Consider the following 111,378-nt stretch of genomic DNA (forward strand, 5'->3'; position numbering starts at 1 on the left):
TAGACTAGAAGCTCAATCAAATGGGAGTGAAATAATACATACTTAAAGCTTAAGGGGGGCTTAAGTAGAAATGGAATCTAATGCTTCTTTTCAAAAAAACCTTTACATAAGCCCAAAAAACCCACACACTGCCACAAAATCAATATTTTTTTGTATTTTGATAATTCCCCCACCCCAACACATATTTTTGCTTAATCACTTTAGAAACTTATTATCTTTAAAGCCTAGCAACTTTTACCACACCCTAACAATATAATAAGAATCTTATGATAGAATCTCCGCTTACAAATTATGTGTAATGACACAGCACAACACATCTTAACATCAAAAATAAAGGCACATTATGCAATTTGAAATGCTCTATTCCAAGATTCACCGCGCACAAGTCAGTGATGCTAATCTCAATTATGTGGGTTCAATTACCATAGAAAAAAATCTTGCCAAAAGTGCAAAACTTCTAGCAGGTATGAAAGTAGAGATTCTAAACATCAATAATGGCGAACGATTTAGCACTTATGTCATTTATGGCGACAAAAAGGGCGAGATTTGTCTCAATGGTGCTGCGGCTAGAAAGGCACAAGTGGGGGATATTATCATCATCGTAGCCTATGCCACATACAGTCAAGAAGAGTTGCAAAGCTATCAGCCTACAATCGTGCAAGTTGGGGCAAATAATGAGATTCTATCCATAACAAGCGAGGTGTGAAATGTTTGATCCAAGTCAATTTGGAGCAATGCTAGGCTCTATGCAAGATTCCATAAAAGAGCTAGAAGAACGCAATCAGCAAACCACCCTCACAGCAAAAAGTGGCGGTGGGCTAGTGAGTATAAGTGCTAATGGCAATGGAGAGATTATTGATATTAGTATTGATGATAGTTTGCTTGAGGATAAAGAATCGCTTCAGATTCTGCTGATGAGTGCCTTTAATGACCTTCGCAAGAGTGTGGAAGAAAATCGTCAATCAAGTGCTATGAATCTCCTTGGCAACCTTGGAGGATTAAATATTTTTGGTGGTAAGAATAATGCTTAAGCACATAATGCTATTAGCAACGCTTATCCTTAGCCTGTGTAGCCACGCCTTTGCCTATGATTATTCCCATTGTGTTAAATACTTCAAAGCTGCTAGCACACCTGTGGATTCAAGCTACGCCATAAGTCTTAAAGTCGGCACAACACAACATCATATTTTATATGCCAAAACACCCCCTAAAAATGTAAAGATTCTAAAAGCCGACCCATTTGTGGGACTTTATCTCCTAGCTCTCCCAAAAACCAAGCAAAGCTATGAGCTTCTCCCACTTGATACACGCACCCTAAATGATAAAAAACTCGCCATCATTTCGCTCAGTCACACCCCAAGCATCGGGCATATTACAAAGCGACAAAATGGCTTTATAGACTACGCAGGATTTTCAAACAAAACCTCACAAAACGGCGTCCTAGGCAATATCTGCTATCAAATCTATGGCTTGGGTGTTGGCAACAATGGCTTCATAGAAAAAAAATATATTGATAGATTCTTAAATCAAAAATCAGCCTACTACGGCGATTTAGGCATACGATTTTATTCTCAAAAGCCTATTGTGAGTTTCATTGATCCATTTTTTCCAAACAATCCCTTTCAGCCCCAAGATGAGATCGTAAGCATTAATGGCACGAAAGTTTCAAATAGTGGGCAGATAGAGTGGATTATGAGTAATCTCAAAAAAGATTCTCAAGCCAAAGTGCTTATAAAACGCAGCGACAAAACGATGACACTGCTTGTGAAAGTCAATCAACGCTATGGCGGATTCTTATTAAGAGAGACTTTTTTAGAACGCTTTGGTATCACCCTAAATGATGAGATGATTATCCAAAGCACAAACCTCGCCATTGCTGGACGCTTTAGCCAACTAAGAGTGAATGATAAGATTCTATTTATTAATAAAAATCCCATTATCACACAAGCCACAGATACTACGCATAAACGCTTTGAACGCTTGAAAATGCTTCTTTCACAAGCATCATTTAATGAAGAGTTTGATGGTAAGATTCAGCTGCTTATCCTGCGTGATGGGCTTGAGATTTTTATCAAAATATAGGGGGAAAAATGCAGCACATCACAGAAATTTTACACGATTTTGAATCTTTTCTTTTAGCCCAAGCCCCGCAGATTCCAAGCTTTCATCAGCATTATGAAAAAGCCGTGTGGGAAATGGTGCAAAATGGCGGCAAAAGATTCCGCCCTGCTCTTGTTTTTAGCGTTCTTAATGCTCTTGCCCCACAGCTTGTAAAAAATGCCTTTCTTCCAGCTTTAAGCATTGAGTGTATTCACACTTATTCGCTTATCCACGATGATTTGCCCTGTATGGATAATGCCTCTTTGCGGCGGGGACACCCTACATTGCATACAAAGTATGGAGAAACTCTAGCCCTACTTGTAGGCGATGGACTAAATACCTATGCCTTTGCCTTGCTCGCTCAAGCTAGGCTTGATTCACAACTCAAACTCGCTCTCATAGAATCTTTAGCCATAAATGCCGGGATTGGCGGAATGGTGCTAGGGCAAATGCTTGATTGTGAGTTTGAAAATCAAGCTCTAGCCCTAGAGCAACTCCAAACTATCCATACTAATAAAACCGCTAAACTCATCGCCACTTCATTAGAGTTTGGCGCTATCATTGCAAATGCAGATTCTAAACTCCGCAAGGCTTTGTATGACTTTGGTTTGAAGCTTGGCGTATATTTTCAGCTCCGCGATGACATCATTGATATATGTCAAGATTCAAGCCAAGCGGGGAAAACAACGCAAAATGACAGCCATAAAAATAGCTATGTCAATTTGCTAGGCTTAGATGGGGCAAGAGCGGAGTTTCATAGACAAAGGCAAAACTTGCAACAAGAGCTAAAAAGCTTTGAATCTAGCATAGCTCAAAGCCTAAACACGCTTTTAGAAAACTATTTTCAAGACATTGTATAAAGGAAACAAATGAAAAAAATCTTACTCACAAATGATGATGGCTTTGATTCTAGCGGACTGCTCGCACTTAAAGAAGCCCTACAGAATCTAGCTCACATTACCATTGTAGCTCCAGCAAGTGAAAAATCCGCCTGCGGACACGGGCTAACTCTCACGCGTCCTTTAAGCTTTGTGCGGATTGATGATGATTTTTACAAGCTTGAAGATGGCACACCAAGCGATTGTGTGTATCTAGCCCTTCATTCACTCTATCAGCAAAAACCTGATTTGGTCATTTCTGGGATTAATCTAGGCTCAAATATGGGAGAGGATATTACCTATTCTGGCACGGCTGCTGGGGCTATGGAGGCGTGTATCCAAGGGGTGCCTTCCATTGCGATTTCACAGCTTATGCCTGATAAAAATCGCTCTAAACATTTTGATTTTTCACTTGCCAAGCAGTGTATTGCTGAAGTTGTAGAGATGATTTTTTCGCGTGGCTATCCATTGGGAGAGCGTAAATTTTTAAATATCAATATCCCGCATATTCCGCCAAAAGACTGCAAGGGCTATAAAATCACGCAAATGGGGCATAGAATCTATGCTGATGACGCACAGGTGCATAGAAACCCACGCGGACAGGAATACTATTGGCTAGGATTGCACCCATTGCAGTGGGAAGAACGCGCTGATACACCCTTTGCTAATGGCTCTGATTTTAACGCAACACATAACAAATACATCTCCATAACGCCCATTAAGCTTGATATGACAAGCTATGAAGATAGCAAAAATCTTGAATCTTGGATACAAAAATGAGTGAAATTATTGATAGATACACGCGTTCTAGAATCTTGTTTGGAGAAAGCTTTAAATCCATACAACAAAAAAGCGTCATTATCTTTGGCGTAGGCGGTGTGGGGAGCTTTGTGGTGGATTGTTTATACAGAAGTGGGCTAGTGAATATTACAATCGTGGATAAAGATAGCTTTGATGTTACAAATCAAAATCGCCAAATTGGCTCTGAACATATCAATGAGCCAAAGGTGCTCGTCTTAGCTAAACTCTATCCGGGCATTACGCCATTACAAAAATGCGTAGATAAAGCATTTTTAAGCGAATTTGACATTATGAGATTTGATTATATTGTTGATGCTATTGATGATATTGATGCCAAAGTTCAAATCGCTAAAATCGCTTCAAATAAGCCATTAGGTCAATATATCGTATCCACAGGCAGTGCTAAAAAGCTAAGTCCCCTGCATATATGCGTGGCGAGTGTATGGAAAAGCTATGGCGATAAATTTGCGAGAAAATTCCGCGATAATCTCAAAAAAGCAGGAATAAAAAAGAATTTTAAGGTTGTCTTTAGCCCAGAAGTGCCAAAATGCAAGGCTTTAGGGAGCTTTAGTGCGGTAACGGCGAGCTTTGGGCTAACCATCGCAAGTGAAATTATCCAAGATATACTTAAACACACACAAGGAGACCAAAATGCGTGAATATGATGACTACAATGATGAATATGATGACTTAGAGCAAGATTCAGATTTTGACGGAGACTTTTACGATGATGAGGAAGAGGACTTCCGCCATAGTGGGTATGATGATGATGACTATGCAAACCCTGATGATGAATATGATGATGAAGGCGAGTAAGAATCTATGAAAAGCACAAAACTTCAAGTGGCACTTTTGCAGCAAAACTACAAAGGCGAGAAAAAGGCGATGCTAGATTCTACCACCTCACTTATCCAACAAGCCGCAGAATCCGGTGCAAAGCTTGTGGCATTACAAGAGCTCCACACAAGAGAATACTTCTGCCAAAGTGAAGATCCTAAGTTTTTTGACTATGCCAATGATTTTAAAGCTGATATTGCTTATTTTAGCAACATTGCCAAAAAGCATAAGATAGTGCTACTCACTTCACTTTTTGAAAGACGCACCGCTGGAATCTACCACAACACCGCCGTTGTCTTTGACACAGATGGAAGCATTGCAGGAAAATACCGCAAAATGCACATTCCTGATGACCCGCAGTTTTATGAGAAGTTTTACTTCACGCCCGGCGACTTGGGCTTTGAGCCGATACAAACAAGCCTTGGCAAACTTGGTGTCTTAATCTGCTGGGATCAGTGGTATCCTGAGGCGGCTAGGATAATGGCGTTAAAAGGAGCGGGGATTCTCATCTACCCCACAGCGATTGGCTGGTTTGATGAAGATTCACTAGAAGAAAAAAAGCGTCAAAAAGAGGCGTGGATAGCCGTACAAAGGGGGCATAGTGTGGCTAATGGACTGCCAACCCTTGCGATAAACCGCGTAGGATTTGAAAAAGATAATAGTGGCAACGCACAAGGCATACGCTTTTGGGGTTCTAGCTTTGCCTTTGATGCACAAGGGGCATTACTCGCACAAGGAAGCGAAGATAAAGAAGAGATTATTAGTGTTGAGATTGATTTAAGTAGGAGCGAGGAAGTCCGTCGTATGTGGCCATTTTTACGCGATAGACGGATAGAATCTTATAAGCCAATGCTAAAAAGATTCTGCGATTAGAAGCGTTTAGGCACCATTCATCTCTTTGAAACCAATAAGGTAGGTAAATAGCTTGTTAAAATTTTTCTTGCTTTCTTGTGAGAGTTTTTCTTTTAGATTCTCTGTGTTTTTAAACACGCTTGAGACAATACTTGATCGCTTGTTTTCTTTGCAAGTATCAAAGCCAAATTTTTTTCATCTCCCTTGCTAAATAAAGATTCTATTTTTATTTTCTCAAGTTTTTCTAAGTCTTTAAAGTCGTCCTTGAAACATTCTTTGTTATCCTTAATGATTGTAAAAGCATCTTTAAGCGTGATGACTGAAATCTTGTTTTTAAATTTTTCTTCATCTTCAATGCCTTTTTTCATAGCCTTTCCTGCTCCGTCATTATCCACTAGCAAAATGGGGTGGATACGCAATCTTTTTGCAAAAGTGATGAGATTTTCTGCTTTTTGCTTTTGCTCAGGGCTAAACTGCAACGCTTTATTATCATTTTCATCTCTAGATTCTGTATCATTCCTGCCAAGTCCGCTAAGAGGCAGAAATACCAGTTTATTAGAATCTTTGTAATCATAAAATTGACTATACGCGTTTAGGATATTATAGTCCATAATGCCCTCTACAAATATAAGCTTCGTTTTATCAAACTCAATATCTGTCCCCAATGCTTCGCGTATGCTATCAAGCGTATCACTTGCCCCATAGCCTAGCATTGAGAAGTCATTGATAATAAGTGAGCCTTTTGGATTTGGATTTTCTATCTCGCTAGATTCTAAAGAGTTTAATGCCTTGACAATCCGCACTTCATCAAGGTGGGTAATATTTAGCATAGAGGGCGAGTGTGTGGCTATGATAAATAAAATCCCACTTTTCCTGCCATAGTCTTTAAGAAACTTACGCAAATCCTTTTGGGCGGGTATGCTTAGGCTATTTTCTGGCTCATCAATTAGGACAATATCGCCTCTGCCAATCTCGCCTTTGTAGAGAAAATTAAAAAAGAGATTGAAAAATTTTCTAAAGCCTGTGCTTTGTCGCTCTAGGTTGATAGTATCACCATTTTTTCTTATACTTAGCTCCACAAACGCAGAATCTAGCTTAATATGAAAGCTATATACAGGCTGCTCCAAGCAATACAAATCATTAAAGCGTTTATCGATTGTGCTTGTAAAAAGCTTGTTAATCTCATTTTGCGTGGTGGTGAGATAATCGCTATCATTTTCTTTATAATCCTCTTGTATCATCGCTATATCTTCGTCCAAAATTGTAAAAAGTGCTTGAAAAAAGCTCGATTTATTGATCTTGCTAGGCTCTACTTTTAGATCCTTTTTAGCAATCGCATTTTCTTTATATAGCACGATATTTGGCAAAAATGTAATATCAAAATGCTCTTTAATAATATCTCTATCCTTTTGTCTTTGCATATCTTTTTGAAAGCTTTCAAGTGGTGTTTGCAAGAGAGTTTGTAGGCTTGAATTTCTATTGAGATAGTAATCTTCTTCCACCATATTTTGTAAGGTATTATAGTGATTTTGCAACTCCTTAAATGTTATATCACCTTTGATAGCAGATTCTATGTTTTCCATTTCTTTGCGTGTGTTACTTGAATATGCGTGCTGTTTCATAGCTAAGACATTTTTCATATGTTCTCTTGCTCGTTCAGTATCATAATCTCTATATGTTTCCAACTCTTTTGGCAAGTTTGTTTCTAATCCATTAGGTGTTAGTATTGCCCTAAAAATGTATGATTCCACTTGTGGAGCACTAATGCTTGATTGAGATTCTGTTTGGTTGGATTCTGCTTTTTCAAACTCGCCCTTTAAAAACTCTCGCAATTCTTTTGCGTCATCGCAATTTTTGGGAGCTTTAGTATCGCCAATCACAAATTTACAGGCAAGTTTAATTGCTCTGTCTTTGTCTTTAATTTCATTGTATTTTTTCTGCACGGCACTAAAACACTTCAATGCCTTGCCGCCTCGATCTACACTGCAAAGTAACATACGATTATGCTCTGGCAAGATAAGGCGGATTTCTTTCCTATCTCCTGCTTCATCATAGCCATAGATTCCATGTACTTGAGAGCTTTCAAACATATTTTGGATAAATTCACAATACTCCTCTTGCGTATCACTTTCATTAAGCTCCACACCTTTTTCTAGGCTACCTTCAGTAAAAAATATCCCAAAAGTTTTACCCGAAAAATTAGAATCTATATCTTGCTCTTGTGTATCTTTTGTAGATTCTGCTATCTCTTCCAATATCTTTGCATCTGTGATTTTATACTCTAGGGTTAGCTTTGGCTCTTCTTTATGTCTGCGATAGTCTGGTTTGTCGCTATCTTTTAACTTGGAAACTGCAAGGCTTATCCCATCTAGCACATTGCTTTTCCCATCATTATTGCCACCAAGCAGAATTAATAATCCGCCGATATGCTCTCCATCAATAGATCCTAGTTGCAATTTATTGCTAAGGTTTTCTTGCTTAGAATCTTTTATGCCTAGATTCCTAAAATTTTCAAATATTATGCTTCGCGTATTCATTTTTGCTCCTTTATCTTAATGTCAAGTCGTAAGCCAAGCTTGTTGTAAAGCTCATTTAGTGGCGTGATTTTTGCCACCTCCTCTTCGTTTAATGCCCTTTTGCTTTTTGCTAGAATCTTTTGACACTCTAGCAAATATTCTAAAATGGGATCTAGCACCTGCGTTTGTGCTACCATATCAATAAATTCTATTTTCACACTATTTTCCTTTTTCAAAAGATTTGCAATGATTTGAGTTCTATCCTGCGTGCTTTTTGCTTTTGGCTGCACGAGATTTTCCACGATATAGCTCATTGCCTTGCTTTTAGTAAGCCCCTTTTCATTCATCACAAAATCAAAGAATTTTAGTAGCTTTCCTTCTATGTTGTCCTTATAGCCTGTCTCATACATTTGTATGAATTTGTATGCTGTGGGGCGAGAGATACCTAAGAAGTCCGCTAAATCTACAAGGCGAATCTCAATCTCTTTTAGCCTCTCTCTTAGTAGCTTTGGAGGGGCTTGACTTGTTTGGTCTGTGTTTGTTTTATTTGTTGGCTTTACCATAATAATCCTTTTAGATTCTAGTTAATATGTTAAGCAATTACAACTTGCGAAATTATAGCCTTTATAAAATATTTTGTCAATATTTATTTTACAAAAAATGTAAAATAAAAATATTTCAGCCCAATTTTAGCTACTTAGGATATAATGCCAAGTCTCCTTAGTCAAGGGATAATTTCTTTTTAAAGGATAAGCGATGAAAAAACTTCTCGTTAGCGTAGCACTTAGTGCAAGTTTGGTAAGTGGGGCGTTTGCTGCGGCAAATACAAATACAGGTTGCGGTCTTGGCTCATACCTTATTGACAAACAAGGTCTTCTTTGGAATCTTCTGCAAGTAACGACAAACGCTACTTCTTTTAACCAAACTTTTGGTATCACTTCAGGGACTTTGGGCTGTAAAAGTGGTAAAATCGCTATGGATAGCAGAACTCAAGAGTTTGTAGCGGCAAATATGGACGCACTTTCACAAGAAATCGCTCGTGGCAATGGCGAACACCTTGATACGCTTGTAGAACTTCTTAATGTAGATGATAAAGAAGCATTCAAAGTTGCTCTTCAAGAAAACTACCACAAACTTTATGCAAACGCAAACGCACAAAGTGCCGATGTGCTTGATGGTGCTGCAAGTTTATAATTTTTCTTGTATTCTCCACGCTATGGCGTGGGGATTCAAATCTACCTATCTTAGCCTTTAATCTCTTCTCAAGCCAATGATAAGTCAAAATCTGCTAGAATCCACGCTTTTTTATAAATGCTTAAACTTTTATACACTCAAATCTAAAAGGATATTTAAATATGATTAAAAACACTCATTTGCATTCCCTACAAGCTATTAGCCTAAGATTCTAAAAGCTCAAATACTATGAAAAAACTTCAATACATTCTTTCTGCCTTGTTTGTTTGTATGACTCAAAGCTATGGCTCAAACCAACCAAATGAGATAACAAACGCCACAACACCGCAGCAGATTCTAGAATCTGGGCAAAATACAAACCAAACTACCGCCACCACTGCGGAAGTATCTAAGATTCTAGAATCTGCCAAAGCTCTAAAACTTGCTGAAAGCAAAGAATGGAAAGATCTTTTACATATTGATTCTTCTACGAGTGAAATTATCTCGCCTTATTTTTTTCTTACCCCACTGCCACATAAAGACAAACACAAAAGCCTTGCTGAAAGTGAGCTTGAAGCGACTATCAAAGCATTTTATCAATCTGTAGAATCTGTGGAGATTCCAGAAGCAATTATAAAAAGACGCCAAGAGCAAATCCAATTTTTTGAAAAAAATGAGATTAAGCTCCCTGTTCGCTCCATACAAAAACAAGACTATCACGCATTATGTCGCTTCCCAGCAAGACTGTATTTTTTAAAACAGCATCTTGATTTGCAGGATTTACCACAAATGGAGTGCGAAGAATTTATCGCTATGCGTGATTATGTCGCACCTACAAAGGCGAGTATTGTTTTCCCTTCAGCTCATATTAATTCCCCTGCTTCTATGTTTGGACACACCTTTTTGCTTTTAGATTCTAAATTTCAATCTCGCCTTTTAAGCTTTGCTATAAACTACCAAGCCGATGCAGATCAAACAAAAGAAAATGGCATAGTGTTTGGATTTAAGGGGCTTTTTGGACTTTACACAGGGAGCTACTCAATCCTGCCCTATTATGATAAAATCAAAGAATATTCAAACACTGAATCCCGCGATATATGGGAATATGAGCTAAATCTCACACCGCAGGAGATTACGCAACTTTATAATCACATTTGGGAGCTAAGTGATGCTTTTAGCTCATATTATTTTTTCCACAGAAACTGCTCATATAATGTGCTTTGGCTGCTTGAAGTAGCACGCCCTACCCTCAAACTGCGACATCAATTTATCTATCAGGTTAATCCCCCAGAAACGCTTTTTGTCTTACAAAAGGCACAACTTATCACCACCCAAACTTACCGCCCAAGCAAACGCACCAAACTCAACACCTATGGCAAACTAATGAGTAATACATCTGTCAAACTTGCTAAAAAACTAGCCCTTGGAGAAAAGCAACCAAATGACATTACGCAAGATTCTAAACTTTCACTGCAAGATAAGCAATACATTTTAGAATCCGCCCTAGAACTGAGTGAATATCACTTTATCAAAGGCAAATTACCCAAAGAGCAATACACACAAATCGCCCACAATCTCGCCTCCACACGCTCTACACTTGGCTCTAACACCCCACCGCAAATACACACACCAAAGACAAATCCCCTTGAAGGCAATCAAAGCCTTAGGATAACGCCCCTACTTTTACACAACGCACAAGGATTCCACCCAGCCCTTGATTTTAGAATCACCTACCACGATATAACTGATAATGATGTGGGCTATCTCAAAGGTGCACAAATTGAGCTTATGCGAGTGCTTGGGTATTATGATACAAGTATGCAGGGGACACAAGGGACAAATGGAGCTAAGATTTATGAGATGAATATTTTATCTATTGCCTCTATCGCACCTATGGGGAAGTTTTTTAAACCCTTTTCATATCGTGCAGAGATGGGCTTTAATAGGACATTTAATGATGAGAATTTGCATTATTTTATAAACTTTGGTGGGGGAATGAGCTATAACTTTAGCAATATTGCCTATGTATATTATCTCTTTGAGCCTACATTTTTTCTTAGTTACAATAACCAGCCAGACTTTACCCTAGCTCAAGTGCTTGGGCTTAATATAAGCGATAATAACCGCCTAAAAGCCACACTTGAATATAAATTCAAAGCTTACACGCTTAAAAGTTTTAGCCACCATCTTGATAGCACACTCAGTGTCAATCTTATCCAGAATCTTGGCTTGTTTGGGCGAGTGTCTCTCGTGCAAAATGAGCTATATACAAAGCCCCAGCCCACTTCTATGCTAGGACTAAGAGTGTATTTTTAGTTTGATATAATGTCGTGTAAAATTTAACAATTCCTTATATAATTAGCACTTTTATAATGAACGCGTTTTGACACAAGGGATAAAATAAATGCTTGATTTTCAGTTTATGCAGCAATGTGTGCCAATATTTGCTAAAGCTCTCTCTTTGACACTTTATATTTCATTTTTTGGCATTTTGCTTTCACTTCTTATTGGCTTTATCTGTGCGTGGATTTTGTTTTTAAAAGTCCCTTTTGTGCGGTATCTTGTTAATGCCTATGTGGAAGTGGCGAGAAACACGCCCTTGCTTATACAGCTCTTTTTTCTCTACTATGGATTGCATGGGGTTATGGGCATTTCGCTTAGTGAATATGTTTGTGCGATTACAGGCTTGGCATTTTTAGGTGGGGGCTATATGTGTGAGAGTTTTCGCACCGGCTTAGAATCTATGAGCAAATCCCAAATTGAATCTGCTCAAAGCATAGGGTTAAGCTCATTTCAAATGATGCGATATGTAATCTTGCCTCAATCCCTTGGCGTTGCCCTGCCCTCAATTGGTGCAAATGTCATTTTTCTACTCAAAGAAACTTCAGTTGTAGGCGTCATCGCCCTTGCTGATGTGATGTTTGTAACCAAAGATATTATCACAAACTACTACAAAACAAATGAAGCCCTTTTAATGCTTATCTTAAGCTATCTTGTGGTGCTTTTGCCTTTGTCATTTGTGTTTTCACTACTTGAAAAGTCCTATAAAAAAAGGGTGCTGTAATGGAGATTTTTTTCATAGGTTCAAATTTTATGCGTTTATTACAAGGGGCAACACTTACTTTGGAAATCGCCCTTATATCCATTATCTTTTCCACACTTGGTGGGCTTGTGCTTGGCTTTATTATGACTTGTAAGAATCTTATTATTGTAAGTTTATGCAGATTCTACCTTGAGTGCATTCGCATTATTCCCATTTTGGCGTGGCTTTTTATTGTCTTTTTTGGAATCTCGCAATATTTTGATATAAGCCTAAGTGCCCTTCAAAGTGCCATTATTGTTTTTAGTTTATGGGGTATAGCAGAAGTTAGCGATTTGGTAAGGGGGGCTATCACCTCATTGCCAAAGCACCAAGTGGAAAGTGGCAAGGCATTAGGACTGCAGCAGTGGCAGATGATGCTCTATATCATATTCCCTCAAGCCCTGCAAAGATTACTCCCCTCAATTGTTTCCCTCTCAACCCGTATGATTAAGACAACTTCACTTGTAGCCCTAATTGGAGCGGCAGATTTATTACAAGTGGGACAGCAGATAATTGAACTGAATAAATCCCAAACAAATGCAAGTTTTTGGGTATATGGCGGAATCTTTGCGACATATTTTCTTTTGTGCTATCCGCTTTCTTATCTTAGTAGAATCTTGGAGAAAAAATATCAATGAGTGAAATCTTACTTGACATACGACATTTAAAAAAGACTTATGATGGCAGTCATTTTGTATTGAACGACATCTCTATGCAAGTCAAAAAGGGCGAAGTGATAGTAATTTTAGGAGCAAGTGGCTGTGGCAAAAGCACCTTTTTGCGTTGCATTAACGGACTAGAATCTATCCAAAGTGGAGAGATTCTATTAAATGGCACACTACTCAATCACAAAAAAGCAAAGTGGAGTGCTATCCGCCAACGCATAGGTATGGTGTTTCAAAGTTACGATCTTTTTCCACATATGAGCGTAATGGATAATATTTTACTAGGACCGCTCAAGGTGCAAAAGCGTGAGAAAAAGGAGGTTGTAGCCCAAGCCACAAAGCTTTTAGAACGTGTGGGATTAGCCCAAAAAATGTATGCTTCACCAAAAGAGCTAAGCGGAGGACAGAAGCAACGCGTAGCCATTGTGCGTGCATTATGTATGAATCCTGAAATTATGCTTTTTGATGAAGTTACCGCATCACTTGATCCAGAGATGGTAAAAGAAGTGCTTGAAGTGATTTTGGAACTTGCTAAAGAGGGAATGACTATGCTTATTGTAACGCACGAAATGCGATTTGCTAAAAAGGTGGCGGATAGAATCTGCTTTTTTGATGAGGGCAAACTCGCAGAAGAGAGTAGCCCAGAAGTATTTTTCACAAATCCCACAACCCAAAGGGCAAAACGATTTTTAAATGTCTTTGAACTTTAAAGGCTTTTTAACTTTTATGTAAAGAAGTGGATTTAAAAATATTAACAAATAGCAAGACTAGAATCTAGGCAATAAGATTCTATTTTGCTACACTCACAAGCCCATGCTCACAAAGTTTAGATTCTTAAAACAACTTCTTACCCACGCTCCCAAGCCTATTTGCTGCTCTTAAACAAATCTCGCATTAAATTCTATCAGTCTTTAGCTCATACACAATAGGCAACTCTATTTTTGTCGTTACACTTAACCTTGGGAAATCCCTTTGTGCTTTTTTGATAGCATTCATCGCAGCGACATTAAAAGGATCGTGCGGACAAGGCTTAATAATGCGGATATTAGCCACCTTACCATCTTTATGAATCACAAACTCCACTATCACCTCCCCTTCTAAGCCTCGCTTTCTTGCCATATTTGGATATTTATTTTTGCGATCAATGGCGCGTTTGATTTGAGAAAAAGTCTCATCTTCATCACCATTTCTATACGAAAGCGTTTGGATAATCTCGCCCTCTTCTGCCTTTTCATCAGGCTTTGCCTTTGGAGCTGGGGTTGGTGGGGGGCTTAGCTCTTCTTGCTTGGCAAGTTTGCCCTGCTTTTTGACTTGCTCTTTTTGAATTTGCTTTTTATGTTGTCGCGTAGGTGTAGGCTTTGGCTTTTCCACATTTTCTTGATTTGAAGGGGCTTGAAATGTCGCTAGGGCAATTGTTGTGATAGTATCGCCATTTTGCTGCAACTCCACATTGTGAAACACACCAAAAAGCCACACAACAAGCCCGATATGAAGCACAAAACTTATAGCAAAACCTAAAAAAGCAGGTGTAAAAAGACTTGATTTTGTAGCATTTTTATTTGGATTTTGTTGAAATGCCGAAGTTTTCATGCCCTTTCTCCTTTAAAATATCCACAATTTGTATAAAAGTCTCAAATTTAGAATCCTTATCACTTTTGAGCTGAATGAGTGTCTTATTATCAATCTTTGCAATCTGCTCTTTTAAAGATTCTATCTCTGTTTGCTTATCATCAAAATAGATCACATTCTTATCATCAATAGCGATGATGACAGGCTTTTCATCTTGTTTTTGCTCATTTTGACTAGCATAGGGTAGCTCTACTTTAATCTGCCCTTGTGCGATGAAAGTAGAGACACTTAGCACAATAGCTAAAAGCACGAGCATCACATCAATGAAAGGGACGATATTTAAGCCATCTTTTTTTGGGATTCTCATTTTCTAGCCTTGTTTTTTCAAAAACTTATAGCGATTAAGCAAAATATCCATTTTACGCACAAAGCAGTTATACACAATCAAAGTAGGAATGGCTACAACAAGCCCTAGAGCCGTCGCCTTTAACGCCGTAGATAGCCCCACCATAATGCTTTGAGCGTCCATTCCCCCACTCATTCCCATATCATAAAAAGTTATCATTATCCCAACAACCGTTCCCAAAAGCCCCACATAAGGTGCATTGGAGTAAATGATATACAATGCGGTGAGATTCTTGCTCAATGCCTCTTCTAGCACATTTTCATCAGTGTATTCACCCACATTGATTTTTGCATAAAATATCACTCGCTCACAGCTTAGCCACACCGCCACAAAGCTCATAAGACCCAAAATCACAAAAATAATATGATCTATATAATCTTTCAAAATGTCCATTATCCTGCTCCCACAATATACCTTAATCAGTCAAAAAATATGAATCTTCATCATTTTTTTAGCCTTAGCATATTATAAAAATCATTCTTAAAATAACTTTACACTTCCTTTTAAATCCACTTAAATTTCACACTTCTATGCCTTATAGTTTTTGGCAATCTATGCTACAATATAGGCATTTATGCTTTTTCACACAAGAACACACTAAGACATAAGGGAGCAAAAATGAAGCAAAACATTATCCGCTTTAGCGTATCTCTACCGCAAAATCTCTTAGACACTCTTGATGAAAAGCTCACGCACAAGGGCTATTCATCGCGTTCAGAGCTTGTTAGAGATATGATACGAGAAAAGCTCAATGAAGAAGTATGGAGTAATGGAGACGAAAGCACACAGGGCGTGGCTGTTCTAACTATTATCTACGATCATCATCAACGCGAACTTAATCAGCGTATGATTGACATTCAGCACATAAACACGCATAATGGGAATGTTGAGATTCTCTGCAATACCCACATTCATTTAGATCATCACAACTGTCTTGAGACAATCATTCTGCGTGGGGAGGGCAAAAATATTGAGAATCTTAGCATTGAAATTGGCGGACTAAAAGGTGTGAAATTCTCTAAGCTCACGCGTGCAAGTCGCTTTGAGTAAGCTAGACTATGGATACAAGCAATCTCAAACAAGATTCTACATATTTTATCGCCATTTATGGTGGGAGCTTTGACCCGCCGCATTTGGCACATTTGGAGATTCTAAAAATCCTAAATAATAATCCCTTTTGTATTCGCACTATTCTTTTGCCAAACTACCAAAATCCGCTCAAATCAAAATCCCTTTTTAGCCCAAATGAACGCCTTAAAATGTGTGAGATTCTAGCCCAAATAAGTGGAGATAAGACTACAATCAGTGATTATGAGATAAGGCAAAATCGCCCAATACACACGATCACAAGCATTCGCACTTTACAAAAGCAAATTTCTAGCTTTTTAGATTCTAATCAGCCAAATTCTAGCCCACAAGCAAAACTTTGTTTTGTTCTAGGCAGCGATAGTTTTGAAACCCTGCATTTATGGAAAAATTCACAATCTTTATGCGAACTTGTGGAGTTTATTGTTGTGAAGCGAGAAACTAGCACTATAACCCACCCGCAGAATCTTACGCCAAAGATGCGAACAAGTATCAATCTTTCGCATTTTAACGCTATTTCATCAAGCAAAGTGCGAGAGCTTCTACACAAGGGCGAGATTAACAAAGCACTAAAAATGTTACCACAAGAAATTTTTCCTTTTATCCACGCACATTTTAAGCTATAATATCGCCTTTTTAAGTCATTTTAAAGGAGCAAACTTGCAGACAGATTCCATCAAAACACAGCTAACAATCAGTGAAAGATTGCAGCATATCCAAACGCTTTTAGAGGATAAAAAGGGGGAGGATATTGAGATTTTTGATTTAAGCGGGAGGGATTATATTGTAGATAAGGTTGTGATTGTGAGTGCGATGATAGGACGGCATTCCTTTGCTTTGCTAGATCATTTGAAAACGGAGCTAAAGCCACAGGGCGAGATATTTTATGCCACAGAAGAAGAGAGTGATGATTGGCTTATTGCGGATTTGGGGGATATTATGATTCATATTTTTACGCCAAATCATCGCAAGAGATTTAACCTTGAAGAGTTTTTAAACACGATAATAAATGATAAAGCAAGGCTAGAATCTTAAGTATTTATCCACATTATTTAACAAGTTTTGATTTAACGAGTTTTGCTTGTTGAGACTAAGAGTTTATGTCGCTTTGATTACAACACAAATTTATTAGAATCTTTTTTAAGATTCTATGCTTTTTCACATCTTTTACACAGCACCGCAGCGATGGCAAATCCTCCATCGTGGCTGATACTTAGGGCTATCTCATCTATGCCAAATTCACGCATTTTACTTTGAGTAAGATTCATAAGCGGTGCATTTTTAGAATCCTTACTAATAGTCATATCTAAAAAACTAAGCTCTTTGCAGATTCCAACGCCTAGTGCCTTAGCACAAGCCTCCTTTGCCGCCCAAAACCCCGCTATGCGAGAAATATTAAAAGCCTTGCTAGAATCTTTGTAGCAAAGCTTTATCTCATCGGCAGACAAAAACCGCCTAAGCCCCTTTATACCAAAACGCTCTACTAGCCTTTGCATACGCTCTATGCTAACAATATCAATCCCTAGCAATCCCTAGCTCACCACAAATTCAACAAAAAATACATCAAACACCTTGCCGTCCATCAAAAATTCGTTAATGCGTTTGACAATCTCATCTTTTACGCGACTTTTACCCTTTGTCGTTGCCACATCTTCAATAGACTTAGATGAGAGAATCTCATTCACAACATCTTTAATCATCGGCATCTTATTATCAAGCTCGGCTTTTGTCGCCATAGCCTTTGCCTCATCTTTATCAAGCTCAAATTGCATACTTGTTTTAAGGTATCTTTTGCCTGTTTGTGTCATAAGATTCACAGTAAAAGGAATAGGACCTTCCGCTGGGTAAATAAGACCGGGCTGAAGCTTATCTACACTCCGCACAGAGATTGTATTGCCTACAATAATTTGTGCTGCTTTTTGTGAGGGTTGGGTAGCTTGAGTTTTCACCTGTGGGGTGTTCTCTTGCTTTTTTTCTCCCTCATCATCTCCACCCATAAGCATAAACACCACAATACCAACCAAAATCAGTAGCACCACAACAATGCCAATCACCACAAACAAAATTGCTTTGCTTTTTTTCTCTCCCCCGCTCTGTGGGGCTGCTTTTTCTTCTTCTGCCATTTTAATCCTTTGCAATATAATAAGTTAGAGTGCTTTTGCCAAAACTTCGCATTTTATACCGTATATACACGCCCAACATCTCCGGCATATTATACCCACTCAAATGCTCAAAAACAATAAACCGCACCCCACAAGGCTTAAGATTCCCAACCAACGCAAAAAGTCGCTCATATATGTCCTGCATTCCCTGCCGTATGCAAAAAGGCGGGTCCAAATACAAGATGACTTTTTGCGTATGAATAAAGCCTTGTGTAAAAATATCGGTGCTGAAAAAATCGGCATTAAAGGTAGAAAATTTTAATATCTTTCCTAGCTTTTGTGCTGCATTTTTAGCATTAGCAAGATTCTGGCATAAAATTTTATATGCCTCTGTGTCTATTTCATAAAATACCGCTTCACTCGCCCCAAGTGAAAGTGCCTCAATCCCCATAGACCCACAGCCCCCAAATCCCTCAATAAACACACAATCTACAATCTCACTTTTCATTGTATTAAAAAAAGATTCTTTTACAATGGATTTTGTTGGGCGTGTAGAAGATTTAGCATTCCATATCAGCTTTAAATGCTTTAAGACTCCCGATTGTATATAGAATCTTGGCTGTTTATCATTTGCCCCCTTTGTTTTTATCATTTGTGCCTTTACACTTAGTGCTTTTGCCATATCCGCCGCCTTATATGATATTCAAAGGATCAATCTCAATCTCGCAGAGATTTTCCGCTTGCAAACGCACATAATGCAAAAGCCCTAGCAATTCACGCGTAGAAGCACTTCGCACAAGTAGCACAAAGCGATATTTATCATACAATCGCTCAAGCAACGCCTTGCAATCCCCCACAATCTCTACCTGCCCCAATGGATACTCCTGCAATAAGTTCCGCACCTTTGCTAGATTCTCTAACGCCTTTTTTTCGCTTCTATCCATAAAAGTCAAAGTCGCTAACCGCACAAATGGCGGATAAATCTTAGGGCGAGAACTAAGCTCAAAATGTAAAAAATCTTCATAATCCCCCAAAAACTGCTCCAAAAATGCCCCATTTGCACTCTCAATCCACACTTCCCCATCATACTTCCGCCCAGCTCTCCCAGCGATTTGATATAGCAGACTTAATGCCCGCTCATTACAGCGATAATCCGCACTTTTTAACACATAGTCAATGCCTAGCACCACCGCCAAATTCACATTATGGTAATCGTGTCCCTTGCTTAGCATTTGTGTGCCAACAAGAATGTCAATCTCCCCGGCATTAAAGGCTTTTAGCGTATCTTTGAGCCTTTTGTGCGTTGTGATATTATCCCTATCAAAAAGAGCAACTTTAGAATCCGCAAAAACTCTTTGTAAAAAATTAGCCACTTGTGCCGTGCCTATGCGAAAAGAGTTAAGATTTTCACTCCCACATTGCGGACAAGCCCTAGGGATAGCCCTGCTCCAATGGCAGTAATGACACATCAGTGCATTTTTATCAAGGTGCAAAGACATATTGACTGAGCAAAACGCACATTCCACCCCACTGCCACAAGTTTGACACACAAGCATTTTGTAATGTGCGCGAGTGGGTAAAAATACAATCACTTGCTCTTTTTTCTCAAGCTTTTGGCGGATTTTTTCTATCATTTCTGTGGGCAACAAGGCAGATTCTGTATCATTTGCAGAGTTGGCATTTGTATCACTTAGAATCTTAATATGCTTTTTAGAGCCAAAATACTGCCCTTTCAAACGATATAAACTCTTTTGCTTTGTAGCATAAAAGTAGCTTGACACGCTTGGCGTAGCCGAGCCTAAAACAACTTTCATCTCACTTTGTTTTCCAAGATACAACGCTAAATCCCGCGTATTATAATGTGGCACACTTTGGGATTTATACGCATCATCGTGTTCTTCATCTACAATCACCAGCCCAAGATTCTTAACAGGCAGGAAAAACGCACTTCTAGCCCCAGCAATCACGCGTATATCGCCATTATGAAGCTTATCTAAAAACTTTTTCTTTTGTGCTTTTGTAATTTTGCTATGCCAAATCCCCACCATATCGCCAAATACTGCCCTAAGACGGGATTCTATCTGTGGAGTTAGGGCAATCTCTGGCATAAGAAAAAGGGCATTTTTATTCTCATTTAGCGTTTGAGCGATAAGATGAATGTAAATTTCTGTTTTCCCACTGCCCGTATCGCCAAAAAGCAAAGGATTTGTATGTGTTTGTAAAAAATGCAAAGCGTCATTTTGTGTGAGATTGAGCTTCACTTGTGGGACAATATCCACTTTAGAATCTTCATTCCCTTTATCTTTTGCAACACACAAAGATTCATCAAAAGGCGTGAAAAGCGAGTAAGAGAGACTTAAACTCACGCAATAATACTGCATAATAAATTCAGCTAACATTTTTTGATGGGGCAAAAATCTTAAATGCGTTTTTTCTAGAATCTTACATTTAAATGTGGGGGTGGGTGTAGATTCTAATACAACGCCCAAACACTCTTTATTTCGCACATTGATAGAGCATAGCTCATCTTTCACACATTGCGTTTCACTGCCATAAGTCAAAACGGGGGATTTTAAGCCAAGTGGGGCAATAAGGTAATAATACAAACTTCACCTTTAAGCTTAGGGGCATATCATTAAAGCATATTTCCCAATGCTTCAATTTGCACGCTCTGTTGCGGGAGATTATCCGCACTTTCAAGGGATTTATACAAATTTTCAAGGGATTTGCAAATAAGAGCGTATTCTTGGGCTTTTGTAATGTAGAGTTTTAAAAGGGTGAGCGGCTCAACCTCTTGCATAAAAAGCGTCTTAAGCTCTGCTCTTACCTCATCGCATAATGGATCAAGCGAAATGGTATAGCGTTTGCCATTTAGGGCTATTTCTAGGCTTTCTTGTGCCATTATAGCCCTTGGTTATTATTTGAATCTAAAGCTTCATCGCTAAAAAAGCTTGTTTGCTGATTTGCAGGGCTACTGCTTTCGCCGTGCAACCCCTCATCAATTTTTGCAAAAAGATCTTCAAAACCCCTATCTTTATTTGCAATCTCTTCATAAAGATTTGAAATTTGCGTGTCTTTTGTCTCGTTTTGTGCCTTGAGTGAGACAATCTCAAGCTGTAAAGATTCTATTTCTTGTCGTTGTGATGTAATTTTGGAGAGCATTTCTTCTATTTTTTGGGAGAGTTTTTCCATAACACTACTCATTGCCAATCCTTTAATTGTGAAAATGAAGTATAATTCTAACACAAAAATTTCAAGGAGTGCGGAAAAAATGGCAAAATTTATCCTAGAATCCCAATATGCTCCAGCAGGAGATCAGCCCCAAGCCATTACAAAAATCACAGATTCTATTCTTAATGGAGCGAAGTATTCCACACTTGTTGGCGTTACAGGCAGTGGGAAAACCTACACGATGGCAAATATCATTGCCAAGCTCAATCTCCCAACTCTCATTATGACGCATAATAAAACCCTAGCCGCCCAGCTTTACAGCGAATTTAAGGGATTTTTTCCAAAAAACAAGGTGGAGTATTTTATCAGCCACTTTGATTACTACCAGCCAGAGGCGTATATCCCACGCCGAGATTTGTTTATAGAAAAGGATTCTAGTATCAATGAAGATTTAGAACGCTTAAGACTTTCAGCCACGACTTCACTTCTAGCCTATGATGATGTGATTGTGGTAGCTTCAGTGTCGGCAAACTATGGGCTAGGCAACCCGCAAGAATACTTAACAATGATAGAAAAGCTAGAAGTGGGGCAGAGCTACACGCAAAAAGCCTTGCTTCTAAAGCTTGTCAATATGGGCTATACGAGAAATGACAGCATTTTTGAGCGGGGGAATTTCCGTGTAAATGGCGAAGTGGTGGATATATTCCCTGCGTATAATGAAAATGAGTTTATCCGTATTGAGTTTTTTGGCGATGAGATTGAACGCATTGGGGCTTTTGATGCGTTGGAAAGGCAGAATCTAGCGTGGCTAAAAAGCTTTGTGCTGTATGCGGCAAATCAATTTATCGTAAGTGAAAAGCGATTGCAACTTGCCCTGCAAAATATAGAATCTGAACTTGAAATGCGTTTGCAAGAATTTGAGCTAGAAAATAAGCAAATAGAATATCAGCGTTTAAAAGGACGCACGGAGTTTGATTTAGAAATGATTAGAGAATCTGGAATCTGCAAGGGGATTGAAAACTACGCTAGACATCTCACAGGCAAAGCCCCGGGCGAGACGCCTTATTCCTTGCTAGATTATTTTGAGCAAAAAGGAAAGCCATATCTTATTATCGTTGATGAATCTCACGTGAGTTTGCCGCAATTTGGTGGAATGTATGCGGGGGATAGAAGCCGCAAGGAAGTGCTTGTGGAATATGGCTTCCGCCTACCTAGTGCGTTAGATAATCGCCCTTTGCGTTTTGATGAGTTTATCAATAAAGCCCCGCATTTTCTTTTTGTCTCTGCCACCCCTGCAAAGCTAGAGTTAGAGCTTAGTCAAAGCCATATTGCCGAGCAGATTATCCGCCCAACAGGGCTTTTAGATCCGCTGTATGAAGTGCGAGATAGTGATAATCAAGTGCTTGATTTATACGATGAGATAAAACTAAGGGTGGAAAATAATGAACGAGTGCTTATCACCACACTGACTAAAAAAATGGCAGAAGAGTTAAGCAAATATTATGGGGAGCTTGGAATCAAGGTGCGGTATATGCATAGTGATATTGACGCCATTGAGCGAAATCATCTTATCCGTTCGCTGCGATTAGGGGAATTTAATGTGCTAATTGGCATTAACCTTTTGCGTGAGGGGCTGGATTTACCGGAAGTTAGCCTAATAGCCATAATGGACGCGGATAAAGAAGGATTCTTACGCAGTGAGACAAGCCTTATTCAAACAATGGGGAGGGCGGCTAGGAATGTCAATGGCAAGGTGATTTTATATGCTAAAAAAATTACAGGCTCTATGCAAAGGGCGTTTGATATTACAGACTATCGCCGAGCCAAACAAGAAGCATTTAATAAGGAGCATAATATCACGCCAAAGTCCGTGCAAAGGGGGCTTGAAAGTGAGCTAAAAATAGAATCTAGTGGCTTATCACGGCTCTATGAAAAAGGAAATAAAAAGATTCCAAAATCAGAGCGAGATTCAATCATTAAAGACTTAACGCTTAAAATGCAGCAAGCCGCTAAGGCATTGGAGTTTGAAGAAGCAGCTAGAATCCGCGATGAGATAGCTAAAATCCGCAAGATGTAAAAGCTTAAATGAAAAAGGCTTTTTTTTGAATCTTTATCCTGCAAAACATCATAACTTTGTAGCAAAATGATACAAATCAAAAAAAAAAAAAACGCTCTTTACTTTATAGGCTTATGCCTACATTTTTTTATAATGCGATGTCTTGTATAACAAGGACAAATTGCATTTTAAGGAGAAACAATGTTTCAATTTACCATATCTGTGGGAAATTTTATCGTCAAGCTATGCTATGTGCTAAGTCTTGTTGGTGCTGTTCTTTACGGCATAAGTTTTCTATCGCCCAATAATGTTTTAGGTGGTTTAATGGCTATCATTGCCGGAGTATTGCTAGTCATCTTAGCTTTTTACTTACTTTTTCATTATTGATATTCATCAGCAGCTTATAAATCTTAATGCTAAACTTGATAAGAAAGAAAACAAGGAAAGTCTCTAAATCTCCCATTTTTCAAAGGAGCTTTTAGAATCTGCAATCCACCTTTAAAGTGGATTGCAAGAATTAGTGAGACACCGCTTCACTTGCACCGACACCGCTTTGAGCGCGGAAGTCTTGAGATTCAAAGCCACTTCTATCAATCTCCGCTCGTTTAGAGCCATCAAGCTTAGAGATAATAAAAATTGCTATAAAAGTCAAAGGCATTGTAAAAATTGCCGGATGATCATAAGGGAAAATAGCCACTTCAAAGCCAAAGCTTTTCACCCAAATGCTAGGACTTAAAACAACAAGTGTCAGCACTACAACAAGTCCTATCAGCCCACCCCAAAACGCACCTTGAGTTGTAAGATTTTTCCAATAGATTGAAAGCAACAAAATAGGGAAATTCACACTCGCAGCAATCGCAAACGCAAGTCCCACCATAAAGGCGATATTTTGCTTTTCAAACAAGAATCCTAACGCGATAGCTAAAACCCCTAAGAATATAGTCGCACCTTTTGTTACTCTCATCTCTAATTTAGAATCGCATTTGCCATCTTTGCAGACATTCACAAACAAGTCGTGGCTTATAGCCCCAGCCCCAGAAATCGCAAGACCCGAGACTACCGCTAAAATCGTAGCAAATGCCACCGCTGAAATAAAGCCTAAAAAGACATTGCCACCAAGCACTTCAGCCAAGCTGATTGCTACCATATTTGCCACACCACTATAAGAGCCATCGGGCTTTGTAAATTCAGGATTCCCATAAAGCAAAGCGATAGCCCCAAAGCCGATGATAAAGGTAAGGATATAAAAATACCCAATAAGCCCTGTGGCGTAGAACACTGATTTTCTAGCCTCTTTTGCGTCTTTCACCGTGAAAAATCGCATTAAAATATGTGGCAATCCTGCTGTCCCAAACATCAAAGCAAGTCCAAGTGAAAGGGCAGAAATCGTATCGGGCAAAAACGCACCCGGCGACATAATCGCTTCACCTTTTGGGTGATGAGAAATGGCTTGTGAAAAATAATAAGTAAGATCAAATTTTGTCAAATACAACACCATAATCGCCATAAAACTAGCCCCTGCCAAAAGCAGCACAGCCTTGATGATTTGCACCCAAGTTGTCGCGTGCATTCCGCCAAAGACAACATAGCAAATCATCAAAATCCCAACTAAAATCACAGCAACGCCATAAGGAAGTCCAAAAAGCACTTGTATGAGCTGCCCTGCTCCAACCATTTGAGCGATAAGGTAAAATACAATCACGCTTAATGCTGAAATGGCAGAGATAACGCGGATAGGCTTTGCATCAAGGCGATATGCGGTAATATCAGCGAAGGTAAATTTCCCAAGATTGCGGAACTTTTCAGCGATTAGAAACAATATAATAGGCCACCCAACCAAAAATCCAATAGAGTAGATTAGCCCATCAAATCCATTTGTAAAAACTAACGCTGTAATACCCAAAAAACTCGCAGCACTCATATAATCCCCAGCAATCGCAATACCATTTTGCATACCTGTAATATTGCCACCAGCAGTGTAGAAACCGCTTGCGGATTGACTCTTTTTATTAGATAAATAGGTAATAAATAATGTTGCCAAAACAAAGGCTAAAAACATACCGATAGCAACCGGATTCACATCTGCCTTTGCACCACCTGCATCAAAAGCCGCACCAAATGCAGAGCCACCTGCTAATAAGCCTAACCCTGCAACCAAAAGTTTTGCATTTTTCATTCTCCACCTCCCTTTGCTATGCTAGATTCTGTAAAATTTTTATAATCAATCTCACCATTTTGAAGAGGCTTTATCACATCACTTTCTTCTAACTCACGCAAAATCTCATCTTGATCTTTATCAAAATATGAATTTGCCAAAAAAGTGTAAAGCCCTGTCGCCACAACAGACAAAACAATCAAAAAGATTCCTACAATAATTCCAAGCGTAATTGAGCTAGGTCCCAAACGATAACCAAGCACTTCAGGAGCAAGTCCTACACCTAGAATAAAAATATAGTAACAAGCGAGTATTACCAATGAAAGCACTAAAGAAATTTTGTTTCGTTTAGAAACAAAATTCTTAAATCTAATAATGGCTTTTAGCTGGTTTTGAGATAGTTTCATAACTCTCCTCCTTTTTGTGTATTTTTGTATATTTATGCCACTTATATAGATACTAAAAGTAACATACTCCTATGCTACAATAAAATATATGTAACTAAAAATAATTTATACCAACTCATTTTTAAATGGTAAAAAAGTAACATAACACTATATTTTAATATATTTTTAAGCTAAAAATATAAAAGTAAGTTGAAAATATGTAAGCAAAAAAGAAGCTACTGCAAATGCACAAAATCCTATGAAAATACAAAAAAGAGAGAACAAAAAAGAATCTAGCAGAAAATCCCCAAGCCTACAAAAAGTCAGGCTTAGAGAAACGAGAAAAAAGATTAAAGCTTGTTAGCGTGTTTGCTTAGGTAGTCTGCCACACCTTTAGCGTCAGCTTTCATGCCTTCATCGCCTTTATTCCAGCCCGCTGGGCATACTTCGCCGTGTTCTTCAACAAACAGCATAGCATCAACCATACGAATCATTTCATCAACATTGCGTCCAAGTGGCAGGTCATTAATCACAGCGTGGCGAACAACTTTATTTTTATCAATCAAAAAGCTCCCGCGAAGTGCAACCGCACCATTAAATAGCACATCATAATCGCGTGAGATTTGCTTTGTCAAATCTGATACCATAGGGAAGCTCACTGCGCCAATCCCACCTTCATTGACAGGCACATTTCTCCACGCAAAATGCACTTCTTTAGAATCAATAGAAACGCCAATCACACTTACACCACGCTCTGCAAAGTCTTTCACGCGTTTATCAAATGCAATAACCTCGCTTGGACACACAAATGTAAAGTCCTTTGGCCAGAAAAACACTACGGCACCATTTTTGCCAATATTGTTATACAAATTGAAGCTGTCTTCAAATGTCCCATCTGCCTTAATTGCCTCAGCCGTAAAATCCGGTGCTGGTTTTGTAACTAACATATCAAACTCCTTAAGAAAAAATATTGATAATAAATCTATTATCATAGGCGTAATTGTATTTTATGCAAGTAACTCAATCCTAAATGATAATTTATTTCTTTTAGATTCTTTTGTTTTTCACATATTTTTCACCCCAAAAGCTAGAATCTAGCCTTTTCAAGCCATTTTATAGAATCTAAAATATAAATCTTAAAAACAAATCCTAACCTTCGCCCAGTAGCTCCTGCCCGGCTCGTAGATTCTCGTTGTTGGGGCTATGTCACCTATACCTACGCCATTTTTAGAGAGATGATAGGCATAAAGCGTATTTGTGAGATTATCCACACCAGCAAGTAGCATAAAATATTTGCGTTTATAGCCACCATAAAGATTCAAAGTTACAAAGCCCTGCATCCTGCCTAAATCCTTGCCAACCACACTACCATAATCAAGCATATAGCGGTGCTGTGCCGCATTAGCAATCATATCCAAACGCAAAAGCCACCCACCATTATCGTAAAAAGCTGAAAGTTGCCCTTGTAATGGTGGAATCTGTGGCAGTGGTGAGCCAACTTTAAATCCTGCTACATTTTTTAGATTCTCCGCATAAATGTAGGCAAGTGAGCCATAAAAATGTAAGCTTTTCCACGCGATATATTCTGCCTCAAGCTCCCCACCGCCCAAAAACACATTTGTATTAAACGCATTTGTCGCACTTCCATAATGTAGCACAATATAATCCGCAATATGCGACATAAATGCCGAAGCCTTAGCATTAAAGCTATCCACTTGATACACAAGCCCCATATCAAGCTGCGAATTTGTCTCTGGCTTTAGCTCCATACCCCCACCCTTGCTCCGCTCCCAAAAGTCCGCACCCCTTTGGGCTACACCCACGCCACTATATAATGTCAGCGTATCAAAATACTTCTCATACCGCAAAAAACCGCTACCAAGGTGATTTTGCACCTCTTTATCTGTGCTGTGTTGCAAGGTGGAGAGCGTATCATATCTTGCCCCAAAGGCTATGCTATGACTAGATTCAGGCATATACTGCCCTTGTGCGAAAATACCCAGCGTTTGAAAGGTAAAGTTTGGCTTGTAAGCTTGATTTAAAACTGCATTTGCCTCATTCTTGCTTGGGCTGTCTCTTAGCATACGCGAAGCGTGAAAGTCGTGGTTATAGTTCCCACCCACATAGAGTTCCCACGCATTTCCAAAGTAAAATTTTCCCTCCACTCTCCCACCGGTATTTGTGCGTTTAGGGTTGCTGACATTATATTTATTATCCACAACTTGCCGATATGAAAAATTATCCATAATATGATCAATCTCATTCCGCCACAGCCGCACTTCAAGACTATCAAAAGTATCGCTAATGTGCTGCTTATACGCAAGATTATATGAGATTCTATCAAAAGTCCTTGCGTCCATTGCCCTATCAGCATACGAGGCATTTCCACGCCCCAAATCAATATCTAGCTCCAAGGCTGTATTTTGCGTTGGTGTGAGTGTGCCTATAAGGCTTACAGATTCTCTATTATAGGCAGAATGCACCACCTTATTATCCCCGGAGCGATAGTCCCTAGATTCATAATGCGAGTAGATTGCTTGAATCTAGCCATATTTGCCCCCAGCCAACACATTTGCATTTGCATCAAATCTTCCAAAACTCCCATACAACGCACTGCCATCAAAGGTAAATTGCGATTTACTAAGTCTTAAAATATCACGATCAAATAGCACCCCACCGCCAATCAACGCCCCATACCGCACATCTTGAGAACCTTTTAAAATGCTAATACGATTATAGTTTTCAGGGAAAACATAAGTGATAGTTGTATCCATTCTCCCGCCACACGCACCGCTTAGATTCCCACCATTAAGAAAAATAGGCAGTCTTCAAGCACCTTGAGCGCGAAAGGCGATTTCACTGCCACCACCACCCTTGCGTGTCATTGAAAAAGCTGGAATCTGCAACATAGACTTTGCCACATCACCACTATGCAAGGGCGTATCCCTACCTTGCCAAGACAGATGAGTGGGATTTTACAATACATCTCTTTGCAAAGCAACCACAACTGAAGGGGGCAGTTTTCTCTCTCTAGCAGGATAAGCTTTAGAATCTTGCAAAGTATGAGATGAATCTGCGTGAGCTTGAGTAGCAGGCAAGGGATTCTCGCTGATTAGAGTATCAGCATAGCCCACACTTAGCATATTTACACAAATGCAGACTTGCCAAAAACGCCTTTTCACACTCATTCTCCACCCCTTATCTGCCATTTCAAGCCACCCAACATCTCACTCCACATTCCCAATAAAGATGAGATTCTAATAAAACAAGGTAAAATAAAAGATTTTGCAAAGCAAAACAATATTCTACTACCTTTAATCTATCACGCCTTTATGACAATTAATTTTTCTTTGTTATAAGACATATGAGAAATAGTTTTACCCTTTACAGATAATATCAAAAGGAATCTTATGCAAAAATGTGCGTTTTTTGATAGAGATGGTGTGATTAATGAAGATTTGGGCTATGTGTATAAAAAAGAGGATTTTGTCTTTTGCAATGGGCTTTTTGAGCTTTTAGCCACGCTTAAAAAGCAAAACTATTTGTTGCTAGTAATGACAAATCAATCCGGCATTGCACGAGGCTACTATACGCAAGAAGAGCTTTTTATTTTACACCAATATATGCAAGATACGCTCACACATAAGCTAGGATTCTGTTTTGATAGAATCTACCACTGCCCACATCTGCCAAGCCAAAACTGCGAGTGTAGAAAGCCAAATATCGGTATGGTAAAGGCTGCGTTAAAAGATTTTGAGATTGATTTAAAGCAGTCGTTTTTTGTAGGCGATAATATCACAGATATGCAATGTGCGGAGAATGCGGGTATTTGGGGTAAATTTTTGCTACAAAAAGATGAAAAAAATACTGAATCTAGCCAACACAACATCAAAAATCTACAAAAAATTAGCACTTTGCACCAACTCCATAGTATAATACAAGCCACCAAACCATAAGGCAAAAACATTTTCAAGGAGTAGGCAATGAAATACATTTATGATGATTTAGCGGATAAAAAGATTCTTATTACCGGTGGGGCGGGATTTATCGGGAGCAATCTTGCATTTTATTTTCAAAAGCACCACCCACAAGCCCAAGTTTTTGTCTTTGATAAATTCCGCAATGATGAGCTTTTCCCAAGTGGGAATCCAACTTCTCTAGGGCATTTTAAAAATCTCATCGGTTTTAAGGGCAATGTGATTGTAGGCGATATTAACAATGCTAAGGATTTAGAAAAGCTAAGGGCGTATGATTTTGACATTATCTATCATCAAGCGGCTATTTCTGATACCACCGTTCTCAATCAAGAGCTTGTGATGAAAACAAACCACGAAGCATTTTTAAACCTCCTTGAGATTGCTAAAGATTGTGAAGCTATTATGATTTATGCCTCTTCAGCAGGGACTTATGGCAACTCCCCCGCACCAAACATCGTAGGACAGGGTGAAAATCCAGAAAATGTATATGGATATTCTAAGCTTTGTATGGACGAAAGTGTAAGAAAAATCCTTCAAAATGAGTCGCACCGCCACATCATCGGGTTGCGATATTTTAATGTCTATGGGGAAAGGGAGTTTTATAAAGGTAAAACGGCTTCTATGATACTTCAGCTTGGACTACAAGCCCTAGAGCATAAAAAAGTGCGATTATTTAAGCACGGAGAGCAAAAAAGGGATTTTGTGTATATAGAAGATGTGATTCAAGCCAATGTCAAAGCCATAGAAGCCCAAAATGGCGGAATCTACAATGTCGGCAGTGGAAAAGCACGAAGCTTTAATGACATTGTTGCTACTCTCAAAGCTGGGCTTGGGGACTTTGAAGTAGAGTATTTTGATAATCCTTATAGTTTTTTTCAAACACACACAGAAGCGGACATCACGCAAACACAGCAGGATTTATCCTACACGCCACATTTTAATCTTGAATCTGGCATAGAGCGATATCTACAAGAGATTAAAAACATTTTTGCTAACAAAGCTCACAAATAGGGTGTGGAAAATGTTTAACCTTGAGACAAAAAGTCCAAAGATTCTCGTTGTTGGGGATTTGATGATAGATCACTATGTATGGGGGGATTGTGAGCGTATATCGCCTGAAGCCCCCGTGCAGGTTGTGGAAGTCAAAAATGAGAGCAATCGTTTAGGCGGGGCGTGCAATGTTGTGCATAATCTTGTGGCGTTGAATGCTGAAGTGTTTGTGTGTGGTGTGATTGGCAGTGATGATTCTGGCACTTGGCTTGGGGATAGGCTAGAATCTATGGGCGTTGATATTTCTCATCTTTTTGTGGATACTTCCCGCCCCACGACTAAAAAAACCCGCATTGTCATTGGCAATCAGCAGGTGTTGCGTGTGGATAGGGAGAGTAAAAAACCCATAGATTCTACAATACAAGAAAACATTATGCAGAGAATCCACGCTGTGCTAGATATAGTGGATTGCGTGATTGTGAGTGATTATAACAAGGGGCTTTTAATTGCTGAACTCACGCAATTTATCATTACTTATGCTAAAAATAAGAGCAAACTTGTGCTATGTGATCCAAAAGGAGTAGATTACAGCAAGTATAGCGGTGCGACACTGCTCACACCAAATAAAAAAGAGGCTCAACTCGCCACGGGCATTAATATCACGGATAAAGATTCTCTTATTCAAGCGGGTATGAAGCTCAAAAATGAATGCAACCTTGATATTTCACTTATCACCTTAAGCGAAGATGGCATTGGAATCTTTGAAAATAACACATTACATCAAATCCCCACAAAAGCTAAAGAAGTCTATGATGTTACCGGAGCTGGAGATACCGTTATTGCCGCACTTGGCTTTGCTTTAAGCAGTGGCTGTGATATTGTAAAGGCTTGTGAGTTTGCCAATATCGCTGCAGCTGTGGTTGTAGGCAAAGTCGGTAGTGCTGTGGCTACACATAGTGAGATTCTACAATACCTTAACGCTGAGCCTTCTCATTTGCATAATATAGAATCTAAATTCATCGCACAAGAAGCCCTTATGTCTTTACTCAAGGGGCTTAAGCAAAGCAGGGTTGTTTTCACAAATGGCTGTTTTGACATTCTCCATAAAGGGCATATCACCTATCTTAACAAAGCTAGAATGCAGGGCGATATGCTGATTGTGGGGCTAAATAGCGATGATTCTATCCGCCGTCTTAAGGGCAAAACTCGCCCCATTAATAACCTAGAAAATCGTGCGTTTATGCTCTGTGCGTTAGAATGTGTGGATTATGTAGTGAGCTTTTCTCAAGATACGCCCCTAGAACTCATTAAAGCCTTGAAACCCGATGTGCTTGTCAAAGGTGGGGATTATCACAATAAAGAAGTTGTAGGTAGGGAGTATGCTAAGGAAGTCGTGCTGATAGACTTTGTAGAGGGGTATTCCACGACAAATATTATAGAATCTCTACAAAAAAAGGAGTAAAATATGAAAGCATTTATAGAATCTGAATTTCACGCCCATATCCAAAGTGTGAATAAGATTTTCTCTCTCACAGAGGAAATAGAAAAAGTCGCTAAAATCTTAACAAGTGCCCTTGATAAAGGCAATAAGATTCTCATCTGTGGCAATGGCGGAAGTGCCGCTGACGCACAGCATTTCGCCGCTGAACTCACCGGCAGATACAAAAAAGAACGCAAAGGCTTAAGTGCTATTGCTCTAAGTGTAGATACCTCCGCCCTTACTGCCATTGGCAACGACTATGGCTTTGAGTTTGTTTTCTCTCGGCAGGTGGAGGCTTTAGCCAAAAGTGGCGATGTGCTTTTTGGAATCTCCACAAGCGGAAACTCCGCTAATGTCCTAAATGCCGCAAAAGTCGCAAAAAGTTTAGGAGCAATGGTAGTGGGTTTGAGCGGAAGAGATGGTGGGGCATTAAACCAAGTGAGTGATATAAATCTTGTTATGCCAGATAATGACACACCTAGAATCCAAGAGCTACACATACTTGTGATACATATTTTGTGCGATATTATTGAAAAAAACTGCCTAGAAAAGTAAAGATTAATGTTGCTGCCAAAAACGCTAGATTCTATCCATAGTATAGAAAAAGAAAGCTTCAAAGACACACTGAGTGATATGCTCCACACTGATGGACTAAATGTCGCTTTGGCAGATTTAATCTTTGGGCATTATTTTGTCTATACGCTCTTAGGCAATGGAATCTTGCAGCCTGTCTTTGTTTATGAAGGGCAGATAAGCTATAAGCACTCCCTTGCCAAAGGGCTGCCAAAGCTCCATTTCTGCCAATGCAGTGAGATACAAAATGACTTTAGCTTAGAAAATAAAGCCCACACGCTATCCCACCGCCACTATCTTGCTAAAATCACAAAACGCAACGCCTTTAGCTTCACTATCAAGCAGGGCTTAAGCGATGTGGGGCTGTATAATGACTATCCGCTAGAGCTATGCTCAATGTGTAGTGATATTTTAGAATCTATGCGAGAGGGGCAAGTTATTGACAGCACACTTAGCGTATATTTGTTTAATCAAAGTTTTTTAGAGCTTTTAGAAAAAAACGCGGAGTTAAGGCAAAAAGAGATAACTGCCCTGCAATTTGCCAACCTTACTTGCTATAAATGCAAAAATCTTATTGACATAGATAACGATATCTGGATACAAGTTATGCCAAACAACACACTCAAAGTGTCTTGTTGCTAGATCTTGTAAAGTGTAGGCTACGCCCTGAATCTACATTTTAGATTCTAGAATTTAAAAGAGATGTGAAGCCTACTTCTTACCCTTTTTCTCCGCTTTAGTGTCGTGCTTATCGTGCTTGTGAATCCACTGCTTAATCTTAGTAAAGCATTCTTCAAACAGATTCTTATATGGCTCACTCTCTACCCCAAAACTCTCTTGGAGCTTCTCTACTAGGGCTTTTTGCTCACTATTTAGTTTTGGTGGATAAGTGATTTTAATCTGCGCGACAAACTTCCCTCTATACGCACTATTAACATCTTTTACCCCCTCATTATCAAAGACAAACTGCTCCTTATCACGCGTATTTGGTGGGATTTTTAGCTCTAGCTCCCCACGCAGTGAAGGGATTTTAAGCGTTGTGCCAAGCACGATTGAAGTGAAAAACACCGGCACTTCCATATAGATATTTTCTCCATCACGCACAAACACTTCATCTTCTGCCACACTCACCGCAATGTATAAATCCCCTCTTTTTCCATTCTTATCCGCATTTCCCCTGCCACCAATGCGGATTCTATTGCCATCATCAATACCTTCTGGGATACTCACTTCAAAGCTTTCACTACTCATCTCAAATGCAGAGCCTTTACATTTTGGGCATTTTTCAGCACTTTTTTGCCCAGCCCCCTTACAAGTAGGGCAAGTTTGAGCAAATGTCATAAAGCCCTGTCGCATATATACCTGCCCCTTGCCACCACAATCTTTGCAAGTTTCAAGTTTGCCATCTTTTGCACCTGTGCCTTTACAATCACCACAAGCAACTTTAAAGCTATTATGTATCTCTTTTTTACAGCCAAAGACTGCTTCTTTAAAGCTTAGCTCAAGCCCGATAATCTCATCAAGATTATATGCCCCTTTACTTTTTTGACTTGAAAAGCCAAAGCTCCCACCAAACGCAGATTCAAAAATTGAACCCAAGTCGCCAAAAATATCGCTAAAATCTCTCCCGCTAAAACCGCTGAATCCAGAGTTTTGCAAACCTTCTTTGCCGTATTTATCATAAATTTGTCGCTTAGAATCATCGCTCAAAACCTCATAGGCTTCATTGATACGCTTAAATTGCTCTTCAGCATTCTTATCATCAGGATTCCTATCAGGGTGATATTTTAATGCCATTTTGCGATATGCTTTTTTGATTGTCTCTTTGTCGCTTGTGCGTGTGATTTCAAGGATTTCATAATAATCAAATGTCTCCAAAACCCGCTCCTAAATTGTAAAAAGATAAAAATAAAAAACAGGATTGTAGCAAAAATTTATAAGGCAAAGTTAAATTCTTTAGCGTTATGATTGCACCCTTTATTTTACACGCTCGCACCCACCCAACAAAAGGCATAAAATGAATAGCTACAAATCAAGCCTTAGGGCTTTTGCAGACCTTATCGCCGCACTTGAAAAACTCCCCACCATCGGCAAAAAATCTGCTCAAAAAATGGCATATTCTTTGTGCGTGGAAAATAAATTCCTAGGCTTAAATATCGCCCACGCCATTGAAAATGCTGCCCTTGTTGTAAAAAAATGCAATAAATGCCTTGGGCTAAGTGAAAGTGAGATTTGTGAAATCTGCCTTGATGATACGCGGCAAAATGGGGAGCTTTGTATCGTGGCAAACTCACGCGATATTTTTACTATTGAGGAGATGGGGGAGTTTCAGGGGCGGTATTTTGTGCTAGATTCACAGCAGGATTTAGAACAGATTGACTTTTCATTACTCAATCACAGAATCCAAGCAGAATCTATCCACGAAATCATCTTTGCCTTAACCCCTAGTCTTGCCAATGAAGCTATTATGCTCTATATTGAAGATAAGATTAAGCCTCCATTAGATACACCCTTGCAATTTAGCAAAATCGCTCAAGGTGTTCCCACAGGCATTGGGCTAGATTCTATTGATCAGCTTTCACTTTTAGCAGCCTTAAACTCACGCGTAAAACTCTAAAAAAGCAGTTTTTAAGGATTTTATTAATTTTTGATTTGTAGAATTGTCGCGTTGATTTATTCCAACAACGAAAGGATTGAAAATGAAAAAGTTGCTTTTTCTTACACTTTTAAGTTTTGCTAGTTTTGCGTTTGCAGAAGCTCCTGCAGTGTTTAAAAAATGTATCGCTTGCCACGGTGCTGATGCTAAAAAAGTAGCTCCGGGAAGTAAAGGTGGTGTTACCATTGCTGGTATGGCTAAAGATGAGCTTGTCAAAGAGCTTAAAGGCTATAGGGCAAAGACTGCTGATAACGGCGGTGCTAAGGCTATTATGTATGGTCAAGCAGCGAATTTAAGCGATGCTGACATTGAAGCTTTAGCAGATTATATCTCTAAACTTCCTAAATAAATACCTTTGCGGAGCAATCCGCAGGGCTTTTTCCACTTCATTATGGCTGAAATTATTTTAGATTCCAAAGCTTACAAACACAATCTTAATCTCATACATTCACATATCAATTCACACAACAAGTCAAATGTAGAAATTGCTGCTGTTTTAAAAGACAATGCCTATGGACACGGACTAAAAGAAATGGCTACAATAGCAGCTGAATATGGTATTAAGAGTGTATTTGTCAAAAATTACAATGAAGCGATACAAATCTATAAATTTTTCCCACAGGTAACGGCTTTTTATGGTATGCCGCAGGGAGATTTTGCTAAAAATATCGCCTTTGTTATCCACGATGAAAAGCATATCTCCGCCCTGCCACAAGGCACAAAAGTAGAACTCAAAGTCAATGTCGGTATGAATCGCAATGGCATAGAGCCTAGCGAGTTAGAAAGCTTTATTCAGGCAATTTTACAAAAAAAGCTAGAGCTTATCGGTGTGTTTTCACATAATGGCTATGGTGATGACTTAGATTCGGTGTTTTTCCACACACAAAGCAATTTTGCTAAACTCAAGCAAGAAGTGCTTCATTTAAGTCAAAAATATGGCTTTGCACCGCCAAGATTCCACTCCCTTAGCACATCTGGGGCGATTCGTGTCGCAAGTGAAGGGGGCATCACAGATGATTTAGTCCGCATAGGCATAGGTGCGTATGGCTATCTTGATGTGAGCTTTGAAAACCCCATAAGTGATAAATTACAAAAAGTCGCCTCACTCTATGCCGATAGAGTTTCTACACGCTTTTTGGACAAAGGAGAGCGGATAGGATATAGTGGCTGCACGACTTTAAATTCCCCACAGGTTGTAAGCACCTATGACATCGGCTATGGCGATGGCTTTTTCCGTGTAAATGAAAATCACAAAGTGTATATCGCAAATGGCTTACAGATTCTGCCGCGTTCATCTATGGATTGCTTTTCGTGCTTTTGTGATGAGCCTAGAATCTGTGTGTTTAATGATGTAACCCACCTTGCTAAAGCCTTTGGCACGATTAGCTATGAGATTTTAACTCACCTATCCCCCAGCATAAAACGCACTATTATTTAGCCTATGCACTCTGCAAGATTCTATCCCTTTAGCCACAGCCCCTTGCAATGCCACTTTAACGCATCTTCAAGGGATTTTGTCGTCAAAGAAATTCCGCTTTATGAGCCAAGTGGCAATGGGGAACATTTGCTAATTTATGTGCGAAAAAAGGGCTTAAGCACCTTTGAAATGCTTGAACTTTTCTCGCAGATTCTAGGTATAAAAGTGCGTGATATAGGCTATGCAGGGCTAAAAGACAAAGCCGCTACCACCTATCAATACATCAGCATTCCTCGCCATTTAGAATCTCGCCTAAATCTCATCTCGCCTATTTTGCAAGAGCATAACATTAAGATTCTAAATCTCCACGCCCATAACAACAAGCTCAAAATCGGGCATTTGAAAGGCAATGAATTTTTTATGCGTCTTAAAAAGCTCCTACCGCATAATGCTACAAAGCTAGAATCCACACTTGAACTCATCGCTCAAAGTGGCTTTCCAAACTATTTTGGCGACCAACGCTTTGGCAAAGAGGGAGATAATTTCCAAAGTGGTAAGGCAATTATCCAAAATAGTCTTAAAATCAAAAATAAAAAGATGAGTAATTTTCTCATCTCCAGCTATCAAAGCCACCTTTTTAACGCTTGGTTAAAAACGCGTTTGCAGTTTTCACAGATTTTGCATAGCTTTAGCCCAAACGAAGTCCTAAACGCTCTTTTCCACGATGATTTTAAAGCCCTGCATAGCCCACACTACACGCTAAATCTCATAAAAACCCTGCAAAAACAAAAACAACATTTTGTGCTTTTGCAAGGTGATGTGATGTGCCATTATCCCTATGGCAAAAACTTTATCTGCGAAGATGAAATAGCAGAATCCCAGCGTTTTATACTTAAAAATACCGCTCCAACAGGGGCATTATGCGGCTTAAAGCTCACTCACGCACACAATCTAGCCAAAGACATAGAATCTCACTTTTTAGATTCTGCTATCAAGGCAAATGGCACAAGACGCTATGCGTGGGTATGGGCAGAGCAAATTAAAGGCAAATATATCGCGGAAAAAGCCCAATACGAGCTACAATTCTACTTGCCAAAGGGGAGCTATGCGACTATTTTTTTAGAAAGTTTGCTAGGGCAACAGAATCTTTAGGCAAAAACCCTTAACCACCTAGCAAATTCTATCACCACAACACCGCAAAACCCACAACACAAGCTTTACACAAAAAGCAGATTCTGTTTTTTCATCGCTTCAAAAATAATCTCATAGCCCTTTAATGCCTTTTCATCACACAAAACCCACTCATTTAAGCCTTCCAAGCTCATCATATGTGCGATTTTAGAATCTGATTTTCGTGCATTTTGAGAGAGCATCATTTCCACAAATGCGTCCCTTAAGCCCTTGTCAAAGTCTTTTGAAAGCGTGAAATTACAATGACAATACTCCGCTCCTACATAAAAGCTTTTTAGCTCACTATAACTGCCCTCTTGCAAGATTCTAGCCCAAGTGCCAGAGCCAATAGCCCCCGCGTCAAGCTCCCCACTGCGTATTTTATCTAGCACATCAAATTCACTCCTGCCCGTATCGCCGTGCTTCCCCACATCGCTATTAAAGCGATAAATGCCTACCGCATTACTTGGAGCAGATTCACTTAAACTTGACATCTCCTGTAATGTCAAAGTGCAATCTTGCAAAAAATGTAAAGGCATAATCGCCGCCTGAGCTGAATCTAAGCTCCCAAGCCCAAACTTCTTGCCCTGCAAATCCTGCAAATCTTTCACGCCATTTTCCCTTGTAATAAACACGCTTTGAAAGCCTATATCCGTATCACGCATTAAAATCGCTTCCATTGCATTATCACTTGCCACTTGAGAGCGGATATAGGCGACATTTGTATTCCACGCAATGTCAATCTTTTTTTCCATAAGCCATTGCACTTGCCGCTCATAATTGCTAAAAAGCACATAATCTAACCGAATATCCTTAAAATACGCATTTGCATATTCCCTAATAATATCCCATATCGGCACAATTTGCGGTGCATACGCCACCGCTCCTACAATAATATGTCTCATTTTACTCCTTTGCTAAAAGTGTATCACTTAGCCACACTTGCAACACATCAAGGCTAGGCGCCATAACTTGACTTGCCATCGCATCACGCAAATACCGCTCCAGCGGCAATAACTTACTATACGCTTTTCCACCGCCAAGTCGCATAGCCAACTCACAAATCTGCATAACAAGTTCAGTAGCATTAATCCTACTTGCAAAAATCTTGCACGCCGCGTTAGAATCCCCACAATCAAATGCCCTTGCTGCTTCTTTCACAAGGGCGATTTGACTTTGTGTCTTGGTATAAAGATTTGCAATGTGAATCCGCACTAATTCCTTATCCGCTAGTGAGCTACCATCAGTGTATTTTCTACTCTTACAATGATTTAACGCACATTCATACGCACTCTGCCCCACACCACTATACACAGCTCCAAGCCCCACGACAAAATACATCGCCACTAGCCCAGCGTGAGTTTCCCCCTCGCCATCTCTGCCTAGTAAATAACGCTTTGTCTCTAGTCTCACATTCTCATAACGCACGGGCTTTGAGACATTCCCACGCATACCAAGCCCATTCCACACGCCCTCTTCGTGGATAAGCCCTTGCAAACTATTTGGCGTAATCCAGTTATTTTTCCCACCACTCACTTCGCAGGAATTTGTATAAGTGAGATAGTAATCTGCCTTTTCAGCAGAAGTTACAAAGCTTTTTCGCCCATTTAGAATCCTATGCTCCCCATCAGTTTTTTCAGTAATATCAGGTGAGCCAAAATGTGTGCCAGAGCCACTTTCACTATACGCAAGGGCAAAAGTGATGTCCCCTTTAGCAATTTGTGGCAAAAACTCATCTTTTTGCTCCCTAGTGCCAAAAGCACAAAGCACCGCTGTGGCAACATTATGCATCATATAGCACAACGCACTTGAAGCATCAAAACGCGCAATGTTATAGCAAACCAAAGCGTGATTCTGGCAGTTACCACCACTTCCGCCAAACTCTTTTGGCACAAGCAATCCCGTGAATCCTTGCTTTTTTAGCTCACTATATGCTTCATCTGGGAATCTTGCCTCTTTGTCAATAGCATCTGTATAGGGGGCTACATATTTTCGCCCAAACTCCAAGCTTAAATTTTCAATATTTTCTAAATCTAACATTACACTTCCTTTACATAAAATTAGGCGTGTGAGCCTTGCTTAAATCAACAGCCAAATCCTCATCAATCCCACATTCAACAAGTCTTCTCGTGCGATTTCTCTCCATTTTTGACTTTAGCTCCATTACCTCATCAAAGCCTTGAGCTATACACTCTTGCCCTCCTCCTTTTAAAATCGCCATAGATTCAAGCAAGAGTGAAGATTCAGCACTTTGTGAATCTAGATAATTCTTTCGCTGAAACACAACATCTTTAAGTGCGGCGATTTTAGCAGGATTGTTAGCTAAAGTATGCTTGACATTCCCCATACCATAGCTTACGTGCCTTGCCTCATCTTTTCTAGCCAAAGAGAGTAGTTTCGCGCTTTGCCAATCGCCCAAATCTCTAAAGCCATCTTCTAAAAATTTGAGCAAATCAATAAAAGTCCCTTCCCCCATAATATGCAGTAAAAAGCTTGACTTGAAATAATCCTTTTCATTCCACAGGCTAAATAAACTCTGCTGGGTAGTGAGTGTGGAGTATTGCACCCCAAGCCCTGTAACATTTGCTCGTTTTATAAAAGATTCAATATGCCGACTTTCATCGCCTATAATGCTAGAAAGCAGCAAAGGCACAGCGGTAAAAAATGGGGAAATCTGCCCTAAAAAACGACTAGGAATATAAAGGGCTGAAAACTCATTTTCTGTAAGATAAGTCATAATCTGTGCGATAGCAAACTCAAGCTCCGGGCTAAATCTAGGCATTTCCTGCCACAAAATATCCCTTGAAGCATTCCATTGTGCGTTCTTAGAATCTTCATAGATTTGGGCTATATTGTTGCTCCAAATCTCATTATTATGCAAATATGTGAAGTGATATTCCGGGCTTGCTACTTCCACTTGCACACCATTTGGGGCTAATCCGTGCATTGCTGGGGCAGACGAGGTGGCATCAAACTTGTGAAATCTTGTGGGCGATTTTTTACGCATAAGATACAAAAAATTGCCCTTAGATTCTAAATCTTTACTTATTTTTTGCTTACAAATGAACTCTTCACCCTTAAAGCGACACCACATTATGATGTCTCTCTCAAGATTGTCAAAATCGCTTATAAGCTCAATCTCCGCTCCCTTTAGTGAAAGCAAAAAGGCATTTTCAAGACGCATAAAAAAGAATGCACCAAGTGGCAACGCACCCATAAACACGCAGGATTTTTGCATATACAAACTTTTGGATTAGGCTCTACAAGACTGAAGACTTGTTTTCTTTCTCACGGAAAGCTAAGGGGGGAATACTATTTAATTTTGGCTTAAATATTTTTAAAATTGCTTCATTTTAAATAGCTTGGTTACCACTCACTTTATCTTAATAATATTCTCAAACATTCTTTCCCACAAACTCCACAATATCCTCTATCACTTCCTGCTTATTTGTCTCATTTAGAATCTCGTGTCTCGCACCCTCATAGAGTTTAAGCCTGACATCAAAGCCCCAAAGCCTATATTGATTTGCAATTTTTTCTACCCCAATGCCAAAATTCCCGCAACTATCCTTATTCCCACTGGTAATAAGCAAAGGCAGATTCTGCCCCATATTAGCCTGATTTGCATTAGCTTTATTCACCCACGCCATACCCTTAAATAGCCCGATAAAACTCTCCAAACTAAAGACAAACTGACACGCCTTGTCAGCCTTATACGCTTCCACCACAGCCCTATCACGACACAGCCACGCAAAGCCACCCTTTGTATTATCCTCTCCTACATTATGCAAAAACGGCTTATTAAATCCGCCAAAAGACAGGGCATTTATCCATTTTTTGCCTTGAATCTCTAATCCACACATCTGCAAGATTCTAGCCAAACCCGCCCCCAAAGACGCAAAAGGATTATACGCAGGAGAGCCAGAAAGGATAAGGGCATTTAACTCGTGGTGGTGCATTTTCACATAGCCCCTTGCAAGAAGCGAACCCATAGAATGCCCCAACAGCACATATTTTTGTGGCTTAAAATGCTCTTTAGCTAAAAGTGTAAGCTGATGCATATCCATAATGGCTTTGACAAACCCACTAGATTCTATATGTTTTGAATCTAGCCCATTCATCTCGCCCCAAGGGTGAAGTGTATCAATACTTTTGCCGTGTCCGCGATGATCATTGATTACAACAATAAACCCACACTCGGCTAAATATGAGCCAACCCACTCATAGCGGTCTTTATGCTCTACCATTCCGTGTGCGATTTGAATAAGCGTAGCATTTGGCACTTCTGGTATATACACATCATAGAAAATCTCTAATCCGTCCTGCTTTGAGACAAAACTCTTATTTTTATACATCTGCATTGCAATTTCCTTTCAATCCTTTAATGTATTCTTTGCTTTTTAAGCCAAGATTGTAACTGCTTCTCATCGCCATTAAACGCATTTAAATCAATATGTTTCTCCCCACCTGAATAGCCCTTCAATACACCTTGTGGGTCATACTGCCAAAAGCTCCACGATTGAATATACACATTAAACAATCTCGCCCACACAGAATCTGGTGCAAAAAACACAGAGCGAATCCACAGCGGATTCTCCATATATGCCTTAGCATATCGCTCACGCAAATACATATCATAAAAGCTTGGCGTTGTATAGATAATAGGCTTTATTTTATAATGCTTCTCTAACGCCACAAGTAGCCTATCAAGCTCAGCATAGACTTTTTGGGGGGACGGAGGGTTTTTTGCCTTTGGGCCATAAAACTCTATATCCACAACCGGTGGCAACGCCTTAGAATCTCTTATATTTGGGACATTGTCAATAAAATTTTGAGCCTGTGTAAGCCCCGAACTATCAAAGCTAAAAAAATGATATGCCCCCACATATAGCCCCTGCTTTCTAGATTCCGCAAAATTATACGCAAAGCGTTTATCCACCCAAGTGCTACCCTCTGTGGCTTTGATAAAAGCAAATGAAATATTTTGAGATTTGAGAATCTGCCAATCAATCTTGCCCTGATGTGCGGACACATCAACGCCCTTCATAGGATAGCTCTTATCACTTGGCATATTAAACCACACAAGCCCATTATGTTGCAGGATAAAAAACACAAGGGCTAAAGCCATCACCACAAGCAAACGCGTAGCGTATTTGCCAATGTGAAAAATCCTAGCAAATACGCCTTTTAATCTCATACTAATCCCGCAATCTCGCATCATATTTTTCAAGCAAAAAGCTCGGCTGATAGGAGAGTTTAGCTTTTCTTAACCCCTCAATGCCTAAATCCTCCTCTCTATTAGCATATAAAGAACTAGCAAATTTATGTTTTAAAAGTGCTTGATTAATGGCTTGATATGCCCCGCTAAAAGCGATATTTGCCTTTTCAATATGTATAAGTGCCATTTTAGAATCTAGCATTTCTCCAAAGCTAAACGCGATAATCTCCCCTTCATTTCGTAAAAGCCCCCCACTTAAGCCCAAAATCTCAAAGTTTGCCAAAGCGTCATTAATGCCTAGATTCTCATAATATAACCCCCTGTCATTTTCGCCCTGCTTTGAATCACCTTGCTTTGCTTCCATACTCGCCTTGAACCACTGATTATTTATCCTTAGCACCTCTTCTATATTTTCTACCCCCAAAGATTCAAAGCACACATTAGGATATTGCAGATAGAAGCGATTGAGATGATTCTTTTTCTTATGAAACTTCCTGCCACTTAGCTCTATAAGCTCTTGTGTATTGTAAATATACTCAAACCTATCGCGTCTTTGGGCAAATTCAAAGTGTTTAGGAAAATCTCTCTGTAAGGATTCCACCTCATCTTTTTGCAGGGAGTGAAACTCTAAAGCCACTCCCAAACTCGCATAATGCTCTATCAGTGCGGTGATTATAGGCTTTTTATCCCCCTGCCCTAGTGGATAAAATACAAATGGCGTTTGCGTGGGATATTGCGTTTGGATAATAAGCTGATTTTTAAAAATACAAAATGAAATCTCGCGTGAATGTCGCCACATAAACATATTTGTAAAGTTTGTGTCTGAAAGCCACCGCCCACCTTGCTTTGTGAAAGGCTCTAGCAATGCTTTATGACTTAAATCAAGCTTTGTATATTTCATAGTATATCCCATAAAATCTGCCCCTTATCGTATATCAGCAAAAATATAACTTCCAAGCCATTTTATCTCTTCACCCCTTTTAGCAAAGAGCCTTTGCAGTGCTTCATCTTCATAATGCCCTTGACAATCAATAAAAAAGCCCATTTTAAAATCCCCATTCTCACGCACAGGACGAGAATCTATCTTTGTAAGATTAATGCCCTCTTTCTCAAAATCCCCAAGCAGTCTAAACAAATCCCCCACTTCATCTTTACGCCTAAGATTCACAAACAATGAAGTCTTATCATTCCCACTTGGTGCGTTGCTAAAATCACTCACAATCACAAAACGCGTTTTATTATGCTGTGTATCCTCAATATGCTCAAACATTAAAGGCAGATTGTAGAGCTTACCAGCGATTTTTGAGCCAATGGCGGCACTATAAGGCGTGGTAGAAGCTAACTGCACCGCCCTTGCTGTGGAATCTGTGGGGATTTGCTCAATATGGTGTAAATTATGTGCGTTAAGGAACTTTTGACATTGCCCAAAAGCAATATCTTTTGAAAAAATCTTTTGAATCTCATTTAGATGCTCACAATTACTCAAAAAACTATGATGAATAGGCAAAATCACTTCAGCAATAATCTTAAATTCATACTTTGCTAACAAGTCAATGCTCTCGCCAACCATACCATTGGTGTTATTTTCAAGCGGTATGACGCCATATTTCACGCGTTTATGTGAAAGGGCTTCAAATACGGCACTGATGGTGTTTAGCGGTATATACTCGCTCATCGCACCAAATCGCTCTTCAGCCGCTTGATGTGTATAGCTCCCAATGGGACCCAAAAAGCCGACCTTTTCAGGCAACTCAAGGTTACGCGAAATGGCAAAAATCTCTTGGTAAATCGCCTCAATGGCACGAATATCAAGGTATTTGCTTTTTGCTTTTGCTAATCGCTCTATAATCTCTCGCTCTCGTTCCGGGCGGTAGATTGCCCCACCTTGCTTATGTTTTAACGCTCCCACTTCCGCTACAAGTGCCATACGCTTTTGTAAAAGCTCAAAAATCCCATCATCAATGGCATCAATCTGCCCTCTTAGCTCAAGTAAAGACTTTGCCATTTTATTCCCCCCTTATTTATGAATCCACGCTTTGTGAATCTGCTGAATCTATGCTTTGTAAGTCCATAGTTTGTGAATCGTGTAGGAGCTTTTCTTCATCGCTGATAAGAGATTCAAAGCACTCACGATTTTTAATAAGCCTAGCCCTGCCATTTTCTATCACCACTTCAGCCGGACGCAAACGCGTATTGTAATTACTTGCCATACTATATCCATACGCCCCCACATTTTCAATCTTTAGCAAATCGCCGTGTGTGAGCTTTGGCAAGGCAATATTTTTAGCCAGATAATCCCCACTCTCGCAAATGGGACCCACCACATCGCACATATCACAAAGGCTAGATTCTACACTTCGCTCCCCTATATGCTCCGCATTTTGAATCTTCTCTACATACTCAATCTTATGCGTGGCGTGATAGAGTGTAGGACGCATAAGATCATTCATCGCCGCATCAGTGATTACAAAGCGTTTTTCACCATTATGCTTTTCATACAAAACGCGTGTCAGCAGCACGCCACTCTCCCCTACTAAGAATCTGCCCGGCTCACAAATAATTGTCAAATCAAGCCCATATAATGCCTCTAAAATCGCTTGGGCGTAGTCGTAGGGATTAATAAGATTTTCTTCTTCATAGCGTATGCCAATGCCCCCACCCACATCAAAAAACTTTAAGTCAATTTTCAAGGCAATCAAGCTATGAGCAAGTTGTGCGACTTTATGGGCGGCTTCTTTGATAGGCTCAATATCCGTAAGCTGTGAGCCGATATGAAAATGAATCCCAACCGGCTCAATATGCGGTGAGTTTTTAGCAAAAATATACATTGCCTTAGCTTGTTGTATATCCACACCAAATTTATTCTCGCTCAAACCTGTGGAGATGTAAGGGTGCGTTTTAGCATCAATGTTTGGATTCACACGGATTGAGATTCTAGCCACTTTATTGAGAGATTTTGCAATGGATTCTATGCGTCCTAGCTCCCCTTCACTCTCCACATTTAAAAATAAAATATCACTTTGCAGTGCTTCTTGTATCTCATTATCTTGCTTCCCCACACCGCTAAAAATAATCTTATATTTTAGAATCCCAGCCCTTAACGCCCTCCTTACTTCCCCGATAGACACGCAATCCGCTCCACTGCCTAGTGTGCCTAGATGATGAATGATAGAAAGGTTAGAATTTGCCTTTAGGGCATAGCAGATGAGCGATTTTCTCGCCCTAAAGGCTTCTTTTAAACGCAAAAAGGCTGAAGAAATTTTTTGTAAATCATATACATAGAGCGGGGTTTTATAAGTCTCTGCAAGAGTGTGGTAATCTATATCTTTCATTTATGCTCCATTATTTTCTTCAAAATTAAAATATTGTGTTTTTAGCTTCCAAGGCGAGAATTTTAACCACATTAGCATAATATTATGTTAAAATCACGCTCAACTTCTTTATATTCAAGGATATATATGTCATTGTCCCCTGATAGTGTTTTTATACTTGTGAGTGTATTTTGTGTGGCTTTATTTGTGCTACTTGTGGCGTTGTGGCTCTTTGGTCCTGCACCCAAAAAGCCCGAATACCAATCTAATGAAGAAGAACACAAAGTAACCATAGAAGAAATTATGAAAATTCTAGATAGTCCAAAAAGCAATATACTCAAGCTCACCAAAGCAGTGGATATGTTTTTTGAGCATTATGATGAGCTTGACTTAAGTGATTATCGTAAAAAAAGCTTTCTTTTTGCTATTACCGTTCATAAAAATACTTCAACGGAGCTGATTATCCATACAGAAGAGCGTTTGAGGGAGCTAAACCCCGATTTAGAGCGAGAGCTCAATAAAACACTTAATCGTGCCCTTGATGCGAGAGATATTTAGATTGACTTAGCGTTATCATTAAAGGACTTGTATGCAATATCTACTTAGAATCTCATTTTTGTTTGTGCTATTGTGTGGCTATGCTAAGACATTGGAATTTTCTGTGAAAGATTTTAGCCCTTATGAGATTCTTTTTATTCAAGATTCTTATCTTAAGACACAAGACACAACTCCCCAAAGTCTTTGCAAAAATGGTATCCAAGAAGCGTGCGATAGGGCAAATTGGCATTATGCACCATTGTATTACATTTGGGGTAAAGACGCAGAGAAGCTAAAGATTCAGCAAGAGCAGTGGGGAAACCGAGCAAGAGAGCTTTACACACAATATACGAAGCTTTGTGATAATACTGATATTTTTGGCTTAGATCACTTCAAAAATCCCACTAAGCACCCTTTAAAATTGCTTATCAAATCAAGTTACCAACTTTTCTTATCCATAAAAAGCCTTGTGTATTACCATAGCCCATTATCCCAAGCAGAGCAGAAACGCAAAGAGCATTGCACTCGCCTTTCACATAGCATTTATGAAGTGGAATCTTACAATTTTCGCAGGAAAGAATATTTTCGCCCCCCATCTGTTGATAATGCCCTACTTGCTTCCTGCCTTAAGTATGATAATCTCATTTCCTGCATACAGACAAATCACCCTTTAGGCTCATTGTATGGTGCGTTTCTAGCAAAGCACGATAAAAACTTAGCAGATTCTACTTTTGCTAACTCCACGCTTGATATAAGCCTATTGTTCCAAGCTATTTTTTCTAAATCCAAGCTTGAAAATGCGTATACGCAAACACTCCGTAGAAAAAGGCAATATAGAAGGTTATGTGATACATTAGAAAAACAAACGCAAATATCGCTTATACACAAGCACTACCCGTTAAGTCAGCCTATCACCTCACCTTATAATCTCCCCTTTCTCTGCATAGCTTACAGAGATGATGGGACGATATATGATAGAATTCTCCCATTTGCAAATGATGATAAATGGAGTGAAGAACAAGCAAAGCAAGTATGTCAAAAAATGCGTGAATCCACACAAATAAAGGGACATTTCATAACCCTAGAGGCTTTATATGATATTGAAAAGCTTAATGCAAACTTTACCCAACAAAAGCAAGAAACAATGGCCATCTTTTCTAAGCTTTGTGAGAAAAAAGATGAGCTTAACTCATCTTTTACCTATCCGTGCCAAAATCTAGAATCTGTGCATTACGCCACACCGCAGATGAATCTTTCCGCAGAAGGAGCTTGTCAAGGGGGCATACTCTTACGCCATAAGGCAGAATATGATAAAGAGCAAAAAGAGCTAGAAGCAAAGCGGCAGCAAGAATGTCAAAAAAGACAATGCTGCTGTGCGGATTAGAATCTAGCCGACACTTTTCACACGATCACAAAAACTCACAAGCCTTGCCATAGAATGAGAATCCAAAGCCCACGCACTATAAAATACAGAATCTAGCATAGATTCTGTGCTAGATTCAATCCACACATTAATGTGGCTTAATGCTTATGTTGCGTAGGCTGAATGTCCTTATTATCTGCAAGATTCTGCGATGAAACCTTTTCTAAAAAGCTTAGAAGCTTTACTGCGGCTTGCATATACGCCTTAGCACTTTTAGAATCTGGCTCAAAAAACGCAATAGGCTTTCCACTATCTCCACCCTCACGCACTTTAGGCTCTAGCGGGACTTGGGCAAGTGTGCTTGTGCCATACTGACTAGCTAAATCCTCACTTGTGCCTTTGCCAAAAATATCATATTCTTTCCCACAATCAGGGCAGATAAATCCACTCATATTCTCAATAAGCCCAGCAATAGGCACTTTAAGCTTATCAAACATATCAAGGCTTCTCGCACTATCATCAAGGCTGACTTTTTGCGGAGTAGTTACGATAACCCCCGCACTCACCGGCACACTTTGTGCGAGTGTAAGCTGTGCATCACCTGTGCCCGGTGGCATATCAATCACAAGCACATCAAGCTCACTCCACAGCACATCTGTTAGCATTTGCTCAATGGCTCGCATAATCATAGGACCACGCCAAATAAGGCTCTGCCCCTCATCATACAGCACACCCATACTCATCATTTCCACGCCAAAGGCTTTCAAAGGAATAAGCTTTTTTTGTGCTTCATTGACTTCTGCCTTTGTGGCATTAAGCCCTAACATTCGCGGAATATTTGGACCATAAATATCCGCATCAAGTAGCCCTACTCTTTTACCCTGCTGTGCTAGAGCGATAGCAAGATTCACACTGCTTGTGGATTTACCCACACCGCCTTTGCCTGAGCTTACCATTACAAAATGCTTGATATGTGGGGCTAGGTTTTTTGTCTTTGGCTGGGGCTTTGGAGCGGGTTTTGGGGGGTTAATCTCTAAGTTTAGATTCTGTCCTTGCAGTAGAGAATCTAGCTGTTTTTGCACCTCAATTTTCAGTGTATCAATGACTTCTTGTGCGCTTGAGGGAATATCTATGCGGATATATACACCCTCATCACTTACCTTCACTTCTTTAAGAAACCCAAAACTCACAATGTCTTTTGAAAAATTTGGATAAATCACATTTTTTAGATTCTGCGTGATTTGTTCTTGTGTTAGCATATTCAATCCTTTATAGTTGTCTATCCTACGATACAAGGGCGTATGAATCCCTATACCATAGGCGGTGGATTATACAAATAAAATTTAACTTCTCATTAAACAATTTTTCTTAAAAAATAGGCAAAAGATTATTGAATCTACGCTAGAATCCAACCCAACTTACCTTTAAAGATTCTCAAGGATTTTTCCACAATGCTTCTTGCGATTTATAGTGTATGTGTCTTTATTTTTATCGGCTACATAGCAAAGCTTTTGCGACTTGTAGGGAATAAGCAGAGTGGAATTCTGCTTGGATTTTTACTCAACTTCGCACTTCCTGCACAGATTTTTAATGGCACATATCACGCTACTTTGGATATGGACTTTTTTGTTGTGTGTATTGTGAGCTTTATTTGCTCCATAAGCGGTGGGTTAGCACTTTTTAGCATTGGCAAGATTCTCAAACTAGATAGAAACTCTCTTATTGCATTAAGCTTTATGGGGGCATTTGGTAATACGCTCTTTTTGGGGCTGCCTATTGTCAATGGGGCGTTAGGTGAATCTTATGCAAACAAAGTCATTATTTATGATCAAATTGTTACGGGTATTCCCATTGCATTTTTTGCCCCTTTTATCTTAAGTCTTAATGGAAAAGGTGGCTTTGGGTTTAAGGCGGTGGCTTCAAGGCTCTTTCAAAGTCCGCTTTTTCTTGCTCTGCTGTTTGGATTAGCTCTTAAAACCCTACCCTTGCAGATTCCTGATGAGCTGTTTTTGCCCCTTAAAAGTCTAGCTCAAACGGCTACGCCTGTGGCACTTTTTGCCATTGGAGTGCAGATGAGTTTTAAAGCTATCAAGCAGGAGTGGAAGCTCACTGCCCTTTTGCTTTTTGGCAAAATGTGTATCGCTCCGCTTTTGCTTTTTATCGTGGTCATTGTAGGTTTTGGTGGGTTTAATGACTTGTGGCGTATGGCACTGATTGAAGTGGCAATGCCCCCTGTGGTGAGTGCTGGAGCGATTGTCATTAAGGCTGGGCTAAATGCTAAACTTGCAGTGAGTGCTATTGCGTTTGGAATCTTGCTTAGCTTTATCAGTGTGCCTTTATGGCTATTTTTTGCGTAATCTTATAAAGATTCAATGCTTAAGCATTTAGTGTTTCAAGCTACAATGTATAGAAAATTTTGATAGCAAATCTAGGGGGGAGCTATGTTTCAAAAGTATCTTATTCCTTTGTGTATTGTGGCGATTATCTATCTTGTATCTACAAGTGATGCTTTAACAAATGTCAGTGCTGGACTTGCGATTTTACTCTTTGGTATGTTAAGCCTTGGAAGTGGTTTTCGTGCGTTTAATGGTGGATTTTTAGAAAATCTCCTAACAAGCTCCACAAGCACTGCTGTAAAAAGTATCACTTTTGGGACTATCGCTACTGCAGTTATGCAAAGCTCTTCTTTAGTCTCCGTGCTTTCAATCTCTTTTGTCTCCGCAGCACTCTTAAGTCTTACTCAAGGTATAGGTGTGATGTTTGGAGCAAATCTTGGTAATAGTGCGGGATCGTGGCTTATTGCAGGGGTTAGCGGTATGAAAATCTCCGCTCTTGCCTTGCCACTTATCGTTGGCGGAGTGCTGTTTAATTTTCAAAGCTCAAAGGCAGGCAAGGGTATAGGGCAGATTTTTATCGGTATTGGCTTTTTCTTTTTGGGCGTTGGGTATATTAAGGACGGATTTGAGGAATACAAGGAAGTTGTAGATTTTTCACAATATGCTATGGAGGGCTTAGGCGGGGTTTTGCTTTTTGTGGGGCTAGGAGCATTAATGACAGCTATCGTGCAAAGCTCTCACGCCACACTTACCATCATCATCTCTGCCTTTGCCGCTGGAAGTATGAGCTATGAAAATGCCCTTGCAGCGACACTTGGGACAAGTGTGGGTGGTGTGATGACAGCTGTTATTGCCTCGCTTAGCACAAATATTGATGGCAAACGACTAGCTGTGGCAAATTGTATTTTTAACTTTAGCATTGTCTTGCTTGTGATTGCGATATTTGATTATTTTGTGCTGGTAAATAGCACTATCTCTATGCTTTTGGGCTTGGAAGAAAATAGTGTTTTGCGTATTGCTGTGTTTCACACACTTTTCAATCTCGTAGGCGTAGTGCTTCTCCTTCCGCTTATCCCTAAAATCGCTATATTTTTAGAATCTGTAATGAAAGACAAAGATTCACAAGTTGATAAGCCTTTATATGTCAATGATACGATTGTGCAGTATCAAGACACCGCTTTCATCGCTCTGACACACGAAGTGTATCATTTGTATGAAAATGCCTTTGAGCTTATCTCTCACGCACTTGGATTCTCACGCCAAGATATAAAAAGCCAAGATAAAATAGATGATGTGCTAAAGGCTCGTATATGGGCGAAAGAAGATGTGGATATTGAAATTTTTTATATCAAAAAAATTAAAGTGCTTTTTAATGCCATACTTGATTTTTCCACAGAAGTGCAAACCCATACACAGGATAAAGCCTATATCTATAAGTTTGCTATGCTGACTTCTGCTTCACGCCACATTGTTGAAGCCATTAAAAATATGGAGCTTTTACAGCCAAATCTTAAAAAAAATAGTCTCTCTCAAAACAAAATCCTATCCAATGAATACAACGCCCTAAGAACACACCTTGCCTTGCTTTTGCGTAGTATTGAAGAGATTAATACCGATGAAGAGCTACACCCACAAGTCGCCATTATCAAGCTCAAAGCTCAAAAAAAGGCTTTTAAAAAGATTGATAAAGATTCAATTGTGCATATAGAATCTATGCTAAGCAAAAAGGATATTAGTGTGCCAAGTGGGACTTCACTGCTTAATGCTGTGGGTTTTAGCCATAATATCGCCAAAGAACTTGCCAATGCGATGATACAGATTCAAAAAACGCGTCTTGAGCTTGATGAAAATCAAAATGAGCTAGAAGAAAGCATAAATGATGGGAGTGTGAGAGAGTAAAAAATGAATAAGAAACTTATTTTTTTTAGTATTGTTGGAATCTCCTTTGCAATCTTGCTTTGTGTGGGGGCATTGCTTTTCATCACACAAAATACGCAAGATAAACAAACCTCCAAAGAACCCCCAAGCCTAGAATCTTTGCAAGTTAAATATGCTAGTATCACGCCTAAGCTTTGGGGAGAAAAAATGGAGGGTATCACTTCGCTTCTCCCTAGTGAAACTTTGTCTGTAGTTTATCTTACTTTTGATGCGTGTAGCGGGGCGTATGATAAGGCTTTAATTGATTATTTGAGTGAAAATAAGATTGAAGCGACATTGTTTATCAACTCACGCTGGATTGACAAGCACGAGCAGGATTTTTTAGCTTTGGCTCATAATCCGCTTTTTTCAATCCAAAATCACGGCACACTTCACCGCCCACTTAGCGTAAATGGCAAGTCAATCTACAATATTAAGGGCACAGATTCTATCCAAGGTGTCTATAATGAAATAATGGGAAATGATAGACGCATTTTTGAGCTCACTGGCAAACACCCTAGATACTTCCGCTCTGGCACGGCGTATTATGATGAAGTGGCAGTAAGTATTGCCAAAGATTTAGGCTATGAAATCGGCGGATTTGATGTGTTAGGCGATGGTGGGGCGACCTTTTCAAAAGAGAAAATTATAAAGCAAGTCAATAAAGTCAAAAATGGCTCAATTCTCATCTACCACTTCAACAAGCCAAAAAGTAATACATTTGCCGGGATTAAAGAAATCGTGCCATTACTGCAAAAAAAGGGATTTAGTTTTAAGAAGCTAGAGTAAAGATCTAGGCTAGATTCTAGCATAAGAGAAAATCCTGCCCACAAGCAAGGGAGCAGGTGCTAAAAGAATTAGTTTCCTTTAACAATTGTTGTTGAAGTAGAGTAAAGTCCAAGGATACCAAAATTCTTAGAATCTACACTTTTAATTTGAGAAATACCACCAGCTTTTGCCGCAGTATCAACAGAGCAATCACCGATAGCCACAAGACCAAGGATATTGCTACAAGTCGCACTTCCTTCTTTTGAAACTCCACTTGCTGAAGTAGCAGTCCCCGGTGTGCTGTTGTCTGTGTAAAGCATACCCGGAGCTGTCCCGGCTACAGAACAACCTGCAAAGAATGCCATAGAGCCACCTAAACCTAAAGCCAAAATAAGCTTTTTCATATAAAACTCCTTAAGGAAAATTCCACACTACACTGAAACTAGTGGGTAGCCCCATTATAAAAAAAAACGCTCCTAATAATTCTCTCTTTTTGCCACAAAAACACCAAAGATAATTACCAAAATACCCAGAATCTCAAATATTCCAAGTTTCTCACCAAGGATAAAAAAGCCCATTAACGCAGCGATTATGGGGGAAAAAAGCAATAAAAGTGAAGAGGTTTGAGTATTCACTTTGCCTAAAATATAGTTAAAAAAACCCTGCCCAATCACCTGTCCGCATAACGCAATAAGAGCAATTATCCCAAAATCTTTCATATCCTTTGGCACTTCAAAGCCTTCAAAGACTAACGCAAGGGCTAAAAGCATAAGACTTGAGCCAATACAAGCAAAAAACATTATCTCCAAAGTCCCATATCGCTTTCTTAGTGAGTAAATCACAGCCAAAAAGCAGCTATAACACAGCACACTTAAAAATGCCATAAAATCCCCAAATGGTGTTGCTACGCTTAACTCCCCTTTGCCTCCAACTAAGATAAAAATCCCAAAAAGTGCGACAATCGCCCCGACTAAAAGACTTTTTTTGAATCTTTCTTTAAAGAAAAATATGCCAATAGGCATAAGGATAAAACACGCTAAAGATGCAAAGAGATTCACATTTGCCACGCTTGTATGCCGCAATGCGAGATTAAAAAACAATAAATCAAAGGCAAAAAATATCCCTGCCAACATCATAAAAGCAATATCTTTTAATGGAATCTTAAAGACATTTCTACGCGTATTTGCCATAAGCCAGAAAATGGGCAACGCTAAGGCTATGCGGTAGAATCCCAAGTTTATAGGCGACATATCTGTAAGCTTTACTAGCACACTCGCATAGATGATAAAGCTTTCCGCCAACAAAGCTAAGAGAATATAAAAGCTAGGGCTTTGGGGGAATTTTGAGATTTTGCTGGGCTTTTTGACCAAGCTAGAATCCAAAGGGCTAGAATCTGTGGAGTTAGATTCTAGTGATTTTGATTCTAGGGCTTTGGCTTCTAGTGGGCTAGATTCTATATGTGTTTGGTGTGAAACAGAGCATTTATTGAGCGTAAAATTTTTAAGAATGGAAATTGTAGAATCTCCTGCCCCATTATTTTTCATAGTATCTTTTTTGGTAAAAAAATGGCAAATTTTAGATTTTACAAGAAATTGTGTGGCTTTCATTTAAGATTCCTACTAAGGCTATTGAAGGCTTATTTAAAGCCTTTAGCGAAATTGTAGCATAAATACACTATAATCCCGCCAAATACTATGTAACAAAGGGCTTTTATGTCAGTTTCACAAGCATATTCACATACAAATAAAATCTCCACAAATACACTAAGCTACACAACACTTTTTCAAACACTTAGTTTTATGTTAGCCTTGCTTATACTTTGCACTTGTACTAGGAGCATAATGGTGCTGCACTACATTCCGCAAGAGTTATGGGAACATCAGGACTTTTATGCAATGCTGTTTATGGGATTTAAACTTGATATGCGAAGCATTGGTATTGCAATGCTTATTTTTGTGGGGTTGAAACTTATTGCTTATATGATAGAATCTGCTCTTAAAATGCTTAGCTTTTTAGCTGGGGGGGGGGGCAAAAGACAACTTCTAAAATCTCTGCAACCCTAACTTCTTTTTTCTCCCGCTTTTCTGCTTTTTTCTTTTCATTTTATGCGTTTTTGCTTGGCTTTGTGTTTATGGTTGCAGCTATTGTGAATTTCTACTACTTCCGCACTTATGGGAGCAAGATTGATATTTTTATCTTTGGGTTAAAAGATGATGATACTTTGGCGGTTTTGTCTATTATGTGGCAGGATTATCCTGTTGTTTTAGGGATTCTCGCTTCTTTACTTTGTGGCATTATCACACTTTTTGTTTATAAGATTCCACTTAAGATTCATTTTTTAAAGCAGAAATTGCAGGTTTCGCTTCATACAATCGCATTTTTTATTTATATGCTTATTCATATTTGTTTTGTTATTTTAGTTTTTATCGCAGCTCGTGGCTCACTAGGGACATATCCTATTTCAGAAAACAATCATAATATCTCATCATTGCCCCTTCTTAATCATATCGCCACAAATCCTCTTATCGCATTTGATTGGGCAAGGACAAATTATAAGCTTAATACGCATTTTGCAGAGCCTAACATACAAAAAGGTGAAATGTTGCAAGAAAAACTCTTTCCACTTCTGCATACCACAGCAGATTCTAGCTTTTTACAAAGTAATCCGCCGCATATTATTGTAAATCTTATGGAGAGTTTTGGCACAAATATGCTTGTATATGACAATAAAGACACAAATGATTTGCTTGGCTCTTTGAGAAAACATTTTGAATCTGATTTTGTATTTTATCGCTTTTTAAGTGGGGCAAATGGCACGGCTGGTTCGTTTGTTGGACTTTTTTTCAATAGTCCAGATGCTCAAATCTCGCTTGGCAACGCAAAAAATATCAAACTCCCATATAATCCATTTGCCATATATGCAGATTCTGGTTATGAAGTCATCTATATTACTTCAGGCTATGCATCTTGGCGTGGCTTGGGGGATTATATTAAGATTCAAGGAGCGCACAAAGTCTATGATGCCATCACACTTATGGATAAATACCCTACAAGCAAACAAGATGTGAGTGCCTATGGTGTGCCTGATGAGTATGCCTACAAACTTGCGTTTGAGATTCTAAATAACGCCACAAAGCCAATCTTTATCGCCATACTCACCACAAGCAATCACCCACCCTATCATCTCCCACACAACTACACTTTAAAACCCATTTCTTTGCCAGATGAACTTCTCTTAAGACCTTCAAAAGAATCTCAAGCAAGGCTTGAGCTTGCCACAAAACTCTTTCAATACGCCAATAATGCGTTTGGGAAATTTATGGACAACATTAAACAATCACATCTTGCAAAAAATACCATTGTAAGTGCCACGGGCGATCACCGCATAAGAGATTTTGGAAGCAATCCTAGCACAGATAAAGCCTTGTATCATAGTGTGCCTTTATATCTCTATGTGCCACAAGCCTACAAAATAAATTTAACCTATGAACCCTCACGCACAGGCTCACATAAGGATATTGTCCCTACACTCTATGAGCTAAGTCTTTCAAATACGACATATATGAGCCTTGGCGGAAGAAATATACTTGCCAAAATAGATAATGAAAAATATGCTTTTGGCTATAATCAGGCAGTATGGATTGATAAAAAGGGAATCTACCCAATCCCCACAGATATTGGCTATCTATGGCAAGATTCGCAAGTATCTAAAGATTCTAAAAAATATTTTGGACTACTCTCCTTGGATGAAAGCTTTGAACTAGGAGACAAAAAAGACTTTGCCACGCTTTATAACGAGCTGTTTAACTATTCTATCTCGTGGCAAATCCACAATGCCAAAGAGAGTGAAAAGCAATAGAATCTTTGACTAAGATTCTAAAAAATAGCTAATCCCAGCAAAGCCAAATAGCCCTAGATTTTTAAGCGTTTGGATATGAGATTTGTTTATCCCACCAAGTGCCACAATGTGAGAACGCAAGGATTTAGGGAGATTGCGTAAAGATTCTATGCCAAGGGGCTTACCTTTGTTTTGGCTAGGATATATGGGACTAAGGGTGCAGTAAGTCGCCCCAAGGGCAAGGGCGGATTTTACCTCTTCAATGCTATGAGCGCTGTAGCCTATGATTTTTTTATCTGCAAAATGGGATTTTAGCGGAGCGATAAAATCTAAAAAATGGGATTTTAAATGCAGCCCATCAAACCTTGTTGAGAGTTTTACAGCTTCAATGGGGTTTGTAAAAGACAGATTCAACAAAAGTGTTTTGTGAGACAAAGGGCGAGTAAGGCTTAAAAAATCATCAACAAATTCATCATCTTTATGGCGATACATAAGCCAAGAAGCTGATTTTGCATATAATGGGAGCTTTTGCAAATACGCCCTGTCAATACAAGGCGTAATAAGAATAGGAGTGAAATTAGTGGTTTTCATCCACGACTACTGCGCCGTGAATATACACATAAGTCAAAATCATAAACACAAATGCTTGAAGCAACGCCATAAAAGTAAGAATAGCAAAAGGTGCCACAGGCACAACCCAAGGTGCAAGCATAAGCATAACAAGCAAGAACATATCATCACCCTTGATATTCCCAAAGAGACGGAAAGAAAGTGAGATAATACGAGAAAAATGCGAGATCATCTCAACTGGAAGCATAAGCGGAGCAAGCCACCATACAGGTCCCATAAAGTGTTTAAAGTATTTAAAAACACCTTGAGTGCGTATCCCCTCAAAGTGATAGTAGAAAAACACGACAAGAGCTAAAACAAGTGTAAAGCTCCAGCTTGAAGTAGGAGATTCAAAGCCCGGAATAATGCCAATGGCATTGCCAAAAAAGACTAAAAATGCGATAGTCGCAGCAAGCGGAAAATATTTACGCGCAATCTCCTCGCCCACAATATCCTTAGCAAATGAGACAATCCCGGAAATAACATATTCAAATACATTTTGTATGCCACTTGGGACAACCTGCATTCTGTGTGTAGCAACTCGTGCTAGAACCAAAATAATCACTGCCACAAGCAATGTATGAAACCCGATAATAAAATCGTGATCACCATTAATCAAACCAGCGAAAGTAAAAACTCTATTATCCATAATAATGCCTTTTTATGTAGATGGCTTGGATTATGCCAAGTTTTTTGTTAGTTTTGCTTTAAACTCTTTAATTTTATAAAAACTTTTCATCAATGTGCCAAATATGCCACATAAACACAGCACATAAAATTCCCATTGGAAGCAACAAGCCTACTTCAGGATACACAAGCCCAGCAACACTAAGTTGTGAGAGTGAATAAAACACGCCCCATATCGCTAACGCAACAATAATACTCACAAAGCTAATCAAGGTAAGATTCCCGTATCTAGGCAAAGATGGAATATAATAGGCAATAATAGCAATACACAAAGGCACGAAAAATGGTATGACAAGCAACCCATAGAGAATCCCGCGTATTTTATCGGAACTGACATTTTGCCTTTTGGCGATTTTAAGCGAGGCAAAGGCATCAACAATAGAGGCAATAGGCTTATCTTGTGCTATTGTTTCAAGCACTTTTGAGCTAAAACCTTTTAAAATCTCTAACTCTTCTTTCAAGCTTATATCCAAAGCCTTCTCTCCAAGCGTTGGAGAATTTGTAATATCCACGCTTTTAGCCTTTTTCAAAACCCATATATTTTTCTCAAAAAATGCCTCATTTGCCTCGTGATACGCCACAAGATTGCTATTTTCATCTAGGGTAAAAACTTTAATGCCCTCTGCCCTTGCCTCACCATTAAACAACGGATAAAGTTTGCGGAGAAATATGTATTGATTGCCACTTTTTAATAGCAGATTCTCGCGTATATTTTGTGCGTTTTGATAGATAATAGATTCTGCATATTCCTTTGCATAGGCAAACGGCGTGGCATTTAACCCAATAAAACCCGCAGTCAGCAAACTTGAAATCAAAAGCAATGGTGCTAGAATCTGCCTTTTAGAATAGCCTAGAGCCATAAGAGCTGTGAGTTGTGAGCTTTTAAGAAATGCCATATAAAACATAATAGAACACAAAACAAGCGAAATAGGCAAAGTATAAGTGAGTGCAAAAACCCCATCATAAAACAAAAATAAAATCAGCAAATTTGCAGAATCTGGCAACTCTTCAATATATTTAAGCGTATCAATGGCAAGAAAAAAGCCTTCCAATCCCAAAAAAATAATAAGAAAATATTTGAGATAATAAAACCCCACAAAACGGATAAGCATTACTCGCCGCCCTTACGATTAGTTGCAAAACTAAAACTAGATTCTATTTTATGAGTTTCTAAAGGAATGTTTTTAGAATCTAAAGAGTTTGCAGAATCTTTAGTTTGCGATTTTTTGTTTTGTGCGGTTTGTTTAGAAGCATTTTGTCTTGCGTTGATACCAAAGCGACTTTGCAAAGCTGTCGCAACATCTTTTAGACTATCTTGCCCCATTTGTGCAAAACTCAAAATTGCCTCTTGCAGATGAGGCATAAGGGCGTGAAAACTCTCCATTTCTTGCAAACTAAAATCGCTTAGCACATAATCCACCACACTTTGTGTAGCACTCCTGCCAATACCAAAACGCAAACGCACATACTCATTTCCCATCGTGTTATCAATGGATTTTAGCCCATTATGCCCACCGCTTGATCCTGCAAACTTAAAGCGAATATCACCAAAAGGAATGTCTAGTTCATCGTGGATAACAAGCACAGATGAAAGCTGAAAATACCGAGCAAAAGGGGCTACACTCTCCCCAGAAAGATTCATAAAAGTTTGAGGTTTTAAAAAATACAGCGTTTGATTATAGGCTTTTAGAATCCCAAGTTCAGCATTAAACTTCTTATCAAAAGCAAAATCAAAACCCAAAGCCTTTGATAAAAAATCAAGCACCATAAACCCGACATTATGCCGAGTTTTCTCGTATTTGACACCCGGATTACCAAGCCCTACAATAAGAAGGGCGGACATTATTTTGCTTTAATCACTCCAACTACTGCAACAGAAGGGCGATTTAGCACACTGACACCATCAAGCTGTGGCAAATCACGGATAAGGATAGAATCCCCTACATCTAAATCACTCACATCAAGTTCATAAGTATTAGGAAGCTTTTCAGCTGTGCATTTTACGCTAATACGCTTTGTGGAAATAAATAGCACACCTTTATTCTTAAGCCCCTTTGCACTGCCTTTTACGCTCACAGGAACTTTATATTTACTCACTACGCCTTTTTGAGCTAAAAGCAAATCCACGTGGATAATCGTATTTGTAACAGGATCTTTTTGATACTCTTGAACCACAACATCTAAAGTCTTTCCATCGACTTTCACAGGGAAAATCAATGTGCTTTTGTGTTTCACCGCCTTGATAAAATCATTCAACTTAAAGGCACAATGGATATTCTCTTGCCCCTTGCCATAGATGTTTGCAATTAGATAACCATCATTCCTCAAAGCCTTTGCTTGAGATTTTGAAATACTCTCTCTAATTTGTCCTTCTAACATTGCCAGTCCTTTTTGAAAATCTAAGGGTCGCATTATAGCTAAAAACCCTTAAATACACTTTATTCCCCGATATAAACTTGGCGAGGTCGTGTGATTCTTGTTGTTGGATCTTTGATATGCTCTAGGAGTTGCGCACACCAGCCGGGCATTCTACCGATAACAAAAATAGGCGTAAAGAGTGAAACAGGAATCTTCAACGCAGAAAGAATGATTCCAGAGTAGAAATCCACATTTGGATAGAGATTTCTCTCCACAAAGTAGCTATCATTCAACGCCACTTCTTCCACTTTATGGGCTAAATCACTCAAGCGTGAATCCATTTTGATTCCCTTAGCGTCCAAGTCATCTTTAAGCTTTTTAAGAATCTTCGCACGCGGATCGTAGTTTTTATACACCCTATGCCCAAAGCCCATAAGCCTAAATGGATCATTTTTATCCTTTGCCTTAGCGATAAATTTATCCACATTTTTCGCATCGCCAATTTCATTAAGCATATCAAGCACTTTTTCATTTGCTCCGCCGTGTGCTGCTCCCCACAACGCATTGATCCCAGCACTCAACGCCGCATAAGGGTGTGCTCCGGTTGAAGCGACATTACGCACCGTTGTTGTGGAAGCATTTTGTCCGTGATCAGCGTGAAGTGTGAAAATTTTATCCAATGCCTCAACCTCTAAAGGCGTAATTTCAGCCGGACCGCTAATTGTTTGCTTCATTTTTCCGCCCGGATACGCACGAAGCATATACAGGAAGTTTTCCACATAGCCACGCTCCACATCAGGGTAAATATATGGAATCCCAAGCGAATGTCTATACGCAAACGCCACAAGCGTTGGAATCTTAGCAATAGCGCGTCTTGCCATTACTTGTCGCTCCTCTTCATTACTCATATCCAAGTGATGAAAGTGAAATGTAGAAAGAGCCGAAAGGGCAGCAGATAGATTTGCCATAGGGTGAGCAGTGTCCGGGAAAGCATTAAAGATATTAATAAGCCCCTCGTGCAGGAAACTCCTATGCATAAGCTCTATTTCAAACTCCTTAGATTCTGCACCATTATTTGGTGCATCACCTGTAATCAAAAGCTTACACACATCGGTAAATTGATACTTCTCTACAAGCTTTTGCAGCGGGAAGCCTTTATAGAGTAGCTCCCCCTCTTTACCATTAATGTAGCTAATCGTAGATTTACACCCAGCCGTTGAGCCATAGCCCGGATCATAAGAGAAAATATTTGTGCGTTCAAAAAGCTTGGAAAAATCCACCGCTTTTGGACCCCTCGTGCATTCAATCAGCTCAAAATCAAAGCTTTCTTTTGTTGCGTTATTTGTTAGCGTAATGGTTGCCATAACATCTCCTTTATGTAAGATTTGGAATCTAAATCGCCCTTTCATTATGGCACAAACACCCAATAAAGTCAAAAAAAAATTAAATTTTTATGCAAAACTGCCACCAAAAGTGTCAAATGATACATTCAGTCAAATCATATATGCTCACCGCAATAAATTCAAATAAACTTAATATATTCTTAATTTAGCGATTTTTGCGGGGTTTTGCTGATTTTTTTGTATAATACACCAACAAATCAGCAAAAGGAGGAAATATGTCAAAGCATAAAGTTGTTTTAACAACCCAAGACAGAGAAGAACTCGCACCATTGCTAAATATCACAAAAGCCGAGCGAGAGCTTATGCCCAAAGAGATTTTAGAAAAGCTTGAACTCCTTGCCAAAGAGCAAGAAGAAGGCGGCTATCAAGATATTGAACAAATCATAGAAGAATCTTTGCAAATCGTAGAATCTCTTGAGCCAAATGCCGATGCTAGCGCACTTTATGAGACACATAAACGCTCACAGCTTAAAAGTTACATTTGGTGGAGAACACATTATCAAGTTTTCCTTGCTAGACGCAAAGCCCAACGCGCCAGACGCAAATGTCATAAAAAGAAAAAGTAATACATCTTAGATTCAAAATTTTCACTTCAAATAAGAGAGTGTAAGGTTTTCAAAGCACACTCTCGCACTCTACCAACATCTCCCCTTGTGCGTTGTAAAAATAATCCGTGCCTATGGCGTCTTCGTGGATTCTATGCTCTATCTTTACCCCATTTTCAAGCACAAACTCCACCACCCCGCCAATACTCGCACTCCCGGGCGTAGCACTTTGGACTGCTAAGACACTGCCCTTTGGCAAATGCTCTTTATACGATATCTCACGCCCATTTATCCTAAAGTCCCCATACCCTTCATCATTAGGAAACCAATCATCAACGCTACTCTTATCATCCTTATGCCCTATCACACGCACATCTTTTACAGGCACTTCAAAAGCTAGAATCTCACTCTCATTCCCCCACGATAACGCCCTAACAAATATGACTTGCGGATATAAACTTTTAAGCCTACTCAACATAGATTCTATTTTATCTGTGTCAAACCACTCCTTGCTTACACGCACAGCAAAGGCTTTTTGCTCTATCTGCTCTTGGGTAAGACATTTTTGCTTAGATTCCGCACCTCTAGCTTCCACTGCCACTATCGCCCAAAACACACATAGCATAATCACAATAAACCGCATAAGCACCCCTTTTTTTTATAGCTTCAACTATCCCTAAATTAAGATTGCAAAAAACCTAACCCCTTAAGCCTTTCTCACTCAAATACCTATCCAAACTCTCATCATCTAGCACCTCATCATAATACTGCAGGACAATCCGCCTTTTATCATTTGTCTGTATATCGCCATTTATCGTGTCAATAAACTCCCTAAAATCAGCGTTTTTATCCACTAGCATATCAATAGTTCTAAAATCCAAGTTTCTTACTAACGATGGCAAAAGCACAGAAGATTCAGTAGGCTCTAGCTCTAGCTTTATAAGCCCAATGCCAAAGCTACTATGCAGCCGCCTTAGCTCATCAAACACTTCAGAATCTAGCTCTTCATACACCACCAAATACCCCTCATTTGCAAAGCTAGAGTTACTCACCGCCTGAAAGTAGCTCTCTTTCAAATTGCTAAAATCAAGTGAAACTTTTAGCTCAAAGGAGTAAATCTTAAAATCGCGGCGGTTTAGATTCTGACTTAGCTCTAGTGTTTCTCTCTCACTATAATCATTAAATGGAAAATGCACACCCACAATATCGGGATAGTTCCACTTATCCTGCCCGCTTTGTGTCTTTTTACTCTTTTCGTGCTTAATAGTCTTTGCATACGCATCAAAATAATCTTTTGCAAACCGCACAAACAGCGGGTGCAAATCCCGCTCGTGAAAGCCTCTGCCTTTTTGCTTTTCATAGTCTGTCTTGTTTGTTTGCATTATAGATTCTAATCCCTTTTGCAGCTCATTCTCTCTTGCTTTTAGCCAAAAGGTCGTGGGGTTAGTTGAAGCTTTCATAAAGATAGAATCTTGCTTATCTCGCATATCTCTCTAAAGTCGGTCATATATCGTTTTAACTGTCTGTCGATTCGCATTTGCTAGATTCTTATCCAATCCTTTTTCTACCGCTATATCCCAAACCTGTCCCGCTTTAAGCGGAGCAGTCGCACTCTCTAGCACAGCCCTTGCCACTTCCAAATATGTCATTTTCTTTTGCATTTTTATCCTTTTTCTTAGTCTCTACCCAAACACCCTTTTGAATATAGAATCCACATTTTTTGTGTAGTAGCTAAACTCAAAACATTCGCGGATTGCCGCTATGCCGATAAGCCCTACAAGTTCGCTATCCGCTAAAAGATATTGTAAATAAAGCGATTCACCCTTGTCATTTACCGCCGCTTTGCCTTCCTGCAAATCACCCCAAACTTTCATCGCATTTCTTTGCACGATTTTATAGGCATCTTCGCGTGATACGCCTTTTTTAGGTAGCTCTAGTAAGATTCGTTGTGAAAATACAAGCCCACCGGTGAGATTTAGATTTTTCATCATATTTTTAGGATACACCACTAGCTTTTCAAGCAGCCCTTTTAAACGCATTAGCATAAAATCTGTGGTGATAAAGCTATCAGGTAAAATAAATCGCTCCACACTACTATGGCTGATGTCTCGCTCGTGCCACAACGCGACATTCTCCATTGCGGGCAGGGCATAAGCGCGTATCATTCTGCAAAGCCCCGTGATATTTTCACTCAAAACCGGGTTTCGCTTATGGGGCATAGCAGAGCTTCCCTTCTGCCCAGATTCAAAATACTCTTCTGCTTCATAGACTTCTGTGCGTTGCAAATGCCGCACCTGTAGTGCGATTTTCTCACAGCTACTAGCCAAAAGGGCTAAATCACTCATAAGCCTAGCGTATCTATCCCTCTGTATCACTTGATTACTCACAGGGGCGGGTTTTAGCCCTAACTCTTTGCAGACGAGTTCTTCTAACTCCATAGGCGTATGAGCGAGATTCCCCATTGCCCCACTTAGCTGCCCCACAGAGATGACTTCAAGCGTAGATTCTAACGCCTTTAAATGCCGCCCTAGCTCATCATACCAAATCGCCAAAACTAGCCCAAAAGTGATAGGTTCTCCGTGGATTCCGTGGCTTCGCCCCACCATTAGCGTGTCTTTATACTGATATGCACGCACCTTTATCGCCGATCTTACCTGTCTTATATCATCTAAAATAATCTTTAAGCTATCTCGCATTTGCAGTGCCACTGCGGTATCTATGCAATCACTAGAAGTGATCCCATAATGCACCCACCGGCTCTCCTCTCCCAAGCTCTCCGCCACAGAAGTGGTAAAGGCGATTAAGTCGTGTTTGGTAACAGATTCAATCTCATCAATCCTAGCGATGTCAAATTTCGCGTTTTTGCATATCTTTTCACAATCGCTATCGGGGATTAGCCCTAGCTTATTCCAGCCACGCACTAACGCCTTTTCCACTTCAAGCCAAGCAGAATATTTGGCATTCATATCCCATAGCTTTTTCATCTCTTCTCTTGCGTATCGCTCTACCATTTTTACTCCTTCATCATTTGTTAAATCTATACCGCGTTATACCCGCCTTTGTGGAGATAATTATAATGAATCTAAGCTTAATATGCTACAATCGCGGATTTGAAACAATATTGAAAACGACAAGTGTAAAATCACAAGCCCAAAGCTAGATTCTACAATGATAAGGATTCCTATGAATACTCCTTTAAATATCGCCCTTTTACAGCTCCCGCCACTCTCCCCAACCGACACGCGACTGCATCAATACCTAGGTGCATGCAAAAAGCAAAAGGTTAGCCTTGTGGCGTTTGGGGAATATGTCTTTAACCCATTTTTTAGGGAGTTTGATAAAAATCATTCTAAAGAGATGATAAGTGCCATTTCGCATAACGCCCTAAACACGCTACAAAAACTAGCCAAAAAATACAAGCTTGATATTATCGCTCCATTGCTACTTGGCGAAAATGGAGATGGTGGGAATGGCAAGCTTTATAAATCTATTGTCCATATCAGCAATGATGAGAAAAACTCCATACATATTTATCATCAACAACGCCTTATTGCCTATCCACACTGGAATGAAAAGAAGTTTTTTAATAATAAGCTTCCAAAATCCCCCAAAACACCCACTGTATTTGAGAAATGTGGGCTGAATCTTGGCGTGATTAGCGGCTTTGAAGCACATTTTGATGAACTATGGCTAAGGCTTAAGAATGCTAAAGTAGATGTTGTGATTATGCCTTGTAGCAATACTTTTGGCTCCAAAACACGCTGGAGAAATCTCTGCTCTATGCGTGCTTTTACAAACTCTATGGCACTTTTGCGTGTCAATCGTGTAGGCAGTGGCGTGTATGATGAAACGCAGTGGCAATTTTATGGCGATAGCTTGTTTATTAACGCCAATGGCGAGATTGAGGAAAATCTTGGCGATAAAGAGGGAATGCTACTTGTAAGTATTGAAAAAGAGCAGATTCTAAACGCACAAAAAGAATGGGGATTTAGAATCTAAGAAATGTGCTATAATGGCTCATCTTATTTCAAGGACACAAGTGCTGCAACAAAGTAATCATCAACCTTTACAATCCACCCCGCAAGATTCCACCCACGACTCTATCAAAGATTTTATCAAGGACGCCACGCCAGAATCTAGTTTAGATTCCATAGAATCAGAATCTGCACCAAGAGAAGAACGCACAATAAAAATCATTCTAGGCGTAGGCATAGCCCTTATTTTTGGCATTATCGCAGCAATTTTAGCAAGGGTGTATCTTGGGGCTTCTTTTAAGGTTTCAGCCCTGCTTGGCATTATTGCCTTGCTTGTTACACTTTGGACGAATAAAGCCCTGCCACTAGGGGTTGTCTCACTTCTGCCTATTATTCTTTTCCCAAGCTTTGGCATACTTGATACCAAAAGTGCCACGGAAAATTACGCCAATCCCATTATCTATCTCTTTTTGGGCGGCTTTATGTTAGCCACCGCCACAGAAAAAATCGGACTTCATAAAATCATCGCCAAAAAGTTTTTCTCCTTTTTTCCGCAGAATCCAAAGGGCGTTATCTCCGCACTTGGACTTGCTTCTTGTGTGCTTGGCACAGCTTTATCAAATTCCACAACCGCGATTTTGCTTCTACCCATTGCCCTATCAATCACGCAGGATTATTTTCTTAAAATGCGTTTTTTACTTGCTGTGGCATTTGGAGCGAGTATCAGCGGGATTACAACGCCTATTGGCTCACCGCCGAATCTTATTTTCCTAGGATTCTTAGAAAAGCTTGGCTTTGATAGCATAAGCTTTACCACTTGGATTTTTATGATGGCTCCGCTTACTTGCCTTATGCTTTATACGATGATTTATATCCTATCTTTTGGCACACAAGGTCATAGCGTGGAGTTTAAAGCATTTGAAAATATACAAGTTCGCACTGAACACAAGCGGTTATTATTTTTCATCGCTCTTTTGCTTGTTGTGCTGTTTTTAAACTCTCCCATTAAGCCTTTGTATGATGGCTTGGGGCTAAATGAAAATGTGATTTTACTAGCCTTTGGGCTACTGATGTTTGTGCCAAAGCTTGGGTTTTTGGATTGGGATGATTCTAAATCTATCCCTTATGAGCTGATATTTTTGTTTGGTGCGGGGTTTTGTATTGCCACTGCCTTTTCTCAATCCGAGCTTGGTGGAGTGTTTGAAGGATATTTTATGCAGTTTGCAAATTTGCCATTTTTTGTATTTTTGCTTCTTGCTTGTGTGTGTGCGATTATCGCCACGGGCTTTTTAAGCACAACGGCACTTATTGCTATTTTACTGCCTATCATTTATACCGCTACGCAGTCGTTTTTGGTCGCAGATGAGCCGACAATCACAATGCTTGCGATTACTATTTGTGCGAGTTTTTCTTTTATGATTCCTATCTCTACACCGCCTAATGCCATAGTCTTTGAAAAAGGCGGTATCAAAGTGTTGGATATGGTGCGATTTGGATTCTTGCTAAGTGTTGTGGGGATTGTGGCTGTGAGTATCTTTGCCTTTGCGTATTGGCGGTGGTTTTTAGAGTAGGCAAATAATTTTATGAAAAAAGATAATATCAATTAATTATAAAATGATAGAATCTGGCCGCTTTGCTAGTCAAGGTTAAGATAAACTTTACTTTTTTAACAAACAACAATTAGGAGCCACGATGAAAAAGGTTTATTTAGATAACAATGCCACGACAATGCTAGACCCTAGCATTAAGGCATTGATGGAGCCTTATTTTTGCGAAAAGTTTGGGAATCCAAATAGTTTGCATAAATACGGCACAGAGACGCACCCAGCGATTGCTGAAGCCATAGAGAAGCTATACAAGGGCATTGATGCGGACGATAATGATGATATTATCATCACTTCTTGTGCGACAGAGTCAAATAACTGGGTGATTAAGGGCGTGTATTTTGATGAGATCGTGAAAAAGGGCAAGAAGCATATTGTTACCACAGAGGTGGAGCACCCCGCAGTTAGGGCAACTTGTAGCTTTTTAGAATCTTTGGGTGTTGAGGTTACCTATCTGCCCATTAACGCACAAGGCACAATCACTACCGAGCAAGTGCGTGAAGCCCTGCGTGAAGATACCGCACTTGTTAGCATAATGTGGGCGAATAATGAGACCGGGCTTATTTTCCCTATTGAAGAGATTGGTGCATTATGCAAACAAAAAGGTGTGCTTTTCCATACTGACGCGGTGCAGGCTATCGGCAAGATTCCAGTCAGTGTGAAAAAGGTAAATGTGGATTTTCTAAGCTTTTCAGCACATAAGTTTCACGGACCAAAGGGCATTGGCGGCTTGTATATTAGAAAAGGTGTGGAGCTTACCCCGCTTTTACACGGCGGAGAGCATATGCGGGGCAGACGCTCTGGCACACTCAATGTCCCCTATATCATCGGTATGGGCGAGGCGATGAAGCTTGCCACAGACTACCTAGACTTTGAGCTTACACAAGTTAGAAAGCTTAGAGATAGGCTAGAAGACGCACTTTTAAGCATACCTGATGTGTTTGTCGTTGGCACAAGGGAAAATCGTGTCCCAAATACGACACTCATTAGTGTGCGAGGTATTGAAGGTGAGGCAATGCTATGGGATTTAAACAAAGCTGGTATTGCTGCATCAACGGGCAGTGCGTGTGCGAGTGAAGACTTGGAGGCAAATCCTGTAATGGTAGCCATTGGAGCGGATAGGGAACTAGCCCATACAGCTATTAGAATCTCTCTTAGTAGATTCACTACAAGTGAAGAGATTGATTATACTATTGAAGTGTTTAAGAAAGCGGTGGGGAGACTTAGGGCGATTTCTAGTAGTTATGAAAACTAGATTCTAAGACATTCACATTTGGGTATGCGATTTGTGCGATTATGGGGATTTTAGGATAGTCATTACCGCTTTAGGTAACTCCTACCCTAAAATCCCCATAAAGCCCACAAAGCCATACAGCAACTGCTAGAATGTGGGTTTTGTGTTGTGTTTTTGAATAAAAGCGAATTTTATGTTTTTATCTCAAAGATAAAGATACTTCCGCAATGTGTTTTGATGTGCTAGATTCTAGAATCTAAGCGGTAAAATTTATACAACAAAAAAAAGGAAAGAAAATGACAAAGAATGATTTAATCGGTGGTGCGTTATGGGACGCATATTTTTAATGAGAAATTTGCGATTATAGGGCAAAAGATGACTTTTATAGATTTTTGTAGTGGTATTGGCGGGGGGCGTTTGGGGCTAGAATCTTGTGGTTTGAAATGCTTGGGTTTTAGTGAGATTGATAGGGCAGCCATTAAAACTTACAAAACTTTTTTTAATACTTCAAATGAGCTAGAACTCGGCGATTTAACGCAGATTAATCCACAATCTTTGCCTGATTTTGATTTGCTTATTTCTGGTTTTCCTTGTCAAAGCTTTAGCATTGTTGGCAAAAGAGAGGGCTTAGAGAATAAAGAAAAAGGGCAGATTATTTTTTATCTTGCTGAGATTCTAAAGGCTAAACAACCTAGCTTTTTTATCTTAGAAAATGTTAAAGGCTTATTTAATCACAATAAGGGGCAAACGCTAAAAGAGATTCTAAAACTTTTAGAATCTTGTGGCTATCAAGTTTTTCATAAGCTTTTAAATAGTCTTGATTTTGCCTTAGCCCAAGCTAGAGAGAGAGTATATTTTGTAGGGATTAGAAAGGATAAAAAGCGTGATTTTAGTTTTAGTCAAAGAATGACAAAAAAAGCATTAAAAGAGTTTTTAACGCCCAAACAAGATAACATTTTTAGCAGAGATTCGCAGAGTTATCAAACCTTTTTAAGATTTTTAGAAAACAAATATAATAAAGGCAGATTTGATTTAACACAGATTTTAGATAAAGATTTTTTAGTGCTTGATACAAGACAGAGTGATTTAAGATTGTATGAAAACAAGATTCCAACACTAAGACGAGATAGGCAAGGACTTTTTTATGTTTTTAATAAAGAACTTTATCGCTTAAGTGGTTTAGAGGCTTTGAGATTGCAGGGCTTTGAAAAAATTCAAAAAATAGAGTTAAAAATCAAGCACTTATCGCAAAATGATATTTTAAGACAATGCGGAAATGCAATGAGTGTTAATGTTATAGAATCTATCGCCAAAGATTTATTATGTAATGACGGCAAGGGGGCATAAATGGATAAAGTTAAGCTTGGCCCACAAACCGCAAAAAATGGATTCAAAAATGAAGCTTTTGTTGTGGCTATTTTTAATAATTGGCAAAATGAGATTCTAGCTCAAAAGTGGCTTAAAGCTATGGGCTATGACTTAGAATCAATAGAAGAAGTAAAAGCAGAAAAAATCAAAGGTAGTTTTAAAGCCGATGTGCAGATAGTAATTTTAGTGCAGATTAAATTACAAAAATTGCAAGATGTGCAAAATATCCAAGTAAAACTTGTTTCTAATAATCAAGGTTTCAATCAAATTGATAAAAGATGGCTTACTTCCTATAATGAATTGTGGAATTTTCCTAAAGATATTTATGAAATTTTACAATATTTTGTTGGTGAAAAAGAGCCTAAAATAGAGAATCCAAAGGATAAAAGGCGAATGTTTTTTAATGAATTTTCACAAAAAGAACAAGATAAGATTCTAAACTTTTTTAACGAAAATAGGATTCTAATTTTAAACGATATTTTAAAAGGTAGAGGGCAGTTTGCAAGCGAATGGTTTTTGGTAATTTTGAGACTAGAAAGCAACATAGAATGGGTGCTAAAACCTATCAATGAAGTGATAAATTTTTATGGCGGTGAAGTTATGTTTTCTCCACAAGGAAGCCTTAAGATTGGTAAGGTTACTATGCAAAGAAAAGGTGGCGATGGTGGCAGAGAAAGTGCGAAAATGTTGCAATTTAAGATTAATCCCCTGTTACTTATGCAAAAATAAGCAACTAAACCAAATTTGAAAGGAAAGTTAAACAAAAACTTAGCAACACAAGATAAAGTGTTACTAACTTTTTGTTTAAACATAAATTTGAAAGGAAAAGAAAATGGCAAAGAATGATTTAATCGGTGGTGCGTTATGGGACGCATATTCAAACAAAGTAAGTGAGAGAATGGATAATCCCACACATTTAGGCGTTTTGACACAAAAAGATGCTGATGAAAAGGGAGCAAAACTCATCGTAGCAGACTATGGCGCGGAAGCGTGTGGCGATGCGGTGCGGCTGTATTGGCTTGTGGATTCTGATGATACAATCATTGATGCGAAGTTCAAAAGCTTTGGCTGTGGGACGGCGATTGCAAGTAGCGATATGATGGTAGAACTCTGCCTTGGCAAAAAGGTGCAGGACGCGGTAAAAATCACAAACCTTGATGTAGAGTACGCCTTGCGTGATGACCCTGATACACCGGCTGTCCCGGGGCAGAAAATGCACTGCTCTGTTATGGCGTATGATGTGATTAAAAAAGCAGCGGGGATTTATCTAGGCAAGGACGCAGCGGACTTTGAGAGTGAAATCATCGTGTGTGAATGTGCGAGAGTTAGCCTATCTACCATTAAAGAAGTCATCAAACTAAATGATTTAAAAAGTGTAGAAGAAATCACAAACTACACAAAAGCAGGGGCGTTTTGTAAAAGCTGCATTAAGCCGGGCGGACACGAGGAAAGGGAGTATTATTTGGTAGATATACTTGCTGAAGTCAGGGCTGAAATGGATAAAGAATCTATGAAAAAAGTCGCTGATAAAGGCGGAGACATCGCATTTGCTGAAATGACAATGGTGCAAAAGGTAAAGGCGATTGATAAAGTGATTGATGCCAATATCCGCCCTATGCTTATGATGGATGGGGGCGATATGGAGATTTTAGACATTAAGGATACAAGCGATGGATTCATTGATGTGTATATCCGCTATCTTGGGGCGTGTAGCGGCTGTGCGAGTGGGGCAACAGGCACATTGTATGCCATAGAATCTGTGTTGCAAGAGCAACTAGATTCTAAAATCCGCGTTTTGCCGATATGATTGAAGCTAGTTTCTAGCAAAGCTTTGCTTGTGGCTAGAAACTAGCTTCACTAAGATTTTTGGATTAAAACCCTTGCGAATTTTTCTTTTCCATTGATGTGTGGCATATATTTCTTGTTTTGGACAATTATATATCCGCATTCTAACACTCCATTGAGAATCTGCCTTGCCGATACCCCAAAGGGTTTATCATAATCATTTGGAATATAATTTTTATCCACAGATAAAATATTATCATCATCAAATCTTTTATACACATCTGGAATCTCATCAAGTGGCATAAATTTTAAGCGTTTGATATTAGGGCGATCTTTGATAGGAAAATTTGTAAAAAAATGCCCTGCTGCCTCCACGGCAACTCTCTTTGGATTGAGATACCAATCCACCCGCGTATATCCCGCCCACGCCTTTTTATCCATAAAATAAGGAATAAAAGCGGTGGTTACACAATTTGTAATATTTGAGATAATGATAAATTTCTTTTGACTTCTTATTAGAATCTGCCAATACTCTATCGCACGAGAAAAGGGCGGATTTGTGCAGACAATATCCGCTTCTTCGTTTAGAATCCTTAAAGATTCTGTCTCTTCAAAGCCGCCATTATAGCCCTTTGGCGTGTCAAACATCTCATTTGCACCATCTTTGGTAAAAATATAGCCCTTTGTCCCTGCGTTAAACAAATCCACCTTGCCACTATAATGTGTGCAAATGAGCTTTTTAAGCTTTAGTCTAAAAAAGTGTTTTATGAAATAAAGTGCGAAGGCTGATGAGTCTGTATAGTCGCGTTTTGAGCCTATGGCGTCATCGCAGTTACAAAAGACGACCTTGTCTTTCCATATTTTTGTAGGATACATTGAGAGCTCTTTCTCCACATCTTCCATACGCGTATAAAATTCATCGTCCTTTACTCTCATCGCCTTATCTAGCAAAGTCTTTCTTGTAACGCCCCTGTCTTTCATACTTGGTTTGGGTGTTTTTGGTTTAGCGATTTTTGGCTTTTTAGATTCTTTTAGCACGATTTTTTTGAGAAAATGCTCACTCGCATAGATAAAATCCACATACATATCAAAAAGACTTGGATTATAAAAGTAGATTTCTCTGTTTGTCTGCTCTCTTAGATGAGCGAAGTTATTTTTAATATCCTGCTCTAAGGCTCTCATATTGCTCACTTCAGCAGCAAAGAGAATGCTATAAGTATTATCGCTTGATATGCCTGTGATGGCGTTATATTCTTTCAATCGACGATTAAGGTCATTTGTAATGCCTATTTTACATTTACTTACTTCAAGCTGCGATTGCACAATGTAGAGATATTGCTTCATCTATGTCCTTTGTATTTTTGCGATTTTTAAATAGGAATTATAGTAAAGAAAAAATGAAAATTTGTTTTATAAAAAGCTCTTATAGGTTTTTATAAATATCTCAAGTATCACATTTATCGTGTTTTAGGGAACTCCACGCGAATGCTCGTGCCAACTCCAAGCTGACTTTTTAGCTCTATTTTTGCATTATGAATCTTAGCAATATGCTTTACAATTGATAGCCCTAGCCCACTGCCGCCAAGCTTCTTACTGCGGCTCTTATCCACGCAATAAAACCGCTCAAATACCCTTTCTTGCTCTTCTAGCGGTATCCCTATACCTGAATCTTTCACGCACACACTCACACCTTGGGCGTTTTGGCTTAAAAGTAGCGTGATTTGACTTTTCTCATTGCTGTATTTAATGGCATTTTCCACAAGGTTATAAATCATATCTTCAATTAAAGAGCTAATGCCCCAAATCTTACTTTCACGCCCATTAGTGCTAATAACAATCTCAATGCCCTTTTCATCAGCTAAAGATTTAAGATTCTTGCCCACTCGCTTTAGAATCTCGCCCAAATCAAGCGGACTTTTCTCTAGCTCAATGGTATTTTCATCAAAAAATGACAAACGCAGAATCTTATCAATCAATGTCAATAAACGATTAGATTCTGTATAAATTTTTGTAAGAAACTCCGCTTCATCTTCTTTCTTCACAAGCCCACTTTTTAGCATTTCACTACTTGCTAGGATAATGGCTAAGGGCGTTTTTAGCTCGTGGGTAACATTTGCGCTAAACTCTTTTCTAAAATCTTGGGCTTGTTTTTGTGAGCTTTTATCAATAAGCACCATTGCGATGGCTTGGAGCTGAGTTTTTACCCATACAGGCAAGGCAATAACATATAAAGTGCGTCCTTTTATCTCGCATTCAAAGCTACAATCGCTACCCTCTGTATTATTTTGGGGCTTATTCATAATATTTTGTAGCTCGGCTTGTAATGTCGCTAAATGCGGGGATTCAAAAAGTGTATCAATAGAATCTATCTGCAAATACTCAAGGGCTATGGGGTTGCAGGACTTGATATAAAGCTCACTATCAAGGAGCAAAAAGCCCTCATTCATATTTTGGATAATCGTCTCAATCTCGTGCTGTCGTGCGTTGATAATGCGGAGTTGCTTTTTGATTTTTTTCTTTTGCTTGGCAATGCGTTGCATAAAGATTTGAAGCTCTGGGTAGGGATTTGTCTGTATGGGCGAAGAAAGATTAATATTTTCAATGGGCTTAATGATTTTCTTACTCAAAATTGAAGCCAAAATCCCGCTTAGTGCCAAGCCAAAAAGAAGTAACACACACAAATAGGGCAAAAAGTCAAAAAGCACAAGGCTTAAAGCCTTTTTCTGCTCACTTAAACGCACGATGATGTTTTGCGAATCTACACTCATCATTGTGGCGACATAGAGTGTTTGCTCATTGAGTGTGGCAGATTCTCTTTGGGTGAAAATGGGCTTGTTCGCGTGATTGGCAAATTGTGTTAAAACATCTTGGACTTCTTGTCGCCAAAGATGATTATCCATAGATTCTGCTTGTGCCTTACTATCATAAAGCACTTGACCTTGCGTTGAAATCAGCGTAATACGATAGGGAGCAGGAAGAATATTTTCCCTTTGGGACAAAATCTCTTGTATATCATCAGTATTTAAATGCCTAAGCGTGTAGTGTAATCTCTCAAAGCTTTGTGATTTAATAAGATTATCAAGGATAAAAGCTACACTCAGCACACTTAGAATCTGCACACTTAAGATACCTAAAAAAATCGCATAAAAAATCTTTTTTTTCATTTTCCCCCTTTGTGTGAATGAAGCTTATGCTATGCGTTTGTATTAAACTGATACCCCACACCGCGTATTGTTTTGATATGTTTGCCATACTTGCCAAGCTTTGAACGCAAGGTGTTAATGTGAATATCAATCGTGCGTGTCCCAGAGATATTATACCCCCAAATAATTTCAAGCAACTCTTCTCTGCTAAAAACACGATTAGTAGAGCTCATTAGCAATCCCAAAAGCTCAAACTCTTTTAATGTGAGATGTAAAGATTCTCCGCCTATACTCACGCTATGGATTGTTTTAGAGTATTTCAAATCGCCATAACTCATCTCACAATCATTCTGCGTATGGCTTCTACGCAACAACGCTTTAATTCTAGCAATAAGCTCCAAAGCACTAAAAGGCTTGGTAAGATAGTCATCAGCCCCGCTATCTAACCCCTTAATCTTATCAAACTCACTTCCAAGTGCGGTTAGCATTATCACGGGGATATTTTTGCTCTTATGATTTTGACGCATTTTGTGTAAAACACTTAGCCCATCTTCTTGAGGCAGCATCACATCAAGCACCACGCAGGAAGGCGATTCCTTTGCCATAGCTTCCCAAAATTCACTCGGCAGACTAAAGCCCTTTGCCTTTAAATTTGCAGAGTTTAACGCATACAGCACAAGGCTCAAAATCCCCTCATCATCTTCAAGTATAAAAATCACTTTATATCCTTTATGTAACGCATAATTATAGCTTACGCATACGCCATCGCACTGATATGATCAGCAATTTTTTCAAAATATTTTGACAGCATAAGAATCTCAAGCCACCAATGTGCGTTGAGATATGAATCTTGTAGCTTTTGGGCGATCTGCTCTTTCATCTGTCTAAAACAAGAATCCATAAGATTTTCAATCTCTTCTACGCGTTGAATATTAGAATCCTTAAACGCATCAAACATCTCAAAAAGTAAATTTGCCATTTTTTCTAGCAAGTCAAGCATACATTCCTTTGGCATTTGAGCGATAATCTTAGCACTATTGAGTGAAATCTCACCCATACGCCGCAAATCGTGAATCTGCTTAATAGTCCGTGTGATAAACTCCAAATCCTGTGCTACGGGCTGTTGCTTTAAAATCAACATTTCACAGGAGTGAAAAATATCCTTCTCCAGCGTGTTTAATCGCTCCACAATAAGCTCCATTTCTTCTAAACTTTTTGTGCTTTGAAAATCCGCTCCATAATGCAGTGCATCGCAGGAGAGAGTAAGCATTGTATTAAATTGTGCTTCTAAGTCATTCAGCTGTGCTAGGTAAATATCTCGCATTATCCAAACCTCCCTGTAATATAATCTTGAGTTTTCTGCTCTTTTGGTGAGCTAAAAATCTTATCCGTGGTGTCAAACTCTACAATCTCGCCCATAAGGAAAAACGCCGTCTTGTCAGATATACGCGTGGCTTGTTGCATATTGTGCGTAACGATAATAATGGTGTATTTTGTTTTTAACTCATTGATGAGATCTTCAATCTTAAGCGTAGAGATAGGGTCTAATGCTGAAGTTGGCTCGTCCATCAAAATCACTTCAGGCTGCACGGCTAATGCCCTAGCGATACATAGTCTTTGCTGTTGTCCGCCACTTAGCCCAAGGGCTGATTTATGAAGCCTATCTTTGAGCTCTTCCCAAATATTTGCCCCCCTTAAGCAAGATTCTATAATCTCATCAAGTTCAGCCTTTTTCTTAATGCCGTGTGTGCGTGGTCCAAAAGCGATATTATCATAAATACTCATAGGAAATGGATTTGGCTTTTGAAACACCATACCCACGCGTTTTCTTAACGCATTCACATCGCAGTTTTGATAAATATCCTGCCCATCAAGCAAAATCTTACCTGTAATCTTACAGCTTGGCACAAGGTCATTCATACGATTAAGGCTTTTTAGGAGTGTAGATTTACCACAACCGCTAGGTCCTATAAACGCACTCACTTCATTACGCAACAAAGTGAGATTAATATTTTTCAACGCGTGAAAATCCCCATAATGCAGATTCATATTGCTAATATCAAAAGTTACATTATTCATTTGTGTTCCTTATTTGAGTTTATTAGGATCAAAAAATCGTGCCAACATATTAGAGATAAAATTTATCCCTATGACGATGACAAGCAAAATGACAGCCGTGGCGTAGGCTTGCTCCATATACTGCCCTTCACTTAAAAGTGCATACATATGCACACTTAGCGTCCGCCCAGAATCTCCAATATCCGCTACCTGTGCCACCGTCCCCGCTGTGTAAAGCAAAGCCGCACTCTCCCCAACAATACGCCCAACGCTTAAAATCACTCCAGCTAGAATCCCGCTTATCGCACAAGGCAAGATAATCACAAAGATTGTCCTAAGCCTCCCAGCCCCAAGCCCAAAAGATGCTTCCTTATACAAAATCGGCACTGCTTTTATCGCCTCTTGTGTATTTCGCAAAATAAGCGGCAATACCATAATAGCAAGTGTCAAAGCCCCAGCCAAAAAACTAAAGCCAAAGCCAAAACAAATAACAAACGCCAAATAGCCAAATAGCCCATACACAATGCTTGGAATCCCAGTGAGTGTTTCAGCTGCTACAACGATAAGTCTTACGGCACGAGATTGAGAGTTTGCATACTCTTCTAAGAAAATCGCTCCAAAAATCGCTACGGGTGTAGCAATAAAAAGGGAGAGCAAAACCATAGTGATTGTATTGATAATTGCTGGCATCATTGAGACATTTTCACTTGTGTAGGTAAGCTCAAATAATTTTGGACTAAGGTAACCCACACCATTATATAAAATGTAGCCAATGATAAAGGCAAATGTCGCCACACTCGCAAATATCGCTAAACGCACGATGATATAAAAAAAGAGTGAAAGCCCATCTTTCTGCCTTAGCTCCTGCCATACCTTGCTTAGAGGTGAAAAAATACTTTTTGGTTGTGTCAAACTGCTTTGCCGTGTTTGATTCAGTGCTATTTCACTCATTAGTGTTTCTCCCTTTTTAATACGCTAAAACACAGATTGATAAGCAGGATAAATACAAATAACACCACGCTTGAAGCGATTAATGCCTCTCTATGTAAATCCGCAGAATACCCAAGCTCAAGCACAATATTAGTCGTTAGCGTTCTCACGCCATCGCTTATAGATTCAGGGAATATGGGCTGATTCCCAGCGATGACGATAACCGCCATTGCCTCTCCAATAGCTCTTCCCACACCTAAAATAATACTTGCAAGCACCCCACTTTGAGCCGCCTTTAGCATAACAAAAAACACGACCCTTTCCTTACTCGCTCCAAGGGCTAAGCCCCCTTCTAAATAAGTCTCACTTACAGCCTCAAGACTTGTTTTTGACACAAGCACAATTGTTGGCAAAATCATAATGCCTAGCAAAAGCGAAGCGGCAAGTAGCCCTTTGCCGCTTGTGCCAAGAATATGTGCCAAAAAAGGCACAATCACTATAAGTCCAAAAAATCCATACACAATACTTGGAATCCCAGCTAAAAGCTCCACCGCAGGAGTGATAGCAATTTTAACTTTCTTACTTGCAAAAAAGGCAAGATAAATGGCTGATAGCACCCCACAAGGCACACCAAAGGCAATGGCAAGTGCGGTTACATAAAGGCTGCCTATAATCATAGGAGCAAGACCAAAAATCTCCGCATTTGGCTCCCACAAATCCCCAAAGATAAAATCCACAAAACCAATCTCGGCGATTGTAGGAATGGCATTAGCAAACAAAAAGATACAAATCATACCAACAGCCAACACACAGCCAAACGCACAAAGGGCAAAAAGCCCTTGCATTGATCTCTCCATAAACACAGACTTAAAACTTGCTGCTTGAATCTTTTCCATTTTATTCCTTATTGCATTTTAGATTCTATATAGATTCTAAAATGCTTTTTTAGTGTTGGCATCATAAAAATATTTTGTAAAATCACGCAAATTCAAATGTAAAGAAAATGTAAAATCAAAAAATCACTTAAAATGAAAAGTTTGAAAATAGCCTAAAATATGTGAGTTTAACCCTTTGGAGTTTTGTAAAGTCTCTAAAGGGTTGGGAGAAAAAGTGTGAATCTTACTTTCAATCAAGCAAGATTCTAAAGAAGTTAGGGGAAGTTATTTTACTTCGCTCCATTTTGTTGTTTTACCTTCAAAAATGGCTTTTACTTGCTCTGGTTTAAGAGAGCTAAGAGCATTTTTTGGATTGACAATCACCGCAAGTCCGTCAATAGCAAGAACTTTAGCTTTTAAGCCTTTGCTTAGCTCACTCTCTTTAAGCTCTCGGCTTACCATACCAATATCTGCAATACCTTCAACCGTAGCATTCACACCTGTTGTTGAATCTGATTGTTGAATCTCAATTTTAGCTTTTTTGTTTTGTTTCAAATAGGCTTCTTTGAGTTTCTCCATAAGTGGTGTTACAGAGCTTGATCCAGCAATAACAATCTTGCCTTCAGGATTCTTAGGCTTAAAGCTTTTTGCATCAGTTGGGATATATCCTGCTTTTGTAACGATATCTTGTGCCTCTTTAGAAGTCGCAAAGCCTAAAAAATCATCAGCTAACGCATTATCTTTAAGTGTAACAACATTGAAAGGGCGAGAAACAGGGTATTTCTTACTCTTTACATTTGCTGCATTTGCTTCAACACCATTAATTTGAACTGCTTTCACAGATTTGTTAAGTGAGCCAAGTGAAACATATCCAATGGCATTTTCATCTTTTGAAACCGTTGTTAGCATAACGGCTGTTGAGTTTGTAATCTCTGCTTTTTTAGAGATCGCATCTACCTTTTTATCTTTCACCTTATTAAATACTTCAAAAAGCTCAACAAAAGCACCCCTTGTGCCAGAGCCATCTTCGCGTGAAATAGGATGAATATTATCATCAGCACTTACAGAGCTAACGCCCATACCAAGACCAGCTAAAGCAACAAAGCCCAAAGCCAAAAATTTATTTGTTAGTGTAGTTTTCATAGTTTTCCTTTATGGAATGATTTCTGTCAAAGGTTTTGACACTGGCAGTGTAAAAAATCTATGTAAAAAATAGCATTTTACAAAGTAAAAAAAATGTAAAGAAACGCAAACAGCCCAAATAAGCCTTTTTATATGTTTTTATGAAAGTTTTTATAGATTCTATGCTACATTGCATAAGAATTTACAATAGAATCTACACAAGGAGAGAGCAATGCGACTAAGCGACACGCAGAAAAAAGAGATTTTACAAAAAGCAAAGGTGATTGTTATTGTTGGGCTAAGCCCAGATTCAAGTAAGCCTAGCTACCAAGTGGGCGAGTTTTTGCTTCAAAAGGGTTATGATATTGTGCCAATCTACCCAAAAGGCGGAGAAATTCTAGGCAGAAAGGCTTATCCCACATTGCAAAAGGCTTTTGAAGCCCTAGCAGAAAAAGGCGTGAAATGCGATATTATTAATGTGTTTAGAAAAAGCGAAGCTTTGGGCGAAGTAATGCGTGAAATCTTAACCCTGCAAAATCTTAGCTCATTTGATTTAAATCATCTTTGCGTGTGGGTGCAGCTAGGACTTTACAACACAGAATCTGCTAACCTTGCTAGAGAACACCACATCGCCTATGAAGAAGATAGCTGCATTAAGCTAGAGTATCTTAGGATTATAGAATCTTAAATTGTGTGTGGTTTTTGTGCTTTTACCTGATAAGATTCTATAAAATTATCAGCTTTTAAAGATTTTCCTAAAGCTTTATCTCAAAGGGGCAAAACGCGGTGAAACAACAGAGATTTGCTAAGGTTTTTATTTGGCTTTTTCATCTCACTTATTTGCGTGAGACAAGGCTTATTGCGTGGCGTGATATTTTCCCGCAAGATTCTAACTCTATGCCACAAGATTCTAGACTAAGATTGCAAGATTCTAATCCCACACATTGCCAAACTACGCAGAATCCACAAAGCCCACAAACTTCACAGATTCTAAAAGCCCCAAAAATCTTGCCCTATACAAAAGCTATAAGGCTAGATTCCACACATCGTTATCTTGCTTTGCTTTCTCATCGCAATGGTGCGCTTGATGGGTGGGTATATGGGCGATTTATCCCGCGATTTGTTTTTATGATGGCAAAGCAGCTGCATAAAATTTGGTGGCTTAGAGTGATTTTCCCGGGCATTGCCATAACACGGCAAAAAGATGACCCACTGCATTATAAAAAGGCTAATCTCAATGCACTAAAAACCTGCGTTCAAGCCCTGCAAGATAGGCAGATTCTCTGCATTTTCCCCGAAGGCACAAGCTCACTAGGACATAAGCACCTGCCCTTTGAGCAAGGGGCTGCAAGACTAGCGATGATGAGCCAAAAAGCTTCCCAAAAAGTCCATTTAGAAGTTGCATCGCTCCACTCTCCCCTTTATATTCTGCCTATGAGTGTTTTTTATGATGATCCTACATTACTTGGTGGCAGGGCGTTTGTAGTATATAATGAGCCTTTTATCTGTCCGCAGGATATGGATACAGAACATCTCCACGCACTTTTTAGCCAAAAGTTAGAGCAGATTTTACTTGAATATGACAGCCAAGAATCTCAAGAAACAGCACATTTTCTAGCAAGTTTCCTAAGCTCAAATACGCCCTTTACAGACTATTATGGCAATCTCATTTGGTTTCATTCCCTACAACAAGCCCAAGATTCACAGCTTTCAAAGCTTATACATCTCACTCAAACCTACCGCAAAACGCCCCTGCCTACACTTTATAAAAACGCTCCCATCTATCCACAAAACTTTTTGCTTAGCCTATGGACTTTTAGCATTTGTCTGCCTATTGTAGCCTTTAGCTTTTTACTGAATCTCCCACCCCTGCTTTGTGGGAATCTTGTGGCAAAACTTTTTGCAAAAGAGAAACACACCATAAGCTTATGGAAAGCCATAGTAGGCTATGGCGTGGGCTTTTTGTGGTGGGGTAGTATATGTATTATAAGTGGAATCTGCGGGGCTTTTGGCGTGTTTGATAAGCTCCTTGATAAGCTCCTTGCCACCTTGCATATAGGATTTTTTGCAGGGCTAGATTCTGCTTTTTTAGATTCTATACTCGGCTGTGGGCTTGGAATCTTGCTTAGTCTTATAGCCTACTCTTTTGGGATATGGGGGCTTAAACTCTATGGGGCGTTTAAAAAGCACAGCATTGCCCTTTATAATGCTATGTTTCATCGCAAAAAATTCACAATGTTTAAGCAGTTTAAAACAAAACTTTTAGAGATGTTAGCCTAATGCCCTTTGTCAATACGCCCTATCATATTAAAGAGCCTATTTTAGCGTTTTTGTGGCTTATGCGTGAGCGTGGATACACCCAAGCCAACGCCCAAAAAGCCCTTGATAAACACCGCTTAACACAAGATAATCGCCCCATAAGCAAAGCGGAAAAGATTTATGGGAATGTTATGCTAAGTGAGTTTGTGCCAAGCTCCATTCCGCACCTAGCGGATATTGAGCCACTTTTTTATAATGATGATTTTGCCATCTATGACAAACCGCATAACCTTTTAACCCACCCCAAAGGACGCTTTTTTCACTATTCACTGAACGACATTCTTAAATCCCGCTTTGGCATACAGGCAAATGCCCTGCACCGCCTTGATAAGCAAACTGGTGGGCTTGTGCTATGCTCCATTAACCCAAAAAGCAAGAAAGCCCTAGAATCGCTTATGCAAAGTCGTAGCATTGCTAAAAGCTATTGTGCGATTGTGGAAGGCAGAGTAAAAGCGGAGATTCTTATCAATGAGCCGATAATGACACAAAAGCATAAGGGGGATTTAGCTATTAAAAGTATCGTGAGTGAAAAAGGCAAAGAAAGTCGCACGCTTATCCGCCCACTAGCTTACTATAAAGATTCTACACTTATCCACGCCCTAGCCCTTACAGGCAGGACACATCAAATCCGTCTGCACTGCTCCTACATAGGACATAGAATCTTAGGCGACCCACTCTATGGCGTGAGTGAAGATAAAAGCAGATTCTACCTTGAAGCACCAAATCTTAGCCCAAAAGAGCATAAAGCCCTTTTTGATGCTCCTTTTTTATGTCTTAATGCCTATGCTCTGCGTTTTAGCTTTCAAGGGAGTGATTATCATTTTAAGAGCAATGCTCCATTTAGCTTTATGCCACATTTTCAGGGCTTTTTCCAAAGTCATACTTTCTTGTAGCCTTGCTTTTTTTCATTCAAACCTTGCCGCTGTTTTTTTGTTGTATAATACAAGCTCTATTCTCAAAATAACCCCAACATTTAGGAGCTTTGTATGTTAGGTAGAATCTCCCACATTGTGCTTGTTTTTGCTATCAGTTTTTTTGCTCTTTTTAGCCTAGCGTGTTCGGATAATAAATCAGTCAGCTCTTATTCCCAAGAGATAAGCACTAATGATTCTATAACAATCACTTTTAATGAGCCTATTATAGAAGAAAATGCCACACTTGAAAATGGCACACAAGCCTTGAAGGCGGTGCTACCAAGCACTGAAGGAGATAAAAAGATTTTTCTTAATGGTGAATCTATTGTTGCACAATATAGCTATCTTTCCCCTTATGAGCTGACAATAGTTTTTCCACAAGAGGCTTTAAAGCCAAATACCAAATATAAACTTGAACTTAAACTTGATAAGCTTGAAAGCTCCAGCCTTAAAGATACGCTCAATCTTTTGTTTCACACATTGCCTACACAGATTCACACTTCACAATTTACCCCAAGCTTCATAAACGACACAATCTTTAACTTTAATGTCAATGTGAGCTTTTCCCAGCCCATTGTCATTACACCGCTTAGTGTAGCAAGTGAAGTAAAAGACTTTGATACATTACGCAAAGCCATATCGCTAAAAGATGAGGACGGCAAGGAGCTAGAATTTAGCGTAGGTTTTAATACTTATGATAGCTCTTTGCTTGTCCAATCTCAAAATCTCACCCTTACAGATAAGCCCACACGCTACATACTGACATTAAAGGCGGATTATTTTGGATTGCAAAAAGATGAGATTTTGCGATATGAACGCGTGAGTGAAGGCTTAGAGATTGTAGATATACAGGCTATTTCAAGTGAAAAGCCCCATATTCAGGTGCATTTTTCACAGCCCCTAGCGGATAATAAAGACATACAAGATTTTATCTCCTTAAGCCCAAGTCTTAAGACAAGCACCATTTTGCAGGGCAATATCCTGCAAATCTATGCCCCATTTAATATCACACAAAGCTACACTTTGAAAATAAAAGAAGGCATTGCTGCGGTGGATAAATCGCGTTTAAAAGATTCTAAAGAAGAGCAGATTGTTTTTAATCAAATCCCCCCTTCTATTGTGTTTTCACAACAAGGTGTCTTTCTCCCAAGTCAAGCGGAGAAAAAAATCGCCTTTAAAAGTATGAATGTCAAAAAAGTCAAACTCAAAATAAGCAAAATTTATCCAAATAACATCACAGCCTATCTGCACAAGCAAAATCTCATCGGCAACACAAAATATGCAGACAGCACGGACTACGACTATTGGGTGGATTGTGAAGATTATGGAATCTATGCGGATTTTGAAAGGCTTGGCGATGTGGTGCTTGAAAAAGACTTCACACTAGATATGCAGAAAAATCAGTGGATTCAAACACAGCTTGATTTTTCTAGTCTCAAAGCAAGTGAAGGCATTTTTATCCTTGAGTTAAGTTTTGATAAAGATGGGGTGGATTATGACTTCCCACAAGATACTGCCGATTGGAGAAAGGAGCAGTTTTTTAATAAATTTGGCAAGATTCAAAAGCATCTCATTTTTTCAAATATTGCTCTCTTAGCACAGCAGATTGATAACAAACTTGAAGTCCTAGCCCTTGATATTGCGAGCAATAAGCCCCTGCCACAAGTGCAAATCAATGCGATTAATCCAAAAAATCAAGTCATTGCTAAATCTACAAGCAACGCTCAAGGCTTAAGCACATTTGAAAATGCTAATAAGATTATGTATCTTAACGCTACACAAGGCAAAGACACAACTATTTTGCGACTTAATTCGCCTTTAAGCTTGGAGGGCTTTGACACGCAAGGATTAGAATCTACAAGCAATGTCAATGCGTATATTTATACCGATAGAGGCGTATATCGTCCCGGCGATACCGCTCATATTAATATTATCGCTCGTGCTAATAACAAAAGCATAACTCACCCTATCAGCATATCTATCACTTCTCCGCAAGGCAAGGTTGTGCTTGAAGACTTTATGCTAAAAGAGCAGCTTTTTGGGCTGTATCATTATGATTTTAAAAGTGAAAAATCCGCACAGACGGGAATCTGGAGAGTGAAAGTCAAAGTTGGCGATGCGGAGTTTTGGCATAATCTCTCAATAGAAAGTATCGTGCCAGATCGCATAAAAGCAGAGATTCTAAGCCCTGATACACTTTCACTTCAAAGCTTAGAAAAAAACAACAAAACACTTCCTTATGACATCAACGCACATTATCTTTTTGGCACCCCTGCGGCGGATTTAAAGTTTGAAAGCAATCTTTATGTGCAGGGAGTGAATTTTTACGCTAAGGCATATCCAAACTACACTTTTAGCCACCCTTCATCTTTACAATACAGCTTTAATGACAAGCAGACAGGCACATTAGATGAAAAGGGCTTTACATCTAATGCCTTTAGCCTAGATAACCTAGAAGATATAAATAAGAATCTCCGCGTCCTTATCCACACAAAAGTCTTTGAAAATGGCGGTCGTTATGTCAATGCAAGAAAAGCCATTAACATTGCCTTGTATGATAGCTTTGTAGGGATAAAAACGCCTACACGATATGTGAATGCTGGAGATGAGATTGACCTACCTGTTATTGTTCTATCAAATGATACGCAAAAGCCCCTGCCAAATCGCAAACTCACTTATAGAATCTATCACAATAGCTACTCGTGGTGGTGGGATTATGATAGTTATAATGAATTTTCACGCTCTTTTAAAAAAGATAGAAACACTAAGCTTATTAAACAAGGCTCACTCACTTCGGGCGACAAGCCTACTTTACTGCGTTTTAACCCACATCAAAATGGAGAGCTTTTCATAGAAGTGGAAGATGAGAGCAATCATCAAAAAAGTGCGGTGTTTATGTATGCGAGTGAAAGCGGAGAGCCAACAGACGCACCAAAGCTCACTCAACTTCAAGTTAAAAGCGATAAACAAAGCTACTCTGCTAATGAAAAGGCAAAAATCAGCTTTGAAAGCCCTAAAGATTCTAAAGCCCTTGTGAGTGTTGTGGGGGGCAATAAGATTTTACAGAGATTTTGGCTTGACACGCAAGAGAGGCAGACAAGCTTTGAGTTAGCACTCAAAGAGAGCTTTGCTCCAAATGTGTATGTCGCCATTGCACTATTACAAAATTACACAACACTTGATAACGATCGCTCACAGCGACTTTATGGCGTTTTGCCCATTATGGTGGAAAATCCAGAATCTAAGCTTAGCTTAGAGATACAAGCCCCTGATTCCATTCGTCCAAATACAGATTTTAAAGTCAAACTTTCAAACACACAAAAGCAAAAGAGTGCCTACACACTTGCCATTGTTGATGAAGGATTACTTAATCTCACGGATTTTATCTCGCCAAATCCGTGGGCGTATTTCTATCAAAAAATGGCATTTATGCTTTCAGTCTTTGATAATTATGATCTTATCATCGGCAGAGACATTGGCAAAATGCACCAGATTCTAAAAGTTGGTGGCGACGAGTTAGCCACCTCATCAAATCGCAAGGATTTAAACCAAGCAGAGAGATTTAAGCCTGTGGTATTCTACTCTAAACCTGTGATGAGTGATGAAAATGGCAATGCAGAGTTTAGCTACACAATGCCCACATATATGGGAAGTGTGCGTATTATGGCGGTGGGTGTAAATGAAAAAGCCTATGGCTCTAAATCCCAAAATATGAAAATAACCGCTCCTGTGGTCCTGCTCCCAACCCTGCCGCGTTCTTTAAAAATTGGCGATAGCTTTGAGCTTGCTATTGAGGTTTTGCCCACACAAGAAAATGTCGGCAAAACAACGCTAAAGCTTAAGAGTGGGGAAAAAATCAAGCTTGAAAAAACTAGCCTTACTTTAGACTTGAAAGATAAAAAATCTCAAATCGTAAAAATCAATGCAAAAGTGAGTGAAGAGAGCATAGGGCAGGATTTTATAGAGATTAGCCTAGCAAATGGGGATTTTACAATGAGTGATGTAACACATATTGATGTATTACCAAATAATCCCTACACGACTATCAGTCAAAAACACACGCTTGAATCTAAAAAAACACTAAGCCTAGAAAATCCCAAAAATTATGTCAAAGATTCAGAATCTAGCTATATTGTGGTCAGTCAAAAGCCCATTATGAGTATAGATCATCGCTTAAAATGGCTTATCCGCTATCCTTATGGCTGTATTGAGCAAACTACTTCAAGCGTTATGCCCCAACTCTTTTTAAGCACATTAAGCAACGCAGACTTTATAGATAAGCCAAGCATTGTCAAAAATATCAATGCTGGAATCGCACGCATTAGCACATTCCAAACAAGCGATGGAGGCTTTGCATATTGGCAGGGTGAATCTCAATCAAATTTTTGGGGCAGTGCGTATGCAGGGCATTTCTTGCTTTTAGCTAAGAAGCAGGGCTATTATGTGCCTGAAAGTGTGCTAAAAAAATGGATAAGTTACGCGACTTATGACGCTCAAGGCAACGGTAGCGTGTATTTGCTCTACTTGCTCTCCCTTGCTGGTAAGCCACAAATTGGACTGCTTAATAACATATATGAGCATCATCTTTCAAAGCTTGAAGTGAGTGATAAATGGCTGCTCGCTGCGGCTTATAGCCTTGCAGGAATGGACGAAATTGCCAAAAAAATTACAAAAGATTTACCCACAAAGGCAACAAAACGCAATAACTCATATTATGATTTTAGCTATGGTTCAACCTTGCGTGATGATGCGATGATTTTAAATGCGTTTAGTGAGATTTACAAAGCTCCACACAAAGAGCTTTTATCCCATATCTTAGGGCAGCTTGAAAGCGATAAATGGTATAGCACTCAAACGCTTGGCTACTCACTCCTTGCCATTGCTAACACCATTCCACAAGAGCAAACAGAGGTAAAAAACTTTAGCTTTAAATTTGATGGTAAGAGCTATGAGAGTGCAGATTCTATAAAACTGCCTTTTGATAGCCAAAAAGCGAAGTTTAGCTCTACAAGTGATTTTCCACTTTATATTAATCATATACGGGATGGAATCTTGCTTGAAAAAGACATTGCCGCAAGGGCGGAAAAAATCGCCCTTGAAAGGGAATTTTTAGATGAAAATGGCAAGCCACTTGATGTCAGCACTCTAGATTCAGCAAAAAGCTTTTATCTCGTGCTAAGGCTTAAAAATGCCGATGAGAACACACCTGTGAGTGTGAGAAATGTAGCTATTACGCAGAATCTCCCAAGCGGCTGGGAGATTGAAAACATAAGGCTAAATGATGATAATCTGCCTGATTTTGTCCGTAATGATAGTATCACTTACACGGACATTCGCGATGATAAGATAATGTGGTTTTTAGATTTTAATAGCCAATCTCGCAAGATGTTTGTAAAGATTAACACCATTACACCCGGAAACTACCTTCTGCCTCCTGCTACTGCGGAAGCAATGTATGATAATAGCTTTAGGGCAAATACGACTGCTATGCCTGTTATAGTGAAGTAATGTGGTAAAGTAGCTTGTAAGTCGTGAAAAAAATAGGGGCTACTTTTAAGCAAGGGCTATTGCTTTGTTTGCTTTGCCTTGTGCTTTTTTGTCTGTATGGGCTAGGTGTGTATGTGCAGTTTTTACACACCTTGCCAAAGGCTGATCTTTTTGAATCTGCTTATAGCAAAAGTGTGCTTGATAGGCAGGGCAGAATCTTAAGCGTTTTTTTAAATCAAGCAGAGCAGTGGCATCTCAAATCCCCAACACCCATTCCAAATAAACTAAAAATTGCCGTGCTGACTTATGAGGACAAGCGATTTAATAAGCATTTTGGCGTTGATATTTTAGCCCTTTTAAGAAGTGTGAAAAATAACTTCACTCAAACAAAACGCACTGGCGGTAGCACCATAAGTATGCAGGTAGTCAAGCTCTATCTCAAGCCCAAGCGGACATATAGCAACAAAATCAATGAAATATTTCAAGCCCTAGCCCTTGAAACTGCCTATAACAAAGATGAGATTCTAGCAATGTATCTTAATAACGCCCCTTATGGTGGCAATGTCATCGGCTATCACTCCGCATCATTATTATATTTTGGTAAAAATTCTACACAGCTCACTTGGGCTGAATCTGCCCTCCTTGCTATTTTGCCAAATGCACCCGGATTATTAAATCTTAACAAAAATCCGCAGATTCTAAAAAATAAACGCGATTTACTTTTGCATAAGCTCCATACGCTTGGCTATTTTGATGAGACAATCCTTGAGCTTTCCCTGAAAGAGCCAATACCGCAAGGCAAAAAGCCTATTCAAAATCTAGCCCCACACCTAAGCCTAAAACTTATCCAACAAAGCACACAAGGCAATATTACAAGCACAATTGATAAGCAGATTCAAGCAAAATTAGAATCTAAAATCAAAGCCTATCACAAAAAGCTTCTTTCACTTGGGATTTTAAATCTCTCCGCCCTTGTTGTGGATACCAAAAGTGGCGAGATTCTAAGCTATATCGGTTCGCAGGATTTTTTGGACATAGAGAATTTTGGACAGATTGATGGCGTGGTTGCCCTGCGTTCGCCCGGCTCCTTACTCAAGCCATTTCTATACGCACTTAGCATTGATTCTGGGCTTATTGCTCCACAAAGTTTGCTTGTTGATGTGCCGATGTTTTTTTCTAACTTCAAGCCCCAAAATGCTAATAAAACTTTTCAAGGGTTAATCACCGCTGAATCTGCCCTGCAAAAATCGCTCAATGTCCCTTTTGTGAGACTTTTACAAAACTATGGGTATGAGAAGTTTTTCTTTTCCTTGCAAGATATGGCAGGGCTTAAGCCTAGCAATGCTTCGCGATATGGGCTTTCTCTCATACTTGGCTCAAAGGAGATGAGTATGCTTCAAATCGCAAGATTGTATAGAGGGCTAGGGAATTATGGCTCTTTTGGCGATTTATACGCGACATTACCTTATGAGAAAAAGCAAGAAAAGTCCTATATTACGCAAGGCAGTGCCTATCTCACATTGCATTCGCTCAAAGAGCTAAAACGCGAGGGGGAGCTAGACTATCACAAAGAAAAAATGGCTTTTTCGTGGAAAAGTGGCACAAGCTATGGGAGAAAAGACGCGTGGGCAGCTGGGTGTAGCCCACAATATACCATTGTTGTTTGGGCGGGGAACTTTACAGGCAAACCAAATCCTAATATTTTTGGTGTCAAAACCGCAGGAACTTTGCTTTTTGAGCTTTTAGAAGAACTTCCACATAATAATGTCAATTTCACTCTGCCAACTTCCAAGCTCACCTACATTGAAGCAGATAAATTCAGTGGATATAGGCTAACTGAAGATATGAAGGCACTTTTACCCGATAATGCCACAAAAGACGCTACGCAAAGCATTCTCTTTCCGCTAGATTCTAGAATCTTACGCACCTCGCCTTTTTATAAAAAAGTCTTTATGTATGATGGCAAAGAGCTAGATTCACAAGATGAGAACTTTATTTACGCCACGCCACAGCTCACGCTCAATCTCCCGCTTAATGTGCTAACTTATTACAAACTTCAAAATGTCAATGTTGAAAAGCACCTTACCAAGCAGGAAAAAACGCTTAAAATCATCTATCCCACGCAGAATCTTAAGATTATCCAACCTAAAGATTTTAGCGGACAGCAGGAGCTGATTATCCGCATTGCTAATCTTAAAAATCAAAATATCTCGTGGTATTTGGATAAAAATCTAATCCATAGCTCAAACTCTGCCACACTCAAAATTTTTCTTCCTAAAGGCACTCATTATTTAAGCATTGTAGGCAAAGATGGGGATATTGACAGCGTGAGATTCAGTGTAGAAAACTAAGGCATTAGCAAAAATAGGCTAAGATTTTGTCTTGTCAAAAAAACATAAGGAGAAAAAATGACATTTAGTGGAAGTAATGTGCTGATTACAGGAGCAAGCAAAGGCATTGGCGCACAGATTGCCAAAACTTTAGCAGGATATGGGCTAAAAGTGTGGATAAACTACCGCTCAAAGCCTGAACTTGCCGATAATCTAAAAAATGAAATAGAATCTAGCGGTGGCAAGGCGGCGGTGATTAAGTTTGATGCGAGTGTTGAAGAAGAGTTTGTCGCTGGGCTAAAGGCGATTACTGAAAGTGATGGGGCTTTAAGCTATCTAGTCAATAATGCAGGGATTACAAATGATAAACTTGCCTTGCGTATGAGTGTGGGCGATTTTGATAGCGTGATTGAAGCTAATCTCAAATCCTGCTTTATCGGTTGTAGGGAAGCATTAAAAATTATGGGCAAACAACGATTTGGAAGTGTGGTAAATATCGCCTCTATTATCGGTGAGCGTGGCAATATGGGGCAGACAAACTATGCAGCAAGTAAGGGCGGTATGATTGCTATGAGCAAATCTTTTGCCTATGAGGGTGCTCCTCGCAATATCCGCTTTAACTGCGTTACGCCCGGATTCATTAAAAGCGATATGACAGATGAGCTAAAGCCTGAAGCCGTAGAATCTTATCTCAAAAATATTCCTTTGGCGCGTTTTGGGGAAGCAAATGATGTGGCTGAAGCAGTGGCATTTTTGCTTTCAAATGCTTCATCATATATCACAGGAGAAGTGCTAAAAGTCAATGGTGGGCTTTATATGTAAGGGCACTTGCCATTTAACAAATCTTTGCTATAATGCGAAGTTTAAGTTTAAAACTAAGGAGAAAAAATGAGTACATTTGAAGATGTAAAGGCAGTCGTAGTAGAGCAACTTAGCGTTAATGCTGATGAGGTAAAGCCAGAATCTCGCTTTATTGAAGATTTGAATGCGGATTCTCTTGATGTTGTAGAGCTTGTCATGGCTTTAGAAGAGAAGTTTTCTATTGAAATCCCTGATGAAGATGCAGAAAAAATTAAAACCGTAAATGATGTTGTAGCTTATATTGACGCAAATAAATAACATCACTTCACCTAAACCTATGCTTATAATGTTGTAAAAAAGTGCTTAGAATCTTGTAGGCACTGCATTCTAATGCATGGGCAGATTCTAAATTGAATTAAAATTTTAGTTATAAAGGAATGGTATGCGACGCGTAGTAGTAACCGGTTTGGGAATGATTAACTCATTAGGCTTAAACAAAAGCGACTCTTTTAAGGCTATTGTAGAAGGAAAATGTGGAATTAAAAGAATTTCTTGCTTTGATGTAGAAAATTTTCCTGTAAAAATTGCTGGTGAAATTGTGGATTTCAACCCTGAAGAAGTCCTTGATCCTCGCGAAGTTAAAAAGGCAGACCGCTTTATCCAGCTTGGCTTAAAGGCAGCAAAAGAGGCAATGAATGAAAGTGGATTGCTTGAAAATGGTGTTATTAGCCCTGCTCTTGGAGAGCGATTTGGTGTGAGTTCGGCTGCTGGTATCGGCGGACTAGGGAATATTGAAAAAAACTCCATAGCTTGTGAGCAAAAGGGACCAAGACGCATTAATCCATTCTTTATCCCTTCAGCCCTTGTGAATATGCTTGGCGGATTTATATCCATTGAATATGCACTTAAAGGACCAAACCTTGCAAGTGTTACAGCCTGTGCGGCAGGCACTCACGCCATTATTGAGGCGGCAAAGACCATTATGTTAAATGGTGCTGATGCGATGCTTGTCATCGGCTCTGAATCTTCAATCTGTCCTGTGGGTATTGGCGGGTTTGCTGCGATGAAAGCTTTAAGTGATAGGAATGATGAGCCACTTAAAGCCTCACGCCCATTTGATAAAGAACGCAATGGCTTTGTTATGGGGGAAGGTGCTGGGGCATTGGTGCTAGAAGAGTATGAGAGTGCCAAAAAGCGTGGAGCTAAGATTTATGCCGAGCTTATCGGCTTTGGCGAAAGTGGCGATGCAAATCATATCACAACCCCAGCTCCCCAAGGCGAAGGGGCTTTGCGTGCGATGAAAGCCGCACTTAAAATGGCAAATACTTCAGTGGATTATATCAACGCACACGGCACAAGCACAGCCTACAATGACTTGTATGAAACTATGGCACTCAAAGTTGCATTTGGTGGCAAAGATTCTGTCCCACCGGTAAGCTCTACGAAGGGGCAGATTGGACATTGTTTAGGTGCGGCGGGTGCGATTGAAGCAGTTATTTCCATTATGGCTATGCAGGAAGGAATCTTGCCTCCGACAATCAATCAAGAATCTAAAGATCCCGAGTGCGACCTTGATTATATCCCAAACACTGCACGACAAGCAAAAGTCAATGCGGTTATGAGCAACTCATTTGGCTTTGGTGGCACAAATGGTGTTGTTATATTTGGCAGAATCTAGGGTAAAAAATGGCAACCTATCTTGATTTTGAGCAAAAGATTAAGAATCTTCAAGATGATATAGAATCTGCTGTTGTTCGTAGTGATAATGACGCAAGACTCATCCTTGAAAAAGAGCTTGAAAAAGAAGTATGCAGTGTATATTCAAATATAAGCGATTATCAAAAGCTCCAGCTTGCTCGCCACCCAGATCGCCCTTATGCTATGGACTATATTGAGCTGATTTGCAAAGACGCGTATGAAATTAGCGGGGATAGGCATTTTAAAGATGATAAGGCGATTGTGTGTTTTATTGGCAAGGTTGGTGAGCAAACCGCAATGATTATCGGTGAAGAAAAAGGAAGAGGCACAAAAAATAAACTCGCAAGGAATTTTGGTATGCCAAGCCCCGAAGGCTATCGCAAAGCCTTGCGTACCGCAAAACTTGCTGAAAAGTTTAATATCCCCATTTTAATGCTTGTAGATACACAAGGTGCGTATCCCGGACTTGGTGCTGAAGAGCGTGGGCAAAGTGAAGCCATAGCTAAGAATCTACAAGAATTTGCCAAGCTTAAAACCCCAACAATTGCCGTTGTGATTGGCGAGGGCGGAAGCGGTGGGGCATTAGCTATTGCTGTGGCTGATAAACTTGCGATGATGCAATATTCTGTCTTTAGTGTTATATCTCCAGAGGGCTGTGCGGCAATTTTGTGGAATGATCCTTCAAAAATAGAATCTGCGACAAAAGCACTTAAAATCACACCTATTGAGCTTAAAAAATGTGGGCTTATTGATGATGTGATAGATGAACCACTTATCGGCGCACATAGAGATAAAGAAAATGCAGCTAAGGCTATTGAATCTTACTTCCTTAAATCGCTTGAAGAACTCTCACAAGATGATAAATATCTCTCTAAGCGTTACAATAAGCTAATGAGCTATGGAGCTTTCACGCAAGAAACCACTACCCTTTAGCTTTGTGCTTATCTCTAGCTCTGCATAGATTCTAAGCTTGTGGGTGGGGTATCAAAAGCTTCTCTGTCTTTTGCTTAACTCCACGCTAGGCATTTTACCCCACATATTTACTTCCATTATATTTTTTGTGGCAAAATCGTTGCTTCCCTACATTACTTTAAAGGAGCAAAAAATGAAAAAATGGATTGTGGCATTCCTTGCTACTATATGCGTGATTTGGCTAAGTGCGTGTGGTGATGACAAAGCTCAAGCCCAAACTTCAAGAGGTGTAGAGCAAATCAAACAAAATGGCGTGTTACGCGTGGGCGTATTTGGTGATAAGCCACCTTTTGGCTTTATTGATGAAAATGGCAAAAATGCAGGATTTGACATTTATATCGCAAAAAGACTTGCTAAAGACTTGCTTGGCGATGAAAGTAAAATTGAGTTTATCCTAACTGAAGCGGCTTCACGCGTTGAGTTTTTACGCTCAAACAAAGTAGATATCATTATGGCAAACTTCACTCAAACTAAAGAGCGTGAAGAGGCGGTTGATTTTGCTAAGCCTTATATGAAAGTCTCTCTTGGTGTTGTCTCCCCAAATGGCGAGATTAAAAGCGTTGAAGACCTAAAGGGCAAAAAACTTATTGTCAATAAAGGCACGACTGCAGATGTGTATTTTAGTAAAAATCACCCGGATATTGAGTTATTAAAATATGAGCAAAACACTCAAGCTTTCCTTGCTTTGAAAGATAAAAGGGGCGATGCACTCGCACACGATAATACACTTGTCCTTGCGTGGGCTATGGAAAATCCGGGCTTTGGCGTTGGAATCCCAACACTTGGCGAAGAAGATGTCATTGCCCCTGCCGTGAAAAAGGGTAATGTTGAGCTTAAAACTTGGCTTGATGAGGAAATCACAAAACTCACAAGTGAAGGCTTTATCAAAGAAGCTTATGATAAGACACTTGCCCCCATTTTTGGAGAAGAAAAAGCAGATTCTGTGATTTTTTCTAACTAATCTCTTGGGCTATGGCTAAACTCCATAGCCCAAACAAAATCTCCTAAAACTCACGACAAACGACATAGTAGCCATACATTAACTGATTCTATCATACAGCCACATCAATGATAAAATACCTACCTTACAAATACTTCAAGGATTTTTGCTTTAATGCAGTTCTTATAATAATCACGCATAAGCTCAATGTGTATATCCACACACTGCCCCACCTCCCGCCTAGTTGGTGCTAAAAACTCTAGTCCCGCCAGACACATTCCATTAGAATCCGCCAAAGTATATTCAAAATGCTTCCCCTCCCTGCCTAGTGGCTTTATCTCTTGTATGGTAAGATTTTCTAGCAAAAATGTAGGCTTAGGATTCCCCTCCCCAAAAGGCTCAAAAGATTCTAAAATCTCAAAAAGCTCCATATCAACGCTTTTCACCCCAAGTGTGAAAAATGTCTCATTTTCATCGCATTCTTCATACACCATAGTTTCCTGCAATTTTTCTATCAATGTCCAAAGCTGACAAGATTCTAAACTTAGCCCCACAGCTCCGCTATGCCCACCTAACCCAAGGCAATATTGTTGCAATGGCGTGATACTTGCAATCAAATTTGCCCCACCATAAGAGCGTCCGCTCCCCTTTAGCACATCAGCATTTTGGCTCAACACAAAAGCACTTTTTTTGTAGATTCTCGCAAGTTTTGCCGCCACAATGCCAAGCACCCCCTCGTGCCAAGAATCCCCATAGCTTAGGACAAAATCATCTGTTTGGATAATATGCTCCTGTGCCTTTTGGAGAATGTCTTGCTGAATCTCTTTGCGTTTATTATTGAGATTTTGTAGCTCTGTGTAAATGTGTGTAGCGTGGGCTAAACTAGGACTAAGCAAAAGCTCTAAAGCCTTATTTGCACTCTCCATACGCCCAGCACAATTCAGCAATGGAATAAAATCAAAGGCAAGATTCTCTGCGGTTATGGGCTTTTTGAATCTAGCAAAACTCTCACGCAAAAGTGTGGCAAGCACATTAGAAGAGGTGCGAAGCGATTCTAAGCCCTTTTTCACAAGAATGCGATTTATCCCTGTAAGGGGCATAACATCGGCGATTGTGGCAATGGCAAGGTATTCTAAAAACATTCCCATATCAATATTTGCTTTGAGATTTTGCTTTATCGCCGCACAAAAATACCACGCCACCACTGCTCCACAAATGCTTTTTTGGGTAAAAGTAGAATCTTGCAGCATTGGATTAATGATGACATCTGCCTGCGGAAGCGTATCTGTGGGTGTGTGATGATCTGTGATGATAAAAGGAATGCCCTTTGCCTTGCACCACTGCCCTGCACAAAATGCGGTAATACCATTATCTACGCTCACAACCACAGCGGCATTTTGAGCGTTCTTCTCTAAAAGGGCGGCACTCACGCCATAGCCATCTTCAAAGCGATGTGGAATAATAAGCCTAAAATGCTGATACTCCAATGCCTTAAAAAAAAGGCTTATAATCGCACTTGCACACACACCATCTGCATCATAATCCCCAACGACAAGAATCTCATTATTTCTTTCCATAGCTTGAGTGATGATTTTTGCTCCAGATTCAGTGTTGTTTAGATTCTGTGGCGTGGGCAAGTCTCGCAGGGTGCGGATACCACACTCAAGATCACGAGATTGTAGAAAATGAAGAATGTCTTGCTTTGTGTGGCTTTTACATTCATCTTTTCTCATAGCAAACTAAAATCCCAACACTACTGCTTTTTACAAGCTAATGTCTGCTTAACAAATGCTAAAATAATCGGGTTTGGATTCTGTAGCCTTGAAGTAAATTCCGGGTGGAACTGCACAGCTACAAACCACGGGTGATTTTCTAGCTCAATAGATTCTATAAGCCCATTACACTCTCCGCTAATTATCATGCCATTATTAGCAAAAAGCTCTCTATACTTTGGATTTGCCTCATACCTATGGCGATGACGCTCTTTAATAAGACTTTTTTGTCCATAAGCTTCATAGAGCTTTGTGCCTTTTTTGATATGGCATTCATACTCGCCTAGTCGCATAGTCCCACCCATAGGTGAAGTATGCGTCCTAAGCTGCTTCTTGCCCTGTGTATCAATAAAATCCTCTATCAAATATATAATAGGCTCTTTACTCTGCGGATTAAACTCCACAGAATCTGCATCCTTAATCCCAAGCACATTTCTCGCAAACTCAATGAGTGAAAGCTGCATTCCCAAGCAGATTCCAAGAAATGGAATCTTTTTTTCCCTTGCGTAGCGTATTGCTTCTAGCTTACCTTGAATCCCCCTTTCCCCAAAGCCACCGGGCACCAAAATAGAATCTACATCATAAAGCAAGGCAGGGTTTTCCTCCACAGATTCACTATCTATCCACTTGATATTAACCTTTGTGTCCGTATTTGCTCCAGCGTGGATAAGCGATTCAATCAAAGATTTATAGGATTCTTTTAGGCTTAAATATTTACCCACAAAGCCAATAGTTATGCTTGATTTGGGAGCGATGATTTTTTTAACAAGCATATCCCAATTATCCATTTTTGGCTTTAATTCTTTTAACTCCAAATGCCTAGCAATAGGCGTTAGAATCCCTTCATCTAAGAAATTTAAAGGACATTTATAAATGCTCTCCGTATCTTCAGCCACAATCACGCTATCATCATCTACATCACAGCTCATTGCAAGCTTTCTTTTTAGCTCTTTATCAAGGCTTCTTTCACATCGTGCTACGAGAATCTGCGGTGAAATGCCTATGCGTCTAAGCTCTTGGACGGAATGTTGCGTGGGCTTTGTCTTTAGCTCCCCAGCGGCGCGCACAAGGGGAATAAGTGTTACATGTATGGAAATAACCTGCTTACTGCCTAGCTCGTGCTTCATCTGTCTCATCGCCTCAAGATAAGGCATACCCTCAATATCGCCAACCGTCCCGCCAAGCTCCACGATGAGAAAATCGCTTCCCTCTCCAGCAAGTTTGATACGCGATTTTATCTCATCAACGATATGCGGCACGATTTGAATAGTCTTGCCTAGATATTTTCCTTTGCGTTCCTTTTCAATCACAGACATATAGACCTGTCCAGTTGTAAAGTTATTTGTCTTATGAAAATCTTTATTTAAAAATCGCTCATAATGCCCAATGTCTAAGTCCGTTTCGGCTCCATCGCAGGTTACAAACACTTCGCCGTGTTCTAGAGGACTCATTGTGCCCGGATCTACATTGATGTAGGGATCAATTTTTAAAATTGACACATCAAATCCGCTATGTTGAAGTAATGTCGCTATTGATGAAGAGGTAATGCCCTTGCCAAGAGAGCTTAACACACCGCCTGTTACAAAAATATATTTTACTGCCACAATATAACCGCCTTAGTTTTAAAATTTTTGGTGCAATCATAATAAATCAGTGGTTAAAAGCTTGTTAATTTACCTTTTTTTGTATTTTCTCGCTTATGATTGTGCGTGTTTATTTCACAAAGGAGATTTTTATGCTTATTGCTTTTATTTGTTTATTTATCTGTCTTTATGCCCTGCCAAGCATTATTCTAGCATTTTTACAAATTAAACATATTAAGCTAGAACTACAAAAACCAGCTATTTTACTTGAATCCGAAGACTATAAGCAAGCCGGGGATTATGCCATCGCCTCATTGCGATTAGATATTTTGACACATCTTTTTGAGATTCTAACCTTTAGCCTGTGGGTTATTTTTGGGCTACATTTTTTATCACTATGGCTTGAAAGCACACTTGGAGCTTTCTCGCCTTTGTGGCGTGAGATTGCCCTTGTGTTAGGCTTTATGATTATTGGCAGTATTATTGAAATGCCTTTTTCAATCTATAAGACTTTTTTTCTTGATAAGAAGTTTGGATTTTCTAAGCAAACGCCCAGCCTTTTTATCATTGACACACTTAAAAACCTAGCTTTAAGCATAGTCATTGGCGGGATTATTGTATGTTTGCTTGTGCTGATTATTGAAAATGTCGCGTTATGGTGGTTTGTGGGCTTTTTAGCCTTACTTGGTATTGTGATTTTGGCAAATCTCATTTATCCTACACTCATCGCACCCTTATTTAATAAATTTACCCCGCTCAATGATGAAAATCTCAAATCCCGCATAGAATCTTTAATGAATACCATCGGTTTTAAGAGTAATGGAATCTTTGTCATTGACGCTTCAAGGCGAGATGGACGATTGAATGCGTATTTTGGAGGGCTTGGCAAAAGCAAACGCGTTGTGCTTTTTGACACGCTGCTTGATAAGATTAGTGCCGATGGACTTATAGCCATACTTGGACACGAGCTAGGGCATTTTAAGCACAAAGATATTCTTAAAAATATCATTCTTATGTCCTGTATGCTTTTTGTGCTATTTTTCATCGTGGGGCATTTGCCACAAAGCCTATTTAGTGCCTTAGGTTTAGCTCAAAATGGAGCAGGAGTGCTACTGATTATGCTGCTTATCTCGCCGATGATTGCCTTTTTCTTTTTGCCTATTATGGGATATTTTAGTCGCAAAGCGGAGTATAAGGCTGATGAGTTTGGTGCTAGTCTCTCAAGCAAAAACTGCCTTGCTAACGCCCTTGTGCGATTAGTGAATGAAAATAAAAGCTTCCCTAGCTCCCACCCAGCCTATATTTTCTTTTATTACACACACCCGCCACTTTTACAAAGGCTAAAAGCCCTTGATTATGACTTGCAACATTAAAGCCCTTTTAGATTCTGCTACTTCCACACTCTCACAAGTAGTGCAATCTTTACATCTTAAGCCACGATTTGAAAGTGAGCTTTTGCTTAGCTTTGTGCTTAAAGTAGAGCGTATCTATCTCCATACACATAGCACCCAAAGTGTGAATCCTACTCAAGCTAAGCATTTTCTATCCCTTGTTGAAGAGCGAGCCAAGGGCAAACCTATTGAATACATCACACAAAGTGCAAGCTTTTATGAGCATACTTTTTATGTCAATGATTCTGTGCTGATTCCACGACCGGAGAGTGAGATTCTTATCCAAAAAGCGAGTGAAATTATAACAAGGCATAATATAGAATCCATTGCCGAAGTCGGCATAGGCTCGGGCATTCTAAGCATTACGCTTTCACTTTTGCACCCACAATGTCGCTTTTTTGCCACTGATATTAGCCAAAAAGCCCTAGAAGTTACGCAAAAAAATATTCACTCCCTTGCCCCAGATTCTAACATCACGCTTAAACACTGTTCCTTACTCCCAAGCTCGTGGCAAGATATTGAACTCATCATCAGCAATCCACCTTATATTTGCGATGATTATCCTATCAGTCTGCCTTTGACTTATGAGCCTAGCATTGCCCTTTTTGGCGGAAAAGATGGGCTAGACATACTCAAAGCCTTGATTGTAGAGGCTAAAAATCGCAAAGCTTTTTTGTTGTGTGAAATAGGCTATGACCAAAAAAACGCCCTAGAGCAGATTCTAACCCAGCATAACGCAAAGGACATTGAGTTTTACAAAGACTTAAGCGGATTAGATAGAGGCTTTTGGTGCAGATTCTAGATTCTGCGTTGTCTTTTTAGCTAGAATCGGCGATTACTTCGCCTCGTGCTTCGTCATTTATGCCTAATAAACTCCTTGCACTCGGCTCATAAAGCCCCGATTCTAACTTAAAAATACTTCCGCAGGGCGTTTTGAAATGTGCCAGATTCTAAAATTGCTCCCTAAACCCCACACACCACCCAAATGGTTGAGATTCTAGAATCTCACAATATCCCTTAATCAGCCCTAACGCTTGAATCTCCCCCTACTAAAGTCAATGAGATCCTGCACACTTTTGACATTTAAAGGCAACATACTTATGGCGATTTCAAAGATTCTAAAACTTGTGAGTGCATCAGCATAGGCACGATGGCTCATAGCGGTATTAATACCCAAAAATTCATTCAAATACGACAGGGCATAACGCTTTGAGAGAATAGTTTTTTTAGCTAAATCAATCGTGCAAAGCTTAGGATTAAGCAGTCCAAAAAGTCCATTTTGTCGCAAATGATAATCTAAAAAGCTAAAATCAAAATTCACATTATGAGCCACAAACACACCACCACCCAAAAACTCCCTAAAAGCCCTTAGCACTTCCTTGCTCTGTGGGGCATTTTGTATATCTTCTTGCCTTATGCCTGTTAGCTCTGTGATGTTTTCAGGCACAAAGGGAGCATACACATAGCTTTCAAAGCTTTCTAGAATCTGCGAATTTTTCACTCTCAATGCACCGATTTCTATAATCTCACTGCTTTGGGGCTTTGCACCATTTGTTTCAATATCCACAAAGACAAACTCCCCCTCCTGCCACGCTTGAAAAAATGTCGCTAAAGTAAAGCATAATTCCCCATTTTGCTTTTCTATATGCAATGCCCCACCAGCACCTTTGAGCAGCTCTATTTCAGAATCCACATCAGCATATAATCCACCTATATTTTTTACATACATATAAAACTGCTTTTCACTCATCGGGGCTTGTCGCAGTTTTTCAAAAAGTTGCGTGTAAGTCATTGAAGCAAAATTTATCGCAAAGATAATATAGCTTGTCTATAATCATTTGAGCCAAAGATATAGCTCCCAGCCACCACCATATCAATCCCCGCATTTTTTAAATCCATAATATTTTTATCACTTACCCCACCATCAATCTCTAAAAGGCAGTTGGGATTGAGCCTATCGCGGAGTTGCTTAAGATTTTTTAATTTTTTAAGAGAGCTAGGGATAAAGCTCTGTCCGCCAAAGCCCGGATTCACACTCATAAGCAACACCAAATCAATATCAGGCAAAATATATTCTAAATCCTGCTCGTTTGTATGGGGGTTTAGCACCACACCAGCTTTAATGCCTAAATCCTTAATCTGCCAAATCACGCGGTGCAAATGCTGCACCTCTTCAATATGCACACTCATAAAGGCTGGTTTCAACGGAGCAAATAGCTCCACAAAAAATGGCACATTTTTTACCATAAGATGAATATCTAGTGGCTTACTTGAAGCCTTTGCAATGCTTTTTACAATCATAGGACCCATAGTGAGATTTGGCACAAAATGCCCATCCATCACATCAATATGCACATAATCACACTCCGCATCACATATTGCCCTAACCTCTTCGCCAAGCTTTGAAAAATCCGCTGATAACACACTTGGGGCGACCAGAATCTTTTTATGTCGCTCTTTATTTCCCTTTGTTTGCATCTCTATCCTTATAACTTAAATATTAAAATCTTTGTGCTATTGTAACACATTCAAACTCGCCTACACTTTAAGGATATATTTTAAGGACATAGAATGCCCCACAATTCGCAGATTCACAATAATTCACAAATTCACAAGACTTCACAGATTCAAAATAAGCCCACTTCACGCCTTTATGCGTATTTACACCCTTTATCCCCTACACTTTTTTATCCCTTGCATTCTCTCCCTGCCCCAAAGATTCCCTACAATCCTTGTGGGCTAAAGATTCCCCACGCTATGGGCTTTAATGCCTTGCAGCATATTGCTAACCCCAAAGCCATTGTGATTTTTATCGGTGGATTTTGCGATACGATTATGCGTGCGGTATTTAGGGAGTTTGCAAATTTTAAGGCAGAATCTTGCCTAAAAATCTATGCAAGTTTTAAATCTCGCACCCTTTTTGCCTCGTGGCTTCCCGTGCTTATGAGGCAGAATCTGCCCCTTTTTGTCATCACGCATTCGTGGGGTGCGAGTAATTTTTATAAAGCCTTATGCGATATACAAAACTCTTGTCCTATCGCCCTGCATTATCTTTTAACCCTTGATCCTGTGGGATTTACCCCGCATACGCACCGCCCTAATGGCATAAGGCTATGGGAAAATATCTATATCAAAAACAAGTCTAAAAATCCCCGCAGACCAAATATCATAGCTCTTATAGGACACCCTTGGAATGAAGTTGCAATCAGTGATTACAACGCCTTTTTAGATTCTACTTCTTTAGATTCTACTTTGTTAGATTTTGCTTGTCATCACGCAAGTATTCACCAAATGATACAAGCCTCGCATTTTATGAAAGAACTCCACAATATCATCAAAGCTTAAAGCTAAAATGTTATAATCCCACGATTTTAAACAAAAGGATTTGAATGATAAGCGTGATTATTGAAACCTTAAGGGAAGCTGCCCTGCGTATTGATACGCTTTTAAAAGACACCTCCACAAGCTACCTACAAAGCACAAATGCCAGTGGAGATTCACAGCTTGAAGTAGATGTGGAAGCCGATAAGCTTTTGCAAGAAATGCTTTTACAGCTGCCTTGCGTAAAGGGCATTTGCAGTGAGGAGCAAACAGAAATAGTGTATTCTAAAAACACACAAGCCCCCTATCTTATCGCCTATGACCCCCTTGATGGCTCATCGTTGTTTGATAGCAACCTTAGCATTGGCACAATCTTTGGAATTTACAATGAAGAGCTTAAAGCAGATTCACTTATCGCAAGTGGATACATCATCTATGGGGTAAGGCTTGAAATGGTTATAGCCCAAGAGCAAGTCCTGCATTCTCGCTACAATGGCAAGGTTTGGAAAAATCTAGATGCATTGCAACTACAATCAAAAGGCAAACTCAACGCACCCGGTGGCACACAAAAAAATTGGGAGAGCAAACATAAGGCAATGGTGGAATCCCTTTTTGCACAAGGCTATCGTTTGCGATATTCCGGTGGAATGGTGCCGGATTTACATCAGATTCTCATAAAAGGTGGAGGGCTATTTAGCTATCCCGCCACAAGCGACGCTCCAAAAGGCAAATTACGCAAACTCTTTGAAGTGTTCCCCTTTGCTTTTATCTATGAAAAAGCCGGTGGGGTAGCCACAAATGGTAAAAAAAGGCTTTTAGAGCTTGGCACTGAAAACCTGCACGACACCACGCCTTGCTTTTTTGGTAGCACTTATGAGATGAATCTTGTAAAGGAAGTCTATGAATGAAGCACCAAGCACAGATACTTTAAATATGGATATTTTCACACAAAGGCTTGAAGAAAAAAGTCGCATTTTACAGCAATGCCAACAAAGCAAATCTTTTACATCTTGCTCTAAATGCGAGAGTTTTCTCTCCTGTCAAACACGGCAGGAATATGTCAAAGCAGCGTATGAGAGTATGTCAAAAGGACAGCAAGGTAGCTTTGATTTTAACTAATATGTTCTTAATATTTAGTTTCTAACTTGACACAAAAGGATAACAATGCAGCAAAAAACTTTCATCACCTCCCCCATTTATTATGTCAATGACATTCCCCATATAGGACACGCTTATACAACTATTTTATGCGATATGCTAAAAAAATTTAGAATCTTGCAAGGTGAAGATGTGCTATTTCTTACCGGCACAGATGAGCATGGGCAAAAAATAGAGCAATCCGCACAAAAGCATAATCAAACTCCACAAGCTTACGCTGATAGCGTGAGTGTGAAGTTTAAGGAATTATGGAATGAATTTCAACTTGATTATGATATTTTTGTCCGCACCACAGATTCTAAACACTGCCAAAGCGTGCAGAAAGCCTTTGAGATAATGTTTGAAAAGGGTGATATTTACAAGGGAAGCTATGAAGGGAACTACTGCGTTTCGTGTGAAAGCTTTTTTACCCAAAGTCAGTTAGGGGAGAATCTAAGCTGTCCAGATTGTGGGAAGCAAACGCAAATCGTGCAAGAAGAGAGCTACTTTTTTGCCTTGAGTAAATACCAAGACAAACTCCTAGAGTTTTACAAACAAAACCCAAATATGATAGCTCCCGCCTTTCGCCAAAATGAAGTAGTGAAATTTATAAGTGAAGGCTTGAATGATTTATCCATCACACGCACAAGTTTTGAGTGGGGAATCCCACTGCTAGAAAACCCCAAACGCAATGATAATAAAAAGCATACCATATATGTATGGCTTGATGCCTTGCTTAGCTACATTAGCCCACTTGGCTATATGCAAGATTCTCATAAAATGGAGTATTGGGAGAATGCGCTGCACTTTGTAGGCAAGGATATTTTACGATTTCACGCTGTGTATTGGATAGCCTTTTTGATGAGCCTTGATTTACCCCTGCCAAAGCATATTTACGCACACGGCTGGTGGACTAAAGATGGGGCAAAGATGAGTAAAAGTATCGGCAATGTTATAGACCCAAAAGCAGTCGCACAAGCCTATGGCATAGAATCTTTGCGGTATTTTCTAATGCGTGAAATGCCCTTTGGACAAGATGGAGATTTTAGTCAAAAGGCTTTGATTGAGCGGATTAATAGTGAGCTAGGCAATGATGTGGGCAATCTGCTTAATCGCCTTTTAGGTATGAGTGAGAAATACTTTTCACTGCAAGTAGATTCTAAAGATGTCAAAAAGTTTTATGCCACAGAGTTAAACGAGCTAGAACATATCATCAATCGCACGCAAGAGAAAATGCAGACTATGCAGCCTCAACGCTACATTGAAGAGCTATGGGCTGCCTTTAGCCTAGGCAATGGTGTGATTACAAAATACGAGCCTTGGAATCTTATGAAAAACGCAGAGCAAGATAAGGCAATGGCACTGCTAGGGCTTATTGCCAATATTTTAGCAAAAGCGGCATTGTTGCTTTATCCTATAATGCCTGAATCTGCTCATAAAATCGCTAAAGCCCTATCCCTTAGCATTAGTCCAGATTCTTTTGATAGACTTATCAAGCAACACGCCCTGCTTGATGATCTCACCCTTACCAAAATCCCTCCACTCTTTCCCCGCATAGATTCACCCCTTATGCCTGAATCTACACAAAGCGGAGCAGAATCTAAAGAATCTCAAACACTCAAAGATTCTAAATCCATAGATTCCAAACTAGAATCCACAAACACCCTAAGCCTTATTGATATTAAAGACTTTAGCAAGATTGACATACGCGTTGGCAAAGTCATAGAATGCTCCGCTGTGGAAAAAAGCCAAAAACTCCTAAAGCTTATGGTGGATATTAATGAGCCAAAACCCCGCCAAATCATCTCTGGAATCGCACAATACTATACGCCTAGTGAGCTAATTAACAAGCAAGTATGTATTATTGCTAATCTCAAACCTGCCAAACTGATGGGGCTTTTGAGTGAAGGAATGATACTTGCTAGTAAAGATGAAAATGGCTTATCCTTGCTCTGCCTAGACACTCCGCGTGAAAATGGGAGTAAGATAAGCTAGATTCTAGTCTATAAGGACATTTTGTGAGAGTAAATGAAGTTGCAGAAATCACTCAAGGAAAATTGCTTAACTCGCCTTCCATTGCGGAGTTTTCACGCATTATCTGCCATATAGAGCAGATTCAAAGGGGAGATGTATTTATCGCAAATGACTCTACGCAAATCCCTAAAGCCATTGAATCTGGGGCTTATGGGATTATTTATGATAATCCACAAATGGAGATGATTGATAGTGAGATTGCGTGGATTCTTGTAGAAAATGTAGCAGATTCTCTTATCCGCCTTATCCGCTATAAACTCCTTGCTAAAAATATTGCGACCATTTCGCTAAACCCCATTGAAGAGGCTATTGCCAAAGAAATTATTGATGATGTATCCGTGAAGTTTTCTTCACACAGCCTAGAAGATATTATTGAGCTACTTAATGATGAAGTGAGCTTTATCATCACGCATAATCAAAATGTTCTTGATATTAGCTTTGAAGTGATTAGCTCTAGTATGCCTTCACAGCGTCCTTTTTTGCTCCTTTCTCACACACTTTTTGATAGCACGATTTTTTATAAAAGCACCCATTACCGCATAAACTTACCAAAGATATTTTTTAATGAGTTAAGCTCGGTATTAAGCCTTTGTGAAAATCGCCAAATCAGCCACGATATGAGTCGCTTTAAGCATATCCCTTACTTTAAGCCAAATTTCCTTAACGCCTTTGGTAAAGTTATTGAATACGGACAGGCATCAAAAGTCGCCATTGCCGAAGAGGATATAGAGCAATTTAAAAAATATATGGCTTATATCGCCAATAACGCAGCGTGGGGGAAATTCCTTTTTCTCGTGCCTTTAGTATATTTAGAGCTTTTTAACCAAATAGCTCAAGCTTTTGCTTACAGCACACAAGAGGAGCTATGTGAATATATCCGCACACAAAATTTTAACTTTGCCCTTGTGCTAGGCATTAATGATGATACACTTACAAATGCACTCAATACAAACCACAAGCAAATACAAGAGCCAGATTTATTTTCAAACCTATGGGAGCAAGAAGCACATACAGAGAAAGAAGATTCTCTATGAATGAGTTTGAAGAGTATGCTAAAGCTAAGGCTACAAGCATACTAAAAGCCAAAAACATTGCTCCATTATTAGAATCTATTGCTACCTTGCCCCATATCCCTTCACGCATACGGAGTGATAATGGAATCCACATTACCGCTTTAGATTCTGCTTTTACTTTAGATTCTAGCTCGCAACATAGCCAAATGCTACACTCTCTTGCTACACAGCTTAAGCCGTGGCGTAAGGGGGGATTCTATCTTTTTGATTTGCATATTGATAGTGAATGGCAAAGCTTCATTAAATGGCAGCTTCTTGCTCCGCATTGTAAGCTAAGTGGCAAACATATTGCCGATATAGGCTGTAATAATGGCTATTATATGTTTGAAATGCTTTTGCATAAGCAAAAAATGCTAAATTTTTATGAATATTCTAAGCTGCCTGATACTTTGCCAAAGTCAATTACCGGCTTTGACCCAAGCGGGATTTTTAAAGCTCAATTTGATTTTTTAAATCACTTCATCAAAGCTCCCATTGATTTTGAGCTTTTAGGCGTGGAAGATTTACCCTTGTATTGTCAATCACGCAAGAGAGCTTTTGATGTAATTTTCTGTCTTGGTGTGCTATACCACCGCCTTAGCCCCATAGAAACGCTAAAGTCCCTCTCTCAATGCTTAAATCGTGGCGGGGAGCTTATCCTAGATACGCTTATTTATGAATCTAGCCAAGAGTTATGCCTAAGCCCTGCAAAAAGTTATGCTAAAATGTCAAATGTTTATTTTATCCCAAGTATCCCTACTTTGCAGGGTTGGTGTGAGAGGGCAAAGTTTAAACATTTTGAAGTCCTAGCCCTTATGCCTACCACCACACAAGAGCAACGCCAAACGCCGTGGGTAGATTCTCAAAGTCTTGAAAGTTTTTTGCAACAAGATAAAAGCCTTACCATAGAAGGCTATCAAGCACCTGTGCGAGGATATTTCAAGCTTAAAAAGGAGTAAAAATGACAGATGATGGCTTAAATGAAGAAAATGCCCATATTCCCTTAGAAAATGACGATTTGCAAGTTTGCACCTCTATGTCCCCTAGCATTGTTGGGGAGCTTGTTGAGCTATATAGAAACAAAGCAATCGTGCGGTTTCGCCCAAATGAGCGTATGATTATGGATGAGAGTAAGATGATTCACGCCGGATTTGTGTTTAATGCTGCAAGTTTTGCTGCAATGGCAGCGATTAATAAAAAATATAGCGTGCTTATCGCTTCAGATGTGAAGTTCCTAGCACCCATTGAGCTTGGACACGAGATAACCTTTAAAGCTCAAGCCATTCAAAGCGATACCAAAAAGTGCGAAGTGAAAGTTGAAGGCTTTTTGCTGGATATTAAGATTTTTGATTCACTTTTCCACATCGCCGTTTTTGATAAAAAAATATTTAAACTTCGCTTCAAAAATGAGTAAATACCACTTGTTTGCTATCGTTTGTTTGTTTTTTTTTTTTGTATAATATCAGCTTATATTTTTATTCTTGCCTTAAGGAGTTGTTATGAGCTTTTTTAATCGTCTCAGTATAGGTGCAAAACTTGTCTTTGTTATCTCTTTCATCGTTGCCATTTGTATGGCAGTAGTGGTATTTATAATATCCCAAACCGCTTCAAGCATTCTCTCAACTGAGAGTGATAAACTACTTACTAACACGGCTAAGCGTTATCAAAATTTCGTTCAAAACATTGCGACTGAAACCTTTGAAAACACACTTAGCAGTAGCAAGATACTCTCGGGTTTGATTGATGATGGGCTAAAAATTGATGAAAAAATGCTAAGCACATATTTATCTTCTATGCTAGATTCTGCAAGTTACTCCGTAGGGAGCTTTATCATTCTATCAAAGGACTACACAGAAAAGCATCAAATTGTTTCAAAAAACAAAATTAGCTCTGGTGAGCTTGTTTTAGCCTTTATAGATGATAAACCAGCCGAAAGTGGCGGTATAAGGGGTATTAGACCAAATGAGCTATTAGATGCGAGTCCTCGGCTTCTTAGCAAACTTCAAAATAATGAAGTGAAAACTCTAAGCGTTCTTCTCTCCCAACAAACAAAAATTGACGGCAAGGATTACTACTATAAGACAATTTTTGCTCCCGTATTTGAAAATGGAAAGGTTGTGGGAATTATCGGGAATTTGCTTGATTTAACAAGTATAGAGGTGCGACTTGGTAACCCTAAACTAGATGTTTTTAATGGGGCAAGACGATTTATTATTGATCAGAATGGAATAGTGATATTTAACTCCAGTAAAGAATACACTTTGAAAAGTCGTCTCAAAAGGCTAGATGAGCTAAATGCCCATCCAAGTGCAAAAGAGCTCATACAAGCAGTGATGAGTAAAAAAGATGGAATCTACACATACCACACCTTGAGTGGCGAACCTGCAAAGGCAGCTGTTTCGACATTTGAAGTGTGGGAAAACATAGGAGAGACTTGGAGCGTTATCTCATTTGCCCCTTTTGAAGCTATTGAAGAGCCACTATCCACATTACAGCTTGTTGTAATATCAATTGGTATTGTAGCCATTGCTTTGATTTCTCTTATC

General features: G+C 39.4%; 110 protein-coding genes and 2 pseudogenes. 61 read left to right on the forward strand and 51 right to left on the reverse strand.

All coding sequences use genetic code 11. The annotated features are described in order from the left end of the window. Positions 1 to 343 precede the first annotated feature (343 nt). Genes panD through HCCG_RS07930 form a run of 8 tightly spaced genes read left to right on the forward strand, consistent with a single transcriptional unit; the run spans position 344 to position 5,489 of the window. Entirely contained in the window at positions 344 to 706 is a 363-nt protein-coding gene (panD, locus tag HCCG_RS07895) for an aspartate 1-decarboxylase (protein WP_002956965.1), read from the forward strand. A gap of 1 nt (position 707) precedes the next feature. Beyond that, positions 708 to 1,031 (forward strand): YbaB/EbfC family nucleoid-associated protein, encoded by a 324-nt coding sequence (locus HCCG_RS07900; protein WP_002956966.1) that lies wholly within the window; start codon positions 708 to 710, stop codon positions 1,029 to 1,031. A gap of 7 nt (positions 1,032 to 1,038) precedes the next feature. Next, positions 1,039 to 2,082 carry a DUF7488 domain-containing protein gene (locus HCCG_RS07905; protein WP_014666469.1) on the forward strand — a complete coding sequence of 348 codons (1,044 nt, stop codon included), beginning with the start codon at positions 1,039 to 1,041 and terminating at the stop codon, positions 2,080 to 2,082. An 8-nt stretch (positions 2,083 to 2,090) separates the two neighbouring features. Beyond that, entirely contained in the window at positions 2,091 to 2,960 is an 870-nt protein-coding gene (locus HCCG_RS07910; protein ID WP_002956969.1) for a polyprenyl synthetase family protein, read from the forward strand. A gap of 9 nt (positions 2,961 to 2,969) precedes the next feature. Continuing rightward, the gene (gene surE / locus HCCG_RS07915) at positions 2,970 to 3,758 is read left to right on the forward strand and encodes a 5'/3'-nucleotidase SurE (protein ID WP_002956970.1); all 789 of its coding nucleotides are present in this window, start codon (positions 2,970 to 2,972) and stop codon (positions 3,756 to 3,758) included. Further along, positions 3,755 to 4,438, forward strand: a complete 684-nt coding sequence (locus HCCG_RS07920; RefSeq protein WP_002956971.1) for a tRNA cyclic N6-threonylcarbamoyladenosine(37) synthase TcdA — start codon at positions 3,755 to 3,757, stop codon at positions 4,436 to 4,438. The genes surE and HCCG_RS07920 overlap by 4 nt, the downstream gene beginning before the upstream one ends. Then, entirely contained in the window at positions 4,431 to 4,595 is a 165-nt protein-coding gene (locus HCCG_RS11990) for a hypothetical protein (RefSeq protein ID WP_015453311.1), read from the forward strand. The genes HCCG_RS07920 and HCCG_RS11990 overlap by 8 nt, the downstream gene beginning before the upstream one ends. A gap of 6 nt (positions 4,596 to 4,601) precedes the next feature. Further along, positions 4,602 to 5,489 (forward strand): carbon-nitrogen hydrolase, encoded by an 888-nt coding sequence (locus HCCG_RS07930; protein ID WP_002956973.1) that lies wholly within the window; start codon positions 4,602 to 4,604, stop codon positions 5,487 to 5,489. A gap of 92 nt (positions 5,490 to 5,581) precedes the next feature. Here HCCG_RS07930 and HCCG_RS07935 read toward each other — a convergent pair whose 3' ends face one another. Then, positions 5,582 to 8,005: an AAA family ATPase gene (locus tag HCCG_RS07935; protein WP_015453309.1), complete on the reverse strand. Its 2,424-nt coding sequence runs from the start codon at positions 8,003 to 8,005 to the stop codon at positions 5,582 to 5,584. Further along, positions 8,002 to 8,547 carry a hypothetical protein gene (locus tag HCCG_RS07940; protein ID WP_002956976.1) on the reverse strand — a complete coding sequence of 182 codons (546 nt, stop codon included), beginning with the start codon at positions 8,545 to 8,547 and terminating at the stop codon, positions 8,002 to 8,004. Before HCCG_RS07940 ends, HCCG_RS07935 begins: the two co-directional genes overlap by 4 nt. Positions 8,548 to 8,740: 193 nt before the next feature. Between HCCG_RS07940 and HCCG_RS07945 the strand changes: the two genes are divergently transcribed. The 5 genes from HCCG_RS07945 to HCCG_RS07965 all read left to right on the forward strand — a co-directional run bounded on the left by HCCG_RS07945 (position 8,741) and on the right by HCCG_RS07965 (position 13,614). Then, complete coding sequence (locus tag HCCG_RS07945) at positions 8,741 to 9,178, forward strand: DUF3015 family protein (protein ID WP_002956977.1); 438 nt, start codon at positions 8,741 to 8,743, stop codon at positions 9,176 to 9,178. Between the two features lie 228 nt (positions 9,179 to 9,406). Then, entirely contained in the window at positions 9,407 to 11,473 is a 2,067-nt protein-coding gene (locus HCCG_RS07950) for an Lnb N-terminal periplasmic domain-containing protein (protein ID WP_230197933.1), read from the forward strand. 88 nt (positions 11,474 to 11,561) lie between these two features. Beyond that, positions 11,562 to 12,221: an amino acid ABC transporter permease gene (locus HCCG_RS07955; RefSeq protein ID WP_002956979.1), complete on the forward strand. Its 660-nt coding sequence runs from the start codon at positions 11,562 to 11,564 to the stop codon at positions 12,219 to 12,221. Beyond that, positions 12,221 to 12,877: an amino acid ABC transporter permease gene (locus HCCG_RS07960; RefSeq protein WP_002956980.1), complete on the forward strand. Its 657-nt coding sequence runs from the start codon at positions 12,221 to 12,223 to the stop codon at positions 12,875 to 12,877. The genes HCCG_RS07955 and HCCG_RS07960 overlap by 1 nt, the downstream gene beginning before the upstream one ends. Beyond that, positions 12,874 to 13,614, forward strand: coding sequence for an amino acid ABC transporter ATP-binding protein (locus HCCG_RS07965; protein ID WP_002956981.1), 741 nt, complete (start codon positions 12,874 to 12,876; stop codon positions 13,612 to 13,614). Before HCCG_RS07960 ends, HCCG_RS07965 begins: the two co-directional genes overlap by 4 nt. Positions 13,615 to 13,798: 184 nt before the next feature. Here HCCG_RS07965 and HCCG_RS07970 read toward each other — a convergent pair whose 3' ends face one another. The 3 genes from HCCG_RS07970 to exbB are packed head-to-tail and all read right to left on the reverse strand — an operon-like array spanning position 13,799 to position 15,272. Continuing rightward, positions 13,799 to 14,494 carry an energy transducer TonB gene (locus tag HCCG_RS07970; protein ID WP_002956982.1) on the reverse strand — a complete coding sequence of 232 codons (696 nt, stop codon included), beginning with the start codon at positions 14,492 to 14,494 and terminating at the stop codon, positions 13,799 to 13,801. Next, positions 14,460 to 14,840, reverse strand: a complete 381-nt coding sequence (gene exbD, locus HCCG_RS07975; protein ID WP_002956983.1) for a TonB system transport protein ExbD — start codon at positions 14,838 to 14,840, stop codon at positions 14,460 to 14,462. The genes HCCG_RS07970 and exbD overlap by 35 nt, the downstream gene beginning before the upstream one ends. 3 nt (positions 14,841 to 14,843) lie before the next feature. Next, entirely contained in the window at positions 14,844 to 15,272 is a 429-nt protein-coding gene (gene exbB, locus HCCG_RS07980; protein WP_002956984.1) for a TonB-system energizer ExbB, read from the reverse strand. 225 nt (positions 15,273 to 15,497) lie between these two features. Between exbB and nikR the strand changes: the two genes are divergently transcribed. The 3 genes from nikR to rsfS are packed head-to-tail and all read left to right on the forward strand — an operon-like array spanning position 15,498 to position 17,000. Continuing rightward, complete coding sequence (gene nikR / locus HCCG_RS07985) at positions 15,498 to 15,929, forward strand: nickel-responsive transcriptional regulator NikR (protein WP_002956985.1); 432 nt, start codon at positions 15,498 to 15,500, stop codon at positions 15,927 to 15,929. Between the two features lie 8 nt (positions 15,930 to 15,937). After that, the gene (nadD, locus tag HCCG_RS07990; protein WP_002956986.1) at positions 15,938 to 16,591 is read left to right on the forward strand and encodes a nicotinate (nicotinamide) nucleotide adenylyltransferase; all 654 of its coding nucleotides are present in this window, start codon (positions 15,938 to 15,940) and stop codon (positions 16,589 to 16,591) included. Positions 16,592 to 16,625: 34 nt separating this feature from the next. Then, positions 16,626 to 17,000, forward strand: a complete 375-nt coding sequence (rsfS, locus tag HCCG_RS07995) for a ribosome silencing factor (RefSeq protein ID WP_002956987.1) — start codon at positions 16,626 to 16,628, stop codon at positions 16,998 to 17,000. A 113-nt stretch (positions 17,001 to 17,113) separates the two neighbouring features. Here the strand turns inward: rsfS and acpS are convergent, their stop codons facing one another. Genes acpS through HCCG_RS08025 form a run of 6 tightly spaced genes read right to left on the reverse strand, consistent with a single transcriptional unit; the run spans position 17,114 to position 21,271 of the window. Then, positions 17,114 to 17,494, reverse strand: a complete 381-nt coding sequence (gene acpS / locus HCCG_RS08000; protein ID WP_014666456.1) for a holo-ACP synthase — start codon at positions 17,492 to 17,494, stop codon at positions 17,114 to 17,116. 3 nt (positions 17,495 to 17,497) lie between these two features. Next, on the reverse strand, positions 17,498 to 18,088 hold the full coding sequence (fliL, locus tag HCCG_RS08005) for a flagellar basal body-associated protein FliL (protein WP_002956989.1): 591 nt from the start codon (positions 18,086 to 18,088) through the stop codon (positions 17,498 to 17,500). 1 nt (position 18,089) lies between these two features. Further along, positions 18,090 to 18,749, reverse strand: a complete 660-nt coding sequence (gene rsmD / locus HCCG_RS08010; protein WP_014666455.1) for a 16S rRNA (guanine(966)-N(2))-methyltransferase RsmD — start codon at positions 18,747 to 18,749, stop codon at positions 18,090 to 18,092. Positions 18,750 to 18,759: 10 nt separating this feature from the next. Further along, entirely contained in the window at positions 18,760 to 20,673 is a 1,914-nt protein-coding gene (locus HCCG_RS08015) for a primosomal protein N' (RefSeq protein WP_015453307.1), read from the reverse strand. Positions 20,674 to 20,702: 29 nt separating this feature from the next. After that, positions 20,703 to 20,969, reverse strand: coding sequence for a hypothetical protein (locus HCCG_RS08020; RefSeq protein ID WP_002956992.1), 267 nt, complete (start codon positions 20,967 to 20,969; stop codon positions 20,703 to 20,705). Further along, a complete protein-coding gene (locus tag HCCG_RS08025) occupies positions 20,969 to 21,271 on the reverse strand; it encodes a hypothetical protein (protein ID WP_002956993.1) in 303 nt (100 codons plus the stop codon). Before HCCG_RS08025 ends, HCCG_RS08020 begins: the two co-directional genes overlap by 1 nt. Positions 21,272 to 21,338: 67 nt before the next feature. Here HCCG_RS08025 and uvrB point away from each other — a divergent pair, with 67 nt between their 5' ends. Both uvrB and HCCG_RS08035 read left to right on the forward strand, forming a co-directional pair. Then, positions 21,339 to 23,315, forward strand: a complete 1,977-nt coding sequence (gene uvrB, locus HCCG_RS08030) for an excinuclease ABC subunit UvrB (protein WP_002956994.1) — start codon at positions 21,339 to 21,341, stop codon at positions 23,313 to 23,315. Between the two features lie 180 nt (positions 23,316 to 23,495). Next, the gene (locus HCCG_RS08035) at positions 23,496 to 23,681 is read left to right on the forward strand and encodes a hypothetical protein (protein ID WP_014666451.1); all 186 of its coding nucleotides are present in this window, start codon (positions 23,496 to 23,498) and stop codon (positions 23,679 to 23,681) included. Between the two features lie 130 nt (positions 23,682 to 23,811). On the opposite strand, the gene HCCG_RS08040 is transcribed toward HCCG_RS08035, so the two are convergent. The 6 genes from HCCG_RS08040 to HCCG_RS12600 all read right to left on the reverse strand — a co-directional run bounded on the left by HCCG_RS08040 (position 23,812) and on the right by HCCG_RS12600 (position 29,023). Next, positions 23,812 to 25,470 (reverse strand): cation acetate symporter, encoded by a 1,659-nt coding sequence (locus HCCG_RS08040; RefSeq protein ID WP_034548428.1) that lies wholly within the window; start codon positions 25,468 to 25,470, stop codon positions 23,812 to 23,814. Beyond that, the gene (locus tag HCCG_RS08045) at positions 25,467 to 25,856 is read right to left on the reverse strand and encodes a DUF485 domain-containing protein (RefSeq protein WP_002956996.1); all 390 of its coding nucleotides are present in this window, start codon (positions 25,854 to 25,856) and stop codon (positions 25,467 to 25,469) included. The genes HCCG_RS08040 and HCCG_RS08045 overlap by 4 nt, the downstream gene beginning before the upstream one ends. Positions 25,857 to 26,185: 329 nt before the next feature. Further along, positions 26,186 to 26,782, reverse strand: coding sequence for a peroxiredoxin (locus HCCG_RS08050; protein WP_002956997.1), 597 nt, complete (start codon positions 26,780 to 26,782; stop codon positions 26,186 to 26,188). 189 nt (positions 26,783 to 26,971) lie between these two features. Beyond that, positions 26,972 to 28,321 (reverse strand): TonB-dependent receptor domain-containing protein, encoded by a 1,350-nt coding sequence (locus HCCG_RS08055; protein WP_002956998.1) that lies wholly within the window; start codon positions 28,319 to 28,321, stop codon positions 26,972 to 26,974. Between the two features lie 57 nt (positions 28,322 to 28,378). After that, positions 28,379 to 28,660, reverse strand: coding sequence for a TonB-dependent receptor plug domain-containing protein (locus tag HCCG_RS12595; protein WP_281728999.1), 282 nt, complete (start codon positions 28,658 to 28,660; stop codon positions 28,379 to 28,381). A gap of 150 nt (positions 28,661 to 28,810) precedes the next feature. Beyond that, on the reverse strand, positions 28,811 to 29,023 hold the full coding sequence (locus tag HCCG_RS12600; RefSeq protein ID WP_014666448.1) for a hypothetical protein: 213 nt from the start codon (positions 29,021 to 29,023) through the stop codon (positions 28,811 to 28,813). Positions 29,024 to 29,245: 222 nt separating this feature from the next. On the opposite strand from HCCG_RS12600, the gene HCCG_RS08070 reads away from it, so the two are divergent. The 5 genes from HCCG_RS08070 to HCCG_RS08090 are packed head-to-tail and all read left to right on the forward strand — an operon-like array spanning position 29,246 to position 33,497. After that, a complete protein-coding gene (locus tag HCCG_RS08070; RefSeq protein ID WP_002957000.1) occupies positions 29,246 to 29,791 on the forward strand; it encodes a D-glycero-alpha-D-manno-heptose-1,7-bisphosphate 7-phosphatase in 546 nt (181 codons plus the stop codon). 27 nt (positions 29,792 to 29,818) lie between these two features. Further along, on the forward strand, positions 29,819 to 30,823 hold the full coding sequence (gene rfaD, locus HCCG_RS08075; protein WP_002957001.1) for an ADP-glyceromanno-heptose 6-epimerase: 1,005 nt from the start codon (positions 29,819 to 29,821) through the stop codon (positions 30,821 to 30,823). Between the two features lie 10 nt (positions 30,824 to 30,833). Beyond that, a complete protein-coding gene (rfaE1, locus tag HCCG_RS08080) occupies positions 30,834 to 32,264 on the forward strand; it encodes a D-glycero-beta-D-manno-heptose-7-phosphate kinase (RefSeq protein ID WP_014666447.1) in 1,431 nt (476 codons plus the stop codon). A gap of 3 nt (positions 32,265 to 32,267) precedes the next feature. Next, positions 32,268 to 32,837, forward strand: coding sequence for a D-sedoheptulose 7-phosphate isomerase (gene gmhA / locus HCCG_RS08085; protein WP_002957003.1), 570 nt, complete (start codon positions 32,268 to 32,270; stop codon positions 32,835 to 32,837). A 6-nt stretch (positions 32,838 to 32,843) separates the two neighbouring features. Further along, positions 32,844 to 33,497 (forward strand): hypothetical protein, encoded by a 654-nt coding sequence (locus HCCG_RS08090; RefSeq protein ID WP_002957004.1) that lies wholly within the window; start codon positions 32,844 to 32,846, stop codon positions 33,495 to 33,497. 69 nt (positions 33,498 to 33,566) lie between these two features. Here the strand turns inward: HCCG_RS08090 and dnaJ are convergent, their stop codons facing one another. After that, a complete protein-coding gene (dnaJ, locus tag HCCG_RS08095; RefSeq protein ID WP_002957005.1) occupies positions 33,567 to 34,733 on the reverse strand; it encodes a molecular chaperone DnaJ in 1,167 nt (388 codons plus the stop codon). Positions 34,734 to 34,872: 139 nt separating this feature from the next. Here dnaJ and recR point away from each other — a divergent pair, with 139 nt between their 5' ends. The 4 genes from recR to truD all read left to right on the forward strand — a co-directional run bounded on the left by recR (position 34,873) and on the right by truD (position 38,080). Next, positions 34,873 to 35,472, forward strand: coding sequence for a recombination mediator RecR (recR, locus tag HCCG_RS08100; RefSeq protein ID WP_002957007.1), 600 nt, complete (start codon positions 34,873 to 34,875; stop codon positions 35,470 to 35,472). Positions 35,473 to 35,554: 82 nt separating this feature from the next. Continuing rightward, on the forward strand, positions 35,555 to 35,860 hold the full coding sequence (locus HCCG_RS08105; protein WP_002957008.1) for a c-type cytochrome: 306 nt from the start codon (positions 35,555 to 35,557) through the stop codon (positions 35,858 to 35,860). Between the two features lie 42 nt (positions 35,861 to 35,902). After that, the gene (locus HCCG_RS08110) at positions 35,903 to 36,949 is read left to right on the forward strand and encodes an alanine racemase (protein WP_002957009.1); all 1,047 of its coding nucleotides are present in this window, start codon (positions 35,903 to 35,905) and stop codon (positions 36,947 to 36,949) included. A 3-nt stretch (positions 36,950 to 36,952) separates the two neighbouring features. Next, entirely contained in the window at positions 36,953 to 38,080 is a 1,128-nt protein-coding gene (gene truD, locus HCCG_RS08115) for a tRNA pseudouridine(13) synthase TruD (RefSeq protein WP_002957010.1), read from the forward strand. A gap of 65 nt (positions 38,081 to 38,145) precedes the next feature. Here the strand turns inward: truD and HCCG_RS08120 are convergent, their stop codons facing one another. From HCCG_RS08120 to lysA, 8 genes are all read right to left on the reverse strand, one after another. Continuing rightward, a complete protein-coding gene (locus HCCG_RS08120) occupies positions 38,146 to 39,003 on the reverse strand; it encodes a phosphate/phosphite/phosphonate ABC transporter substrate-binding protein (RefSeq protein WP_002957011.1) in 858 nt (285 codons plus the stop codon). 1 nt (position 39,004) lies between these two features. Then, positions 39,005 to 40,138, reverse strand: a complete 1,134-nt coding sequence (locus HCCG_RS08125; protein ID WP_002957012.1) for an acyl-CoA dehydrogenase family protein — start codon at positions 40,136 to 40,138, stop codon at positions 39,005 to 39,007. 10 nt (positions 40,139 to 40,148) lie between these two features. Next, the gene (locus HCCG_RS08130) at positions 40,149 to 41,336 is read right to left on the reverse strand and encodes a ribonucleotide reductasen (RefSeq protein WP_014666443.1); all 1,188 of its coding nucleotides are present in this window, start codon (positions 41,334 to 41,336) and stop codon (positions 40,149 to 40,151) included. A 157-nt stretch (positions 41,337 to 41,493) separates the two neighbouring features. Then, entirely contained in the window at positions 41,494 to 42,459 is a 966-nt protein-coding gene (locus HCCG_RS08135; RefSeq protein ID WP_014666442.1) for an alpha/beta fold hydrolase, read from the reverse strand. Between the two features lie 20 nt (positions 42,460 to 42,479). Further along, the gene (locus HCCG_RS08140) at positions 42,480 to 43,295 is read right to left on the reverse strand and encodes a glycoside hydrolase family 25 protein (protein ID WP_014666441.1); all 816 of its coding nucleotides are present in this window, start codon (positions 43,293 to 43,295) and stop codon (positions 42,480 to 42,482) included. A gap of 1 nt (position 43,296) precedes the next feature. Continuing rightward, positions 43,297 to 44,229 (reverse strand): DUF2156 domain-containing protein, encoded by a 933-nt coding sequence (locus HCCG_RS08145; protein WP_015453300.1) that lies wholly within the window; start codon positions 44,227 to 44,229, stop codon positions 43,297 to 43,299. Positions 44,230 to 44,241: 12 nt separating this feature from the next. Then, entirely contained in the window at positions 44,242 to 45,321 is a 1,080-nt protein-coding gene (gene pheA, locus HCCG_RS08150) for a chorismate mutase (protein ID WP_002957017.1), read from the reverse strand. Positions 45,322 to 45,337: 16 nt separating this feature from the next. Then, the gene (lysA, locus tag HCCG_RS08155) at positions 45,338 to 46,648 is read right to left on the reverse strand and encodes a diaminopimelate decarboxylase (protein WP_002957018.1); all 1,311 of its coding nucleotides are present in this window, start codon (positions 46,646 to 46,648) and stop codon (positions 45,338 to 45,340) included. A gap of 126 nt (positions 46,649 to 46,774) precedes the next feature. Between lysA and HCCG_RS08160 the strand changes: the two genes are divergently transcribed. Both HCCG_RS08160 and HCCG_RS08165 read left to right on the forward strand, forming a co-directional pair. Continuing rightward, the gene (locus tag HCCG_RS08160) at positions 46,775 to 47,185 is read left to right on the forward strand and encodes a hypothetical protein (protein ID WP_014666439.1); all 411 of its coding nucleotides are present in this window, start codon (positions 46,775 to 46,777) and stop codon (positions 47,183 to 47,185) included. Positions 47,186 to 47,216: 31 nt separating this feature from the next. Beyond that, on the forward strand, positions 47,217 to 48,548 hold the full coding sequence (locus HCCG_RS08165; RefSeq protein ID WP_002957020.1) for a hypothetical protein: 1,332 nt from the start codon (positions 47,217 to 47,219) through the stop codon (positions 48,546 to 48,548). 3 nt (positions 48,549 to 48,551) lie between these two features. On the opposite strand, the gene HCCG_RS12850 is transcribed toward HCCG_RS08165, so the two are convergent. Together HCCG_RS12850 and HCCG_RS08170 are read right to left on the reverse strand one after the other, a co-directional pair. Continuing rightward, positions 48,552 to 48,674, reverse strand: a complete 123-nt coding sequence (locus tag HCCG_RS12850; RefSeq protein ID WP_002957021.1) for a hypothetical protein — start codon at positions 48,672 to 48,674, stop codon at positions 48,552 to 48,554. Positions 48,675 to 48,685: 11 nt separating this feature from the next. Then, complete coding sequence (locus HCCG_RS08170) at positions 48,686 to 49,786, reverse strand: Mrp/NBP35 family ATP-binding protein (RefSeq protein WP_014666437.1); 1,101 nt, start codon at positions 49,784 to 49,786, stop codon at positions 48,686 to 48,688. Positions 49,787 to 49,978: 192 nt separating this feature from the next. Between HCCG_RS08170 and HCCG_RS08175 the strand changes: the two genes are divergently transcribed. The 3 genes from HCCG_RS08175 to HCCG_RS08185 all read left to right on the forward strand — a co-directional run bounded on the left by HCCG_RS08175 (position 49,979) and on the right by HCCG_RS08185 (position 53,569). Continuing rightward, positions 49,979 to 50,884, forward strand: coding sequence for an AEC family transporter (locus HCCG_RS08175; RefSeq protein WP_002957023.1), 906 nt, complete (start codon positions 49,979 to 49,981; stop codon positions 50,882 to 50,884). Positions 50,885 to 50,968: 84 nt separating this feature from the next. After that, the gene (locus tag HCCG_RS08180; protein ID WP_002957024.1) at positions 50,969 to 52,762 is read left to right on the forward strand and encodes a Na/Pi cotransporter family protein; all 1,794 of its coding nucleotides are present in this window, start codon (positions 50,969 to 50,971) and stop codon (positions 52,760 to 52,762) included. 3 nt (positions 52,763 to 52,765) lie between these two features. Beyond that, positions 52,766 to 53,569 (forward strand): polysaccharide deacetylase family protein, encoded by an 804-nt coding sequence (locus tag HCCG_RS08185; protein WP_002957025.1) that lies wholly within the window; start codon positions 52,766 to 52,768, stop codon positions 53,567 to 53,569. A gap of 68 nt (positions 53,570 to 53,637) precedes the next feature. Here the strand turns inward: HCCG_RS08185 and HCCG_RS08190 are convergent, their stop codons facing one another. Further along, complete coding sequence (locus tag HCCG_RS08190; protein ID WP_002957026.1) at positions 53,638 to 53,952, reverse strand: TRL-like family protein; 315 nt, start codon at positions 53,950 to 53,952, stop codon at positions 53,638 to 53,640. A 72-nt stretch (positions 53,953 to 54,024) separates the two neighbouring features. Next, on the reverse strand, positions 54,025 to 55,155 hold the full coding sequence (locus tag HCCG_RS08195; protein WP_014666434.1) for a DMT family transporter: 1,131 nt from the start codon (positions 55,153 to 55,155) through the stop codon (positions 54,025 to 54,027). 105 nt (positions 55,156 to 55,260) lie between these two features. Here HCCG_RS08195 and HCCG_RS08200 point away from each other — a divergent pair, with 105 nt between their 5' ends. Both HCCG_RS08200 and HCCG_RS08205 read left to right on the forward strand, forming a co-directional pair. Continuing rightward, a complete protein-coding gene (locus HCCG_RS08200; protein WP_002957028.1) occupies positions 55,261 to 55,611 on the forward strand; it encodes a hypothetical protein in 351 nt (116 codons plus the stop codon). 68 nt (positions 55,612 to 55,679) lie between these two features. Further along, a complete protein-coding gene (locus tag HCCG_RS08205) occupies positions 55,680 to 57,407 on the forward strand; it encodes an LTA synthase family protein (protein ID WP_230197934.1) in 1,728 nt (575 codons plus the stop codon). A 9-nt stretch (positions 57,408 to 57,416) separates the two neighbouring features. Here the strand turns inward: HCCG_RS08205 and HCCG_RS08210 are convergent, their stop codons facing one another. The 6 genes from HCCG_RS08210 to HCCG_RS08235 all read right to left on the reverse strand — a co-directional run bounded on the left by HCCG_RS08210 (position 57,417) and on the right by HCCG_RS08235 (position 62,404). Continuing rightward, positions 57,417 to 57,977 carry a thiamine phosphate synthase gene (locus HCCG_RS08210; protein ID WP_002957030.1) on the reverse strand — a complete coding sequence of 187 codons (561 nt, stop codon included), beginning with the start codon at positions 57,975 to 57,977 and terminating at the stop codon, positions 57,417 to 57,419. After that, positions 57,964 to 58,644, reverse strand: a complete 681-nt coding sequence (locus tag HCCG_RS08215) for a F0F1 ATP synthase subunit A (protein ID WP_002957031.1) — start codon at positions 58,642 to 58,644, stop codon at positions 57,964 to 57,966. Before HCCG_RS08215 ends, HCCG_RS08210 begins: the two co-directional genes overlap by 14 nt. A 73-nt stretch (positions 58,645 to 58,717) precedes the next feature. Next, on the reverse strand, positions 58,718 to 59,794 hold the full coding sequence (locus tag HCCG_RS08220) for an LptF/LptG family permease (RefSeq protein WP_002957032.1): 1,077 nt from the start codon (positions 59,792 to 59,794) through the stop codon (positions 58,718 to 58,720). Then, positions 59,794 to 60,525 (reverse strand): aminoacyl-tRNA hydrolase, encoded by a 732-nt coding sequence (gene pth, locus HCCG_RS08225; RefSeq protein WP_002957033.1) that lies wholly within the window; start codon positions 60,523 to 60,525, stop codon positions 59,794 to 59,796. Before pth ends, HCCG_RS08220 begins: the two co-directional genes overlap by 1 nt. Further along, positions 60,525 to 61,061: a 50S ribosomal protein L25/general stress protein Ctc gene (locus HCCG_RS08230; RefSeq protein WP_002957034.1), complete on the reverse strand. Its 537-nt coding sequence runs from the start codon at positions 61,059 to 61,061 to the stop codon at positions 60,525 to 60,527. Before HCCG_RS08230 ends, pth begins: the two co-directional genes overlap by 1 nt. A gap of 59 nt (positions 61,062 to 61,120) precedes the next feature. After that, a complete protein-coding gene (locus tag HCCG_RS08235; protein WP_002957035.1) occupies positions 61,121 to 62,404 on the reverse strand; it encodes a citrate synthase in 1,284 nt (427 codons plus the stop codon). Between the two features lie 254 nt (positions 62,405 to 62,658). Here HCCG_RS08235 and HCCG_RS08240 point away from each other — a divergent pair, with 254 nt between their 5' ends. After that, positions 62,659 to 63,009: a hypothetical protein gene (locus tag HCCG_RS08240; protein WP_002957036.1), complete on the forward strand. Its 351-nt coding sequence runs from the start codon at positions 62,659 to 62,661 to the stop codon at positions 63,007 to 63,009. Between the two features lie 49 nt (positions 63,010 to 63,058). Here HCCG_RS08240 and HCCG_RS08245 read toward each other — a convergent pair whose 3' ends face one another. From HCCG_RS08245 to purB, 3 genes and pseudogenes are all read right to left on the reverse strand, one after another. Next, entirely contained in the window at positions 63,059 to 63,631 is a 573-nt protein-coding gene (locus tag HCCG_RS08245; RefSeq protein WP_014666430.1) for a hypothetical protein, read from the reverse strand. Positions 63,632 to 63,686: 55 nt separating this feature from the next. After that, a pseudogene (locus HCCG_RS08250) lies at positions 63,687 to 64,649 on the reverse strand (HTH domain-containing protein). Between the two features lie 21 nt (positions 64,650 to 64,670). Continuing rightward, on the reverse strand, positions 64,671 to 65,999 hold the full coding sequence (purB, locus tag HCCG_RS08255; RefSeq protein ID WP_002957039.1) for an adenylosuccinate lyase: 1,329 nt from the start codon (positions 65,997 to 65,999) through the stop codon (positions 64,671 to 64,673). Positions 66,000 to 66,171: 172 nt separating this feature from the next. Between purB and HCCG_RS08260 the strand changes: the two genes are divergently transcribed. The 6 genes from HCCG_RS08260 (at position 66,172) to HCCG_RS08285 (ending at position 72,975) form a co-directional block, all read left to right on the forward strand. Continuing rightward, on the forward strand, positions 66,172 to 66,987 hold the full coding sequence (locus HCCG_RS08260) for a carbon-nitrogen hydrolase family protein (protein ID WP_002957040.1): 816 nt from the start codon (positions 66,172 to 66,174) through the stop codon (positions 66,985 to 66,987). A 40-nt stretch (positions 66,988 to 67,027) separates the two neighbouring features. Next, positions 67,028 to 68,533, forward strand: a complete 1,506-nt coding sequence (locus HCCG_RS08265; protein WP_014666426.1) for an SLC13 family permease — start codon at positions 67,028 to 67,030, stop codon at positions 68,531 to 68,533. 121 nt (positions 68,534 to 68,654) lie between these two features. Continuing rightward, the gene (locus HCCG_RS08270; RefSeq protein WP_002957042.1) at positions 68,655 to 69,821 is read left to right on the forward strand and encodes a NifS family cysteine desulfurase; all 1,167 of its coding nucleotides are present in this window, start codon (positions 68,655 to 68,657) and stop codon (positions 69,819 to 69,821) included. Positions 69,822 to 70,175: 354 nt separating this feature from the next. Further along, positions 70,176 to 71,147, forward strand: a complete 972-nt coding sequence (gene dcm / locus HCCG_RS08275; RefSeq protein ID WP_002957043.1) for a DNA (cytosine-5-)-methyltransferase — start codon at positions 70,176 to 70,178, stop codon at positions 71,145 to 71,147. Next, positions 71,148 to 71,897 carry a PDDEXK family nuclease gene (locus tag HCCG_RS08280; RefSeq protein ID WP_002957044.1) on the forward strand — a complete coding sequence of 250 codons (750 nt, stop codon included), beginning with the start codon at positions 71,148 to 71,150 and terminating at the stop codon, positions 71,895 to 71,897. A gap of 103 nt (positions 71,898 to 72,000) precedes the next feature. Beyond that, complete coding sequence (locus HCCG_RS08285; RefSeq protein ID WP_002957045.1) at positions 72,001 to 72,975, forward strand: iron-sulfur cluster assembly scaffold protein NifU; 975 nt, start codon at positions 72,001 to 72,003, stop codon at positions 72,973 to 72,975. A 50-nt stretch (positions 72,976 to 73,025) separates the two neighbouring features. Here the strand turns inward: HCCG_RS08285 and HCCG_RS08290 are convergent, their stop codons facing one another. From HCCG_RS08290 to HCCG_RS08325, 8 genes are all read right to left on the reverse strand, one after another. After that, positions 73,026 to 74,297, reverse strand: a complete 1,272-nt coding sequence (locus HCCG_RS08290; RefSeq protein WP_014666423.1) for an adenine-specific methyltransferase EcoRI family protein — start codon at positions 74,295 to 74,297, stop codon at positions 73,026 to 73,028. 113 nt (positions 74,298 to 74,410) lie between these two features. Continuing rightward, entirely contained in the window at positions 74,411 to 76,117 is a 1,707-nt protein-coding gene (locus tag HCCG_RS08295; RefSeq protein WP_002957047.1) for a sensor histidine kinase, read from the reverse strand. 29 nt (positions 76,118 to 76,146) lie between these two features. Next, on the reverse strand, positions 76,147 to 76,815 hold the full coding sequence (locus HCCG_RS08300; protein WP_002957048.1) for a response regulator transcription factor: 669 nt from the start codon (positions 76,813 to 76,815) through the stop codon (positions 76,147 to 76,149). 32 nt (positions 76,816 to 76,847) lie between these two features. Beyond that, the gene (locus tag HCCG_RS08305) at positions 76,848 to 77,420 is read right to left on the reverse strand and encodes a phosphate signaling complex PhoU family protein (RefSeq protein WP_002957049.1); all 573 of its coding nucleotides are present in this window, start codon (positions 77,418 to 77,420) and stop codon (positions 76,848 to 76,850) included. Continuing rightward, positions 77,420 to 78,175, reverse strand: a complete 756-nt coding sequence (gene pstB / locus HCCG_RS08310; RefSeq protein WP_002957050.1) for a phosphate ABC transporter ATP-binding protein PstB — start codon at positions 78,173 to 78,175, stop codon at positions 77,420 to 77,422. Before pstB ends, HCCG_RS08305 begins: the two co-directional genes overlap by 1 nt. Positions 78,176 to 78,184: 9 nt before the next feature. Further along, positions 78,185 to 79,105 carry a phosphate ABC transporter permease PstA gene (gene pstA, locus HCCG_RS08315; RefSeq protein ID WP_015453293.1) on the reverse strand — a complete coding sequence of 307 codons (921 nt, stop codon included), beginning with the start codon at positions 79,103 to 79,105 and terminating at the stop codon, positions 78,185 to 78,187. Beyond that, a complete protein-coding gene (gene pstC / locus HCCG_RS08320) occupies positions 79,105 to 79,980 on the reverse strand; it encodes a phosphate ABC transporter permease subunit PstC (RefSeq protein ID WP_002957052.1) in 876 nt (291 codons plus the stop codon). Before pstC ends, pstA begins: the two co-directional genes overlap by 1 nt. 264 nt (positions 79,981 to 80,244) lie before the next feature. Next, entirely contained in the window at positions 80,245 to 81,102 is an 858-nt protein-coding gene (locus tag HCCG_RS08325) for a substrate-binding domain-containing protein (protein WP_002957053.1), read from the reverse strand. A gap of 211 nt (positions 81,103 to 81,313) precedes the next feature. On the opposite strand from HCCG_RS08325, the gene HCCG_RS08330 reads away from it, so the two are divergent. From HCCG_RS08330 to HCCG_RS08375, 10 genes are all read left to right on the forward strand, one after another. Beyond that, positions 81,314 to 81,769 carry a CoA-binding protein gene (locus tag HCCG_RS08330; RefSeq protein ID WP_002957054.1) on the forward strand — a complete coding sequence of 152 codons (456 nt, stop codon included), beginning with the start codon at positions 81,314 to 81,316 and terminating at the stop codon, positions 81,767 to 81,769. A gap of 98 nt (positions 81,770 to 81,867) precedes the next feature. Continuing rightward, positions 81,868 to 83,361, forward strand: coding sequence for a 1-acyl-sn-glycerol-3-phosphate acyltransferase (locus HCCG_RS08335; protein ID WP_002957055.1), 1,494 nt, complete (start codon positions 81,868 to 81,870; stop codon positions 83,359 to 83,361). After that, complete coding sequence (locus HCCG_RS08340; protein WP_002957056.1) at positions 83,361 to 84,293, forward strand: RluA family pseudouridine synthase; 933 nt, start codon at positions 83,361 to 83,363, stop codon at positions 84,291 to 84,293. The genes HCCG_RS08335 and HCCG_RS08340 overlap by 1 nt, the downstream gene beginning before the upstream one ends. Positions 84,294 to 84,386: 93 nt before the next feature. After that, positions 84,387 to 89,822, forward strand: a complete 5,436-nt coding sequence (locus HCCG_RS08345) for an alpha-2-macroglobulin family protein (RefSeq protein ID WP_015453292.1) — start codon at positions 84,387 to 84,389, stop codon at positions 89,820 to 89,822. A 23-nt stretch (positions 89,823 to 89,845) separates the two neighbouring features. Then, positions 89,846 to 92,152, forward strand: coding sequence for a penicillin-binding protein 1C (pbpC, locus tag HCCG_RS08350; RefSeq protein ID WP_015453291.1), 2,307 nt, complete (start codon positions 89,846 to 89,848; stop codon positions 92,150 to 92,152). 57 nt (positions 92,153 to 92,209) lie between these two features. Beyond that, the gene (gene fabG, locus HCCG_RS08355) at positions 92,210 to 92,953 is read left to right on the forward strand and encodes a 3-oxoacyl-ACP reductase FabG (protein WP_002957059.1); all 744 of its coding nucleotides are present in this window, start codon (positions 92,210 to 92,212) and stop codon (positions 92,951 to 92,953) included. Positions 92,954 to 93,019: 66 nt separating this feature from the next. Further along, positions 93,020 to 93,250: an acyl carrier protein gene (acpP, locus tag HCCG_RS08360; RefSeq protein WP_002957060.1), complete on the forward strand. Its 231-nt coding sequence runs from the start codon at positions 93,020 to 93,022 to the stop codon at positions 93,248 to 93,250. A gap of 124 nt (positions 93,251 to 93,374) precedes the next feature. Continuing rightward, entirely contained in the window at positions 93,375 to 94,610 is a 1,236-nt protein-coding gene (locus tag HCCG_RS08365) for a beta-ketoacyl-ACP synthase II (protein ID WP_002957061.1), read from the forward strand. A gap of 8 nt (positions 94,611 to 94,618) precedes the next feature. Continuing rightward, complete coding sequence (accA, locus tag HCCG_RS08370) at positions 94,619 to 95,563, forward strand: acetyl-CoA carboxylase carboxyl transferase subunit alpha (protein WP_002957062.1); 945 nt, start codon at positions 94,619 to 94,621, stop codon at positions 95,561 to 95,563. Between the two features lie 172 nt (positions 95,564 to 95,735). Further along, entirely contained in the window at positions 95,736 to 96,563 is an 828-nt protein-coding gene (locus tag HCCG_RS08375) for a cysteine ABC transporter substrate-binding protein (protein ID WP_014667516.1), read from the forward strand. A gap of 119 nt (positions 96,564 to 96,682) precedes the next feature. On the opposite strand, the gene recJ is transcribed toward HCCG_RS08375, so the two are convergent. Both recJ and pyrG read right to left on the reverse strand, forming a co-directional pair. Next, positions 96,683 to 98,275: a single-stranded-DNA-specific exonuclease RecJ gene (gene recJ / locus HCCG_RS08380; protein WP_002957064.1), complete on the reverse strand. Its 1,593-nt coding sequence runs from the start codon at positions 98,273 to 98,275 to the stop codon at positions 96,683 to 96,685. 20 nt (positions 98,276 to 98,295) lie between these two features. Next, entirely contained in the window at positions 98,296 to 99,918 is a 1,623-nt protein-coding gene (gene pyrG / locus HCCG_RS08385; RefSeq protein WP_002957065.1) for a glutamine hydrolyzing CTP synthase, read from the reverse strand. A gap of 131 nt (positions 99,919 to 100,049) precedes the next feature. On the opposite strand from pyrG, the gene HCCG_RS08390 reads away from it, so the two are divergent. Next, positions 100,050 to 101,270 carry a M48 family metallopeptidase gene (locus HCCG_RS08390; RefSeq protein ID WP_015453289.1) on the forward strand — a complete coding sequence of 407 codons (1,221 nt, stop codon included), beginning with the start codon at positions 100,050 to 100,052 and terminating at the stop codon, positions 101,268 to 101,270. Then, a complete protein-coding gene (gene prmC / locus HCCG_RS08395; RefSeq protein ID WP_230197935.1) occupies positions 101,254 to 102,090 on the forward strand; it encodes a peptide chain release factor N(5)-glutamine methyltransferase in 837 nt (278 codons plus the stop codon). The genes HCCG_RS08390 and prmC overlap by 17 nt, the downstream gene beginning before the upstream one ends. A 225-nt stretch (positions 102,091 to 102,315) precedes the next feature. Here prmC and HCCG_RS08400 read toward each other — a convergent pair whose 3' ends face one another. Both HCCG_RS08400 and rpe read right to left on the reverse strand, forming a co-directional pair. Further along, the gene (locus tag HCCG_RS08400) at positions 102,316 to 103,080 is read right to left on the reverse strand and encodes a 3'-5' exonuclease (RefSeq protein ID WP_002957068.1); all 765 of its coding nucleotides are present in this window, start codon (positions 103,078 to 103,080) and stop codon (positions 102,316 to 102,318) included. 11 nt (positions 103,081 to 103,091) lie between these two features. Further along, the gene (gene rpe / locus HCCG_RS08405) at positions 103,092 to 103,766 is read right to left on the reverse strand and encodes a ribulose-phosphate 3-epimerase (protein ID WP_002957069.1); all 675 of its coding nucleotides are present in this window, start codon (positions 103,764 to 103,766) and stop codon (positions 103,092 to 103,094) included. Between the two features lie 93 nt (positions 103,767 to 103,859). Here rpe and HCCG_RS08410 point away from each other — a divergent pair, with 93 nt between their 5' ends. The 8 genes and pseudogenes from HCCG_RS08410 to HCCG_RS12205 form a co-directional block, all read left to right on the forward strand. Continuing rightward, complete coding sequence (locus HCCG_RS08410) at positions 103,860 to 104,633, forward strand: hypothetical protein (RefSeq protein ID WP_002957070.1); 774 nt, start codon at positions 103,860 to 103,862, stop codon at positions 104,631 to 104,633. 44 nt (positions 104,634 to 104,677) lie between these two features. Further along, the gene (locus HCCG_RS08415; protein ID WP_002957071.1) at positions 104,678 to 105,517 is read left to right on the forward strand and encodes a class 1 fructose-bisphosphatase; all 840 of its coding nucleotides are present in this window, start codon (positions 104,678 to 104,680) and stop codon (positions 105,515 to 105,517) included. Beyond that, on the forward strand, positions 105,510 to 105,728 hold the full coding sequence (locus HCCG_RS08420; RefSeq protein ID WP_014666411.1) for a hypothetical protein: 219 nt from the start codon (positions 105,510 to 105,512) through the stop codon (positions 105,726 to 105,728). Before HCCG_RS08415 ends, HCCG_RS08420 begins: the two co-directional genes overlap by 8 nt. A gap of 45 nt (positions 105,729 to 105,773) precedes the next feature. Further along, positions 105,774 to 107,741: a methionine--tRNA ligase gene (metG, locus tag HCCG_RS08425; RefSeq protein ID WP_002957073.1), complete on the forward strand. Its 1,968-nt coding sequence runs from the start codon at positions 105,774 to 105,776 to the stop codon at positions 107,739 to 107,741. A 23-nt stretch (positions 107,742 to 107,764) separates the two neighbouring features. Beyond that, complete coding sequence (locus HCCG_RS08430; protein ID WP_015453286.1) at positions 107,765 to 108,814, forward strand: hypothetical protein; 1,050 nt, start codon at positions 107,765 to 107,767, stop codon at positions 108,812 to 108,814. Next, positions 108,811 to 109,791 (forward strand): tRNA 5-methoxyuridine(34)/uridine 5-oxyacetic acid(34) synthase CmoB, encoded by a 981-nt coding sequence (cmoB, locus tag HCCG_RS08435; RefSeq protein ID WP_002957075.1) that lies wholly within the window; start codon positions 108,811 to 108,813, stop codon positions 109,789 to 109,791. Before HCCG_RS08430 ends, cmoB begins: the two co-directional genes overlap by 4 nt. Before the next feature lie 2 nt (positions 109,792 to 109,793). Beyond that, positions 109,794 to 110,246, forward strand: coding sequence for a hotdog domain-containing protein (locus HCCG_RS08440; RefSeq protein ID WP_004084412.1), 453 nt, complete (start codon positions 109,794 to 109,796; stop codon positions 110,244 to 110,246). An 85-nt stretch (positions 110,247 to 110,331) separates the two neighbouring features. Continuing rightward, a pseudogene (locus HCCG_RS12205) lies at positions 110,332 to 111,378 on the forward strand (cache domain-containing protein); the annotation flags it as partial.

Source organism: Helicobacter cinaedi CCUG 18818 = ATCC BAA-847, from assembly GCF_000155475.1.
In the GTDB taxonomy this organism is placed as follows: Bacteria; Campylobacterota; Campylobacteria; order Campylobacterales; family Helicobacteraceae; genus Helicobacter_C; species Helicobacter_C cinaedi.

Coding starts and splice junctions, on each gene's coding strand:
- panD (WP_002956965.1), top strand. CDS start 344: ATGCAATTTGAAATGCTCTATTCCAAGATTCACCGCGCACAAGTCAGT.
- HCCG_RS07900 (WP_002956966.1), top strand. CDS start 708: ATGTTTGATCCAAGTCAATTTGGAGCAATGCTAGGCTCTATGCAAGAT.
- HCCG_RS07905 (WP_014666469.1), top strand. CDS start 1,039: ATGCTATTAGCAACGCTTATCCTTAGCCTGTGTAGCCACGCCTTTGCC.
- HCCG_RS07910 (WP_002956969.1), top strand. CDS start 2,091: ATGCAGCACATCACAGAAATTTTACACGATTTTGAATCTTTTCTTTTA.
- surE (WP_002956970.1), top strand. CDS start 2,970: ATGAAAAAAATCTTACTCACAAATGATGATGGCTTTGATTCTAGCGGA.
- HCCG_RS07920 (WP_002956971.1), top strand. CDS start 3,755: ATGAGTGAAATTATTGATAGATACACGCGTTCTAGAATCTTGTTTGGA.
- HCCG_RS11990 (WP_015453311.1), top strand. CDS start 4,431: ATGCGTGAATATGATGACTACAATGATGAATATGATGACTTAGAGCAA.
- HCCG_RS07930 (WP_002956973.1), top strand. CDS start 4,602: ATGAAAAGCACAAAACTTCAAGTGGCACTTTTGCAGCAAAACTACAAA.
- HCCG_RS07935 (WP_015453309.1), bottom strand. CDS start 8,005: ATGAATACGCGAAGCATAATATTTGAAAATTTTAGGAATCTAGGCATA.
- HCCG_RS07940 (WP_002956976.1), bottom strand. CDS start 8,547: ATGGTAAAGCCAACAAATAAAACAAACACAGACCAAACAAGTCAAGCC.
- HCCG_RS07945 (WP_002956977.1), top strand. CDS start 8,741: ATGAAAAAACTTCTCGTTAGCGTAGCACTTAGTGCAAGTTTGGTAAGT.
- HCCG_RS07950 (WP_230197933.1), top strand. CDS start 9,407: ATGAAAAAACTTCAATACATTCTTTCTGCCTTGTTTGTTTGTATGACT.
- HCCG_RS07955 (WP_002956979.1), top strand. CDS start 11,562: ATGCTTGATTTTCAGTTTATGCAGCAATGTGTGCCAATATTTGCTAAA.
- HCCG_RS07960 (WP_002956980.1), top strand. CDS start 12,221: ATGGAGATTTTTTTCATAGGTTCAAATTTTATGCGTTTATTACAAGGG.
- HCCG_RS07965 (WP_002956981.1), top strand. CDS start 12,874: ATGAGTGAAATCTTACTTGACATACGACATTTAAAAAAGACTTATGAT.
- HCCG_RS07970 (WP_002956982.1), bottom strand. CDS start 14,494: ATGAAAACTTCGGCATTTCAACAAAATCCAAATAAAAATGCTACAAAA.
- exbD (WP_002956983.1), bottom strand. CDS start 14,840: ATGAGAATCCCAAAAAAAGATGGCTTAAATATCGTCCCTTTCATTGAT.
- exbB (WP_002956984.1), bottom strand. CDS start 15,272: ATGGACATTTTGAAAGATTATATAGATCATATTATTTTTGTGATTTTG.
- nikR (WP_002956985.1), top strand. CDS start 15,498: ATGAAGCAAAACATTATCCGCTTTAGCGTATCTCTACCGCAAAATCTC.
- nadD (WP_002956986.1), top strand. CDS start 15,938: ATGGATACAAGCAATCTCAAACAAGATTCTACATATTTTATCGCCATT.
- fliL (WP_002956989.1), bottom strand. CDS start 18,088: ATGGCAGAAGAAGAAAAAGCAGCCCCACAGAGCGGGGGAGAGAAAAAA.
- rsmD (WP_014666455.1), bottom strand. CDS start 18,749: ATGGCAAAAGCACTAAGTGTAAAGGCACAAATGATAAAAACAAAGGGG.
- HCCG_RS08020 (WP_002956992.1), bottom strand. CDS start 20,969: ATGGCACAAGAAAGCCTAGAAATAGCCCTAAATGGCAAACGCTATACC.
- HCCG_RS08025 (WP_002956993.1), bottom strand. CDS start 21,271: ATGAGTAGTGTTATGGAAAAACTCTCCCAAAAAATAGAAGAAATGCTC.
- uvrB (WP_002956994.1), top strand. CDS start 21,339: ATGGCAAAATTTATCCTAGAATCCCAATATGCTCCAGCAGGAGATCAG.
- HCCG_RS08035 (WP_014666451.1), top strand. CDS start 23,496: ATGTTTCAATTTACCATATCTGTGGGAAATTTTATCGTCAAGCTATGC.
- HCCG_RS08040 (WP_034548428.1), bottom strand. CDS start 25,470: ATGAAAAATGCAAAACTTTTGGTTGCAGGGTTAGGCTTATTAGCAGGT.
- HCCG_RS08045 (WP_002956996.1), bottom strand. CDS start 25,856: ATGAAACTATCTCAAAACCAGCTAAAAGCCATTATTAGATTTAAGAAT.
- HCCG_RS08050 (WP_002956997.1), bottom strand. CDS start 26,782: ATGTTAGTTACAAAACCAGCACCGGATTTTACGGCTGAGGCAATTAAG.
- HCCG_RS12600 (WP_014666448.1), bottom strand. CDS start 29,023: ATGAGTGTGAAAAGGCGTTTTTGGCAAGTCTGCATTTGTGTAAATATG.
- HCCG_RS08070 (WP_002957000.1), top strand. CDS start 29,246: ATGCAAAAATGTGCGTTTTTTGATAGAGATGGTGTGATTAATGAAGAT.
- rfaD (WP_002957001.1), top strand. CDS start 29,819: ATGAAATACATTTATGATGATTTAGCGGATAAAAAGATTCTTATTACC.
- rfaE1 (WP_014666447.1), top strand. CDS start 30,834: ATGTTTAACCTTGAGACAAAAAGTCCAAAGATTCTCGTTGTTGGGGAT.
- gmhA (WP_002957003.1), top strand. CDS start 32,268: ATGAAAGCATTTATAGAATCTGAATTTCACGCCCATATCCAAAGTGTG.
- HCCG_RS08090 (WP_002957004.1), top strand. CDS start 32,844: ATGTTGCTGCCAAAAACGCTAGATTCTATCCATAGTATAGAAAAAGAA.
- recR (WP_002957007.1), top strand. CDS start 34,873: ATGAATAGCTACAAATCAAGCCTTAGGGCTTTTGCAGACCTTATCGCC.
- HCCG_RS08105 (WP_002957008.1), top strand. CDS start 35,555: ATGAAAAAGTTGCTTTTTCTTACACTTTTAAGTTTTGCTAGTTTTGCG.
- HCCG_RS08110 (WP_002957009.1), top strand. CDS start 35,903: ATGGCTGAAATTATTTTAGATTCCAAAGCTTACAAACACAATCTTAAT.
- truD (WP_002957010.1), top strand. CDS start 36,953: ATGCACTCTGCAAGATTCTATCCCTTTAGCCACAGCCCCTTGCAATGC.
- HCCG_RS08120 (WP_002957011.1), bottom strand. CDS start 39,003: ATGAGACATATTATTGTAGGAGCGGTGGCGTATGCACCGCAAATTGTG.
- HCCG_RS08125 (WP_002957012.1), bottom strand. CDS start 40,138: ATGTTAGATTTAGAAAATATTGAAAATTTAAGCTTGGAGTTTGGGCGA.
- HCCG_RS08130 (WP_014666443.1), bottom strand. CDS start 41,336: ATGCAAAAATCCTGCGTGTTTATGGGTGCGTTGCCACTTGGTGCATTC.
- HCCG_RS08135 (WP_014666442.1), bottom strand. CDS start 42,459: ATGCAGATGTATAAAAATAAGAGTTTTGTCTCAAAGCAGGACGGATTA.
- HCCG_RS08140 (WP_014666441.1), bottom strand. CDS start 43,295: ATGAGATTAAAAGGCGTATTTGCTAGGATTTTTCACATTGGCAAATAC.
- HCCG_RS08145 (WP_015453300.1), bottom strand. CDS start 44,229: ATGGGATATACTATGAAATATACAAAGCTTGATTTAAGTCATAAAGCA.
- pheA (WP_002957017.1), bottom strand. CDS start 45,321: ATGGCAAAGTCTTTACTTGAGCTAAGAGGGCAGATTGATGCCATTGAT.
- lysA (WP_002957018.1), bottom strand. CDS start 46,648: ATGAAAGATATAGATTACCACACTCTTGCAGAGACTTATAAAACCCCG.
- HCCG_RS08160 (WP_014666439.1), top strand. CDS start 46,775: ATGTCATTGTCCCCTGATAGTGTTTTTATACTTGTGAGTGTATTTTGT.
- HCCG_RS08165 (WP_002957020.1), top strand. CDS start 47,217: ATGCAATATCTACTTAGAATCTCATTTTTGTTTGTGCTATTGTGTGGC.
- HCCG_RS08170 (WP_014666437.1), bottom strand. CDS start 49,786: ATGCTAACACAAGAACAAATCACGCAGAATCTAAAAAATGTGATTTAT.
- HCCG_RS08175 (WP_002957023.1), top strand. CDS start 49,979: ATGCTTCTTGCGATTTATAGTGTATGTGTCTTTATTTTTATCGGCTAC.
- HCCG_RS08180 (WP_002957024.1), top strand. CDS start 50,969: ATGTTTCAAAAGTATCTTATTCCTTTGTGTATTGTGGCGATTATCTAT.
- HCCG_RS08185 (WP_002957025.1), top strand. CDS start 52,766: ATGAATAAGAAACTTATTTTTTTTAGTATTGTTGGAATCTCCTTTGCA.
- HCCG_RS08190 (WP_002957026.1), bottom strand. CDS start 53,952: ATGAAAAAGCTTATTTTGGCTTTAGGTTTAGGTGGCTCTATGGCATTC.
- HCCG_RS08195 (WP_014666434.1), bottom strand. CDS start 55,155: ATGAAAGCCACACAATTTCTTGTAAAATCTAAAATTTGCCATTTTTTT.
- HCCG_RS08200 (WP_002957028.1), top strand. CDS start 55,261: ATGTCAGTTTCACAAGCATATTCACATACAAATAAAATCTCCACAAAT.
- HCCG_RS08205 (WP_230197934.1), top strand. CDS start 55,680: ATGGTTGCAGCTATTGTGAATTTCTACTACTTCCGCACTTATGGGAGC.
- HCCG_RS08210 (WP_002957030.1), bottom strand. CDS start 57,977: ATGAAAACCACTAATTTCACTCCTATTCTTATTACGCCTTGTATTGAC.
- HCCG_RS08215 (WP_002957031.1), bottom strand. CDS start 58,644: ATGGATAATAGAGTTTTTACTTTCGCTGGTTTGATTAATGGTGATCAC.
- HCCG_RS08220 (WP_002957032.1), bottom strand. CDS start 59,794: ATGCTTATCCGTTTTGTGGGGTTTTATTATCTCAAATATTTTCTTATT.
- pth (WP_002957033.1), bottom strand. CDS start 60,525: ATGTCCGCCCTTCTTATTGTAGGGCTTGGTAATCCGGGTGTCAAATAC.
- HCCG_RS08230 (WP_002957034.1), bottom strand. CDS start 61,061: ATGTTAGAAGGACAAATTAGAGAGAGTATTTCAAAATCTCAAGCAAAG.
- HCCG_RS08235 (WP_002957035.1), bottom strand. CDS start 62,404: ATGGCAACCATTACGCTAACAAATAACGCAACAAAAGAAAGCTTTGAT.
- HCCG_RS08240 (WP_002957036.1), top strand. CDS start 62,659: ATGTCAAAGCATAAAGTTGTTTTAACAACCCAAGACAGAGAAGAACTC.
- HCCG_RS08245 (WP_014666430.1), bottom strand. CDS start 63,631: ATGCGGTTTATTGTGATTATGCTATGTGTGTTTTGGGCGATAGTGGCA.
- purB (WP_002957039.1), bottom strand. CDS start 65,999: ATGGTAGAGCGATACGCAAGAGAAGAGATGAAAAAGCTATGGGATATG.
- HCCG_RS08260 (WP_002957040.1), top strand. CDS start 66,172: ATGAATACTCCTTTAAATATCGCCCTTTTACAGCTCCCGCCACTCTCC.
- HCCG_RS08270 (WP_002957042.1), top strand. CDS start 68,655: ATGAAAAAGGTTTATTTAGATAACAATGCCACGACAATGCTAGACCCT.
- dcm (WP_002957043.1), top strand. CDS start 70,176: ATGACTTTTATAGATTTTTGTAGTGGTATTGGCGGGGGGCGTTTGGGG.
- HCCG_RS08280 (WP_002957044.1), top strand. CDS start 71,148: ATGGATAAAGTTAAGCTTGGCCCACAAACCGCAAAAAATGGATTCAAA.
- HCCG_RS08285 (WP_002957045.1), top strand. CDS start 72,001: ATGGCAAAGAATGATTTAATCGGTGGTGCGTTATGGGACGCATATTCA.
- HCCG_RS08290 (WP_014666423.1), bottom strand. CDS start 74,297: ATGAAGCAATATCTCTACATTGTGCAATCGCAGCTTGAAGTAAGTAAA.
- HCCG_RS08295 (WP_002957047.1), bottom strand. CDS start 76,117: ATGAAAAAAAAGATTTTTTATGCGATTTTTTTAGGTATCTTAAGTGTG.
- HCCG_RS08305 (WP_002957049.1), bottom strand. CDS start 77,420: ATGCGAGATATTTACCTAGCACAGCTGAATGACTTAGAAGCACAATTT.
- pstB (WP_002957050.1), bottom strand. CDS start 78,175: ATGAATAATGTAACTTTTGATATTAGCAATATGAATCTGCATTATGGG.
- pstA (WP_015453293.1), bottom strand. CDS start 79,105: ATGAGTGAAATAGCACTGAATCAAACACGGCAAAGCAGTTTGACACAA.
- pstC (WP_002957052.1), bottom strand. CDS start 79,980: ATGGAAAAGATTCAAGCAGCAAGTTTTAAGTCTGTGTTTATGGAGAGA.
- HCCG_RS08325 (WP_002957053.1), bottom strand. CDS start 81,102: ATGAAAACTACACTAACAAATAAATTTTTGGCTTTGGGCTTTGTTGCT.
- HCCG_RS08330 (WP_002957054.1), top strand. CDS start 81,314: ATGCGACTAAGCGACACGCAGAAAAAAGAGATTTTACAAAAAGCAAAG.
- HCCG_RS08340 (WP_002957056.1), top strand. CDS start 83,361: ATGCCCTTTGTCAATACGCCCTATCATATTAAAGAGCCTATTTTAGCG.
- HCCG_RS08345 (WP_015453292.1), top strand. CDS start 84,387: ATGTTAGGTAGAATCTCCCACATTGTGCTTGTTTTTGCTATCAGTTTT.
- fabG (WP_002957059.1), top strand. CDS start 92,210: ATGACATTTAGTGGAAGTAATGTGCTGATTACAGGAGCAAGCAAAGGC.
- acpP (WP_002957060.1), top strand. CDS start 93,020: ATGAGTACATTTGAAGATGTAAAGGCAGTCGTAGTAGAGCAACTTAGC.
- HCCG_RS08365 (WP_002957061.1), top strand. CDS start 93,375: ATGCGACGCGTAGTAGTAACCGGTTTGGGAATGATTAACTCATTAGGC.
- accA (WP_002957062.1), top strand. CDS start 94,619: ATGGCAACCTATCTTGATTTTGAGCAAAAGATTAAGAATCTTCAAGAT.
- HCCG_RS08375 (WP_014667516.1), top strand. CDS start 95,736: ATGAAAAAATGGATTGTGGCATTCCTTGCTACTATATGCGTGATTTGG.
- recJ (WP_002957064.1), bottom strand. CDS start 98,275: ATGAGAAAAGATGAATGTAAAAGCCACACAAAGCAAGACATTCTTCAT.
- HCCG_RS08390 (WP_015453289.1), top strand. CDS start 100,050: ATGCTTATTGCTTTTATTTGTTTATTTATCTGTCTTTATGCCCTGCCA.
- prmC (WP_230197935.1), top strand. CDS start 101,254: ATGACTTGCAACATTAAAGCCCTTTTAGATTCTGCTACTTCCACACTC.
- HCCG_RS08400 (WP_002957068.1), bottom strand. CDS start 103,080: ATGACTTACACGCAACTTTTTGAAAAACTGCGACAAGCCCCGATGAGT.
- rpe (WP_002957069.1), bottom strand. CDS start 103,766: ATGCAAACAAAGGGAAATAAAGAGCGACATAAAAAGATTCTGGTCGCC.
- HCCG_RS08410 (WP_002957070.1), top strand. CDS start 103,860: ATGCCCCACAATTCGCAGATTCACAATAATTCACAAATTCACAAGACT.
- HCCG_RS08415 (WP_002957071.1), top strand. CDS start 104,678: ATGATAAGCGTGATTATTGAAACCTTAAGGGAAGCTGCCCTGCGTATT.
- HCCG_RS08420 (WP_014666411.1), top strand. CDS start 105,510: ATGAATGAAGCACCAAGCACAGATACTTTAAATATGGATATTTTCACA.
- metG (WP_002957073.1), top strand. CDS start 105,774: ATGCAGCAAAAAACTTTCATCACCTCCCCCATTTATTATGTCAATGAC.
- cmoB (WP_002957075.1), top strand. CDS start 108,811: ATGAATGAGTTTGAAGAGTATGCTAAAGCTAAGGCTACAAGCATACTA.
- HCCG_RS08440 (WP_004084412.1), top strand. CDS start 109,794: ATGACAGATGATGGCTTAAATGAAGAAAATGCCCATATTCCCTTAGAA.